Origin of the sequence: Streptomyces sp. NPDC099050, assembly GCF_044759865.1 — a bacterium.
Lineage (GTDB): Bacteria > Actinomycetota > Actinomycetes > Streptomycetales > Streptomycetaceae > Streptomyces.
Window position 1 is genome coordinate 113,469 of sequence record NZ_JBIWAE010000014.1, and the last position, 109,906, is coordinate 223,374.

Genomic DNA, 109,906 nt, shown 5'->3' on the forward strand with positions numbered 1-109,906 from the left:
CGCTCGCTGCTCCCCGTACGCATCCGGGACGGCTATCAACGGCAGCGCACCGAGCGGGACTTCGAGACGATCGTCATCGAGAACGCGCATCTGCGCGTCACCGTCCTGCCCGGCCTTGGTGGCCGGATCCATTCGCTCGTCCACCTCCCCACCGGACGCGAACTGCTCTACCGCAACCCGGTTTTCCAGCCCGCGAACTTCGCGCTGAACGGAGCCTGGTTCTCCGGCGGCATCGAGTGGAACCTCGGTGCCACCGGCCACACCACCCTCTCCTGCGCCCCGCTGCACGCCGCGCTCGTGCCGGCGCCCGACGGGGGAGTCATGGTCCGGCTCTGGGAGTGGGAGCGGCTGCGCGACCTGCCCTTCCAGGTGGACCTGTGGCTGCCCGAGGACTCGGAGTTCCTCTACGTCGGCGTCCGCGTGCGCAATCCGCACGAGCGGCCCGCGCCCGTCTACTGGTGGTCCAACATCGCCGTGCCCGAGGACGCCGGCACCCGCGTCCTGGCCCCGGCCGACGAGGCCTGGCACTTCGGGTACGAGCGTTCCCTGCGGCGCGTCCCCGTCCCCGGATGGGAGGGCGCGGACCGCACGTACCCGCTGCGCAGCACGTACCCCGCCGACTTCTTCTACGAGGTCGAAGCCGGGGCCCGGCCCTGGATCGCCTCCCTCGACGCCGACGGGCGGGGGCTCGTCCAGACCTCGACGGCCCGGCTGCGCGGCCGCAAGCTCTTCGTCTGGGGCGCGGGCGAGGGCGGCCGGCGCTGGCAGGAGTGGCTGACCGAGCCCGGCACGGGCGGGTACGCGGAGATCCAGGCCGGGCTCGCCCGGACCCAGCTGGAGCACGTACGCCTGGAGGCCGGGGCGGAGTTCAGCTGGCTCGAGGCCTACGGGGCGCTGTCCGCGGACCCGGCGGCCGTGCACGGGGACGACTGGGCGGCGGCCCGCGCCGCGGCGGGCACGGCGCTGGAGACCGCGCTGCCCGGCCCGGTCGTGGACGCGGCGTACGACGCCTGGCGCGGGCACGCCGACACCGAACCGGGGGAGCGGCTGGCCGCCGGCTCCGGCTGGGGCGCGCTGGAGGTCCTGTGCGGGGGCCACGAACTGCCCGGCACCCCCTTCTCCGAGGACACCCTCGACGAGGACCAGGCCCCCTGGCTGGAGCTGTGGCGCACCGGCGTCTTCCCCGCCCCGCGCCGGGCGGCTCCGCCCGGCCCGAGCCTGGTCGCCCCGCACTGGCGGGACATGCTGGAGACGGCCGCGGCGGACCCGCTGACCGAGTACCACCTCGGAGTCGCCCAATGGCACGCGGGGGACATCGCCCAGGCGGTGCGCAGCTGGGAGCGCGGGCTGGCGCTGGCCCCCTCACGGTGGCCGCTGCTGAGGTGCCTGGCGGTCGCCGACGACCTGGCGGGCGACCCGGCCCGGGCGGCCCGCTGGTACGCCGAGGCCTTCGAGGACCTGGCCCAGGAGAGCAGGGGCGGCGCGAGCTGGCTGGCCGCCGAATCGGCGCTGGGCCGGGAGGCACTGGCGTCCCTGCTGGCAGCGGGCCTCCTGCCGCAGGCCCGCTCCGTCTGGGACGGGCTGCGCCCCGCCCTGCGCGAGGAGGGCCGCTTCCGGCTGTCGGCGGCCCGGCTGCTCGCGGCGGAGGGCCATGTGCGCGCGGCCCGTCGGGTCTTCGAGGAGGGCTTCGAACTGCCCGATCTCCGGGAGGGCGAGGAGACCCTGGCGGAGGTGTGGTCCACCCTCACGGACTGCCCGCTGCCGGCCGCGTACAACTTCCGGATGCGCCCGCCGGGGGACTAGCCGGGGACTAGCCGGGGGACTGGGCGGCCTCAGCTTAGGCGCGGCGCCGTCGGAACTCCTCGAGCCATTCCCGTATCTGTTCGTCGTCGTGCATGAACGGCTCATCTTGCTGCAGGCGCCAATCGATGCCGTAGATCCCGGCCAGGGGGCCGGCGGGCATCTCCAGGACCGGGCCGTGTGGGGCGAGGTGGTCCGCCAGTGCGGTCAGCTCGGCGGCGTCGCTGCCGAGCCGTTTCATCTCGTAGACGGTGAAGATGACCCGGCAGTGCGGTGCGTGGGCCTTGATCTCCCGGGCGGCGGCGAGCGCGGCCTCGAACTTCGGTGGAACCCGTACGCGGGTGAGGAACACCCCACTGCTGCGGACCCGATGACCAAGCCTGGATGTCCCAATCTGCGCGCAAAGTATTCCTGCACAACGCCGGTCTGACTACAACCCTGATCCGGCCACGACCGCCGCGGACACCAGTGAGTGCTCTTCTGAAGTCGCTTCCTGTGCCTGCTCCTGGTATGCGGGCAACCGAATCAAGCCCAAGTTGAAGACGGCCGGTGTCACACTCGCCCCGCCCGGTCGGCTCCGGGATCGTTCGGGGCGAGATCACGCAGGGTGTCCAGCGGAAGGGTGGGACAGGCGTGGCAGTGACCGAGTTCAGTACCGGGGTTTTGCCGGCGGAGGATCGCTTCCCCTGTTGGTTCGACGCCGCCTCTCAGGCGCATATGCGCAGCTGGGTTCGCAGCGCACACGAGGACGACTTTCTCGCCTCGATGCGGGTGCTGGACCTGGGAAACGTTCAGGTCTCCCGGCTGTCCTACCCGTCGGTGAGAGTCAGGCGTACCGACAGACAGGTACGGCAGTCCGATCCCGAGGTCTACCAGCTCAACCTCGTCCTCACCGGCACCGGAGGAGTTGCCCAGTCCGGGCGCGAGGCCGTACTGAGCGCGGGGACCTTCTGCCTGTACGACAGCAGCCGGCCGTTCCACGGACACCGCTCCTGCTCACCCGACACGCCTGCAGCCGTCGTGGTCCAGATCCCCAAGATCCTCATGCCGCTTCCAGCACGGTCCGTCGCACGGTTGACCGCCGTCACCTTCTCCGGACACCACGGGATGGGAGCGGTGTTCACCCGCTGGCTGACCGACCTCGTCCAGCGCGCGGACGAACTCACCCGCGCGGACCATCCCGCCCTGTCCAACGTCACCTTGAACCTGCTGGCCGAAGTATGCGCGCGCCACCTGGACACCGAGACCACCGCCGCCCCGGAGGATCGGCAGGCGGTCCTGCTGACACAGATCCGTGACTTCATCCAGCAACATCTGCACGACCCCGGCCTCACGCCCGCGACCATCGCCGGCGCCCACCAGATCTCCCTGCGTCAACTGCACAGAATCTTCGACGCCGACGGCATGAGTCCCGCCGCCTGGATACGCCACCAGCGTCTCGAACACTCCCGCCGTGACCTCGCCGACCCCCGGCTAAGCCGACATCCCCTTCACGTCATCGCCAGCCGTTGGGGCTTGCCGGACAAAAGCCACTTCAGCCGCGCCTTCCGTGCCGCCTACGGCATCTCACCCAGGGATTACCGACAGCAGTTGACCCCGCAACCTGGTCCTTGGCACTCATCGTCAACAACGGAGCCCGACGGGCGCTGACGACCAACGACTCCCCAGCTTGGAAGCGGCATCGTTCACGACTAGAAGCTCTGGGCGCTCGGTCGAACAAGAGGCATCCGCCTCCTGGTGAAATGCCTGGATCCAGAAATGGAGATTTCTTTATGAGAAGTACCCTCTTCGGTACCGTCACTGCTGCTGCTTTCGTCGTAGCCGGCCTTTCGGTCACCAGCATCCCTGCTGCGGCGGCCGGGAATAGCAGCTCCAGGGCCGCAGCTGTTTGTACGACATGGCAGGATGAAAACACCTTCGGCGTCAAGTGCGATTCTCCCAACGCCTACTACGCGAAGGTGAAATGCTCGAATGGAAGCTTCGCAAGGGGTGTCACCACCAACAGCAACCGCTGGTCCTACGCGTACTGCACCTCTTTCGGTACGAACGTTCACATTGCCGGTGGCGCAACGGGCGTTCGCATCTGGGCATAACACGCCTATGGACGTGGCGAATGGCAAGGTTTCTGCGTGTTTGCAGGCGCGTATAAAATATTGACTCGCGTGCGCTTTAACCTTAATGTTCGCTACTCGTCGACCCACTCTCAAGCTAATTCTGAGTGGCTTCACGGGGTCCCGTCCGATCTGCTGATCGGGCGGGACCCAGCGGCTCTCATGGCGGTCTTGCCCACGTCGTAGCGGGGTACGGGACGGCGGTTTTTGCTCCCGGGCGGCCGTCCGGGACCGGCCGCCCCCCCCACGTCCCCCGAACCCCCTCCTGAGCGATCAAGTTCGGGACGCCGTTCGAGGCCGGAAGAAAAAGCTCAGCGGCGTCCCGGAGCGGGATTCCGAGCCTCGGCCGGTGGCCGGCGTCAGTACCTCCGAGCCACCGGCACGGGCCGGCAACGACGGTCCGGCCCGCGTGGGGCACCGTCAGGGCAACGGCGTCGGACAAGATCGGCGACGGATTCGTCGCCCACTCCGGCTGCCAAATCCAGGCAAGCGGCGTGTCCTGCGGCGGGGGCTCTGCGGTTCGGAATGTCAACGGCCTCCGCCGGGCGCGGACTTCGGTCCCTGTCCGAGACTGTCCCGGACAGGGCGGGCCCGATTTGCAGTCACTTTTTGTCATACCGTCGTTCTGCTCGCACGTCCCGGAGCACTCCGACCGTCCTACCTGAGGAGTCGTTCATGCGCTTGCGTCGCACCGCCACCACCACGGGCACCCTGTTTGCCGCCCTTGTACTGGGCCTGGCCTCGGCAGGAGGCGCCCACGCCGCCGAGATCGTCCAGACGTCCGGAACATCCGCCAAGGGAGGCTGGGGAGTCGGGACGGTCCTCACGAACGGGTACAGCGTGGACTACCTCTCGGTCTGCGACCGCGGCAACGCCGACGGCCGGCGCGCGACCGCCGAGATCTGGCGCACCTGGGACCGTGCGTACTACTCCTACGTGGACGCCGAACACGGCTCCGGAACGTGCAACGACGACACCTGGCTGCCCGACTCGGTCCCCAAAGGCACATATACCCTCCGGGTCTGCCTGCGCAACGGCCCCAGCGGGAGCTTCGAAGCCTGCTCCAGCCGCCAGTTCAGCGTCTGAGCTTCTCCTTCCGGCCTCGAACGACGTCTCGAACTGAGTCGCTCACCTGGGGATTCGCCGGACGTGGGGGCGGCCTTCGTCTGATCATGTGCTCCGACCAAGGTGCACGTGACCAAGACGAAGGCCGTGAGGTTGAGTCTGCTGCCTGATGCTGTCCGGAGGGAAGCGTCACGCTTCCGGGGCGAGTTCTACGAGTGTCTGACCGCACGGCGCGATGAGTTGTTCGTGCTCGTGGACGCGGTCCTGTGTGCGGACGGCGCGGTGAAGTCACCGGTGGACCTGACGCTGTTGCCCGAGCATCGTCGCGGGCACGGAGCGATGTACGGCGGCCTGAACCGCGGCCTGAACCGCGGCCGCATCGACGTCGACCGGCTACGGACGCTGCTGGCCGGGCTGCCCTTGCCGCGGTTCGAGGGCGGACGGCTGGTCTTGGCGGTCGATGTGTGACCGTGGCTCCGCTGGGACGCGCCGTGCTCAGCGGAGCGGCTGTTCTGCCACGTCTACGGCCGCGCGAAGACGGCCTCGCAGTTCATCCCGGGCTGGCCCTACTCTTTCGTGGCCGTGCTGGAGCCGGGCGCCACGTCCTGGACCGCGATCCTGGACGTGGTCCGACTCGGACCCAAGGATGACGCGACCGCGATCACCGCCGCCCAGCTCCGAGGAGTCGTTGAACGGCGGCGAGCTGGTCCTCCTGGCCCTCCCGGCAGGCCTGGCGGACCCGTCCGCGGCCTCCGTGGCAGATCGCACGGGCCAGGCGGTGGCGGAACTCCTGGACGGTGAGCTGCCGGTTCATCAGACAGCGGTAGGTGTCGTCCATCGGGTCGACCAGCGGGTCGAGCAGCGGGTCGACCAGGGCGAGCAGACGCATGGTCTCGTCGATCCGCCCGTGCTCGGCGAACACCGCTCCCAGCGGGGCTGGGTAGTGGGCCGTAGTCCCCGGCCGGCTCCTCGCCGTCGGGCACCGGCACGTCCGCGCGCCAGAACCGCTGGTCGGCCAGGTCCCGGAAGCGCGGCGCGAAGCGGAAGCCGAGCATCTTTTAGAGGCCGAAAGCCACGTCGGAATAGGAGGCGTTGTCGGTGGGCCCGGAGGGCCGTCCATACCGGGCGTAGGTGCGGACGCGGTAGCGCAGGCCCGTCACCGAGGACTGCCAGCCGCCGTCCCCGGCGACGGTCCACGCCGGGTCCAGCTCCGGGGCGTGCGTGTCGCCGGTGACCTGCGTGTCGACCTCGGTCACCGAGAGCATGACGGCGTGGGCCAGCGCGGCGCGGTAGACCTCGCCGCCGCCGATCACCCAGCAGGAGGCGGCGGGGGCGGCCGTCCCCGGCCGTCCGGCCGCCGCGAGCTCCAGGGCCTCGTCGATGGATCCGGCGCGCTCCGCGCCCTCCGCGGCCCAGTCCGGATCGCGCGTCACCACGATGTTGCGCCGCCCGGTCAGCGGACGGAACCGCACCGGCAGCGAATCCCAGGTCTTGCGGCCCATCACCACGGGATGGCCGAGGGTGGTGGCCTTGAAGTGGGCCATGTCCTCGGGCAGCCGCCAGGGGATCCCGTTGTCCGCGCCGATCACGCCGGCGGAGCTCTGCGCCCAGATCAGTCCGACGCTCATGCGGGTGCCCGCGCCGGTGTCCGTACCGGCTCCGGTACCTGCGTCGGTGCCGGTGTTGGTGGCGGTGTTGGCGTTGGTGTCGAGGTTCATACCGCGACCGGGGCCTTGATGGCCGGGTGGTGCTGGTAGCCGGCCACCTTCACGTCGCCGTAGGCGTAGTCGAAGAGCGAGTCGGCCCGGTGCAGCTTCAGCTCGGGGAACTCGAACGGGGGCCGCGAGATCTGCTCGGTGACCTGCTCCACGTGGTTGTCGTAGATGTGGCAGTCGCCGCCGGTCCAGATGAAGTCGCCCGGCTCCAGGCCGGCCTGCTGGGCCACCATGTGGGTGAGCAGGGCGTAGCTGGCGATGTTGAACGGCACTCCGAGGAACAGGTCCGCGCTGCGCTGGTACAGCTGGCAGGAGAGCTTGCCGTCGGCCACGTAGAACTGGAAGAAGGCGTGGCACGGAGCGAGCGCCATCTTCGACAGCTCGGAGACGTTCCAGGCGGAGACGATCATCCGGCGGGAGTCCGGGTCGCGGCGCAGCGTCTCGAGGACCTCGCTGATCTGGTCGATGTGCGAGCCGTCCGGGGTGGGCCAGGAGCGCCACTGGGCGCCGTAGACCGGGCCGAGGTCGCCGTTCTCGTCGGCCCACTCGTCCCAGATGGTGACGCCGTGCTCGCGCAGCCAGCCGACGTTGGACTCGCCGCGCAGGAACCACAGCAGCTCGTACACGATCGACTTGAGGTGCACCTTCTTGGTGGTGACCAGGGGGAACCCCTGCGAGAGGTCGTAACGCAGTTGGTGCCCGAAGACACTCCGGGTGCCGGTGCCCGTCCGGTCGGCCTTCGCCGTCCCGGAGGTGAGCACCAGCTTCAACAGGTCTTCGTACTGGGTATCCGCCACGGGCACCGAGTCTACTGGGCTGCCGCCGGAGGTCCGGTCAGCTGGTCGCAGCCGGTCAGCCGGTCAGCCGGTCAGCCGGTCAGGCCGGTCAGGCCGGTCAGGCCGGTCAGCCGGTCACCACGCCGTCGGTGAGCAGGCCGGCCAGGACCGCCTCGCCGACCGCCACGACCGCCGTCTGGGGGCGGACCATCACGGTGATCTCGTCGATCAGGCCCTCCGGCGTGAGGTGCAGCATGTCGATCCCGTGCACCTGCCGGTCGCCCACGGTGGTCCGGAACGGCAGCACGGTCGCCGGTCCCTCGGCTCCCTCCGCCCCGAACGGCACGCCGGCGGACTGGACGCTGCCGTCGAAGTGCCCGACGTAGTGGAAGCCCTCGAACGTGCGCAGGAGGACCCGGAACAGGGCCAGTACCGCCGGCTTGCCCTCGAAGGGCTTCGACTTCACCGGGCTGTTGAGCCGGACGTCGTCGGTGAACAGTGCGTCCAGCGCGGCGAGGTCATGGCCGGCCACGGCGGCGCGGAAGCGGTCGGCCGTGCTGGTGTCGGTACTCATGAAGACTCCTCGATAGTCACCGATGTGATTACTCACTTTCTTGACTATCATGGCCCGGGCGTCCTTGAGAAGACGCTGCCGCGCACGATCCCGAGGAGACCGACCGATGGCATTGCGCCACGCCGTACTGGCGGCGCTGCTCGACGAGGAGCTGAGCGGCTACCAGCTGGCCAAGGCGTTCGGCACGGGCGTGGCCAACTTCTGGCACGCCCTGCCCCAGCAGCTCTACACCGAGCTGGCCCGGCTGGAGCGGGAGGGCTTCATCGCGGGCCGCGAGGTGGTCCAGGACACCCGGCCGAACAAGCGGCTGTTCCGGGTCACCGACGCCGGACTGGCCGAGCTGGAGCGCTTCACCGCCGCCGAGACCAAGCCCTGCGTCATCCGCGACGACCTGCTCGTGAAGGTCCAGGCGGCCGAGTACGTCGACACGGCGGGGCTGATCGCGCAGCTCGCGGAGCGGACCGCCTTCGCGACGGCCAAGGCGGAGCTGTTCGAGAAGCTGCTGCGCTCGATGCGCGGCGAGCGCACCGAGGAGGAGTTCCTGCGCCACGGCACACGGATCGGTCCCTACCTCACCTGCCTGCGCGGCCTGGAGTTCGAGCGGGCCAACCGGGCCTGGTACGAGCGCACCACGATCATCCTGAACGAGAGGCGGGCATCCCGTGGAGAGCACTGAGCAGCGATGGCCGACCGGGTGCGCCCGGCACGCAGGCCACGCAGGGAACGCCCGGTACGCCCGGTACGTGGCTCTCGGCGACAGCCAGAGCGAGGGCGTGGGCGACGGGGACGACCGCACCGGGCTGCGCGGGTGCGCCGACCGGCTCGCCGAGCTGCTCGCGGTCCACGAGCCCGACGTGCTCTATGCCAACCTGGCCGTACGGGGCCGCCTCGCGGCGGGGGTCCGCGAGGGGCAGCTCGGGCCGGCCCTCGCGCTCCGCCCCGACCTGGCCACGGTGGTCGCCGGGGTCAACGACGTGCTGCGGCCCCGGTTCGACGCCGACGAGGTCGCCGGGCACCTGGAGGCGATGTTCGCCGCGCTGACCGCGCAGGGCGCCCGCGTCGCCACCGTCACCTTCCCCGACATCGCGAAGCTCGTGCCGCTCGCGAAGGGGGCGGCCCCGCGCGTCACCGCGCTCAACGACCGGATACGGCGGGCCGCGGAGCGGCACGGGGTGGCCGTCGCGGACTTCGCCCGCCACGAGGCCTCCACCGACCCGCGGATGTGGAGCGCGGACCGGCTGCACGCCGCCCCCTCCGGCCACGCGATGATCGCCGCCGGGGTGGCGCACGCCCTGGGGCTGCCCGGCAGTGACGACGCGTGGACCCGCCCACTGCCCGGCCCTCCTCCCGCCGCTCCGGCGGGCCTGCGGGGCGTCGCCGGGGAACTGCGGTGGGCCGTGGGCTTCGCCGGGCCCTGGATCGGGCGGCGGCTGCGCGGTCGCTCCTCCGGAGACGGCCGTACGGCCAAGCGGCCCGAGCTGCTCCCCGTGGGCCCGCCGGCCTAGCAGGCCCGTAGGCCTGTAGGCCCGTAGGCCCGTAGGCCCGTAGGCCTGAAAGGTACGCCCGCCGGGGTCAGGCGCGGCAGATGATCTCGCCGTTCAGTACCGAGAACCAGGCGTCCGGGTCCGCGCCCCAGATGTGCCAGGCGTCGGCGACGGCCGCCAGCTGCTCCCGCGTCGCGTGTCCGCCGCCGGTCGCGATCCCGGCGTAGGCCGAGGCCGTCGTACGGTCCGCCCACAGCGCGGACCACCAGGCGGCCTCCTCCGCGGTCGCGTAGCACCACGAGGTCGCCGTACAGGTCACGTCCGTGAAGCCCGCCGCTCGCGCCCACGCGCGCAGGCGGCGTCCGGCGTCCGGCTCGCCGCCGTTGGCGCGGGCCACCCGCCGGTACAGCTCCAGCCACTCCTCCAGCCCCGGAGTCGCCGGGTACCAGGTCATCGCCGCGTAGTCCGCGTCCCGCGCCGCGACGATCCCGCCCGGCCGGCACACCCGGCGCATCTCGCGCAGCGCCTGGACCGGATCGCCCACGTGCTGCAGCACCTGGTGGGCGTGGACCACGTCGAAGGAGTCGTCCGGGAAGTCCAGCGCGTGGACGTCGGCCGTGCCGAACTCGATCCGGGTCAGGCCGCGTTCCTTCGCGTACGCGGCGGCCTGGTCGACCACGTCCCGCGCCGCGTCCACCGCCGTGACCCGGCCCTCGGGCCCCACCAGCTCCGCCAGGTCCGCCGTGATCGTGCCCGGGCCGCAGCCCACGTCCAGGACGCTCATCCCCGGGCGCAGCCCGCCGATCAGGTACGCCGCGGAGTTCTCGGCGGTGCGCCAGCGGTGCGAGCGCAGCACCGACTCGTGGTGTCCGTGGGTGTAGACCGCGGTCTCGTGCGCGGGCTCCGCGGCGTCAGTGGTGTCCGTGGTGTCAGCGGTGTCCGTGGTGTCAGCGGCGTTCATGGACGTGCTCCTTCGTCGTCGAAAGTGCTGTCGAGGCCTGTCGAGGCGTTGGTTTCACCGTAGGGGATCAGTTCGTCATCTGAGATATGCGTTTTGACATGTGGACATCATCCTTGTGTGCCAAGGGGATTGGCCGAGTGAGTGGCAGGCTGGGGCCGGGGCGAGGACAGTGAATCCGGGGGGAACGAAGGACGGTGAGATCGATGCCGGACCCGTTGCTGGAGCGGCATGCCGAGGCGCTGCGGCTCTTCGGTCAGTACGTCCACGCGGTCTCGGACGCGCAGTGGGACGCGCCGACACCCTGTAGCGAATGGAGCGTGCGCGACCTGGTCAACCACGTCACCGCCGAACAGCTCTGGATTCCGCCCCTGGTCACCGACGGCCGCACCGTCGAGGACATCGGCAGCACCTTCAACGGCGACGTGCTCGGTACGGATCCGGCCGCCGCCTGGGACGAGGCCTCGGCCGCCGCGCACACGGCCTTCGAGATCCCCGGGGCGCTGGAGCGCACCGTCCGGCTCTCGTACGGGCCCGCGCTCGGGTCGGCGTACTGCTCGGAGCTGACCGCCGACTGCGTGGTCCACGCCTGGGACCTCGCGCGGGGCATCGGCGCGGACGACCGGCTGCCGGACGGCCTCGTCGAGTTCTCCATCAAGGAGGTCATGCCGTACGCCGGCGGACTGGCCGCGAGCGGCATGTACGCGGCACCGCTGGAGGTGCCGGCGGGGGCGAACGCCCAGACGCGGCTGCTCGCGCTGCTCGGGAGGAGCGGCTGACACACAAGGGGCGAACGCGGACGAATAATCGTATAAAGGCATGGTTGGGAGCGCGGGAACGGCAGGGAGAGGTGGCGCGCGGTGTCGGGGATCCAGCGCACGACGGCCGAGGGCCGGGGCCAGGTCCGCTACGGTCCGCCCGCACCCCAGCCGGGCCTGCCCGTGCTGCCCGAACTCACGGCCGTCCTGGCGTCCGCCGCCTGGCGTTCGGCCCCCGAGCCGGCCGGCGGGGGAGTGCCCGTACGGGCCGCCGCGGCCCGGCACTGGGGCAGACGCGGGCTGCCCACCGACCCCGACCACGTGGCCGCCGGACCCGGCGCGCCCGCCCTGCTGCTGGCCCTGCTCGGCGCGTACGGCGGCGACGTGATGCTGCCCCGGCCCTGTCCCGCCTGGTGGACACCGCAGGTCCGGCTGCTGGGACGGCGGGCCTACCACGTGCCGACCCCGGCCGAGTGCGGCGGCGTACCCGACCCGTACGCCCTGCTGGAGACCGTGCGCCGGGTGCGCGCCGAGGGCGGCGACCCGCGCGTGCTGCTGCTGTCCGTCGCCGACGACCCGACCGCCACCGTCCCGCCGCCCGAACTGCTCCGGGAGGCCTGCGAGGCCGCCGCGTCCGCCGGGCTGTTCGTCGTCAGCGACGAGACCTGGCGCGACACCGTCCACCGGCCGGTACGCGGCCGCCTGGGCGGGCCCGACGCGCGGAACCCCGGCGGGCTCCAGGGCTCCCACGACAGGCTCGTCGTGCTCAGCCCCGCCGAGATGCTGCCGGACGATACCGCCGTACTCCTGGACCTCTCCGGCGCCCTGCTGCCCGCGGGCTGGCCCGCCGCCGTCGTCCGGTTCCCCGGCACCCCCCGGGGCACCTGGCTGCGGGCCCGGACCCTGGACGCGCTCACCGCCACCGGCGGGTTCGTCGCGGGTCCCGTCGCCGGGGCGGCCGCGCACGCCCTCGACGAGCCGCCCGCCGTCGCGGGACGGGCCGCGGCGGCCGCCGCCCTGCACGGCGCGGTGGCCCGGGCCGCGCACCGGGAACTGCTGGCCGCCGGGGCACTGGCCCGGCCCCCGCAGGCCGGCCGCCACCTCTACGCCGATCTGACCCCGCTGCGCTCGGGGCTCGCCCGGCAGGGGGTCGGCGACGCGATGGAACTGGAGGACTGGCTGGGCGGACGGCTCGGCGCGCCCACGCCCGGCGGGCAGCGGTTCGCCGACGAGGCCGTCGCCCCACGGGTCCGGCTGTCGACCGGACCGCTGCTCGGTGCCACCCCGGAGGAGCGGCTCGCGGCGCTCACCGCGACCGACCCCCTCGCCCTGCCCCACGTACGGGACTCCCTGGCCCGGCTCCGGTCGGTCCTGGCCGGGCTGACCGACTGACCTACGGCGTGGCGTCGCCGTGGCCCGGCCCCTCGCCCTGGAACCCCCGACTGCCGCCGGTGAAAGGAGACTTCTCGATGAGGGATCAGACGGACGCCCCCTCGGCCTCCCGGGCCGGGGCAGGCCCGGACGTCCCCCCGGCGGCTACCCGGGCCGGAGCGGGTGCGGGTGCCGGTGCCGGTGGTAGTGCCGATGCCAGCGCCAGCCCCGGCGTCCGGCACGCCAGGCCGCGGCCGCTCGGGGAACACCGGCTGTGGCCGCGCTCGTTCGCGGACCGGCTGACCACCCCGCTGCCCGGGGTGCGCGCGTTCGCCCGGCTCGCCCGCGAGGGCGCCTTCCGGCCGGGCCCGGAGGGGCTGCGCGGCATCCCCGACCTGCCGTACGCGCCCGCCCCGCTGCCCGCCGTGGCCACCGGGTCGGTGTCCGTCACCTGGGCCGGGCACGCCAGCTGGATCCTGCGGATCGGCGGGCTCACCGTACTGACCGACCCCGTCTGGTCCCGGCGGATCCTCGGCACCCCGGCCCGGATGACCCCCGTCGGGGTGCGCTGGGAGGAACTGCCGCCGGTCGACGCCGTCGTGATCAGCCACAACCACTATGACCACCTCGACGCCCCCACCCTCAAACGCCTCCCGCGCGCGACGCCGCTCTTCGTCCCGGCCGGGCTCGCGCGGTGGTGCCGGCGGCGGGGGTTCACCCGGGTCACCGAACTCGACTGGTGGGAGTCGGCCGAACTGGGCGGCGTACGGTTCGAGTTCGTGCCGGCGCACCACTGGTCGAAGCGGTCGCTGCTGGACGCGTGCCGGACGTTGTGGGGCGGCTGGATGATCGGCATCGCCGACGGGCGGGCCGGGTCGGCCGGGTCGGCCGGGTCGGCCGGGGCGGCGAAGAAGGTGTACTTCGCGGGCGACACGGGCTACGGGCACTGGTTCGGCGAGATCGGGCGGCGGCACCCCGGCATCGACCTCGCGCTGCTCCCGATCGGGGCGTACGCCCCGCGGTGGTGGCTGCGGGACGTCCACGCGGACCCGGAGGAGGCCGTGCAGGCCTGTCTGGACCTCGGGGCGAGCCGGATGGCTCCGATGCACTGGGGGACCTTCGTCCTCTCGTCGGAGCCGGTGATGGAGCCGCTGCAGCGGGTGCGGGCCGCGTGGGCCCGTACCGGGCTGCCCCGGGAGCACCTGTGGGACCTCCCGGTCGGGGCGTCCCGGGCGCTGTAGCCGTGGCCGGCTACGGGTGTGCCGCTGCGACCCTTCCCGCTGCGCGGGGCGAAGTCCCCGCTGCGACCGTTGCCGCTGCGCGGGGCGAAGTCCCCGCTGCGACCGTTGCCGCTGCGCGGGGCGAAGTCCCCGCTGCGACCGTTGCCGCTGCGCGGGGCGAATTCCCCTACCCGCCCTTCCATCGTTCCCCGGGGCTGTGCCCGGACCCCCCCCTGGGGCTGTGCCCCGGCCCCCCTGGGGCTGTGCCCCTGGACCCCGCGGGGCTGTGCCCCTGGACCCCGCGGGGCTGTGCCCCTGGACCCCGCGGGGCTGTGCCCCCGGACCCCGCGGGGCTGTGCCCCTGGACCCCGCGGGGCTGTGCCCCCGGACCCCCCTGGGGCTGCGCCCCGGACCCCCCTGGGGCTGCGCCCCGGACCCCGCTCCTCGAACGCCGGAGGGGCTGACTCTGGGTGGTGTCGGCCCTCGCGGGAACGGTGCCGCGCGCGGGGGGCTGGTTCCGCGACCGGTCAGGTCAACCGCCGGGGCGGATCCGGCGCCACAGGGACGGGGCCGCGCTGATGAGGATCGTGAGGGCCACCGCCAGGGCCACGCCCTTCCAGGGTTCGGCGAAGAGGGAGCCGCCCACGATGCCGATCAGGCCGTAGGTCGCCGCCCAGGCCAGGCACGCGGGGCCGTCGCCGCGGGCGAAGCGGCGCAGGGGGAGTTCCGCGAGCAGGCAGGCCAGCATCACCGGGATGCGGCCGCCCGGGAGGAGGCGCGAGACCACCAGGACCAGGACGCCGTTCTCGTCGAGCTTGCGCTGTGCCTGGGCGAGGCGTTCGGGGGTCGCCCGTCGGCGCAGGGCCTCGAGCCAGCGCGATCCGTTCCGTGAGCGGACACCGCGGCGGCCCAGCCAGTACAGCGCCATGTCCCCGGCGAAGGCGGCCAGCGAGGACACCCCGAACACCAGCAACAGCCCGAAGGGGAGGGAGTCCTGGTGGAAGGCCACCACCGCCGCCGTACTGACCAGCGCGCCCGTCGGGATCACCGGCACCAGCGCGCCGAGCGTCACCAGCACGAACAGCGTCGGGTAACCGATCGCCTGCTGGGTGGATTCCGGCGGGACCTGCGAGGCCGCCTCCGCGAGCTGGGACAGTGACGGTGACAGGGCCCTCACGGCAGCCGCACCCGTTCACCGTGCGCGGGCACCCGGACCGACACCTTCGGCGCCTCCCGCCGCGCACACCGTACGAACTCCTCGCCCGGCGCGTGGAACTCGTGCGGCCGCACCGCGTCCATCCCGATCGGCCAGTAGGTACCCCAGTGGACCGGAACCGCCGCGGCCGGTGCCAGCAGGGCCAGTGCCCGCGCCGCACGCGCGGCGTCCAGGTGCCCGGGGCCCAGGTTGGGTCCCCAGCCGCCCACCGGCAGCAGGGCCACGTCCACCGGTCCGACCTCGTCGGCCATCGAGTCGAACAGGCCGGTGTCCCCGGCGAAGTAGGTGCGCGAGGCCCCCTCGATCACGTACCCCAGCGCGGGCGCCAGCCGGGGTCCAAACGGCAGCCGCCGCCCGTCGTGCCGCGCGCTGACCACCCGGACCCGTACGCCGCCGCCCGCTGCGCCCTCCCCGCGGACGCCGTCCCGCACGGCCACCGTGTCGCCCGGCGCCACCTCCGTGACCACCAGCCCCCGCACCCCGGCTATCCGCGCCAGCCCCGGCACCGCGCCCGGCGCCCCGCGGGGCACCAGCAGCCGGGTCCCGCGCGCGAGGCGCGCCAGCGAGGGCAGGTGCAGGTGGTCCGCGTGCAGGTGCGAGACGAGCACCGCGTCGGCGACCGCCGCCTCCGGCGGGGGCACCGCCCCGCGACGGCGCCTCAGGTGCGCGAGTCGGCGCGCGAAGAGCGGGTCCGTGAGCAGCCGGACACCGGAGTCCTCGACCGTGCACGTGGCGTGGCCCCACCAGGTGATCTCCACCGGCCCCTGATCCCCTCCCTCGAATCCCGCGTCCCGCTCGCCACCGGGTCCCGTCCGAGCCTAAAGGCTGCCCGCCCAAACCGCCCGGAACCGGGGCTCCACGCCCCCTCCTCCCCGGCGGCGGATCGGAGTAGGGTCGGGCGGCATGGATGAGCTGCGCGTGGCCGCGATCGCCAGCCTGGCCCCGCTGGAGGGTCTGGACACGGATCCCTTCGCCGTCGACACCCGGAGCCAGCACGCCATGTGCGCCCGCTGGGCGGCCGACCGGGGCTACGTGGTGACCCGCCAACTCTTCGTCTACGGGCTGCGCGCCGACCACTGCGGGCTGTGGAACGACGTCGACGCCGGCCGCGTCGACCTGTTCGTCACCGCCAACCACCGGGTGCTGACCCGCGCGCTGCGCTCCGTGGACGAGTTCACCGCCGAGTGCGCACGGCGCGGCGTAAGGCTGGAAACCGCCGGTCTCGACGAGCCCCGCTACACCTCCGCGATGAAGGCCGAGGTACACCGCCGGCTCTCCATGCCGACCGCCGGATACGACGGCACGTAGGCGCCCCGAGCGTGCGCGCACGCAGACCCGCGACGCCCCCCGGCGCAGCGGGCCGCCGCCCCCGTACGCACATCCGCCGCCCGTGTCACCCGGCCGGGCGGGCGCCGCTGTGCGAGCCTGGACACCGTGGGGACGGGGGCCCGTCGGCGCGGTGCGGGCCACGGTGGTGAGGCGGGTCGGGCGTGTTGCGAGGCCGGTGGCGGAGTACGGGCGGCGCCCTGGTGCGCGTGGCCATCGTCTGGGTGGTGTCCACTCTCACCATGCTCGCCCTGGCCGGAATCCTCCCCGACTTCCGGCTCCAGGCGGGCGCGGGCGGCGACCGCGACAGCATCACGCGGATAGGTCTGACGGCCGCCATCGGCGCCGGTGCGTTCGGTCTGCTGAGCGCGCTGGTGTGGCCGGTTCTCGTACGCGCCCTGCTGCTCGTGCCGGCCCTGGTCCTCGGCCTGCTCGTCTTCTTCCTCAACGGTTCGCTGCTGCTGCTGGCCCTCAGCCTGATCCCGGCCGGCCGCGGCGAGGCGGACCCCGAGACGGCGGTGGTGGTCGCCGCCTTGATGTCCGCCGTCGCGTCCGCGACCTCCACCGCACTCGCCGTACGGGACGACGAGGCCTACCGGCGCCGGCTCTACCGGCTCGCCGACCGGCGCCGGCGCCGCCAGCACCGCGAGGGCGCGCCCGGGGCCGACGAACGCGCCCCCGCCGTGGTGTTCCTGCAGCTCGACGGGGTCGGGTACGAGGTGCTGCGGCGGGCGGCCGGCAGCGGCCTGATGCCGACGGTGGCCGACTGGCTCGACCGCACCCACCGCGTCACCTCCTGGCGCACCGACTGGTCCAGCCAGACCGGCGCCAGCCAGCTCGGCATCCTGCACGGCTCCAACTTCGACGTCCCGGCCTTCCGCTGGTACGAGAAGGACACCGGCGAGGTGGTCGTCTGCAACCGGCCCACCAGCGCGGCCGACCTCCAGCGGCGGGCCGTCGAACGCACCGGGGACGGGGGCCTGCTCACCCTCGACGGGGCCAGCCGCGGCAACCTCTTCAGCGGCGGCGCCGGCCAACTGGCGCTCGTCCTGTCCGTTTCCGCCCGGCGGGGGCCGCAGAACCGCTCCCGCGCCGGTTACTTCGCGTACTTCTCCGACCCGGCCAACGCGGTCCGCACGGCGCTCTCCTTCGTCGCCGAGGTGGCCCGCGAGATCACCCAGTCGCTGCGCCGCCGCCTGCGCGGGGACCGGCCACGGGTTTCGCGCGGCGGGCTGTACCCCTTCATCCGGGCCTTCGCGACGGTGGTGGAGCGCGACGTCGTGGTCGCCGCGGTGATCGGCGACATGCTGGCCGGGCGCGCCGCGGTCTATGCCGACCTGGTCGCCTACGACGAGGTCGCCCACCACTCGGGCCCGCGTTCGCGGGACACCGAGCAGGTGCTCGCCCGCCTCGACCGCAGCCTCGCGCTGATCGCCCGGGTCGCGGAGCACGCGCCGCGCGAGTACCGGATCGTGCTGCTCTCGGACCACGGCCAGAGCCCGGGGGAGACCTTCCTGGCCCGGTACGGGCTCACCCTGAAGGACCTGGTCCGCGCGGGCTGCGGGCTCCCGGTGTCCCGGAAGGCCGGCCGCACCCACAGCGGCGCCGAGGCGCGGGCCGCCGTACGGGCCGCCCTGCACCGGCCGGTGGAGGAGACCGACGAGGAGGTGCGTCCCGGGGCGGGCCCGGACCCGGTGGTACTGGCCTCGGGCAACCTCGGGCTGATCTCCTTCCCGGACCTGCCCGGACGGGCGTCCAGGGAACGCATCGAGCGCGCCCACCCGGCGCTGCTGTCCACCCTGGCGAACCATCCCGGGGTCGGGTTCCTGCTCGTCGACGGGACCGTCCTCGCGGCCGGCGGGGCCGAGGCCCGGCTGGACGAGCCGGGCGCGGCGGAGGAACTGCTCGCCCCCTTCGGCCCGGGCGCGGCGCGAGCGGTCCGGCGGACCGACACCTTCCCGCACGTGGCCGACGTGATGGTGAACTCGGCCTACGACCCGGAGACGGGCACGGTGCACGCCTTCGAGGAGCAGATCGGCTCGCACGGCGGCCTCGGCGGGGAGCAGGGCCACCCCTTCCTGATGTGGCCGGTGGAACTGTCCGAGCCGGTGTACCGGCCGGACGGCGAGCTGGTGGGCGCGGAGGCGGTCCACGAGGTTCTGCGCCGCTGGCTCACCGAGGCGGACGGCCCCCAGGTCCCGGTCCCCCCGGAGGCGCCCCCGGAGGTCTCCGTGGCCCCGGGCACGGACCCGGCGCCCGCGCCGTAGGGCATCCCGCGGCCGCCGGCCCCGGGCGTACTTTGGAAACAGAGTCCATCAGGGGGGCTCCGAGGGGTCGCCATGTCCGCGATCAGCAACACCATCGACATAGACCGCAGTCCCGGGGACGTGTACTCGTACATCACGGACCCCACGCACCTGCCGGAGTGGCAGGACAGCGCCGTGTCGGCCGTGCCGGTCGGCGATCTTCCCGTCCACGTCGGCTCGAAGATACTCGTCACCCGGCAGATCGGCCGCCGCACGATCCCCACGACCATGGAGGTCGTGGAAATGGATCCGCCGAGGAGCTGGCACTTCCACGGGATCCAAGGGCCGGTCCGGCCGGACGTACGGGGCCGCATCGAATCCCTCGACGGAGGCACCCGCTCGCGCGTGACCATCGCCGTCGACTTCGAGGGCCACGGCCTGGGCAGGGCGCTCGTCCCGCTCGCGGTCAAACCCATGGTCCGCAAGGAGATGCCCCGCAGCGAGGAGAAGCTCAAGCACCTGCTGGAGCACTCCGCGGGCTGATTCCCGCTGGGACGCCCCGGGAGAAACCGGATGCTCCGTATCCCGGACTCCCTAAGGACATCCCCACTTCCCGCCGAGGAGGTGGCCCGCTGCACCTTCGGGGTGGTCCTCGACACCTCGGGATCGATGAACGCCGCCCTGGACGGCGAGTGCGACACCCTGCGGATCCGGCGCGAGCACGCCTATCTGATCCCGCAGGGTGCCTCCCTGCCGTTCGCGCCCCGGGGGCCGGTCTTCCGACCGACCTGACGGTTTAGTCGAGGTAGTCGCGCAGCACCTGCGAGCGCGACGGGTGACGGAGCTTGGACATGGTCTTCGACTCGATCTGGCGGATGCGCTCACGGGTGACCCCGTACACGCGGCCGATCTCGTCGAGGGTCTTCGGCTGGCCGTCGTTGAGGCCGTAGCGCATGGAGACCACGCCCGCCTCGCGCTCCGAGAGCGTGCCCAGGATGGACTGGAGCTGCTCCTGGAGGAAGGTGAAGGAGACCGCGTCGGCCGGCACGACCGCCTCGGAGTCCTCGATGAGGTCGCCGAACTCGCTGTCGCCCTCCTCACCCAGGGGGGTGTGCAGGGAGATCGGCTCGCGGCCGTACTTCTGGACCTCGATGACCTTCTCGGGGGTCATGTCGAGTTCCTTGCCCAGCTCCTCCGGAGTGGGCTCCCGGCCGAGGTCCTGGAGCATCTGGCGCTGGACACGGGCCAGCTTGTTGATGATCTCGACCATGTGGACGGGGATGCGGATGGTGCGCGACTGGTCGGCCATGGCACGCGTGATCGCCTGCCGGATCCACCAGGTCGCGTACGTGGAGAACTTGAAGCCCTTGGTGTAGTCGAACTTCTCCACGGCGCGGATCAGACCGACGTTGCCCTCCTGGATCAGGTCCAGGAAGAGCATGCCGCGGCCGGTGTAGCGCTTGGCGAGGGAGACCACGAGGCGGAGGTTGGCCTCCAGCAGGTGGTTCTTGGCCCGGCGGCCGTCCTCGACGAGGATCTCCAGCTCGCGCTTGAACGCGGGCTTGTGGTCCTCCTCCTCTTCGAGCTTGTACTCGGAGAAGAGACCGGCCTCGATGCGCTTGGCGAGCTCCACCTCCTGCTCGGCGTTGAGCAGCGGCACCTTGCCGATGAGCTTGAGGTAGTCCTTGACCGGGTCGGCGGTGGCACCGGCGACCATGACGGTCTGGGCCGGGGCGTCGTCCTCGTCGTCGTCGGACAGGACGAAGCCGGCGCTGCCGCCCGTCTTGGGCGTCTCCTTCTCGTCGCCCTCGTCCAGGTCCTCGGCCGCCCAGTCCTCGCCCAGGGTCACGGGGGCGTCGCCCTCGTCACCGTCCTTGGCGGTCTTCTTCGTGGCGGCCGTCTTCTTCACGGCGGTCTTCTTCACGGCGGTCTTCTTGACCGCACGCTTCTTGGGCGCGGCGGCGGCATCAGCCGCCACCTCCTCCTCGGTCCCGGAGGCCGACGGGTCGGATATCGCCGCGGCGGTGGCGGGGGCCGCCGTCTTGCGCGCACCGATGAGGCGCGGCGGGGCGGCGGCCTTCTTGGCGACGGTGCGCGCCGGGGCGGCGGCCGCCTTGCGCGTCTTCTTGGCGGGAGCCTTCGTGGCGGGGGCGGCGCTGACGTGCAGCGCGACGCCCTCCTCGTCCAGGACCTGGTTCAGGCTGCGCAGGACCCGCTTCCACTGGTCCACCGGGATGCGGCCGGCCTCGAAGGCCTGGCGCACGTCATCACCGTTGATGTGACCCTGCTCGCGGCCGCGCTCGACAAGCGCGACCAGGGCCTCTGATTCGGCGATTTCCGTGGGGAACGTACGGGACGGGCTGAGCGACACAAGGAGCCTCTCGTTGCGAACAGATAAGGGGTGGCGGGACATCATCGCGCGAACTCGGGAAACAGACCCGAGGGGGGTCTGTATTCCGGGCCGCACGAGGACACCTGTCGGTTCATCGCATGCCCGAGTAGATTCGTTACGCGCTGAATTGAGTGACCTGCGCCACGCCGTGACCGGAGAGCCGGTCGCGGGTGGTCGCGTCCGCCCGTTTTGTCAGCCCGTTTTGCGGGCTTCGATGAGAAAGCGGGCGGTGTGCGCGACGAACGGGCCTTCGTGCGCGATCTGTTCGTGCAGCTCGCGCAGCCGGGCCCGATGCTGCCCGACCGTGAAGCCCGGCACCATCCAGATCACCTTCCTCAGAAAGTAGATCACGGCTCCGATGTCGTGGAACTCCGTCCGCAGCCGCTCGGAGCGCAGATCGACCACCTCCAGTCCCGCCTTCGTGGCCTCGGCGACCGCGTCGTCGGGGTGCCGGGCCCGCCGGACCGCCTCCGGCTGCGGGCCCAGGAAGTACTCCACGAGCTCGAAGACGCTCGCCGGCCCGACCTGCTGGGAGAAGTACGTGCCACCGGGCTTCAGCACCCGCGCGATCTCCTCCCACCAGATCGTCACCGGATGCCGGCTGGAGACGAACTCGAAGGCCTCGTCGCCGAACGGCAGCGGCGGCTCGTCGGAGTCCGCGACCACCACGGTGCCGAGCGGGTGCAGCAGCCTTGTCGCCTTGTCGACGTTCGGCGGCCAGGATTCGGTGGCCACCGTCAGCGGGGGCAGGGGCCCGGCTCCGGCGAGCACCTCCCCGCCGCCGGTCTGGATGTCCAGGGCGGAGCCGACCCGCGCCAGGTGCCGGGCCAGGAGGCGCTGGTACCCCCAGGAGGGGCGCTGCTCGGTGGCGCGGCCGTCGAGCCAGGAGAAGTCCCAGCCGTCCACGGAGACGGATTCCGCTTCCGCGACGAGATGGTCGAAAGTGCGCGTCATGTCTCGATCGTCCCAGGTCCGGCGCCGGTCATCCACCGGATTGCCGGGCGGGGCCACGCCGGACCCGGCGGACGTGTCGGGAGGCGGTCGCCTACACTGGGCGGCGGGCCGTGACTGGCGTTCGGGTGGATCACCACCGGGGAGCGGCCCGGCGTACTCCCGCATCCCGTACGCCGACTGCCGCGCGCCTGGGCGAACCGCGATCCCGCAGCGACGCTCAGGAGCCCCGATGACGACCCAGACGACCGCCCAGACGACCGCCCAGACGACCGCCCAGACCGGTTCCGCCGCCCCGGACGTTTCCGGCGCCCAAGCCGCCCGGCTGATGGACGGCACCGCCCTCGCCCGCCGCATCTCGGAGCGGACCGCCGAGTACGCCGCGAAGATCACCGAGCGCACCGGTACCTCGCCCTGTCTGGCCACCGTGCTCGTCGGCGAGGACCTCGCGTCCGTCACCTACGTCCGCATGAAGCAGAACCGCTGCGCCAAGGCCGGGATCACCTCCCGCCACGTGGAGCTGCCCGCCGCGACGACCACCGAGGAGCTCGTCGCCACCCTGACCGCGCTCTCCGAGGACCCGGAGATCAGCGGCATCCTGCTCCAGCACCCCGTCCCGCACCACATCGACGAGCGCGCCGCCTTCGAGGCCATCGCCCCGGGCAAGGACGTCGACGGGGTCACCATGCACTCCTTCGCCGCCATGGGCTTCGGACTGCCGGGCTTCGTCTCCTGCACCCCCGGCGGCATCATGCGGCTGCTGGAGGCCTACGACGTGGACCTGACCGGCAAGCACGCCGTGGTCGTCGGCCGCAGCGCGATCCTGGGCAAGCCCGCCGGGATGCTGCTCCTGGAACAGAACGCCACCGTCACCTACTGTCACTCCCGCACCGTGGACCTGCCGTCCATCGTCCGCCAGGCGGACGTGCTGGTCGCCGCCGTCGGCAAGGCCGAATTCATCCGCGGCGAGGACATCAAGCCGGGCGCCGTGGTCCTGGACGCCGGCTACAACGAGGGCAACGTCGGCGACGTCCACTTCGAGTCGGCCGCCGCCCGCGCCTCCCTGATCACCCCGGTCCCGGGCGGCGTCGGCCCGATGACCATCGCGGTGCTGCTGGAGCAGACCGTCCAGGCCGCCGCCGCGCAGGCGGGGCTGGCCCTCGCGGACCTCTGACCCGTCCCGCACCCCCCGTCGCGGGCGGAACGCCCCGGGCCCTTCGGCCCGGGGCGTTCCGTTTCCCGTGGTAACGGGCCGGAAGGACGATCCGGGACCGGCGCGGCCGGGCTCCAATGAAAATGTGAAGCCTTCGATGGACATGCAGAAGCCCCCGGCGTCGGACGCAGCACCGGACGCGGCGGCGGTGGGCGGGAAGCGCCACCCGCGCGGGCTCGCCACCCTCGTCCTCGCCGAGCTGTGGGAGCGGTTCAGCCTCTACGGCATGGTCGCCATCCTCGTGCACTTCCTCGCCGCCTCCCGCGGCCACGGGGGCATGGGACTCCACGAGGGCACCGCGGAGGCCGTGGAGGGCGTCTACATGGCCATGATCTCGCTGCTGGCGCTGCCCGGCGGCTGGATCGCCGACCGGTTCCTCGGCGCCCGGCGGGCCCTCCTGTGGGGCGGTGTGGTCATCATGGCCGGCCACGTCCTGATGGCAGTCCCGAACCCGGTCTTCGTCTGGCCCGGGCTGGTCCTCATCGTCATCGGCACCGGCCTGCTCAAGCCGAACATCTCCGCGCTGGTCGGCCGGCTGTACGCCGCCGACGACGACCAGCGGCGCGACGCCGGCTACTCGATCTTCTACATGGGCATCAACCTCGGCGCCGTCATCGCCCCGCTCGTCGTCGGCTACCTCGGCGAGGAGGTCAACTGGCACCTCGGCTTCGGCGCCGCCGCCGTCGGCATGGCCCTCGGCCTGGTCCAGTACGTCCTCGGCGGCCGCCGCCTGTCGGAGCAGCTGCGGGCGGAGCCCGTGGTCCGGCTCACCGCCGCCGAGCGGTCCAAGCTGCGCAAGTCCTCCTCGTACGGCCTGGTCTTCACCGCCGTACTGATCACCCTGCTGGCCGCCTCGCACGCGCTGAGCATCGACAACATCACCTTCGTGCTGACGATCGTCGCCGTCGTGGTCCCGGCGGGCGTGCTGCTCTCGATGTACCGCAGCCCCAAGATCGACCATGTCGAGAGGACCCGGCTGCGGGCCTACGTCTGGCTCTTCCTGGCCGCCACGCTGTTCTGGCTGGTCTACGACCAGATGGGCAACGAACTGAACATGTTCGCCGCCCAGAAGACCGACCTGTCCCTGCTCGGGCGGCACATCCCGGCGAGCTGGACCCAGTCGCTGCCCTCGCTGTTCGTGATCATCCTGGCCCCCGTCTTCGCGGCCTTCTGGGTGCGCCGCGGCAAGCGCATGAGCACCCCGTTCAAGTTCGGTCTGGCCCTGCTGCTGACCGGCGCCTCCTTCGTGGTCATGTCCGTCGCCGCGGCCATCGCCTCCAGCGGGGTCAAGGTCTCGCTGATGTGGCTGGTGGGCGTGTACGTGATCCAGGTGATGGGTGAGATGTGCCTGAGCCCGGTCGGCCTCTCGGTCACCACGAAGCTCGCCCCGCGGGCCTTCACCAACCAGATGATGGGCGTCTGGTTCCTCGCCGCCGCCACCGGAGACGCGATCGGCGCGCAGCTGCCCCGGCTCGACGCGGTCATCGGCCAGAGCCGGAACTTCCTGTGGCAGGGCGCCGTGGTGATCGTGGCCGGTGCGGTGATGGTCTTCTTCACCAAGCGGCTCAAGGTCCTCACGGGCGAGGCGGCGGCGAGCCGCGAGGCGGTCGCGGTGGCGGCCTGACGGCGGTCGCGGTGGCGGCCCGGCGGCACCCCGACGGCGCCCGGCTCAGACCCGGGCCGCGGCCCGGCGGCGGGCCTCCGCCACGATGGGCGAGGTGTGGAACTCGCGGGCCAGCTCCGTCAGCGGCCGGGACCCGAGGCGGCAGGGCTCGGCGGGACCGCACCCGGGGCCCGGTTCCACCCGGCCGGCGGCGCTCCGGCGCCGGCACGCGACGGCGAGCACGGCCGCGTCCGCCACCAGGGCGGCGCCCCGCTCGCACCGGCCCCGGGCGAGCGCGGCCTCGTAGGCCTCGCTCCGGACGGCGGGGTCGAACCAGGAGGCGAGCGCCAGCAGCCCGTCGTCGATCACCGATTCGCGGTGGATCAGCCGGATCCCGACCGGGGACCACCAGGTCAGCGGCACCGTCGTCACGCTGGACGAGGCGAACCCGTTCAGGGCCTTCCACAGCGGCCGCAGCCGGCGGTACTGGCTGAACTCCTGCCAGGCCGCCGATTCGCCGACCAGGGGCACGATGAACCCGATCCCGACCAGCAGGGCCGCCGCGGAGGCCAACGGCGGCGCGAGGTGGGTGGACAGCCCGTCCCAGTCGCGGCCGGACCAGCGGGCTCCGACCGCCGCCCACTTCGCGACGAGGTAGCCCACGTCCATCACCATGCCGAACATCAGCAGCGCCAGCCCGGTGCGCAGGGCCCGTAGCGCCGGGTCCACGCGCCGCAGCCACTTCCAGCACAGCAGGGTCAGCGCCGTGCTGCCGACGGCGTGGGCGGTCAGGTAGAGCGCGATCATCTCGCGGATCCACGGGGTGTTGGCGTAGTACGTGTCCAGGTCCCGCAGCCGCTCCACCGGCGCGTCCCCCATGACGAACAGGAAGACGATCGTCACCACGACGGCGCTGTACGCCACCACCGTGATCCCGGTGGCCCGCAGGACGCCCGGGGTCGGGCCGCCGCCCCAGTGCAGGATCAGCACGATGCACGAGGCGGAGAACGCGGTGAGCACGCTGTAGACCAGGGGCGCGGAGAAGTTGACGATCCCGGTGAGGCGGTTGACCGCGGCGATCGTCGGCGGCCCGGACAGGAACATGGCGAGGGAACCGACGACCAGCAGCGTGCACACGGCGCGCATCAACGGCTGGTCCCAGCCGTCGCGCAGGGTCGGAGCCTTGATGACCAGTGCCAGGACGATCACGAACCCCGGCACGTAGAGGATGAGCCCGTCCGACATCGGGCGTCTAGCGGGCTTCGACGGGGTCGGCCCCTTGGTCGAGTCCCGCGACGCTCCGCTCGGCCGCGGTCAGCGGCGGGGCCTTGAGCGCGCCCCGCTCCGAGGCGCGCAGGACCTGCCAGACCACCGCGGGCCTGACCCAGTGGGTGGGCGGGCTGGTCATGGTGATGACCTCCAGGAAGGCGTCGGTCAGCGCCTCCCGGGTGGTGGCCCCGGTCACCAGCCGCGAGACGTAGGAGTTGAGCAGGCCGGCGCCGGCGCGCGGCCGCATGCCGGTGGCGCCCGGGTACAGGATGTCCTGCGAGGTGGCGAGCTCCCAGGCGGTGGCCACCTGCGGGGCGAGGGCGCGCTGCGCCTCCATGCCGAGGGAGGGGTGGGTCAGACCGCCCTTGGAGCGCAGCAGGGCGCGGACGGCGAGCAGGCCCTGGGCCGCGACCGTCATGCCCTGGCCGTAGAGCGGGTTGAAGGTGGCGACCGAGTCGCCGACCGCGAAGAAGCCGTCGGGGAGCTCGGCCTTCTCGAAGAAGAGCCGGCGGTTGGCGGTGCCCTGGGTGACGGCGACGTCGGTCAGCGGCTTCCTGCCCTCCAGGAGCTCGCCGACGATCGGGTCGCGGATGCCCTTGGCGAACGGGATGAACTCGTCGGGGTCGCCGGTGGGCTGGCCGCCCCGGGTCCCGGAGAGGGTGGCCTGCCACTGGCCGTTCTCGATGGGGACGATCGTCGCGGTCTGGCCGGGGACCGGGACCCGGGGGTCGGACTGGACGTTGACGATGGGGAAGCCCATCTCGTGGGCTCCGGCGGGGGCCTCGAAGATCCTGGTCGCGTAGACGAGGCCGGAGTCGACCTCCGCCTGCCGGATGCCCTCCACACCGAGCGCCTGGAGCCAGGCACGGGCCCGGGAGCCGCGGCCGCTCGCGTCGACCACCAGGTCGGCGGTGATCAGCCGGCCCTCTTCCTCCGGGGTGTCGACGCGGACGCCGGTGATCCGCGCGGCGGTGCCCTCCAGGGACCGGACCCGGCTGCGCTGGAGGGTGGTGACCCCGTCGAGGGCGATCACCCGGGCGCGCACCACCGAGTCGAGGAGGTCGCGGCTGCAGGAGATGTTGAACTGCTTCTCCCCGTAGCGGGGGATCCAGCCCTGGGCGGTCTTGGTGACCAGGTCGGTGGGCAGGCTGCGGCGGATCGCGCCCGCTTTCGTCCAGTCCTCCATGATGCCCGGCAGAATGTCCGCGATGGCGCGGGCGCCGCCCGACCACATGACGTGGACGTGGCGGGCCTGCGGCAGTCCGCGCCGGGGCTCCGGGAGCTCGGGGAGGGTGTCGGCGTCGATGATGGTCACCGCCGCGTGCTCGGCGAGGACGGCGGCCGCCAGGAGGCCGGCCATGCTGCCTCCGATGACGACGGCGTGGCGGGGCGGGGAAGACTGGGTGTGGCGGGGCGGGGAAGACTGGGTCATCGTGTGGTGCTCTCTGTCAGGGCCGTGCGCGTGCGCATCGGCGAAGTAGGTGCGTCGGCGGGAAGGCGGTGGTCAGCCGCCGGAGGGCATGCTCCGGGGCCCGCTCAACGTCCACAGCCGAACGAGGTCTTGATGCGCTCGATCGCCTCGGGTACCTGCTCTTCCCGGGGCGGGGGCAGGAAGGTCTTGAGGATCTTTCCGAGGTGCAGGCCGAAGGTCTCCGCGCGGATCTCCGCGGGATCGCTGCCGTCGGCCCGGGCGGCCGCCTGCCGCAGTACGGTGCTCAGCCCCTCCTCGGAGTGCAGCAGCAGCTCGGCCAGGCCGCCGCCGCGGCCGGTCAGCCGGGCGGCCACCGCCATGCCCTCGCCGTGCCGGTCGCAGGTGCCCTCGTCCAGGTGCCACAGCTCGTGGCAGGCGATGACGAGCTGGTGCTCGGGGCGGGTGCGCTCCTCGATGACGAGGAGGTCGCGGTCCTCCATCTCCAGCCACAGCCCGCTGGCGGTATCGGGCGGGAAGGCGGCGAACCGGAACAGCACCGGCCGGTCGTGGTCGCGGCCGCGACCGTACGCGGCGCACAGGCCGCCGATGATGCCGGGGGCGTCCGTGTTCGGAACCAGGCGCGCGGCCGCCAGCAGATCGGCGCCGAGCTTCCGCATGGCCCGTGTGGTCCTCATCGCGCTCCCCCTTCGGCACTGCGGTCGTCGGCGTCGTCGGTGCCCTTGGTGCCCTTGCTGCCCTTGGTGTCCTCGGTGCCGTCCGGCCGGCTCGGGACGGCGGAGCGGCTCGGGATGGCCGGGCGGCTCGGGATGGCCGGGCGGCTCGGGACGGCCGACTGGCTCGGGACGGCGGAGCGGCTCGGGATGGCCGGGCGGCCCAACTGCCCCTCCCGTGCCAGCAGATCGTCCAGGTGGTCCGCCAGGGCCTTCCAGCCGCCCGGGGAGAGCCGGCCCGCCCGGGTCACGATGCTGCGCACGTCGTGTGCCCGCAGCACGGCGAGCATCGGGTTCTCGGCGGGCCGTTCCGCGGATTCCAGTTCCCGCTCGATCCCGGCGAGGGCGGCGCTCAGCGCCTCGGAGTCCCGGGCCAGCAGGAAGCCGCTCTCGACCCCGTAGAAGCGCTGGATCCCGGCGGCCGCCGCCAGGTTGGGGAGCCCCTCGCCCTGGGCGAGGCGGGTCAGCGACTGGCCCGAGGCGTCGAAGGAGCCGGCGATGGCGGAGAGGGAGTGGGCCTGTCCGTCCGCGCGGGGGCGGGTGCGGCGCAGGTGCTCGAAGCGCAGGCGCACCTGTTCCTTGAGCGGGAGCCGGGGCGGTGTGCCGTCGAGCGTGAGCCGGATGTCCTCCGGCGTGATGCCGGTGAGGTACGAGAGGCGCTCGAGGTCGTCCGGGGCTCCCGGGGCTCCCTCCGCCCGGCCCCCGGGCCCGTCGGTGGCCAGGGCCCGTTCCACCGCGCTCTTGCTGTCGGCGAGCAGGAATCCGGGATAGACCCCGAAGAACCGCTGCACCCCCGCCGCGTGACCGAGCCGGGGCAGTCCGGTGCCCGCGTTGAGCGGGCCGAGGGAGGCGCCGGGGGCGTCGAAGTCCTCGGCGATCGCGGCGAGCGACCACTCCTTGCCGTGTTTGTCGCGCCGGGTGGCGCGCAGCCGCAGGAAGCGCTGGTGCACCCGGGCGCAGAGCGGCAGCTCGGCGGCGGTACCCGTCAGCACCGCGGGGACGCGCTCCGGTGCGACTCCGGACAGGTGGCTGAGCCGTTCCACGGCGAGCACGCGATCCGGGTCCTGGCCGTGTCGCTCCGCCGACGCCACGACGCGGGCCCAGGCCGCGGTCAGGTCGGATCGGTCGGCGGCGCGCACCAGGCGTTTCTCCGTCAGCAGAGAGAAGGTTCGATGTGGTTGCTCTGCGTAAAGCCTAGCCCCCCGGTGAGTGGCCGAACAGAAGTACCCCCCACCTTTCTTTCCGTCCGCCTCAAAAAAGGTGGGGCCGAGGCGAGGTCGAAGGCGAGGTCGAACGCGGGGGCGGGGGTGGGGTGGAGGGCCAGGCCAAGGGCGAGGCCGCGGAAAGGGTCCCGCCTGCCCGGGGGGTGCGCATTACCTCCGGGGTAATCGACCGGTGCGGGCCCCGGCGGCACAGTGGAGCCATCGGGTTCCGGGGCCGCGCACTCGGCTCCGGGGCCCGGACCGTCCGTACCCCAGCACCACAACCGACCCTCGACGGAGGCTGATCCGCCATGTCCGCAGCCCTGCTCACCGCCGTAGCCCGTACCGCCGCCCCCGGGGCCGCCCTACGCCGCTTCCTCGCCCTCGACTCCGTCGTCAGCACCGGCAACGGGCTCGCCTACCTCGCCTTCTCCGCGCCCCTCGGCCGGCTGCTCGGCATCGGGCAGGGGCTGCTGCTGGGACTCGGGGCGTTCATGGTGCTCTACGGGGCCGGCGTCGGCCTGCTGGCCTCGCGCCGGCAGCCCCCGGTCTTCCCCGTCAAGCTCGTCGTCGAAGGCAACTACGCCTGGGCCGCGCTCAGCCTCGTCGCCCTCTTCGTCTGGTTCGAGCCCACCGCCGCCGGGGCGGTGTGGACCGCGGCGCAGGCGCTCGTCGTCGCCTCCTTCGCCGTCTTCCAGCAGCTCGCGCTGCGCGCGGACTCAGGGCGCCAGTGACCGCAGGTACTTCACCGTCGCCGGGTCGGCCGGCAGGAGCGTCTCGATGGCCAGCTCGGCGACCGTCACGTCCATGGGGGTGTTGAAGGTGGAGATGGAGGACACGAAGGAGAGCAGGTGCCCGTCGTGCTCGATCCGCAGGGGGAGCGCGAGGTACGCGACGGCCTCGACCGGGCCGTCCCCGTACGGGCCGTCCCCGCCGGGTCCCCCCGCCGCGTCGGGCAGCGGATAGGCCGCCACCTCCTCGTACAGCGCGCGCAGCGGCGCCGACCGGGCCAGTGCGATCTGCCGCTCCATCTGGGCCAGCAGGTGTCCGCGCCACTCGCGCAGGTTGCGGATCCGGGGGGCGAGGCCCTCCGGGTGCAGGGTCAGCCGCATCACGTTGAGGGGACCGGCCAGCAGGTGCTCCGGCATGCCCTCCATCAGCATCAGGATGCCCCGGTTGGCGGCCACCACGTCGTACGCAGCGTCCACCACCAGCGCCGGATACGGCTCGTAGGCGGTCAGCAGCCGTTCCAGCCCCTCGCGCAGCACCTCCATCGAGGGATCGCCGAGCGGGGTGTGGGCGTACCGGGGTGCGTAACCCGCCGCCACCAGCAGGGCGTTGCGGTCCCGCACCGGAACTTCCAGGTGGTCCGCGAGCCGCAGCACCATATCCTCGCTCGGCCGGGACCGGCCCGTCTCCACGAAGCTGATGTGCCGGGAGGAGGAATCGGCGCGGCCCGCCAGCTCCAGCTGGCTGAGCCCGCGCCGTTCCCGCCAGGTGCGCAGCAGGGCGCCTACCGTCAAGGGCGCAGCAGTCGTCATACCGCGACGTTAGCCCAGCCCGCTCACCCCACGTCGAACACGTTCCGCAGGCCGAGACGGTAGCGCCACAGGTCGTGCCGCTTGGCGGACTCCACCTCAGGGGCCCGGTAGAGCCCGCGCACCGTGCACCGGGGGGCCGGTGAACCATCCCTGTCCAGCAGGGAGTTGACGGCGGCCCGGGCCGAGGCGTTGGCCCCCTCCATCGTGGCCAGGTCGATGTCGACGGACACGTAGTCCCCGCTGAGGAAGAAGTTCGGGATCCGGGTGCCGGCGCTCGGCCGGTTGTGGAAGGTCCCGGTCGGGTGGATCAGCAGCTCGTCCTGGTTGGTCGGACGGGGCGTGCCGAGCCCGTCCACCCCCGGGTCCAGGAACCACGAGTGCAGCTTTCCGTCCGACAGCAGGGTCTTCCCGGTGTCGTTGAGCGAGGCCTTGAGCTGGGCCCACACCTCGCGGGCGACCTCCTCGCGGGTGCACTGCTTGGCCGTCTTCCCGTAGAGGATCCCGGGCTTGTCCCACTCGGAGATGTCCACCGACAGGCAGTCCACGGCCGCGCCGTCCCCGTAGTCGGCGGGGAAGTCCCGCGACGGCCAGTGTTCGGCCTGCTGGATCGCCGTCAACGACCACGGAGAGTCGATGCAGTTGAGGTGACCGTGCACCAGGGGTGCGCGCTCGGTGAGGTAGAACTGGATGCCGGTCATCCAGTCCGTCCGCAGCAGGTCGCACCGGCCGAGCATCGGGTCGGCCGCGCGCAGCGCCGGGCTCCAGGTGCGCCGGGCGTGTTCGACCGGCAGGGCGCTGATGTAGTGGTCGGCGGTGACCGTCCGCGTGGTTCCGGCCGGGTCTTCGATGAGGACGCCGCTCACGCGGCCGTCCCCGTACCGGACTTCCCGTACCGTCCATCCGATCCTGAACTCCACGCCCAGCGTGCGCAGATGGGCCTCCCACGGGTCGATCCACGCCTCGTTGGTGGGCAGGTTCAGGATCCGGTCCGGCGGGCCGTCGGCGCCGCGGCCCAGCAGGTTGAAGACGAAGGCCTCGCCGAGCGTGCCGACGGTGCGGGTCGAGGCCTCCTCCGCCTTGGTGGCCACGATGTTGCGGGTGACGCCGATGGCGAGGATCCGCTGGTACTCGCTCGACATCCGGGCGGCCCGGGTGAACTCCCACCACGGGGTGCGCTCCCACTGCTCGTCGCGCCGCTGGTCGCAGCTGGTGAGGAAGACCAGGGCGCGGTCGACGAAGTACGCGGTCTCGTGGAGCGGAAGGCGGACCAGCGACTGGAGGATGCCGGTGAGGGCCCGGCGCAGCTCGTCGGGGGTCAGCTCGGCGGGGGAGTGGTCCGGCCAGGGGATGGGGGCGCGCAGGTCCTCGCGGCCGGCCGCCCGGGCGAACATCATCTCGCGCGGGGCGACCAGGTTGTCCCAGACCCCGTTGGCGTTGCCGGGGAAGGGGATGCGCCGCATCGTGTCCGGCAGGTTGTGATAGATCCCCGGGATGAAGCGGAAGCCGTGCTCGGCGGGGAGCGGGCGGCGGCCGCCCCGGGCGCTGCCGGGGACGTCCATGCTGCGGGCCTTGCCGCCGAGTGCCCGGCGCTCGTACACGGTGACGGCGTAGCCGCGTTCGGCCAGCTCGTGCGCGGCGGTGAGGCCGGCGACCCCGCCGCCGAGGACGGCCACGCGGCGTCCCTGCCCGGGAGCGGCGGTTCCCGCGGTTGCGGCCGCCGTCGCGGGCCCGGTGGCGGCCTCGGCCGTGGCCGGGAGGATCCCGGCGGCCGATAACGCGCCCGCGGTGGCGGCGGCCCCCGTGATGAAGGTGCGCCTGGAGTTTCCTGTGCGCGTCACGTCGATGCTCCCTCGATCGTCAGTTACCAGCGGTAACAGTCACGTCCGGCGCAGGAGCATAGGGGCGGCGCGATGGTCCCGGAAGGCGCGGAAGCACCCGCACGCACTATGGCGCGAAACCTTCCCTCCGGCCCGGGCTGTGCGAACCTTGACTCCACGTCAGGTCAATCGGGCAGTCGTGTACCGCACCCGGGTCATGTACGTCACCCGGGTCGTGCACGTCGCGCACATCGTGTACGGGGAAGGAGCCTGCGGATGTCGAGAGAGCCGCTTTCGCAGAAGGAGATCGAGGACCGGCTGCGGGAGCTCCCCGGCTGGGCCTTCGAGGACGACCGCATCATCCGCACCTACCGGCTGGGCAGCCACTTCGCGGCCAGCGCGCTGGTGAGCCATATCGCGAGCGTGCAGGACGAGTTGAACCACCACTCCGATCTCACCCTCGGCTACAACACCGTCCGCCTCGCCGTGAACACGCACGACGCGGGCGACTCCGTCACCGACGCCGACTTCGCCCTCGCCGAGCGCGTGGAATCCCTGGCTCCCGCCCACGGCGCCGCCTGATCCCGGAAGCACACACCTGATGCCCATGCCGCGACCGCTCCTCGACTACGACGCCGAAGCCGAGGCCTACGACGCCACCCGCGGCGGGGCCCCGCGCGCCGAGGCCGCCGCCGCGGCGGTCCTCGGCCTGCTCCCGCCGGACACCGGCACGCTGCTCGACCTCGGCTGCGGCACGGGCATCGTCACCACCCGCATCGCCGCCGCCCGCCCGGGGCTGCGCGTCTTCGGCGCGGACACCTCCTACGCGATGGCCGCCATGGCGCGGTCCCGGGGGATCCCGGTGGTTCTGGCCTCCGGGACCCGGCTCCCCCTCCGCGCGGGCTCGCTCGACGCGGTCAGCGCGGTCTGGCTGCTGCACCTGCTGCGCTCACCGGGCCTGGTGGCCGCCGTGATCGCGGAGGCCGGGCGGGTGCTGCGGCCCGGCGGGGTGTTCGTCACCACCGTCGACAAGGACGCCGCCCACGACGTGGGCAGCGACATCGACGCGGTGCTCGCCGAACACCTCGCCGTGACCCCCGCCGACTCCGCCGAGGCGGTCACCGGCCATGCCGCCGCGGTGGGCCTGCACCCGGCGAAGCCCTCTTCACCGGCCACGGCCAGGGCCGCACCCCGCGCGGGGCCGCGGAAGCGCTGCTCGCCGGGCGGTACGCCTCCCGGGTCCACCCGCGCGGGATCACCCCGCGCGAGCTCGCGGACCGGCTGGAACTCCTGCCGCGGCCGGACACCCCGCGCGCGGAGCCGACGTACCGGCTGCGCGGCTTCGTACGGGTGTGACGGGCGGGTCAGGGGCGGTCGGCCGGTGACCGCCGGCCGCCCCTGACCCCGCAGCCCCCCGCCGCCGCCCCCGCCGCCCGTCGTCCGTCAGGCGGGCTCCAGGCGCCACCACTGGGCCGGGGAGTCGGTGTCCTCGCACTGCCGGGCCCGGCCCTCCGCGTCCGCCTCCAGCGGCAGACCGCTGATGGCGGCGATCAGCGAGACCACGCCGGGGTCGTCGAGGTGCTCCTCCACGACCCACTCCTGCGCCCCGAAGGCGTTCGCCTTCCACACCTGGACCCGGGTGCCGCTCTCGGTCGAGGCGTTCGCGACGTCGAGCCGCTTGCCGTTGTGGACGCTGACCAGGTGGAAGATCCCGCCGCCGCTGTGCACCGGAGTGATCTCCCACTGCCGGGCCGCGGCCGGCTCGCCGTCCGGCCCGACCCAGACCCGGTTGCCGCTCTCGACCTGCAGCAGCAGCCCGCTCGCGGCATTGCGGATCCGGTAGACGCCGTCGGGCGCCTCGGCCGTGTCGCGCGCCGTCGCTTTCGCCGTCCCGTTAGCCGTCCCCTTCGGCGTCTCTTTGGCCGTCCCTCTCGTCGGCTCGCTCACCGGCGGCTCAGAAGTCGAACTCGGCCGGGTCGGGACCGATCCGCCGGCCCGCCCCGTCCGCGCCGATGGCGTCCAGCGCGGCGATGTCCGCGGCGTCCAGCTCGAAGCCGAAGACGTCCAGGTTCTCCCGGATCCGCGCCGGGGTCACGGACTTCGGGATCACCACGTTGCCCAGCCGCAGGTGCCAGCGCAGGACCACCTGCGCGGCCGAGCAGCCGTGCTTGGCGGCGATCGCGGTGACGGCGGGCAGGGTGAGCAGGTCCTTGCCCTGGCCGAGCGGGGACCAGGCCTCGGTGGCGATGCCCAGGCGCGCGTGCAGGGCGCGCAGCTCGGTCTGGGGGAGCAGCGGGTGGAGTTCGATCTGGTTCACCGCCGGAACCAGGGAGCTTTCGGCGCCGAGCCGTTCCAGGTCGGCGGGACGGAAGTTGGACACGCCGACGGCCTTGGCGCGGCCGCTCGCCGCGATCTCCTCGAAGGTCTTCCAGATGGTGAGGAAGTCGTCGCGCATCGGGCGCGGCCAGTGGATCAGGTACAGGTCGATCTCGTCGAGGCCCAGCTTGGCGAGCGAGGCGTCGAACTCGCGCAGGACGTTGTCCCGGCCCCAGGTCTCGGACTTCCCGTTCCACAGCTTGGTGGTGACGAACAGCTCCTCGCGCGGCACCCCGGCGGAGGCGATGGCCTTGCCGGTGCCCTCCTCGTTGCCGTAGATCGCGGCCGTGTCGATGCTGCGGTAGCCCGCCTCCAGCGCGGTCCGGACGGCCTGTTCCGCCTCGTCGTCCGGAACCTGCCAGACGCCGTAGCCGAGCTGGGGCATGAGCGTGCCGTTGTTGAGCTTGATGCCGGGGACCTGATTCACGTCGGTCGTTCCCTCTGGTCGTCGCTGGTGCGGTTGCTGACCGCCCGTACGGGCTGCCTGTACGGGCTGCCTGTACGGGCGCTGGCGCGCAGGCCCGTACGACCGGCGACAACCGGGCCCCGGCGTGGCCTATTCCCGCCGTACGGGTGAATTCGAACGGCGGAAACAGGCGCGTGGCGCTACGCCCCCAGGTACGCCTCGCGGACCAGCGCGTTGGCCCGTACCTCGGCGGCCGTGCCCTCGGCGAGCACGGTGCCCAGGTCCAGGACGACCACCCGGGTGCAGAGGTCCATCACGAAGGCCACGTTGTGCTCGACCAGCAGCACGGCGCAGCCCTCCTCCCCGGCGAGCCGTCGCACGACCGCCGCGAGCTGCTCGCGTTCGGGCGCCGACATGCCCGACGCGGGCTCGTCCAGGAGCAGCACCCGGGGCGGATCGGCCACGGCGCGGGCCAGCTCGACCATCCGGGCCCGCCCCACCGGCAGCCCGCCGGCGTACGAGTCCCCGAGCGCGCCGATGCCACAGTCGGCCAGCACCCGCGCGGCCCGCTCCCGCCGCTCCCGCTCCCGGCGGCGCCGGGTGGGGGAGGCGACCAGATCGGCGGGGAGGCCGCCGCCCCCGCCCCGCCACTCCTGCGCGACCAGGACGTTGTCGGCCACGCTGAGCTGCCCGAACAACTGCTGGCGCTGGAAGGTCCGGCGCATCCCGTGCCGGGCCCGCCAGACGGGGGAGCGCCGGGTGACGTCCACCCCGTCGAGCAGCATCCGGCCCCGGTCGGGCCGCCGGATCCCGGACAGCACGTCGAACAGGGTGGTCTTCCCGGCCCCGTTCGGCCCGATCAGCCCGCACACCTCGCCGGCCCGGATCCCGAGGTCCACGCCCGTCAGCGCCCTGACCCCGCCGAAGCGGACGCTGACGCCGCGGGCCTCCAGCACATAGGGGTCCTCTCTCATGTCGCCATCCCCAGGTAGGCCTCGGTCAGCCGGTCCGCCTCCACCTCGGAGCGCGGGCCGCACCAGGAGACCCGGCCCTGCGCGAGGTAGGCGACGGTGTCGGCGATCCCGAGGATCTCGGCCGCCTTCTCCTCCACGAGCAGCAGCGCGGTCCCGGCGGCGCGGAGCTCCATGAGCAGCCCGTACACCTCGTCCACCACGCGGGGGGCGAGCCCGAGGGAGGGTTCGTCCGCGATCAGCACCCCGGGCGGCCGCTGCAACAGCGGTGCGAGCGCCAGCATCTGCTGCTCCCCGCCGGACAACGACCCGGCGGGGACCGTACGCCGCTCGTGGAGCCGGGGGAACCGGTCGTAGACGGCGTCGCGTTCGGCCGCGTCCCTCAGGTAGAGGGCGAGGTTCTCCTCGATGCTGAGCGAGGGGAAGATCCCCCGGCCCTCGGGCGCGAGCACCACCCCGGCCCGGGACCGCCCCACCGCGCCGTCCCGCGTGGCGTCCCGCCCGCCCACGAGCACCGTCCCGCCGGCGACCGGCAGCGCTCCGGCCGCCACCCGGCAGGCGGTGCTCTTCCCGGCCCCGTTGGGCCCGAGCACGGCGAGGATCTCGCCCTTCCGGACGACGAGGCCGACCCCGTGCAGCACGAGCCCCCCGTCGTACCCGGCGGTGATGCCGCGCAGCTCCAGGGCGGGTGGCTCCGCCGGTGGCGCCGGGGCGGGCCCGGCCGCGCGTGCTTGCCCTGCGGGCGGCACTTCCGCCACCCCGCCCCTTCCCGAAACCGGGGCGCTGCCCCAGCCCCCGGCGGGATCAGCCCCTCCGGCGTTCGAGGAGCGGGGGTCCGGGGGCGGAGCACCCGAAGGGTCCGGGCGGAGCCCGGTTCCGGGAAGGGGCGGGGTGGGGGAAAGCCCCGCAGGGCCCACCCCGGCTCCGCCACCGACCCGGGCCGAGGGAACGGCTCCGGCTCCGGCCTTGCCAACGCCCGGGGCCTCGGGAACGGCTCCGGCCGAGGCGCCGCGGGGCCCGGCGGAGGCCGGGGCGACGGTCCCGCCCCGGGAACCCGCCCGCCGCCGCGCGAGCCGCACCGGCACCGCCGCGCAGTACCCGTCGGGATCGTTGGCCAAGGCCAACCCCGCCAGGCCGAACAGGATCACCGGCAGGTGCGCCGACTCCGTGACGTAGTCCGCCATCAGCCGCGGAGCGACGGCGAAGACCAGCCCCGCCACCACCGCGTACTGCGGCCTGCGCACGCCCGCCGCGACGACCACCGCCAGCCACACCAGCCCGGTCATGGCCGTGAAGTCCGTAGCGGTGATGCGGGTGTTGTACGAGGCGTACATCACGCCCCCGAACCCGGCCAGCCCCGCAGACAGCGTGAACAGCAGCAGCTTCGTGCGCAGCACGGACACCCCGGAGGCCATCGCGGCCGCGGGGGCCGACCGTACGGCGAGCATCGCCCGGCCCGAGGGGGAGCCCCGCAGCGCGCTCAGCCCGGCGGCGACCGCGGCGACCAGGAGGACCAGCGCCACCCCCAGCGCCCGGTCGTCGGAGAGGTCCACCGGTCCGATGACCGGACGCGGGATCGGCCACCCCGAGTCCCCGTTGCGCAGCCACCGCATCTGGAAGAGCACCTGGTCCGCCAGGAAGGCCAGGGCGAGGGTCGCCAGCGCCAGGGAGCGCCCGCCGAGCCGTAGCGCGGGCAGGGCGACCAGGGCTCCCAGGACGGCGGCCACGCACGTGCCGACCGCCAGCGCCGCGATGAAGGGCCACCCGCGGCTCATCAGCAGTCCGGCGACCAGCGCGGCCCCGGTCACGAAGGTGCCCTGGGCCAGGGACACCATCGCGCCGAGCCCGGTGACCACGGTGAAGGACATGAACACCAGGGCCAGCGCGAGCCCCTGGGCGAGGAGCCCGCTCCAGAAGGGGGTGGTCACGGTGTAGAAGGCCGTGGCCAGCAGGACCGCGCCCGCGGCCCACACCCCCCACCGACGCACCCACGGTGCCCCGGCCAGGTGGTCGGGCGAGGCCACGTCCACGGCGGCGGTTCCGGCGGCGCGGGCCCGCCGGGTGAGCACGAGCAGTCCCCCGAACAGGATCAGGAAGGGCACGGCCGTCCTGAAGCCGGTGATGGAGTCGGCGAAGGACGCGTAGCCGACGACCAGGTTCTGCAGGACGCCGAGTCCCAGTCCGCCGGCGAAGGCGAGCGGGACGGAGGCGAACCGCCCGATGACGGCCGCCGTGGCCGACACGAACAGGAACAGGGTGAAATCGTGCGCCGACAGCCCGAGCAGCGGAGTCGCCAGCACCCCCGCGAGCCCGGCCAGCCCCGAGGCGATCATCCACGCCACCGAGGACAGCCGGTCGGCGTCGATCCCGCGCAGCTCGGTGAGCGAGCGGTTGTCGACGGCGGCCCGCAGCCGCAGCCCCAGCCGGGTGTGCCGCATCAGCACCCACAGGGCGACCGCCACCAGAGCGGTGGCCACCCAGGTGATCAGCTGGTCGGAGTCGATGCCCACGTCGGCGGTGAGCTGCCATGCCTTCGCGGGGCTGGGCCCCACTCCCGGCAGCCCGAACTGGTTCTCCGCGGGCTTGAGCGGCGCGCCCGCCTTCGTGAGCAGTTCCACCGTCCACAGCCCGGCCGCCGGCAGGGCGACCAACAGTCCGATGGTGGCCACGATCTGCGCCGTCTCGCCTACTTGCGCGAGCCGCCTGAACATCAGCCGGTCCAGCGCCCATCCGAGCCCGGGCGCCAGCACGAGGACCACCAGCAGCGCCGCCGGGACGGCCGGCCAGCCGAGCCCGGAGTGCAGTTCGTAGAAGGTGAGCGCGCACAGGTAGGCGGTGGCCCCGTGCGCGAAGTTGAACAGCCCGGACGCCGAGTACGACAGCACCAGCCCGGTGGCGAGCAGTGCGTACAGGGCGCCGGACACCAGACCGCTCAAAACGAAGGCGAGCAGATCTCCCATTCCGTTTCCCGCACCCCTACTTGAAGGGGATGGGCTCGTAGCACTTGAACGGTACGGAAACCTCGTACGCGCCGTTCTTCAGCTGGACGAGCGCTCCGCAGCCGAAGCTGTCCTTCTGGCCCTTGGGCTCCGCGCGGTTGCCGACGAGGGTGTCGGTGTCGGAGAAGCCCTGCGCGGCGGCCTGGAAGGACTCGACGGTCAGGCCCTTGCCCGCCTTCTGCGCGATGGACACGAACAGATCGGCCGACATGTACCCGGTCAGCATGTGCATGTTGAGCGGCACCTCCAGTCCGCCCGACGCGGCCTTGATGTCGGCCTTGAACTGGGCCATCTTCGGGTTCGTCGACTCGAACGGCTCGAACTGCAGCAGGACGTGCACGCCGTCGAGGGCCTGCTTGGTGGCGTCCTGGGCGAGCAGACCCGGGTCGTAGTCGGTCGGGTCGGAGAGCAGGCCCTTGTACCCGCTGCGCTTGAGCGAGGTGAACAGCCCGATGTTGTTGGGGGTCTGCATGACGGAGACCACCGCGTCCGGAGCCTTGCCGTCGTTGCTCCCGAGGATCTCCTTGACGTACGCCGACCAGTCGCTCGGCACGGCGGTGCCGGGCACCGAGGCCTTGGCGTAGGCGACCTTGAAACCGGCGCTGGTGAAGCCCTGCTGGAAGGTGCGCACGCCGAACTTTCCGGCGTCGCTGTCGTTGGCGATGATCGCGACCGACTTGCCCGCGGCGCCGCCGAGGATCTGGCCGATGCCCTCGGGCCAGGTCTGGTTGATGGTGCCGCCGGGGGTGGGGACGAGGCAGCCGTTGAACCCGTAGATGTACTTGGGGCCGCAGAAGGAGGGGAGCGTGCCCCAGCCGAAGGTGGGCACCTTCTCCTGCTCCAGGAAATCAGCTCCGCTGAAGGTGACCGAGCTCATGGGGGAGACCGCGAAGACCTTGTCCTGCTGGACGAGTTTGCGGGCCGCGGCCAGGTTCTTGGCGGGGTCCTGCCCGTCGTCCTCGGCGCCGATGTAGTCGATCTTGCGGCCGTTGATCCCGCCCTCGGCGTTGGCTCTCAGGTAGCGGGCCTTCGCCCCGAGGTCGGTGGCCTTCTTGCTGTAGCCGCTGGCGCTGGTCATCGACACGATGCCGCCGACCTTGATCGAGTCGGCGCTCACCCCGCGGGAGTTGCCGCCGGCTGCTCCCGGCTTGTCGGTGGAGGCGCCGTTGGAGGCGGAGTTGCAGGCGGAGACGAGCGCGAGCGCCGCCGCCGCGGCGGCCAGGGTGCGGATCGGTCGCAACATGTGGTGGATCCCCTCCGGTCGGAATCCCCGCATTCTGTGCGCGACCTGACGCATCGTCAATATCAACGACAGGCAAAGTGACGACCCGTCAGGTAACGGTTGGGACCGTGGGCCTGATCGCGCCGGGCCGCGCCGGCGGCGCCCGTCAGGACGAGTAGAGGGCCGCCACCTCCTTGGCGTAGACCTCCTCTATGGCCCGCCGCTTCAGCTTCAGCGAGGGCGTCAGCAGCCCCCGTTCCTCGGTGAACTGCTCGCCCAGGATGCGGAACGTGCGGATCGACTCGGCCTGGGAGACCAGGGCGTTGGCCGCCACCACCGACCGGCGGACCTCCGCCGTCAGATCGGGGTCCAGCACCAAGTCCGCCTCCGGCAGCCGGGGGCGGCCGCGCATCGCCATCCAGTGCGCGACCCCCTCCATGTCCAGGGTCAGCAGGGCCGCGACGTACGGCCGGTCGTTGCCCACCAGGACGCACTGCGAGACGAGCGGATGCGAGCGGACCCGCTCCTCCAGGGCGGCCGGCGCGACGCTCTTGCCGTTGGAGGTCACCAGGATCTCCTTCTTGCGCCCGGTGATCGTGAGGTACCCGTCCGCGTCGAGGCGTCCCAGGTCCCCGGTCGCCAGCCAGCCGTCCCGCAGGACGGCCTCCGTGGCGTGCGGGTCGTTCAGGTACCCGGAGAAGACGTGGGCGCCCCGGAGCCAGATCTCCCCGTCGTGGGCGATGTGCACCGTGCCGCCGGGGATCGGCCGCCCGACGGTGCCGTACTTGACGGCCCCGGGAGGGTTCGCGGTCGCCGCCGCGCAGGACTCCGTCAGCCCGTAGCCCTCGAAGACCGTGACCCCGGCGCCCTCGAAGAACAGCCCCAGCCGGCGGGACATCGCTGAGCCGCCCGACATCGCGTACCGCACCCGGCCGCCCAGCGCCTCGCGGACCTTCCCGTACACCAGCTTCTCGAAGAGCCGGTGCTCCACGCGCAGCTTCGCCGAAGGCCCGGGCCCGGCGCCGAACGCCTTCTGCTCGCACGCCTCCGCGTACCGCACGGCCGTCTCCACCGCCCGTTCGAAGGGCCCCGTCCGGCCCTCGCTCTCGGCCTTGCGGCGGGCGGCGGCGAAGACCTTCTCGAAGACGTACGGCACCCCGAGCACGAACGTGGGCCGGAACGCGGCGAGGTCCGGCAGGAGTTCGGCCGCCGCCAGCACCGGCTGGTGCCCGAGCTTGACCCGGGCGCGGACGGCCGCCACCTCCACCATCCGCCCGAAGACGTGGGCGAGCGGCAGGAACAACAGGGTGGAGGGCTGCTCGCCGGGCCCGGCCCGGAAGACGGACTCCCAGCGGGTCACCATCGTGTCGGCCTCGAACATGAAATTGCCGTGGGTCAGCACACAGCCCTTGGGGCGTCCGGTGGTCCCGGAGGTGTAGATGACGGTGGCCGTCGCGTCGGGCGTCACGGCGCTCCGGTGGCGGTGCACGACGTCCTCGGCGACCTGGAGCCCGTCCCGGACGATCCCGTCCACGGCGCCGGCGTCCAGCTGCCACAGCCGGCGCAGCATCGGCAGCCGATCGATCACCGACCCGACGGTCATGGCCTGGTCCTCGCCCTCCACCACGCAGGCCGTGCACTCGGAGTCGTACAGGATCCAGTGCACCTGCTCGGCGGAGGACGAGGGATAGACGGGGACGGGCTGGGCGCCGATCGCCCACAGGGCGAAGTCGAAGAGCGTCCACTCGTACCGGGTACGGGACATGATCGCGACCCGGTCCCCGAAGCGGATGCCCTGCGCCAGCAGCCCCTTGGCGAGCCCGAGCACCTCGGAGGCCAGTTCGCCGGAGGTCACGTCCCCCCAGACCCCGTCCGACTTCCGGCCGAGCACGACCCGGCCGGGGTCCTCGTGGGCGTGCAGGAAAACGGCATCGGCCAGACCGCCGACGGGTGAGCCGGTGACGACCGGCGGGACGGTGATCTCGTGCAAGGCCCGCTCCTCTCCGTACGGCGCGGCGACGCTATCCCACACGCTTACCCGCCAGTGATCACGGAAGGAAGACCTCCACAAGACCTCCCCAGCGGTGGGTCGGCCCCCGCTACGCCGCCCGCGTCAGCCGGTCCGCGCCCGACAGGATCGCCGCGGCCAGGGCTTCCGCGGCGGCGGACCCCCGGGGGCCCCGTAGCAGCGCGAACTCCACCGTGCCCAGGTCCGGGAGGCCGCCCACCCGGACCAGGCCCGGCGGGATCAGTCCCCGGGTGTGGGCCATCACGCCCAGCCCCGCCCGCGCCGCCGCGATCAGGCCGCTCAGGCTGCCGCTCGTACAGGCGATCCGCCACGGCCGCCCGTCCGCCTGCAACACGTCCAGCGCCCGCGCCCGCGTGATGCCCGGCGGCGGGAAGACGATCAGCGGAACCGGCCGCTCCGGGTCCACCCGCAGCCCCTCCGCCCCGATCCACACCATCCGGTCCCGCCACACCAGTCGGCCCCGCTCGTCCCCGTCCCCGCGCCGTTTGGCGAGTACGAGGTCCAGCCGCCCCGCGTCCAGCCGTTCGTGCAGGGTCCCCGACAGCTCCACTGACAGCTCCAGCTCCACCTCGGGGTGCTCGTGCCGGAAGGCCTCCAGGATCTCCGGCAGCCGGGTCAGCACGAAGTCCTCGGAGGCGCCGAAGCGCAGCCGGCCCCGGATCCGCGTCCCGGCGAAGAAGGCGGCCGCGCGCTCGTGCGCCTCCAGGATCGAGCGGGCGAAGCCGAGCAGCGCCTCGCCGTCCTCCGTGAGTTCCACGCTGTGCGTGTCGCGCAGGAAGAGGGGCCGGCCGGTGGCCTCCTCCAGCCGCCGCACGTGCTGGCTGACCGTGGACTGGCGGACGCCGAGCCGGGCGGCGGCCTGCGTGAAGCTCAGGGTCTGGGCGACGGTGAGGAAGGTGCGCAGCTGAACGGGGTCGTACACACGACCCACCCTACTCCCGCTCATCATGCTCCGTGATGACAGTGAGAGCGGTGTACGGGTTTCCCGATCACCACCCGACGCCCGAAGATGAAAGGGCACCCGCCCTCCCGCCGACCTCAGCAAGTGAGCATCCGCATGCGCCGCCCGCACCTCCCCGCCCGGCTCCCCGTGGACCCGTTCATCATGGGTCTGCTCGCCACCGTCGGCCTCGCCGCCCTGTGGCCTGCCCGCGGCGCGGCCGCCTCCGTGGCCGAGGCCGCCTCCACCGCGGCGGTGGCCCTGCTCTTCTTCCTCTACGGCGCCCGGCTCTCCACCCGCGAGGCCCTCGACGGGATGCGCCACTGGCGGCTCCACCTCACCGTGCTCGCCTCCACCTTCCTCCTCTTCCCCCTCCTGGGCCTCGCCGCGCACGCCCTGGTCCCCACCGTCCTCACACCGCCCCTCTACAGCGGTCTGCTCTTCCTCTGCCTGGTCCCCTCCACCATCCAGTCCTCCATCGCCTTCACCTCGATCGCCCGCGGCAACGTCCCGGCCGCGATCTGCGCGGGTTCCTTCTCCAGCCTCATCGGCATCTTCCTGACCCCCGTCCTCGCCGCCGGCCTGCTCGGCAACGGCGCGGGCGGCTTCTCCCTCGACTCGCTGCTGAAGATCGTCCTCCAGCTGCTCCTGCCGTTCCTCCTCGGCCAGGCCCTGCGCCCCTGGGCCGGCGGCTTCCTCGTCCGCAACAAGAAGGTCCTCGGCTACGTCGACCGCGGCTCGATCCTGCTCGTCGTCTACACCGCCTTCAGCGCCGGCATGGTCGCGGGGATCTGGCACCAGGTCAGCCTCCCGCGCCTCGGCGGCCTGATGGCCGTGGAGGCGGTCATCCTCGCCGTGATGCTGCTGGTCACCTGGTACGGGGCCAAGCGGCTCGGATTCAGTCGCGAGGACCGGATCGCCATCCAGTTCGCGGGGTCGAAGAAGAGCCTGGCCGCCGGACTCCCCATGGCCAGCGTGCTGTTCGGAGCGCAAGCGAGCCTCGCCGTGCTGCCGCTGATGCTCTTCCACCAGATGCAGTTGATGGTCTGTGCGGTACTGGCCCGCCGCCGCGCGCGGGACCCGCTGGCCACACCGGGCGCAGAGCTGCCCGAACGCGCCGCCGGGCATGTGGCGGAGGTCTCGCACACCCCTCAACACCCGGTCCCGCAGGCCCGGTAACGTGCGGCGGTGACCTGGATACGCCCGCCCTCCGCCCACGCCCCGCGCCCCTGCACCCTGGTGGTCTGCCGAGGATGCTGCTGCGGCGACCCCAGCAAGAACCCCGGCACCGACCACGCGGGACAGCTGGCCCGGCTGCGCGAGGCGGCGGCGGCCTCCGACGGGCGCCTGGCCGTCCGTACGTCCGACTGCCTCGGCCCGTGCGCGCAGGCCAACGTCATCGTGGTCCAGCCCACCACGGAGGCCCGCGGCAGGGGCGCCCGCGCGGTGTGGTTCGGCTGGGCCCTGGACGACACCGCCACCGACGAGATCATCGCCTGGGCCCGAGCGGGCGGCCCCGGCGCCACCCCGCTCCCGGCGACCCTCGACCTCCACCGCATCGACCCCCCGGAACCGAAGCCGGCCGAGCCCGCTTCCCGCCGCGGCCGCCGCAAGCGGTGATCGGGGCGCCGTAAGGGCGGAGACGGTGCGGGGGCGGAAAGCGTTAGAGCGAGGAAACATCCGGTTCTTCTAGGTTCTGGGTGTCAGCCGAACCACCCCGAACAACCCCGAACAACCCCGAACCACCCCGAACCACGAGGAGCCCCCCATGAAGCTCAACAAGCGCATCGCCGCCGTCTCCGCCGCCGCCCTGCTCGCCACGCTCGCCCTCGGCGGAGCCGCCAACGCAGCGGACAACGGCGACGGCCCCGCCGCCCAGGACGGCTCCGCCCACAGCCGCACCACCGAGGCCCCGGCGGGCACCCCGCACGTGGCCGCGAAGAAGATCGAGCCCGCGTCGAAGGGCAACCCGTACAGCCAGACCGTCCAGGCCCCGGTGGGCACCGAGCACACCGGCGCGGGACACCTGGCCGGCAAGTAGCCCGAGCGGGGCGGGCGCGGGGCCGCACGACGGCCCCCACCGCCCCATCGGCGCCCACGCCGGGCGGACGCCTCCGCCCGGTCACCCGCCGGTCACCGGTCGGGTCACCCGCCCGGCCACCCGCCGGGCCGGGGGTCACGCCGTCAGGTCGATCCGCTCCTCGCCCGCGTAGATGTTCATGTCCCCGCCCCGCAGGAACCCGACCAGCGTCAGCCCCGACTCCAGCGCCAGGTCCACCGCGAGCGAGGACGGAGCGGATACGGCCGCCAGTACGGGAACGCCCGCCATCACGGCCTTCTGCGCCAGCTCGAAGGAGGCCCGCCCCGACACCAGCAGGACCGTGCCCGCCAGCGGCAGCCGCCCGGCCTGCAACGCCCGGCCGACGATCTTGTCCACCGCGTTGTGCCGGCCCACGTCCTCCCGTACGTCGATCAGCTCGCCCCCCGCCGAGAACAGCCCGGCGCCGTGCAGGGCGCCCGTACGGTCGAAGACCTTCTGCTCCGCGCGCAGCCGGTCCGGCAGCTCCCCGAGGAGCCGCGCGCCCACCCGTACGGGATCGTCCGCGAGCCCCGGGAACCGCGTCGCGGTGCGCACCGCGTCCAGGCTGGCCTTCCCGCACAGGCCGCAGGAGGAGGTGGTGTAGACGTTCCGCTCCAGCGTGATGTCGGGCACCGGAACTCCGGCGGCGAGCTGCACGTTCACCACGTTGTAGGTGTTCGATCCGTCCTCGGCGGCGCCCTCGCAGTAGGTCACGGCCCGGACGTCCGACGCCGAGGCGAGCACGCCCTCGCTGGCCAGGAAGCCCACGGCCAGCGCGAAATCGTCACCCGGGGTGCGCATCGTGATGGCCAGTGGTTTGCCGTTCAGCCGTATCTCCAGCGGCTCTTCGACCACCAGGGTGTCCGCCCGGGCCCCTGCGACACCGCCCCGGATCCGGAGGACGCGACGGCGTTCGGTGACCCGTCCCATGTGATCAGTCCACCCGTTCTGTTCTCGTCGTACGCCTGAAGCACCCATTCTCCCGGATCCGCCCCGGGCCCCTTCCCGGGCTGGAGCACCTTCGGGAAGCTCCAAATTCCGGGCACTGAATCCTGTCGGGTCACGCGCCCGTGTACCCATGAGTAGCAGGCAAAGCTGGTACATCCTGACTGCCTTACAAGGGGGGACCCCGCCCATGACCGGTTCACGCGTGGTGGCGCTAGGGCACTACCAGCCCTCGAAGGTGCTCACCAATGAGGACCTCGCCACCATGGTGGACACCAACGACGAGTGGATCCGGTCCCGCGTCGGGATCAAGACCCGGCACATGGCCGGACCCGAGGAGCCGGTCGACGAGCTGGCCTACCAGGCCGCGGGCAAGGCGCTCGCGAGCGCCGGTCTGACCCCGGACGACATCGACCTCGTCCTCGTCGCCACCTCCACCGCGATCGACCGTTCCCCCAACATGGCCGCCCGCGTCGCGGCCAAGCTCGGGATGGGATCCAGCCCCGCCGTGATGGACATCAACGTCGTCTGCTCGGGCTTCACCCACGCCTTGGCCACCGCCGACCACGCGATCCGGGCCGGCGCCGCCACCCGGGCGCTGGTCATCGGGGCGGACAAGATGACCGCGATCACCGACTGGACCGACCGCACCACCTGCGTCCTGACCGGTGACGGCGCCGGCGCGGCCGTGGTCGAGGCCTGCGAGGAGCCCGGTATCGGCCCGGTCCTGTGGGGCTCCGTGCCGTCGATGGGCAACGCGGTCCGCATCGAGGGCTCGCCGCCGGTCTTCGCGCAGGAGGGCCAGTCCGTCTACCGCTGGACCACCAGCCGGCTCCCCCCGCTCGCCCGCAAGGTCTGCGAGAAGGCCGGGATCACCCCGGAGGACCTGGCCGCCGTCGTCCTCCACCAGGCGAACCTGCGGATCATCGAGCCGCTCGCCGCGAAGATCGGCGCCGTCAACGCCGTCGTCGCCCGCGATGTCGTCGACTCCGGCAACACCTCGGCCGCCTCCATCCCGATGGCCCTGTCCAAGCTGGTCGAGCGCGGCGAGATCCCCTCCGGGGCGCCCGTCCTCCTCTTCGGCTTCGGCGGCAACCTCTCCTACGCCGGCCAGGTCATCCGCTGCCCGTAACACCCGGGCCGGAGCTCGCGGCGCTGCCGATGCCCGTACCGGCGCCGCTACCGGTGCCCGTACCGGGTTCGGCCGCGGGTTCCGTCCCGCCCGCGTCCACCCCGCCGGGGAGGCGGCGATGCCCAGCAGCATCGGGATGAAGCAGGCGCGGTGCACCCCGGCTCCCGCGTCCGGGGCCAAGGAGATCCAGCTCCGGGCGGACTGGTTCCCGAAGGGCGCCCGGGGCAAGGCCGCCCTGCGCTGGGCCACGTACTTCGGCTACGCGGAGGGGGAGACCCTCTACGCCTGGCAGCACCAGGAGGACTTGGTCGCGGGAGAGCGCGTCAACCGGGAGTCCTAGCATGGCGAGACGCCACGTCTCGCACGATCCGCGCGCCGGGCCTCGGACATGCCCGCAGGTCAGCGCGGCGCGTCGGACCCGACCCGGAGGAAATACCTGGTCGGAACCCCGTCGAACCTTTGCTATTGTTGTCCATGTCGCCGCGGGAAACCGGGGCCGACCACCTAGTCCGGGTGGCGGAATGGCAGACGCGCTAGCTTGAGGTGCTAGTGCCCTTTATCGGGCGTGGGGGTTCAAGTCCCCCCTCGGACACAGAGGTCAACCGACCAAATAGGGCCGGTCAAAGCAACGGAATGTCGCTTTGACCGGCCCTATTGTTGTGCGTGAACGTGATCTGGCCCCCTGTGAGTCGCAGGGGGCCAGATCTATTTTTCCTGGTCAGGCGGGAAGCCGGGCGTCGCGTCCAAGGCTGCGGCGCTTGATGGGGCACGCGACCGTGGGGTGGGTGCCTGCGGCGGGGCAGAGCATCCGGCGTGCGCCGCGGTGATCGGGGGCGGCTTTGTCGTTGGGTGATGTGGGTCGCTGACTGACGCCCAGCGGGCCCGCATCGAGCCCTTGCTTCCGGACCGGACGCCTCGGCGTGGAGGTCGGTGGCAGGATCACCGGCAGGTGATCGACGCGATTGCGTTCAAGTACCGCACCGGGACGCCGTGGATCGCACCGGCATGGCCGCCGAACCCCTGGTCCGCAGGCCCGCAAGAGGACGACCGCTCGCACGTGGCGGGCCCGGTGGGCGAGGCGCTGTCGTACGAGGCGATGCGGTCGCCGGCGAACCGGATGCGGCACCACCGGGGCCAGCGGCAGGCCGAGCAGGCGCAGCGCCCCGAGGGGGACCCGCAGAAGCCGTTCACCGAGGCGTGCCTGTACGGGCTGAGGGCGCGGCCGCGCGAGGGCGTCGGCTCGCTGGACAGCTGTCTGCCGCCGCAGGTGGCCGCGACCGGCTCGCCGTCCACCGCGAACACCGGGGACTTGACGATCTCGGAGACCTCGCAGCCCACCGCCGCGGCCGCCTCCGACGGCGGTACGCGTGGAGTCCGGGAACCGGACCACCCGCACGTCCGCCAGCCCCGGCGCCCCCAGTGCCTCCGCGAACCGCGTCCCCACGGGCCGCCCGCCGGCGCTCAGCCCTGCGGCTCCGGCGGGGGCGCGTCCGCCGCGTGCGGGCTGTGCGCGGCCGAGTCGGCCCGCGCCTCGGTGCGATGGCCGCGGGCGATGTAGTCGCGGACGACCGCCTCGGCAGCGTCCTGGGGAGACCCGATGCCGGCGAGGAGCATCATCTCCACGGGTGGACGTACGGGTACGAGACCGGCCACGGCGTTGACAGCCTCCGCCGCCGTATCGTGCGCCTCGGCCCGTCCGGCCGTCTCCGCGCTGCCGGACGGACCGTCTCCGCCCTACCGTGCGTTCAGCACGGCCGCGACGACGTCGCCCGCCGGCCCGCTGCCGTAGCCGCCGGACTGGACGACCGAGCCGGCGGCCAGGTCGTCCGCGTAGCCGGTGAACCAGCTGTTGGAGTCGCTCTGCCCGTCGACCTCGGCCGACCCGGTCTTGGCTCCCTTGTCGCCGCTGACCGCGGACATCGCCTTGGCGGCGGTGCCGTCGGTCGCGGCGGCGCCCATCACGCTGCGCAGGGTGGCGGCCATGTTCCCGGGCAGCGGCTGGGCGGTGGTCAGCTTGCCCTTGATCATCTCCCTGGGCACGATCACCGGCTGGCGGAACGCGCCGTTTTTCACGGTCGCCGAGAGGGAGGCGACGCTGAGGGCGTTCATGGTGACCTTGCCCTGGCCGATGTAGGAGGCGGCCGTCTCGGGGCCCTTCGAGACCGGGATGCCGGCGTCGGTGGAGACGATCCCGATGGACCACACCCCGCCCAGGCCGAAGTACTTGCGGGCCGTCTGGCTCAGGGCGGTGTCCTCCACGCCCTTGGCGTTCAGCGGGCCCAGCGCCTTCATGAAGAAGGTGTTGCAGGAGCGGCGGAAGCTGTCCCGGAAGGTGCCGTTCGCGATGGAGAAGTTCTTGTTGTTGTGGAAGGTCGTGCCCGACCAGGTCACCTCCTTCGGACACTCGACCGGGGAGCTCGGTCCGCCGACCAGGCCGTGCTCCAGCATCATCGCCGCGGTCACGACCTTCATCGTGGAGCCGGGGGCCTGCGCCCCCTCCATCGCCACGTTGAACCCGCCGGCCGGGCTGTTGGCGACCGCGCTGATCTCGCCGGTGCTGGGCCGGACGGCGACCACCGAGGCCCGGTCGTACTTCTTCACCGCCAGCTCGGCGGCGGCCTGTACGTCGGCGTCCAGCGTCGTCTGGACCTTCTTCGTCTTTCCCTTGACGAGGGTGAGCAGCGTCTGGTGCGGCGCGTCGGCGTCGGCCGGCTCGATCCAGGTCTCGACGCCGGGTTCGACTGCGGCCCCGTCCGCGTACCGGGTACGCAGGGTGTCCAGCACGGGGGCCAGCGACGGGTACTTCTCGGCGGTCAGTTCCCGGCCCTCGCGGTCCACCGCCTGGATCGAGCCCCTCTTCGCCTCACCGGTCCGCAGGGTCGCGCCCTCGATCAGCTTCGGGTGCAGCACCGCCGGCCGCCAGTCCACCAGCGCCCGCCCACTGCTCTTGCCCCGCACCACGGTCAGCTCCGAGGCGTACGCCAGCTCCTTCTCGTGCCCCTCAAAACTGATGGTCGCCTTCACCGTGTACGACACCGTGGCGCCGCTCGCCGCGCCCGGCGTGACCACGGCGTTCCCCACATGCCCGGTCTCCCGGAAGCCGCGCAGCGCCTCCGCGGCCGCCGCCGGGTCGTCGGTCAGCGTCCCCGCCGCGTCCGCGTCCCCGCGGGCCCACGCCGCCAGGAAGTCCCGCGATGTCCGCTCGACCTCCTCGGCCGTAACCTCCCCGGACCCGGACGCGTTCAGCGGCGCGGCGTCCGCGCGACCGAGGCCCGCACCGTCCGAGTCCCCGCCCAGCATTTCGTAGCCCGCGAACCCCACCCCGCCCGCCACCAGGACGAACACGCCGCCGACCAAGGCGGTCTTCACTCCGCTGTGCATGGTGCAGCCCCTCCCCAAGAGCCCCGTACGGACGACCCCGCGTACGAACGGTGTTGCCTTGAACATGTTCAAGGCATAGATACGTAGGCACTCTACGGGGCCGTATGTCACCCCTGAACCGCCAGAACCGATCGTTACCCGACCGGAACGCACACCGATTCGCGCCTTACACGGACTCAAGCCGCGAAGCGACGGTGGCCCCGCCGGGGGTCAGGCGGTGGTGGGGTTCGCGGGTCGGGCCAGGCGGGTGAGGTATTCGGGGAGGTCCACGCCGGGGGTGAGGCAGGACCACGGGCAGGCCGTCGCGGACGAAGCCCAGGTGGCACACGAAGGCCTCGTCGAGGATCGAGTGGACCAGGTTCCGGTCGTAGGACGCCCACTGCCGCATCCGGCCGGGAACGGTCCGCTCGGTCGGTGCGTACGAGCCCGTGGGGGCGGCGGGGCGGCGGGGCGGCGGGGCGGTTGGGGGTGCTGCTCACGGAACCTCCGTATGTGGGATGTTTCGTCTCTTCTCGTCAGTAGAGCGCATGGCAGGGTGGGTGGTGCCGTGTTCAGACACCCCGAGCCCGCGCCCTCCACGGACTCCGGGCCGCCGGCCATTGCCCGGGCGCCGGGAGTGGGTGAAGATCGGGACGCCGGAATCTTCTGCCTCAGGAGGGGTGCGTGTCCGAAGTCAAGGCCGAACTCGACCAGCTGATGCGGCTGTTCCTCGGAGCCTTCACCAACGCCGACGGCGGGCGGCCGGATCTGGGCGCCGTCCGCGAGGTGTTCATCCCCCAGGGGATGATCATCAAGAACGTCGGGGCCGAGCCCGTGATCTACGACCTCGACGGGTTCATCGAGCCGCGGGAGAAGATCCTCACCGACGGAACGCTGACGGAGTTCCGCGAGTGGGAGGTCGCCGAGCGGACCGAGATCTTCGGGTCGATCGCGCACCGGTTCAGCGAGTACCGCAAGTCCGGATTCCTCGACGGAGCGTGGTTCGAGGGCGCCGGCCACAAGACCACGCAGTACGTCCGGACCCCCGACGGCTGGCGGATGAGCGCGATGGCCTGGGACGACGTCGCCCCGTAGGACGAACCGGCCCCCCGCGGACGGCGGGGGGCCGGACGTGTGGAGGGAGCGGTTACGCGGCCGGCTGCTGCTGGGTCACGCAGTGGATGCCGCCGCCGCCCGCGCCGAGGCTGTCGGTGTTGAGCTGTTCGATGGTCCGGCCCGGGAAGGCCCACTTGAGGGTGAGCTCGGCCGCGGCGTCCGCGGTGGCGTGACCGAACTGCGAGGAGATGACGGCCCCGTTGCACACGTAGAAGTTGACGTGGCGTCGGCGTGGTCGTCGGTGATGTCCCGGCCGAGGACGCCCTTGAACCAGATGACCTTGGAGGCGCCGTAGGCGGCGCACATGGCCGCCTCCAGCTGGGCCTGGGTCTTGTGGGGATTGCGGTCCGGGTTGATGAGGGAGCTGCAGGTGGCCATGAGGGTGCCGGCGCCGTCCGCCTCCACCGCGCCGCCCTCACCGATGAACGCCGCCGTGCTGAACGGCACCCCGGTGTAGGCGGCGACCCGGCCGGCGACCAGGGAGTCCCTGGCGTGGGTCTGCTGGTTGCCCCAGCCGTTGAAGTTCAGGCCGACGGTGTCCAGACCACCCGCCCCGTTGGTACGGAACACCGGACCGCTGTCGCGCATCCAGCAGTCATCCACCGGGATCGAGCCGATCACCGTGACGGCCGAGCCGCAGGCGCTCTTCGCCTTCGAGACGCTCGCCGAAGTTGGCGCACATGACGACCGGCTCGTACTTCGCGATGAGCGCTATGTTCGCCTGGACCCCGGCGAGTTGGCGGCCCCAGATGGCGGAGCTGTCGGGCCACGCCATCCAGGTCCGGGTGTGGCGCACGGTGTCGATCGGTACGGAGTAGCCCGCGGCGGCGCCGGCCGCCGAGGGGCGGAAGGTCGCGAGGGCCTGCCCGCCGACCGCTGCCAGCGCGGCGCCGGCCGCGGTGGCGCCCGCCGCCGTCAGGAACCCTCGTCTGTCCAGTCTCCGTGCGACGTGCTCGTTCATCTCTGAGCTCCGTTTCGTCATGCCTGGATGTGTGATGAACCGCTGGTGCTGAACCGCCGGGCCGTGGGCGCCGCCGCGCCCGCGGCCCCCTCACAGCGCGCGACGTGCGGCGGCGATGCTCCGGGGATCCCACCCCGGTCGGGGTACGGACTCCAGGAGCAGGCGCGTATAAGGGTGCTGGGGGTCGGCGAGGACCTCCTGCGTCGGGCCCGCCTCGACGATCCGGCCGCTCCGCATGACGATCACGTCATCGGTCACGCAGCGCACGACGCCGAGGTCATGGGTGATGAACAGGTAGCCGATGCCGGTCAGTTCGCGGATGTCGAAGAGCAGGTTCAGGATCTGGGCCTGCACCGAGACGTCCAGGGCGGCCACCGCTTCGTCGAGGACGAGGACGGCCGGTTCGACCGCCAGCGCACGGGCGATCGCCACGCGCTGGCGCTGTCCTCCCGACAGTTGCCGGGGCAGCGCGTCCGCCTCGCGGGAACCGAGGCCGACCTGGTCGAGCAGTTCGGTGATCCGGCGCGCGTGGTCGGCGCCGGGGAAGTGCAGGGCGAGGGTCTCCCGCAGGGCCGCGCCCACGGTGGTGCGCGGGTCCAGGGACAGGAAGGGGTCCTGGAAGACCATCTGGATCTCACGGGCCCGTGCGAGCCGGCGCGCCTTGCCGCGCGCGTGGTCGCCCCGGTCGCGGCCGTGGATCAGCACCCGGCCCTCGTCCGCGTGTTCCAGGCCCACCACGATGCGGGCCGCGGTCGTCTTGCCCGAACCGGACTCGCCGACGATGCCCAGGCAGCCCCCCTCGGCCAGCCGGAACGACACGTCGTCGACGGCCCGGACGTTTCCGTAGGTGCGGTGCAGGCCCAGGACCTCCAGGACGGTCTTCGTCGCGGCGGTCGTGGTGCCGGCGCTCGTGCCGGTGGCGGTGCTCATGGGTGGGGTTCCTTCCGCTGTGTCTCCGTCCGTTGGGTCCCCGCCCGCTCCCGCTCCCGCTCCCGCTCCCGTTCCCGCTCGGCGATCAGCTCGCCGTGGTGGCAGGAGGCGAGCCGGTCCGGTTCCCCGACGGCCGGCAGCAGGGCCGGAGCCTCCCGGGTGCACACGTCGGTCGCGAGCACGCAGCGCGCGGCGAAGGGGCATCCGCTCAGCTCCTCCCGCAGGCTCGGCGGCCGGCCCTCGATCGCGGCGAGCCGCCCGCGGGGCGCGTCCAGGCGCGGGGTGGAGTTCAGCAGGGCGGCCGTGTACGGGTGCCGGGGCCGGGCGAACAACTCGGCGGCGGGGCCCGATTCCACGATCCGGCCCGCGTACATCACGTACACCCGGTCGCTGATCGCGGCGGCGAGGCCGAGGTCGTGCGTGACGAAGAGCAGCCCCGTGCCGAAGCGGTCGCGCAGATCGCCGAGGAGACCGATCACCTCGGCCTGCGAGGTGACGTCCAGTGCCGTGGTGGGTTCGTCGGCGAGGATCAGGGCGGGATCGCCCATCAGCGCGGCGGCGATGACGACGCGTTGCAGCATGCCGCCGGACAGCTGTCCGGGGTACTTGCGCAGCGCGCCCGCCGTGAGGCCGACGGCCTCCAGCACGGCCACCGCCCGGTCCTCGGCGACCGCCTTGGTCGCCTTGGCGTTCAGCCGCAGGCTCTCGGTGAGGAAGTCCCCGACCCGGCGCATCGGATTGACCGCCGCCCGGGGGTCCTGGAAGATCATGGCCGCCGTGCTGGTCCGCAGCACCCGCAACCGGCCCGGTGACATGGTGAGCACGTCGTCCCCGGCGACCCGCACCTCGCCCTCCGTACGGGCCCCTTCGGGGAGCAGTCGCAGCACGCTGCGCGAGGTCAGGCTCTTGCCCGAGCCGGACTCGCCGACCAGCGCCACCGTCTCCCGCGGGCCGACGGTGAGCCCGACGCCGTCGAGGACGGGCCGGACGGCCCCCGGCAGGTGCAGCCGCAGGTCCTCGATCTCGAGGGTGTTCAGTCCGGTCGGGGTTGCCGGTGTTGCTGGGGTTGCCGGCGTTGTCAGTGCGTTCATCGCGCCCTCCTGGCGACCTTGTCGGCCCAGGCCTCGCCGACGACGTTGAAGGCGACCACGGTCAGCACGATGGCCACGCACGGCACGATCGCGGAGAGCGGGTAGCCGGCCTGGATGGCGGCGTTGCCGTCGAAGACCATGCGGCCCCAGTCGGGGGTCAGGGCGGGTACGCCCAGCCCGAGGAAGGCGAGGCCGGCCAGGTCGATCAGGGCGTAGCCGAAGTTGATCGCGGACTGCGCGAGGACCACGGGCATGACCGCGGGGACCACGTGGCGCAGGCAGATCTGAGCCCCCGAGTGCCCCTGCACCCGGTACGCCTCGACGTACGGGCGGGCGCGCTCGGCGAGCACGAGGGAGCGGGTCAGCCGGCTGACGTACGGCAGGTAGGCGATGGCCAGGGCGATGACGGGGGCCAGCAGGCCCTCGCCGTAGACCGAGACGATCAGGATGGCCAGCAGCATGCCGGGGAAGGCGAAGACCAGCTCGGTGCTGCGGGAGAGCACCGAGTCCAGCCAGCCGCCCCGCCAGGCGGCGGCGGTGCCGATCGCCACGCCGGCCACGGTGGAGAAGGTGACCACGCCGAGCGGCCCGAGGAGCGAGGTACGGGCGCCCAGGACCAGCCGGGAGAAGGTGTCGCGCCCGGAGGCGTCGACGCCGAGGAGGTGATCGGCGGAGGGGGCCGCCAGGGCGTTCGCGAGGTCCACGGAGTTGGGGTCGTAGGGCGCGATCCAGGGGGCGAGCACCGCGACGAGGACGACGACGGCGACGAAGCCCGCACAGAGCAGGGAGAGGGGGGCGCGGTAGGTCCGGAGCCGGGTGAGGCCCGGCCGGCGCACCAGGACGGAGCTCACGGGGCCTTCTTCGCGGGGCCGAGGGTGACCCGGGGATCGACCAGCGGATGGAGCAGGTCGACGACGAGGTTCACCGTCATGAACAGCGCGACCATGATGAGGGAGATGGCCTGCACGGTGGGGAAGTCCTTGGTGGTGGTGGAGAGTTCGAGGAGCTGGCCGATGCCGCCCACGCTGAAGGCGGACTCCACCAGGACGGTGCAGACCAGCAGGGTGGAGACGATGAGGCCGCCGGTGGTGAGCACGGTGCCCAGCGCGTTGCGGAAGACGTGCCGCCGGATGACCTGGCTCGTGGAGACGCCCCGGCTGCGGGCGACCGTGACGTGCTCCTGGCCGAGGACTTCGAGCATCGCGGCCCGGGTGACCCGGGCGAGCATGCCGATCAGGTACAGCGCCAGGGCGACGGCGGGCAGGGTCAGGTGCCAGAGCATTCCCCCGAAGCCCTCGCCGGCCCCGCCGGTGGGGAACCAGCCCAGCTTCACCGCGAACAGGCCCTGCAGCAGGACCGCCGCGACGAACGCCGGGGTGCCGATGGCGACGGTGGTCGTCACCAGGATCGCCGAGTCGGCGGCTCCGCCGCGGACGGCGCCGATCCAGCCCAGGAGGAGCCCGAACACGAGGACCAGTACGAGCGCCATCGAGATCAGCATGAGGGTGTTGGGCAGCCGGTCCGCGAGCAGCCGCGACACGTCGGTGCGGTACGTGATCGAGCGGCCGAAGTCGCCCTGCACCACCTGGCCGAGCCAGCTGAGGTACCGCACCGCGAAGGGGTCGTCCAGGTGGTAGTGCTCGTTGATCGCCTGCAGTGCCTCCGGGGAGGCCGAGCGGCCGCCCAGGAGGAAGCTCGCCGGGTTGCCCGGAGCCAGGTACAGCGCGCCGAAGATCACGAAGGAGGCGCCGAGCAGGGTGGCGGCCATCTCGGCCAGCCGCCGTACGGCGAAGCGCAGGAAACTCATCGCGCGGCCGCCCCGACGTCGGCGGCCCACGGGTAGTACAGGTAGGAGATGGTGGTGGGCGCGCCGGTGATCCGCTTGTTCAGGAAGACCGCCGTCGGCCACTCGGCGACCGGGATCCACAGGACCTGGTCGGAGGCCTTCTTCTGGAGTTCGGCGGCCGCCGAGAAGCGCTTGGCGGGGTCGGACTCGGCCCGGGCCTTGTCGGTCAGCGTGTCGTAGGACGCGTCGCTGTAGCCGGCGTAGTTCTGGTAGGCCCCGGTCTGGAAGTTGCTCAGCAGGTCCATCGGGTCGGTGATGGAGTCGTAGTACGTCTCCGGGAACATGTCGATGCCCTCGCGGGCGGCGGGGTCCGTGAACAGTGAGGTGAAGGCGTTGGGGGCGATGGTCTTCAGCTGGATCTTCAGGCCGATCTTGGTGCCGGCGTCCTGGATCGCGGTGGCCAGCACCGAGACGTCCTGGCCGATCGAGCTGGTGGCCACGGTCAGCGTCTTGCCGGTGGCGCCGGCCTCCTCGATCATCCGCTTGGCCGCCTCGACGTTCTGGTCGGGGGAGGGCAGCGTGTCGAAGGCGGAGGCGCGGATGGCGGCGGGCGCGCCGGCCCAGATCGCCTTGCTGGTGAGCGAGCTGGTGATGGTGCCCGCGCCGCCCAGGCCCGCCTTGACGAAGCCGCGGCGGTCCAGGGCCAGTGACAGGGCCCGGCGGACGCGGACGTCGCCGAGCGCGCCCTTCATGCTCGTCACGTTGACGTTGACGGTGCTGAGGCCCTCGCCGAAGTAGAGGGTGCCGGGTCCGCTCGCGCGCAGCCGGTCGTAGCTCTCGGTGGGGATCAGGTAGCCGCCGTCGGCCTCGCCGCTCAGCAGGGCGTTCGTCCGGGCGTTGGGGTCGGTGAGGAAGGTGAAGACGGCCTTCGCGGACTTGGCCTTGGTGCCCCAGTAGCCGTCGAAGCGCTGGAGCTCGATCGACTGGCCCTTGCTCCAGGTGCCCAGCTTGAAGGGGCCGGTGCAGTCCAGGCTGCCGGTGGTGCCGTAGTCCTCGCCCGCCTTCTCCACCCCGGCCTTGGAGGCCACGACGCCGGCGGCGGTCGCCATGTACTGGGGGAACTGCGAGTCGGGCTGCTTCAGCTTGACGGTCACCTGGAGCGGGCCGGTCTTGGTGACGGTCTCGACGGTGGAGAAGTTGCTGTTCCAGGCGGCCCCGTTCTCCGGGTCCATCTGCCGGCCCAGGCTGTGGACCACGTCGTCGGCGGTCAGCACGCCGCCGTCGTGGAAGCGCACGCCCGCGCGCAGGTCGTAGACCCAGGTCAGGTCATTGGGGTGGGTGGCCTTCTCGGCCAGCCCCGGAGCCATGGTGAGCTGCGGGGTCCAGCGCATCAGGCTTTCGCAGACGTTCGACAGGATCGTGTTCGCCGGGTAGTCGAAGGCCGAGATGTAGTCCAGCGTCGGCGGTTCCGCGTACACGGCCCAGGTGAACGAATCGATCTCACCCGCGGGGGCGGGGGTGCCGGCGGACAGCTTGAAGGCCGTGTCCTTCCCGCCGTCCTTGGGCGGGCCGGAGCAGGCGGCGACCAGGCTGAGGGCGGCCAGTGCGGCGACGGGCAGCGCGTACCGGTGCGGGGCGGACGGGCGGCCGGCTGAGGTGGCGCCGGCGCCATGAGCGGTGGCGGCGTGAGCAGTGGCGCCGTGAGCAGTGGCGCCGTGAGCGGTGGCGGCGGGGCCGGCGGACCTGGCGGCTCTGGACCAGGGAAGGGATCTGGGCATCGGTGCTCTCTCTTCCATGCGGGGCGGGGAGGTACGGGCAGGCGGCGAGCGGATCGAGGAGGGGAGGCTCGGGGCGGGCCGCCGGCCCGGGCACGGCGAAGGGGGCGAGCCGGTCAGACGGTGCGGGCGGCCGCAGGGATCTGCTGGGTGATGCAGTGCACGCCGCCACCGCCGTACGCGATCACGCGCGAGCGGACTCCGAGGACCTTGCGGCCGGGCAGCGCGGCCGCGATGACGGCGAGCGCGCCCTCGTCCTCGTCGGTGCCGGCGACCGGGACGACGACCCCGCCGTTGGCGATGTAGAAGTTCAGGTAGCCGACCTCGGTCTCCTTGCCGTCGACCTCGACGAGGTTGCTCTGCGGCAGGTCGATGATCGTGAAGGGGCGGCCCGCGGCGTCGGTGGACCCCTCCAGGACGGCGCGGTTGACGCGCATGCGCTCGTAGTCGGGGTGCGCGGGGTCGCTCGGGAGCTGGACGACGACGGTGGCGGGGGCGACGAAGGCGCAGACGCCGTCCACGTGCCCGTCGGTCTCGGTGTCCAGCAGACCGCCGTACGGCAGCCAGATGACCTTGGTGACACCGAGGCGGGCGATCAGCTCGGCCTCGATCTCCGCCTTGGTCATGTCCGGGTTGCGGTTCGGGTGCAGCAGGCACTGTTCGGTGGTGATCAGCGTGCCCTCGCCGTCGACCGTGATCGCGCCGCCCTCGAGGATCATCCGGGAGTCGACGCGGTCCACGCCCAGGTGCGCCAGCAGGGCCGCGGCGATCTTGTCGTCGGTGTCGTAGGGGAAGTGCTTGCCGCCCCAGGCGTTGAAGCGGAAGTCCACGCCCGCGCGGCTGCCGTCCTGCCCGAGCACGAAGATCGGACCGGAATCCCGGAACCAGGAGTCGTCCAGCGGGAGCTCGATGACCTCGACGCCCTCGCCGCACAGTGCGCGGGCCTCGTCACCGCTGCCGGGCAGCGCGACCATGGTGACGGGTTCGAAGGCGGCGATCGCGGCGGCGACCTGGGCGTACTCGGTCTTGACCTCCTCGAAGACGTCACCCCACAGCTCCTGCCGGGTCGGCCACGCCATCAGGCAGCCCTCGTGGTCCGTCCACTCGGCCGGCATGCGGAAAGTCGTCATGTCCACTCCTGTTTGAAAATTCAGTCAGTCTTCTTAAGGGGTGCCCGCATCCTCTACCGAACTGAAAATTCAGTCAATGGTTCTGGCCAAGCTGATGCGGAATCGGTCACACCGTGCATCGGGAGCGCGACGGAAGGGGCCCTGAATCAGCATGATCACGGCGTAACCGCCGGAAACCGGTGCCTGATGTTACGGTCAGGAAAAGCCCCAGGTGACGGAGTCGACGGGTAGAGTGACCCTTCGTGTCAGACCGTCGAACGGAAATACTCAGAGCCGCCACGCGAGTGATCGCGCGCCGCGGCGTGCGCGGGCTCCGGGTGGGGGAGCTCGCCGCCGAAGCGGGCGTGTCCACCTCGCTGATCTACTACCACTTCACCGACCGGGCCGGGATCCTGCGCCGGACGCTGGAGTTCATCAGCGACCGTGCCGATCGCTACACGGCCGAACGCGAGGACGGCTCGGACGAACCGGAGAGCCCCCGCGACGAACTCAAGCGGACCCTGCTCCTCGAACTCCAGGAAACCCCGGAAGTCCGGGAGAACAGCACCGCCTGGGGCGAGTTGAGGGCCAGCGCCGTCTTCGATCCCGACCTGCGCGAGGACGTGGCCAAGGCCACGCACAGCTGGGTCCACGAGATCTCCTACCTCCTCGCCCAGGCCCGCCCCACCGGGACGGCGCCCGAGCACGCGGCCGCCGCCGAGCGCCTGACGGCCCTCCTCGAAGGCCTCAGCGTCCGGTGGCTGAGCGGCTCGCTGCCCCTGGACCACGCGCGCCGGCTCATGGCCGACGCGATCGACGGGGAGCTGGCCGCCTAGCCGTACGGACGGGTGGCCGTACGGGCGTCCGGGCGGGCGTCCGGGCGGCCTGGGCGGCCGTAGGGGCGGGAGGCCGTCGATCACGCTTCGGCGGCGGCCCCTAGGCTGCGGTCATGGATCAAGGAACGGGCGGCGCGGCCGCCGGAGCGGTGATCATCGACGCCTTGGAGCTGGTGTCCGACCCGCGGCGGGCGGCTCGGTTCGCCGGGGAGGCGCACCGGATCCTGGCCGACCTGGTGGCCGGGGGCGCCGCGCTGGGCTGGGTCGAACCGCCCGGGCCGACCGAGGTGGCGCGGCTGCTCGACGGCGTCGCCGACGCGGCACGGGCCGGGGACGCGGCCCTGCGCGGCGCCTACCTCGGGGACCGGCTCGTCGGGCTCGGGTACTGGCAGCGCTACGCCCGCCCGACCCACCGGCCCCACGCCGACCTGGAGAAGCTCGCCGTCGCCGCCGGGGCCCACGGGCTCGGGCTCGGCCGGGCCCTGACCGCCGCCCTCGTCGAGGACGCCCGCCGGGCCGGGATCGAGGTCCTCACCCTGGATGCGCGGGGCGACAACACCCGGGCCCTGCGGCTTTACGCCTCCCTGGGCTTCACCGAGTACGGGCGGCTGCCCCGCTTCGTCGCCGTCGGCGAACGCCGCTACGACAAGGTGTTCTGCATGCTGGACTTCCGTACGCCCGCCCCGGGGGACGCGGGCTAGGTGTATTGCCCTGTGCGGCCACGGTCGCCGTCGGCCCGCGCGGGATCCGGCGGGCTCAGCCCTCGGGGCGGAGCAGGCCGTGCTCGTACGCCTTCACCAGGCGCTGCGGCACCTGGTGCACCGCGCCGTCGACCGCGATCGGGACCAGCTGCGGGGTGGCGGCCTTCCACTGCGCGCGGCGGTGGCGGGTATTGCTGCGGGACGTCTTCCGTTTGGGAACGGCCATGGGTATCTCCTGGGTTGGGGAGGGGGTGGTGTTACTCGGACCGTGCGGGCGGTCGCTGTCGAGCACCGCGTGCGAAGTCCTACCGGCTGCCGGCGTACGGGAGCAGAGCCATCTCGCGGGCGTTCTTGATCGCGGCGGCGAGCCGGCGCTGCTGCTGCGCGGTGACCCGGGTGACGCGCCGGCTGCGGATCTTGCCGCGGTCGGAGACGAACTTCCGCAGCAGGTCGGTGTCCTTGTAGTCGATGTACGTGATCTTCGCCGCGTCCAGGGGGTTGGGGCGGGACTTCAGTGGCTTGTGGGGGGTTTGGCGGCGGGCCATGAGGGCTCCTTGAGTGGTGTGGACGATCGAGGTGCCGTCCGGTGGGTCAGGAGACGGGGTCGAGGAGGGAGTCGAAGGCGGCCGGCAGTCTCCGCCACTCCTCGCGCCCCGAGGCGTACTCGGCGTCGTTGAGCAGGCAGGACTCCAGGAGTCGCTCCAGCCCGTCGCGGTCGAGGCCGGGTGAGGTGAAGACGAGGTGCTGGCAGCAGTCACCGTGTTCCGGATGCCAGTCGAGCGAGGCGGCCGCCCTGCGCATCGGCGGCACCATCTCCCAGGCGGCGTCCGGGAGGGAGGCCAGCCAGGGCCCGGCGCTCTCCACGCACAGAGCGCCGCCCGCGGCGTCCCAGGCCAGCAAGGTGTCGGGGCGGTCGGCGAGCCAGAACCGGCCACGACTGCGAGCAGCGGCGCAACAGAGGTCCTCCAGGGCCTCGTAGAGCCGCTCGGGGTGGAAGGGGCGGCTGTGGTGCCAGACGAAGGTGGTGACTCCGGCCTCCTCCGCCTCCTGCGGCAGCAGGGCGCAAGCCGGGTGCTGGGCGGCGGCCGCCGCCTCCACGTCGAAGCCGGCGAAGGCCACCTGGGCCAGGTCCCCGGATCCGGCCGGAACCCGGCGAGCGGTCGGATGGAGTTGGGTCAAGAGGGCGAAATCCTCCGCGTCGGCCTCCTCGCCGTCCACGAGGGCCAGTACGGGGGCGTACTCCAGCTGCCGGGCCCAGGTGTCCCCGACCGTGCGCCGGTCCGAGGCGGCTGCCGCGAGGCCCACGTCCGCGAGATCGTCCCCGTTCACGAGGTAGGGCAGGACGAGCGCGGGGTCCACCGCGGTGATCACGCTGGTGAGGTCGAGTACGTCGCCGCCGTGCTGGGCGACGACCTCGGCCATCGCCTTGGGCTCGACGGAGTCCCACAGTTCGACGACGGCCAGACGCGTCGTTCCGCCGTCGGCCAGTCGTTCGAGCTCGGGGACCAGGTCCTCGCGGAGCGCGCAGCAGGCACAGTCGTTGAAGAGCGGTGCCTCGTCTCGGGACAGTTCACCGGAAGCGTCGCGCACGACGCGCAGCACGGTACCGGCGGGTGCCGTGGCCAGGTCGTGGTGGAGCGCGACGCTGCCGGGGACGGAGCGGAGCAGCCGGTCGACGACTTCCTTGCGGGCGTCGGCGTGGAGCCCGCCGACGATGGCGACGGGCAGTGTCACTTGCCGCCCCCGTAGCGGCGCTCGAAGCGCTCGACGCGGCCGGCGGTGTCCAGGACGCGGGCGGTGCCGGTGTAGAAGGGGTGGCTCTGCGAGGAGATCTCCACGTCGATGACGGGGTAGGTGTGGCCGTCCTCCCACTCGACCGTCTTCTCGCTGGTGGCGGTCGAGCGGGTGAGGAAGGCGAAGTCGGCGGCCCTGTCGCGGAAGACGACGGGTCCGTAGGCGGGGTGGATTCCAGGCTGCATGGCGTGTCCTTCGGGCAGGGGATGGGGGACGGGGGACGGGGGACGGGGGACGGGGTTCAGCGTTCTTCGCGGAAGTCGACGTGCCGGCGGAGCACCGGGTCGAACTTGCGCAGCACCATCCGGTCGGGATCGTTCCGCCTGTTCTTGCGGGTGACGTAGGTGTAGCCGGTGCCCGCGGTGGAGCGGAGCTTGACGATCGGGCGTACTTCGTTGCGTGCCATGGGGCTACTATACGGGAATGGAAATCATTTCCAATAACGATCCTCTTCGGAGAGAGAGGCAGGTTCCCCCTTGTCCGCCCACTGCCAACTGACCGGCGCCCAGCCAGGCTTCGGCAACGCCATTTCCCACTCGCACCGGCGCACTTCCCGCCGCTTCGACCCCAACATCCAGAACAAGCGGTACTGGCTTCCCGGCGAGGGGCGCCACGTCCGCCTCAAGCTGAGCGCCAAGGGGATCAAGACCATCGACACGATCGGTGTTGAGGCCGCGGTGGCACGCATCCGCGCCCGGGGCGTGAAGGTCTGATGGCGAAGCGGAGCAAGATCGCGCAGAACGAGGAGCGCAAGGCGATCGTCAAGCGCTACGCCACTCGGCGGGCGGAGCTGAAGGAGGTCATCCGGAGGTCGTCCTCGACGGATGCCGAACGGGGAGCGGCCGTGGCCGAGCTGCGCGAGCAGCCGCGCAACGCGAGCGCGACCAGGGTGCGCAACCGGGACAGTGTCGACGGGCGGCCCCGCGGTCATCTGCGGAAGTTCGGACTGTCCCGCGTGAGGATGCGCGAACAGGCGCACGCGGGGTTCCTGCCCGGGGTCACGAAGTCGTCCTGGTAGGGCTTGTGCGGCCGACGAAGCGATCGGGCCCACATACTCGGCGGAGTGCGGGCCCGCGTGCTCATCGTCCGCGCGCCGACCGGGCGGTGGGACCCGGGGCCCTTCGCCCGGTCGGCGCCGTCGACGGGGCCGCCGCGGAGACAGCGGCAGGCCCGCGGCAACCTTTCGGGCTCCGGCGGCAACTGAGGGGTGAACAGTGCACCTCGCCCCAAGGAGCCATCCCCGTGTCAGCTTCTCCCCACCGCCGCCCCGCCGGGCGCCGAAGGCTCGCCCTGGCCGGCGCGGCCACCCTGGTCGCCGCCGGTCTCGGCGCCGTACCGCTCGTCGTGAAGGCCGGTGCCGTGGCACCCGCCGACCTCGCCCACGGCGTGCTGCCCGCCCGGGACGGCTGGGCCGCGAGCGGCTCGGGCACCACCGGTGGCCGGGCCGCGGCCGCGGCACGCGTCTTCACCGTCTCCACCCGCGCCGAGCTGGCGAGAGCCCTGGCCGCGGGCCCGGCCGACGCCCCGCGGATCGTCCGCGTCAAGGGCCTGATCGACGCCAGCACCGACGACAGCGGCAAGCCGCAGAGCTGCGCCGACTACGCCGCGGGCACCGGCTACTCGCTCGACTCCTACCTCAAGGCCTACGATCCCGCCGTCTGGGGCCGCACCAAGGTGCCGTCCGGCGCCCAGGAGAACGCCCGCAGGGCGGCCCAGGCCAGGCAGGCCGCCCGCATGGTGTTCACGGTGCCGGCGCGGACCACCGTCATCGGCGTGCCCGGCACCGGAGCGGGCATCACCGGCGGGAGCCTGGTGGTGAAGAACGCCGACAACGTGATCATCCGCAACCTCTCGCTCACCGACGTCCGGGACTGCTTCCCGCAGTGGGATCCGACCGACGGCTCCACCGGCAACTGGAACTCCGCCTACGACGCCGTCAGCCTGCGCGGCGCCACCCACGTCTGGGTCGACCACAACAGCTTCTCCGACCTCCCGCACCCGGACTCCGCCGAGCCGGTCCGCTTCGGCCGCCACTACCAGGTCCACGACGGCGCCCTCGACATCACCAACGCCTCCGATCTGGTCACCGTCGGGTACAACAGGTTCGCCAACCACGACAAGACGATGCTGATCGGCAGCAGCGACCAGGACACCAAACTCCGGGTGACGCTCCACCACAACGTCTTCCAGGGCGTGGTCCAGCGCGCTCCGCTCGCCCGCGTGGGCCGGATCCACCTGTACGACAACTTCTACGACACCACGGCGTCCGAGGGCTACGCGCACAGCTACAGCGTCAACTCCCGCGCCGGCGCGCAGGTCGTCGCGCAGAACAACCACTGGAAGCTCTCCTCCGACCGGAAGGCCTCCCAGCTGTTCAGCGGTGACGGCACCGGAGCGATCGCGGGCAGCGGCAACCTCGTCGGCGGCGCCGCCGTGGACCTGGTCGCCGCCTACAACGCCGCCAACCCCGGGAGGAAGATCAAGACCACCGTCGGCTGGAAGCCCACCCTCACCGCCGGACTGGAACCCGCCGCCGGACTGCCGAAGAAGCTCGCGGTGCAGGCGGGCGCGGGGGTCCTCACCGAGACCGAAGGCAAGGGGCCCACCCCGTCCGGTCCTGCCCCGTCCGCTCCCACCCCGTCCGCTCCCACCCCGTCAGGTCCTGCCCCGTCACGTCCCGCCGGCGGCCGTACGCTGACGGTTGCCGCCGACGGCTCCGCCGCCCACCGCTCCGTACAGGCCGCCGTCGACGCGGCCACCGCGGGCGACACCGTCCTCGTGGCGCGCGGCACCTACCGGGAGACGGTGCACGTTCCCGCCTCCAAGCACGGGCTGACGCTCAAGGGCGCCACCGGCAACGCCGAGGACGTCGTCATCACCTACGACAACGCCTCCGGTACGCCGAAGCCCGGGGGCGGTACGTACGGAACCGCGGGCAGTGCCACCGCGACCTTCTCGGCGAACGACATCACCGTCACCGGTGTCACGGTCGAGAACACCTGGCAGAGGTCGGCGCACCCGGGCCTCAAGGACACCCAGGCGGTGGCGCTCAACGCGTCCGGTGACCGCCAGAAGTACGTCAACTCGCGCTTCATCGGGCACCAGGACACCGTGCTGAACTGGGCTCCCTCGGCCACCGGCCAGTACCGCCAGTACTTCCGTCACTGCTTCGTCGCGGGCGACGTCGACTTCGTCTTCGGCAACGCCACCGCCGTCTACGACCGGGTCAACATCACCTTGCGCGACCGGGGCGCCGCGGCCGGCGGTCACAACGGTTACCTCGCCGCGCCGAACACCGACTCGGCCAAGCGGTACGGGATCCTCATCACCGACAGCACGATCAGCAGCCCCGCCCAGCCCCGGACCTACTACCTCGGCCGGCCCTGGCACACCGGGCCGAGCGCGGTGGGCCAGCTGGTGATCCGCAACACGAGCCTGCCCGCGGCCGTCAAGACGCAGGGTCCGTGGACCGACATGGGGGGCTTCTCCTGGAAGTCGGCCCGGTTCGCCGAGTACGCCAACACGGGCCCCGGCGCCGGCACCGGAGCCGGCCGGCCCCAGCTCGGTCCGGACCAGGCGGCGAGCCACACCGCCCGTACCTACCTGGCCGGTACCGACGGCTGGAATCCGACGGCCTGATGGGCGCCGCCACCGTGCTGACCGGGCCGGGACGGAAGGGTCTACCGGTCGCGAAGGACGACACGTACCGCATCGATGCCACGGCCGCTGCCGCGGAAGGCGGAGCATCCGTGTGGGGCGGGTTCGCGTAAGGTGCGGGTCCCGCTCCGCTGTCGCGCCCAGGCCGTCGTGCCCTAGTTGCGCCCTACAGGAAGTAGAGCCTGCTCAGCGAGATGGAGTCGGCCGGTTCGGAGACCAGCGGCTCCCCGTCGAGCGACACCAGGCCGGTGCCGGGATGGACGTCGACGCTGCCCGTACGGCTGTTGCGGAGCATGTGCTTCGGCCCGATGCCCCGGGTCCCCCGGACCGCCACGCGGCGGCGCCGGGTGGGCATCATGTCGCCGTTCTGGACGGCCGCTTCCGCGACGAACGCCACGGAGATGTCGGCCGCGGTGGCCCCGTACGCGCCGAACTGCGGTCCCAGGACCAGCGGTTCGCAGCGGTCGGTCGACGCGTTCGGGTCACCGGTGACCCCGTACGCCGGGAAGCCGCCCTTCAGGACCAGTTGGGGCTTGGCGCCGAAGTACTCCGGCCACCACATCACCAGGTCCGCGAGCTTGCCGACCTCGATGGAGCCGACCTCGTGGGACAGCCCGTGGGCGATCGCCGGGTTGATCGTCAGCTTCGCCATGTAGCGCAGCACGCGCTCGTTGTCGTCGCCGCTCTCGGCGGTGCCGTAGGAGCCCTCGCCGTCCAGCGGGCCGAGCTCGGCCTTCATCTTCCCGGCCATGGCGAAGGTGCGGCGTACGGTCTCGCCCGCGCGGCCCATGCCCTGGGCGTCGGAGGAGGTGATGCCGATGACTCCGAGGTCGTGCAGGAGGTCCTCGGCGCCCATCGTCCCGGCGCGGATCCGGTCGCGGGCCATGGCGGCGTCGCCGGGCAGGTCGACCTTCAGGTCGTGCGCCGAGACGATCATGCCGAAGTGCTCGCCCAGGGCGTCGCGGCCGAAGGGCAGGGTGGGGTTCGTCGAGGAGCCGATGACGTTCTCGACGCCCGCCATCTTCAGGACGTTGGGGACGTGTCCGCCGCCGCAGCCCTCGATGTGGAAGGCGTGGATGGTCCGGCCGTCCAGCACCCGCAGGGTGTCCTCGACGGACAGGCACTCGTTCAACCCGTCCGTGTGCAGCGCGACTTGTACGTCGTGCTCCTCGGCGACCCGCAGGGCGGTGTCCAGGGCGCGGGTGTGCGCGCCCATGTCCTCGTGCACCTTGAAGCCGCTCGCGCCGCCCTCGGCGAGCGCCTCGATCAGCGGGGCCGGGTCCGAGGAGGAACCCCGGGCCAGGAAGCCGATGTTGACGGGCCAGGCGTCGAAGGCGTTGAAGGCGTGCTTCAGCGCCCACGGGGAGTTGACGCCGACCGCCCAGACGGGGCCGAACTCCTGGCCGATGATCGTGGTGACCCCGGAGGCCAGGGAGGCCTCCATGATGCGCGGCGAGAGCAGGTGGACGTGGGTGTCGATGGCGCCGGCGGTGACGATCATGCCCTCGCCGGAGACGATGGTCGTCCCGGTGCCGACCACGACGTCGACCCCGTCGAGGGTGTCGGGGTTGCCGGCCCGGCCCATGGCGTGGATGCGGCCTTCGCGGATGCCGATGCTGGTCTTGCGGATGCCGAGGACGGCGTCGATGACCAGGGCGTTGCTGATGACGATGTCGCAGGTGTCGCGGACGGCGGCGGCCTTCAGGTGCAGGCCGTCGCGGGCGGTCTTGCCGAACCCGGCCAGGAACTCGTCCCCGGGCTTCTGGGAATCGAACTCCACGCGGACGATGAGCCCGGAGTCGCCGAGCCGGATCCGGTCGCCCGCCCGGGGGCCGTGGACGGCCATGTAGTCGTGCGGGTCCGTGCTGTCCGCCGGGGCTGTGCCCGGGCGGCCGTGGCAGCCCGCGGAGTCGAAGACGCTGCCGCTCATGTCTGCTCCTGTCCTTGTGTCAGTCCTTGTGCCTGCCCTGGTGCCTGGTCCTGGTGGGAAGTCGCGCTGCTCTCGTAGGAGGTGAGGTATCCCGTGGCCCGGGCCTTGGCCAGGGCGGCTTCGCGCGCTCCGGGAGCGTCCAGGGGGCCGTCCACGAGGCCGGCGAAACCGATGGCGACGCGAGCCCCGCCGATGGGCAGCAGCTCCACCACGACGGTGGCCCCGACGTCGAAGCGGACCGAGGAGCCGGCCGGTACGGCGAGCCGGGTGCCGTAGGCGGCGGCGCGGTCGAAGGCGAGGCGCGGGTTCGACTCGAAGAAGTGGAAGTGCGAGGTGACGCTGATGGGCACGCTCGACGTGTTCCGTACGGCGACCCGGACGGTCGCGGTGGCGGGCCCGTAGCCCGCGCCGGCTCCGGGCAGCCCCGCGCCCGGGGCGTCGGCCCCGAGCGAACCCTCCTGCCGGAAGGGGTCGTCGATGACGCAGAGCCTCGTACCGTCGTCGAAAACGGCCTCGACCTGGATCGAGGTGACCACGTCAGGCACCCCGGGCAGCACCTCCGCGGCACTGAGCACGTGGCGGCCCGCCTCGATCGCCTCGGCCAGCCTGCGGCCGTCGCGCGCCGCTTCGCACACCGTGTCGGTGATCAGCGCGGTGGCTTCGGGGACGTTGAGCTTCACGCCGCGCGCGCGGCGGGCGCGGGCCAGTTCCGCCGCCGTGAAGATCAGCAGCCGGTCCCGCTCGGTGGGTGTCAGTCGCATACGGCCTCATTGGTGAAGGGAACGGCGGGCCGTCCCGGTGTGCTGCCCGCCCCGGTGTACTGCCCGCCCCGGCGCGGGCAGTACACCGGCGGGGGCCGCGGGAGGGCTCTACGGGCGCGGTTCGGCCATCGTGGAGCAGTGGATGCCGCCGCCCCCGGCCATCAGCCGGTCGACGTTCAGCTGCACGACGGTCCGGCCGGGGAAGGCGGCCGCCAGGGCCCGCTTCGCCGCCGCGTCCTTCGCGGCGTCGCCGAACTGGGCGGTGATGACCGCCCCGTTGACCACGTGGAAGTTCATGTACGAGTCGACGAACTCGGGGTTCTTCGAGCGGGTGGTGTCGGGACCGTCGACCTTGATGACGGTCAGTCGCCGGCCCCGGGCGTCCGTGGCCGCGGAGAGGATCGAGAACTGCTCGCGGGCATCGCGCGCCCAGATGTCGTCGCGGCCCGCCGGCGGCACCTGGACCATGACCACACCGGGGCGGATGAAGCGCGAGGTCACGTCGATGTGGTCGTCGGTGATGTCCTTGCCCTTGATGCCCGGCACCCAGATCATCTTGTCGGCCCCGTACGCGTGCAGAACGGCGTCCTCGACCTCGGCGCGGCTCCAGCCCCGGTTTCGGTTCTTGTTGACGAGGCTGCTCTCCGTGGCCATCACGGTTCCGTCGCCGTCGGTCTCGATCGACCCGCCCTCACCGACGAAGTCCGTCTTGCTGAAGGGGAGATGGGCTTCGTACGCGACGCTCTCCGCGACGCGGGCGTCGTAGGAGTGGGCCTGCTTGTTGCCCCAGCCGTTGAAGTTCAGGCCGATCGCGTCGAGGCGGCCGCGGCCGTCCCGGCGGAAGACCGGCGCGATGTCGCGCATCCAGAGGTCGTCGGTGCCGATGGCGGTGGTCACGCTCACGGCCGGGCCGCACCAGGAGCGGGCGGTGGCGGCCGTGTACGCGTCGGGGGCACACATGACGACGGGCTCGTAGCGCGCGATCGTCTTCGCGATCAGCGCGATGTCCTCCTGGACCCCGGTCAGCGCGCGGCCGCCCCAGATGGACGAGCGCGAGGGCCAGGACATCCAGGTGCGGGTGTGGGGAACGTCGTCGATGTCCACCCGCCAGCGCCGCGCCCCCGCGCTCGGCCCCCGGACCGCCCCCGGGACCGCGACGGCCGCGGTCCCGAGCGCGACTCCTGCCGCTCCGAGTCCGGCGGCCCCCAGGACGATCCTGCGGGAGGGGGAGGAGCCGAAGAACCGGCCGAGGAGCGAGCGGCTGTCGTCGGGGGAGTCGGGCATCGAGGGGCCTCCGGATCGGGTGCGGGTACGGGCCGAGAGCGGCCATGGCCAGAACTCTGTCACTGACTGAAAATTCAGTCAAGATGCGGGGCGTGCGTGATCCCTTACCGGGGGAGGGAGGGGCCCTACGAGGCCTGCGGCCCGGGCCGGTCAGCTACGGGCGAGGCGGTCCAGCTCGGCGGCGATGGCGGACACCATCAGCTCACGGGCGTGGGGCAGGGGCAGGCTGCCGCTGAGCCACCGCGAGCTCAGCCCCTCCACCAGGGCGGTCAGCCGCTCGGCGGCACCGGAAAGGGCGGCGGCACCGGCCGTGGGGCGGACCTGACCGAGCAGGTCGCCCACTTCCTGGATCCACACGCGGGTGGCGCCGGCGAGGTCTTCCCGCAGGTCGGGGTCGAACACCGCGCTGGCCCGCAGCTCTCCCCAGGCCGTGCTGTTCTCCCGCACCCCGGGGTCGTCCTGGAACTCCAGCAGGAGCGTCTGCTCCAGCTCGCCCAGGGCGTCGAGCGGCGGATCGCCGGGGTCCCGCTCCGTGGTGTACCGGCCGGCGCGGTCGTTGATGAACTCCAGGGTGGCGCGGAGGATCCCCGCGCGGTCCTTGAAGTGGTAGTAGATCAGCGCCGTGGACACGCCCGCCTCGGCGGCGAGCTCCTCCACGCGCAGGCCGCGGACGCCGCGCCGGGCGATGACCCGCGCGGCGCCTTCCATGATTGCCGTTCGACGATCAGCCACGGTCCGACACCTTACCCGGCGGCTCCGGTCGCCTGCCCGCGCAGGTTGATCGCTTGTCCCCCCGACGGGAGTCTGCTGCGGACGGAGATCCGGGAGGGCAGTGCGGCGAGACCGTCCATCTGGGTCGCATTCATGCTGATGCGGAACCTCTCCAGGGCGTGCGCACCTGCCAGGGGGGAGACGTCGAGGGTGCCTTTCAGGCCGACCCTTCCGAAGAACCCGCAGTCGGCGAGGCGAGGAAAGGCGGGCGGCAGCGCGTCGATGATCTTCTGCGCGGTGGGGGCGTCGCGGATGCTGTTCACGCTGAGGCGGGTGACTTCCGGCAGGACCGTGTCGGACGGCAGCGCGTCGAATGAGGCCGCGTCCACAGTGAGCCGGGAGAGCGTCCGCAGGCCGGCCACCTCCCGCCAGCCTGCGGCCGTCGCAGGACCGGAGAATCCAAAGGATTCGAGCTGCGTGAACCGGCCGACTCCGCTGAGTTCCGGTTCGAAGGAAGCACCAGGGGTGTCGCTCGACATGGAGAGGTGTCGCAGGGGGGCGCGCGGATGTAGATCGCTCGGCGCCCAGCCGCGGCGACCCGTGCCGACGGGCGGGTCGCACTCGTGAGCGGAGAACGACGTGAGCCGTGTCTGACCGGCCAGGAGCGACAGGGCGGGCAGGGCGCGATTCGAGAGCCTCAAGCTCGTCAGTGCGTGCCGGGAGAGGTACGAGGCGAGCACCTCCGCAGAGGGGCCGCTTCTGACGTCCAGGGATTCCACGGGCACGCCCAGCCGTTCCAGGAGGTGCAACTGCTCATCGGACGTGACGGTGTAGTCCAGTCCCTCCGGGTTCAGCAGCGCGATGATCTCGTCCGCGTACTGGGCGCTGTCGAAGCGGGACCAGGACCACACGAGCTGGCTGCGGATCGCGAGCGACGAGTCCCATTCGGCGGCGTACCGTGCCAGGAAGGGCAGTGCGGCGTCGGATGCCACGTGGGACGCCGCGATGACCACGTTGCGCCCGGCCGCTGAATCAGCGGCCTCCGGGCCGGGCAGCAGGTCAAGGATCAAGGGGCCCACCTCCGCCAAGGCGCGGGCCTTGTCCTCTCCGGCGGGCGGGATCAGACTGCTGGTGCGTTCCTCCACCGCCTCGCGGACCGCCGGCTCCAGCGTCGTGGCGTGCTCCAGGCAGGCGGCGGCCAGCAGGTAGACGCGTGGGTCCTCGGTGCCGTCGCCGAGACTCAGCATGTCCTCGAAGAGGGCCACCCGCTCGCGGGGGCGGGCCAGGGCGACCGCCATGCGGATGACGTCCTCCCACTGGTCGTCCGCGGCGTGGGCGGCGAGCAGGCCGAAGTCGCCCTCCTCCACGGCGGCCCGCGCGCCCAGGAAGTCCTGGAAGGTGCGGTGGACGAAGTGCACCGTTCCCGGGGTCGGTTCGCGGAGCAGGCCGCTGCGCTGGAGGAAGTGGTCGAAGACGGCCGGGGCGTCGCCCAGGGCGGCTGCCTCGGGGACGGCGGGGAGGGCGCGGCCGATGATGTCCTCGGCCTGGGAGCGGTCCATCTCCGTACGGCCGTTCTTGATCAGCCAGTACGCGAGTCGCTGGAGGAGTTCGAGCTGCGGCTCTTCCCGGAGGTCGGGGACGTTCATGTCCCGCTCGCGGTCGCGGCGGCTGATCAGCATGGAGAGGGCGGCCTCGTACAAGTCCTTGCGGCCGTGGGGGAGATAGCCGCGCCGGTCCCGGTGGAGCGCGCAGACCAGGCCGCACATCAGGGGATTGGTGGCCAGCCTGCCGAGGTCGGCCTTCGTGCGGACGGCGGTGAGGAGCTGCGCCTCGTAGGCGTCGAGTTCGGCTGTGGATTCAGATCCGCCGCGGGCGGCCGTGTGCCAGCGCTTGATGAAGGTGGCGGTGTCGGCGGGCCTCATGGAGGACAGTGCCAGCTCACCGAAGCCTTCCTCGGTGAGCCAGTCCTGGCCTACGGCCGACGGGCGTGAAGTGACCAGCCAGCGGTTGTCGTTGTCGCCGTACGTGTCGATCAGGTCCCGCAGCCAGCGGCGGGTCCGCTCCCGTTCCGGCTCCGGGACCTCGTCGATGCCGTCCACCAGGACCAGCCCCCGCCCGGCGGCCAGTACTCGGTGCTCCCACCCGGCGGGTTGGGAACCGGCGAGGGGGCAGCCGATCGCGGAGAGGAAGTCCTGCGGAACGGGCAGCCGTTCGCCGTGGCGGGTGAGCGTGCGCAGGGGGAGTACGAAGGGGATCCGGTGGTGGAGGTACGCGGGCCGGTCCGGGCGGTCCTGCTGTGCGGCGGTGACCGTCAGCCACTGGACGAGGGTGGTCTTGCCCGATCCGGCCTCGCCCCGCAGGAGGATCCGGGGGGTGCGGGCCAGCGCCTGGTCCGCGGGCTGGGGTTCCAGGTTCGGCTGCACCGCGAGGAAATCGTCCGCGGTCTCGTAGGCGTCCCAGGAGATGTCCGAGCGCCCGAGGGGCGCCGCCTCCAGGCTCAGGTACGCCACGTCCAGCGGCCAGCGCGTCGGTGAATTGCTCAGGTCGATGCCGTAGATGGTGAGCTTGGAGTGCTTCTTCGCCAGGTAGGGCAGGTACGTGGCCTCGAATGCGGCGTCCGCCGTGTCGGGGAGCGGGGTGCGCCGGATCAACTCGTCTGTTCTGGATGTGAGTTCGTGGACCGCCCGGGTCTGGCCGACCAGTGCGTGCGCCATGAAGGTCTTGCGCTGGGTGAAGAACTCCAGGATGTGCAGCGAGGCGAGGCCGAGCAGGGCCTCGTAGAAGTGCGTGGCGTCGGCGGAGAGATGGCGCTCCGGGCGGTCGGCCGCGCGGCGCAGTTCGCGGGCGAAGGCCTCCGGGCCGAGGCGGACGGCGTCGACGTCCGTGATCGTGAGGTCGCCCAGGGCGTGCAGGGTCGCGGCGAGGGCGTCGGTGACGGCCTCGCGTTCGTCCTCCGGGATGCGGCGTTCGCCGGTGCTCAGGGCCTGCTGGACGAGGGTGGCGGCCAGCGTGCGTACGTCGGACTCGGTGAGGGTGCGCTTCTCGCCCTTGAAGGAGACGTACCCGGAGAGCCGGACCGGCTTGTCGACCAGCCCCGCCCCCGGGGCGTCGGTGACGAAGAACTTCCTGACGAGCGGGCCGATCACGGCCGTCGCCAACTTGAGCCCGATGGCTGTGGGTTCCACGTGTGCCCCCCGTAGAGCTGTGCCGGTGCCGCCCGACGCGATCCTAGGGCCTGTCGTGCTCAGGCCGTCGGAAGAGCGGGCTACGGCATCATGGCTCCGGGATCGGGTGAGGGGGAGCGCGGTGGCACAGGACGAGGTGCGCGGCAGTGTCGTGGTTGCCGGGCGGTACCGCCTGGAGGGCCGGCTGGGCCGGGGCGGGATGGGTACCGTCTGGCGGGCCACCGACGAACTGCTGCGGAGGAGGAGGCGGAGGCGGAAGCCCGGCCGAGCCGATGACCGTGCGGGCCGACCGCGGGCTGCCCGTACCCGCGGATGCTTCCGCCGGCGCCCCAGTCACCGTCCCGGCACCTTCCCCCGCCCCCGCCGTACCCGCGTCCACGCCGGATTCGGAGGGGTTGACGGCCCCGGCCGTGGCTCCCCGCCCGACGGCCAGGCAGCGCTTCGCCACCCGGCCGGGCCTGCGCCTCGGGCTGATCGCGGCCGCCGCCGTCCTGGTGGTGGCCGGCGTGGTGGTGGCCGTCCTGGTGGGGGGCGCCGACCCGCTGAACCTGCTGTCCGGAGCGAACGAAGCGGGGCGGGGGGCGCGGACCGCGCCGGCGGCCCCCGGCGGCACCGCGGGGCCTGCACTGACCCCGGGCTCTTCAGGTGCCCCGAGCCCTTCCGCGCCCCCGGGCGAGAGCGGGCCGCCCTCCGGGTACCGGACGTTCGCCGATCCGCAGGGCTTCGCCATCGCCGTGCCCGCGGGGTACCAGCGGGCCACCGACGACCAACGGGTCTTCTACGTCTCCCCGGACGGGGCCTTCCGCATCGGGATCCGGGTGAAGATGCCGGTGCCCGGCGGCCCGCTCGGCGTGATGCGGCAGGCACACGCGAACGGTCCGGACACCAACGCCGGTTATCGCGGCGGAACGGTCGTGCCGACGAAGCATCACGAACTCCCGGCCGCACTCTGGGAGTTCACCTGGAACGGCTTCGACCCGGCCGAGGGGGCCCGGCACACCTACGACCTCTGCTGGGACCAGAACGGCCGGATGTACGACATCTGGGTCTCCGCCCCGGTGGGTGAACTCGCGGAGGCCAAGCGTCACTTCGAGACCGCCGTGGCCACCTTCGTCCCCGGTGCGCCCGTCTCCGTGACCCCCTGAACCCGCTACTCCCGGGTCTGAACCCGCTACTCCCGGGTCCCGGTCTCCGGTCCCGGTCAGGTGCGCAGCACCACCAGCCCGTCCCGCCCGCCCGCCGTCCGCAGGCTGCCCGGGACCAGCGGGGCGACGGTGCGCGGGAGCGCCAGGCTGGGGGCCCCGTCGTCCTGCGGCGCGTCGAAGAGGTACGCCGCCTCCGAGGCGCTGTCGCTGACCAGGTGCGGCCCGTCGGCCCCGCCCGTGGTCCGCGTCAGCGGGGTCCGGAACACCCTGCGCAGCTGGCGCAGGGTCTCCGCCGTGACCGGCACCGGCATCGGCCCGGGTTCCGGCTCCGCCCGGAGCTCCGGCCCGTCCGTCCCGTCAGCACCCTCCGCCCCCGCGGCCTCCTCCGGGGAGTCCGCGCCGTCCGGCGGGATCGCCCCCGCCAGCAGCAGCGCCAGGAGCACGGGAACCGCCTTGAGCCGGAGCGCCTCGGTGGCCCGCCCCAGCCGGTGCGCGTGCCCGCCGGGCAGTGACAGGGCGAGGCTGCCCGCCGCGTCGCCGAGCGCGAGGGGCACCGCCGCGCACACCACGCCGGGGGCGTATTCGCGCAGGTCGAAGACGGGCGCCCCGGGGGCCACCGCGTCGAGCGCGCTGAACAGGGCCCGGCTGTCGGTGATGGTCCGCTCGGTGAGCCGGGCGGGGCGGTGCCGGGCCACGTGGTCGGCGCGGCCGTCGTGGTCGAGCTGGCTCAGCAGGCACTTGCCCACCGCGCTCGCGTGCGCGGCGTCCCGGAAGTCCACCCACTCCCGTACCGGCGGGGCGCCGGGCCCGTCCGCCATCTGGGTGATCCGGACCTCTCCCTCCGCGTACCGGCTCAGGTACACGGCCGCGCCCGCGCTGTCCCGCGCCAGGGCCAGCGTGCGCTGCAACTGGCCCGCCAGGCCCCGGCCGCCCGGGGCGGCGAGCCGGTCGAGGGCCGGCCCGGGGGCGTAGACCCCGACGCCGGGGCGGTACGCGTACTCCTCCTCGCAGAGCATCGACAGCAGCGGCCCGAGCTCCGCCTCGGCCAAGCCGGCCTCCCGTGCGAGCCGCCCGGCCCGTACGCCGAGCGGCCGCCGCCGCAGGACCCGTACGACGGCCAGGGCGCGCCGCGCGGCCGCCAGGGCCTCGCTCCCGCCGGGCTGGACGACGGTCCCGCGGGCCGCCGCCGTGAGCGCGGGGTGGCGCAGCGGGCCCGAGCCCAGCAGGCCCGGCCCCACGGATCCCGGCCCCACCGGTCCCGGCCCCACCGATCCCGACCCCGGTCGGCCCGCCCCCGGCCGGGGCGGCCGCGGGGTGGCGGCCGGCGGCGGCCGGAAGGCGTCCAAGGCCCGGGACACCCCGGGCCTGGGCAGCGGCACCGGGCCCAGGTCGGGGTCGTCGAGCTGGTCGACATAGCGCAGGACGGACGCCTGCGCGCACAGCCGTACCTCGCGGAGCTCCCGCCGCCCGCCCGGCCGGAAGCGGCGCCGGCCCAGCTCCCGGGCCCAGACCCGGGCGTCGTGGTGCTCGCCGCGCCGCGAGTGGTCGAGGAAGAGGCAGTACGCGGCGTGCGTGGTCCGGCTGCGCCCGGAGCCGGCGGCGAACTGCCACCAGAACCGGGCCCCTTCGCGCAGACCGGCCAGGTGCAGCAGACAGCCGAAGACCACGGCTCCGGGCAGGTCGGCGTGGCCGCCGCTCTCGAAGGCGTCGAGCCGCTCCCGGGCCCCCGTGGCGCACACGGAGGCCAGACAGGCCGCCTTGAGGTCGCGTCCGGCCCGCTCGGAGTCCAGCGGCAGATCGCGCAGCGGGTCGCTCCAGCCCAGCGTGCGGCGCCGGGCGTGGGTGCCGCCGCGCCGGGGAGCCGGGGCGGGGAGCGGCCGGGACGCCGAGGCGGTGGCGTCCGCGCCCCGCAGCAGCCGGGCCTCCGCCGAGCTCAGGTCGTAGTGGGGATAGCGGTCGCGCACGCCGGCCGTGGCCAGGAACTGCTCCAGGGAGCGCGGGAGTCCGCCGTCCTCGCGGCGGGTTCCGCGGCTCGTGTTGCGGTTCATGACTCGGCCGCGGTGTCGAGCAGCCGGGCGAGCCGCCGCTGGGCCTGGCCCAGTTGCGAGCGGACCGTGGCCTCGTCCACCCCCATGATCGCGGCGGCTTCGCCGGGGGTGCACTGGAGCCCGTACCGCAACAGGACGGCGTCGCGCTGCCGTTCGGCGAGCCGGGAGACGGCGGAGTAGAAGCGGATCGTGTCGGTGAGCACCTCGTACTGGTCGGCTTCCGCGTGGGCCTCCTTGAGCGCCGCTTCGAAGGCACTGGTGTCCATCGGCTCCGGCCAGGGGCTGCGGCGGAACTGGCGGTCGATCAGCCGCTGTTTGAGGACGGTCCACGCGTAGGCGTCGAGCCGGTCCATGTGCAGCATCCGCAGCCATTCGCACATGATCGAGTCGAAGGCGGCGTCGACCGCCTCCTCGGCCGCCGCGTCCGAGCCCAGTTGCAGGTACGCGAACCGCATGTAGGCCGGGCGCCGGTCGGCGTGGAAGGCCCAGTACGACAGGCGCGCCGTCGAATTCCACTGGCTCATGGGCGCCGGCCGCCGCCGCCGGCTCGGCAGACCCACGGACCCGCCGCCGGACTCCTCCGGAAGACCGCTGCCATCGCTCACCGCTCCACCCCATCCCGTGTGCGGGGCAAGGAAATCAGCGCGGGCGCACTCGGAGGGCGCAGAGACGAAAGCTGGAGGAATTACGTTCGGTGATGATCACGTGTTGATCGATGTCGATCACACGCCCGCTCAACCAGCGCAAACGCATATGCCGTTCTCCTGTGCGTCCGTTTCGTCCCCGGTCGGAAAGCACGGCGTGTGACCATCCCAAGATTCACTCGTTTGTCGGAGTGTGGGTACAACACAGCGATTCGGCTCCACCGCCGTGGAGCAGGCCGAGGCCGTCCTCGTCGAGCACTACCCCCAACTGGTGCGGCTCGCCTACGTGACGCTCCCGGTCACCCTGGGCCGCCATACCCGGGTACTCCTCGCGCACAAGGCCGTCCAGCGGGCACTCCCGCGCGGCGGGCGCGGCAGTACCCAGGCTCCGGCCGGGCCCGACGGGCCGGGCGGCCCCCTGACCGAGGTCCGCGTACGGGTCCTGCGCGCGAGCCTCGCTCCGTCCGGCCGGGCCCGCCTCGCCGCGGCCGGGCTCGGGTGGCCGCCGGTGCCGCCCTTCGTCTGGGGGCTGCGGCTGTGGCCCCCCGCGGGCGGGATCGACGAGCCCGCCCGGCTGCTGGGCGCGGCGCCCGGCCCGGTCCGGGCCGCGTTCGTCCTGCACGGCATGGACGGCCTGCCCGAGGAGGCGGTGGCCCGGCTGCTCGGCGCGGCCGGGGTGGCCGACCCGGCGGACGCCGTACGGGAGGCGCTGGCCGCCTGGCGGGAGTGGGAGGGCGGCGCCCCCGGGCGCTCGGAGGCGGGCCCCGGCCCGGGCGCCGGGCCGTGGGCGCGGGCGGCGCGGCCCGCGACGGGCGCGGTGGGCGGTGCCGGAGTCCGCGAGGCCGGATTCCACGAGGCCGGCTTCCGCCGTGCTGTCGGGAGCGCCGGTGGGGAAGCAGGGGGCGACACCGCCGGGGAAACGCTCCTGCGGGGCCCGGGCGGCGCCGAGTTCGACGCCGCCGTCGTCAGTGCCCGCCCCACCGACCTGCTGCGCCGGCGGCGGCGTACCCGGGCCGGCTGGACCGCGGCGGTCGGCCTGGCCCTGGCCCTGGCCGCCGGGATGCTCGCCGCCGACGGTTCGCCGCCCCGCCCCGAGGCCTCGCCGCTCGCCGGACCGGCCGTCGCCGGGGCGCTGGACCCCGCCCGGCTGGTCCGCGCGCCCGCCGAGGCCTGGGCGGACACCGCCCGCGTCGATTTCACCGCCTGGCCCGCGCGCGGCGCCCGCACCGCCGACCGCGGCCTGCTCGCCCGCGCCCTGGCGGCCTGGGCCACCCGGCCCCGGGAGGTGGCGGTGACGGCCGCGCCGGGGACGGCCACCGACGCACCGCCGCGCGCGCCACAGCTCCTGTACGCGGGGGACCTCGCCGGGCGGGCCGTCGTGCTGATGCTCGACGGGGACCGGGTGGTGCGGTACGGCGAAGCCGCCGAGGGCCCAGCGGGGCCGCGCGATCGGGAGCTCGCCTTCGCCCGTACCGACGAGGCGAACGTGACCACGGCCGCCGCACTGGCCCTGAGCCGCTCCCCGGGGAACGGGCGCACGGAAGGGGGCCGGGCCAGGTACCTGCTCGCGCCGTGGATCGCCCGGGCCGGCACCCGCGACCTGCTCCGGACGGGGGAGGGGACCAAGCCGCTGGCCGTCTCCGCCGACGGGGTCACCGAGGAGACCGCGGTCCCGCGTACGGACGGCGGCGGCTACGGCCCCGGCGGTGACGGCGGAGCCTGCGCTGCGTGGCCCGTACTGGAGCTGACCTCCTCCGCCCGCATCGTGGAGAAGCACGCCTTCGTCCTCGCCGACCTGGGCGCGCTGACCCCCGTACACCTGACCTACACGCCGCTGCCCGACGGCCCGGCGGCCGTGGCGGCGCGGCAGCCGCGCGAGGCCACCGGCCCGGCCGCCCGGGCGGCGTGGGCGCCGGTCGCCTGCCGGCTGCGGGAGTACCGCGCCGGCGGGGTACGGGCCGTCAACATCTGGGACTTCGCCGGCTCCGAACTCCCCGACGGCGCGGGCCGGGCCGTCTGGACGTGCACCCGCGCCTCCGGCTGGGCCGGTCCGGGTGACGTCCTGGTGCAGCTGCGCCTGCCGGCCGGCGTCCCGCAGGACGTGGCACGGTCCCGCGGGACCGCCGCGTGCGGGCGGTTCGGGCAGCACCTGCTCGCGGGCACCCGGTGGAGGTCGCCGGCCGGCCGCTGGTACCTGCTGGCGGCCGGCAGCCGCGAGGTCGCGGGCATCACGGCGGCCGGCGCCGTGCGCGCGGAGGCGGCCGGCCGGAACCTGGCCGTCCCCGTCGCCGGTCCGCAGGGCCCCGCGGCCACCCTGACGGCCAGGCTCGCGAGCGGCGTCCGGATCACCGCGATCGACGGCGCCCGGGGCGGCCGCGACTGACCCCCGCCGCCGGAGCGGCCTGCGCGACACCGTCCGGGGTCCGCCGCGGACGGTGCCCCACCGGCGTGGACGGCGGTCCGGGGGCTGCCCGGCCCGCTGTACCATGGCCGCAGCGCGAGGGCCGTGACGGAGGGGTCACAGTCCTCGCTTTTGCTTTGCACCCCTCAGTTCCGCGCTGTACCCCCAGTCCACCCCGAAGAAATGCGGCGCGTGGCGTTTCGGCGGTTCGATACGATGAACCGCACGTCACGTCGTACCGGCATATACGAAATGGAGCATCCGAGGATGGCTCGACACCTGATCACCAGCGCGCTTCCCTATATCAACGGGATCAAGCACCTGGGCAACATGGTCGGGTCGATGCTTCCGGCGGATGTGTACTCCCGGTACCTCCGCCAGCGCGGCCACGACGTCCTCTACATCTGCGCCACTGACGAGCACGGCACCCCCGCCGAGCTCGCCGCGAAGGCGGCCGGTCTCTCGGTCGCCGAGTTCTGCGCGCAGGCCCACGACGCCCAGAAGGCGGTCTACGACGGCTTCGAGCTGTCCTTCGACTACTTCGGCCGCAGCTCCTCGGAGCAGAACCGCGAGATCACCCAGCACTTCGCGCGCCGGCTCCAGGCGAACGGCTTCATCGAGGAGCGCGCGATCCGGCAGGTCTTCTCGCCGGTCGACGACCGCTTCCTGCCGGACCGCTACGTCGAGGGCACCTGCCCGCACTGCGGCTACGACAAGGCCCGCGGCGACCAGTGCGAGAACTGCACCCGCGTCCTGGACCCCACGGACCTGATCGAGCCCCGCTCGGCCATCTCCGGCTCCACCGAGCTGGAGGTCCGCGAGACCAAGCACCTCTTCCTCCTCCAGTCCAAGCTGCAGGTCGAGGTCGAGGCCTGGGTCGCGGAGCACGAGGAGGAGTGGCCCCAGCTGGCGTCCTCCATCGCCCGCAAGTGGCTGACCGAGGGCCTGCACGACCGCGCCATCACGCGCGACCTCGACTGGGGCGTCCCGGTCCCGGCCGACACGTGGCCCGAACTGGCCGCGGACGGCAAGGTGTTCTACGTCTGGTTCGACGCGCCGATCGAGTACATCGCCTCCACCAAGGAATGGGCGGACGCCGATCCGGCGAACCGCGACTACAAGTCCTGGTGGTACGAGGCCGAGGACGTCCGCTACACCCAGTTCATGGCCAAGGACAACGTCCCGTTCCACACGGTGATGTTCCCCGCCACCGAGCTCGGCGTCCGCGAGCCGTGGAAGATGGTCGACTACGTCAAGGCCTTCAACTGGCTGACGTACTACGGCGGCAAGTTCTCCACCTCGCAGAAGCGCGGCGTCTTCACCGACCAGGCGCTGGAAATCCTGCCGGCCGACTTCTGGCGCTATTTCCTCATCGCCAACGCGCCCGAGTCCGACGACTCCTCCTTCACGTGGGAGCACTTCGCCGCCACGGTGAACAAGGACCTCGGCGGCACGCTGGGCAACTTCGTCAACCGCGTACTGACCTTCTCCCGCAAGAAGTTCGGCGACGAGGTCCCCGCCGGCACCCCCGCCGGCGAGGCGGAGGCCAGGCTGGGCGCGCAGATCGCCGAACTGCTGGCCGAGTACGAAGTCCACATGGACGCGCTCCAGTACCGCAAGGCCGCGGCCGCGCTGCGCGCCCTGTGGTCCGCCGGAAACGCGTACCTGGACGAGAAGGCGCCCTGGACGGAGGTGAAGACCGACCTGGACGGCGCGGCCCTCACCCTGCGCACGGCGATGAACCTCATCCACCTCTACTCGGTGGTCTCCGAGCCGTTCATCCCGGCCTCGGCGCACGCCATGCGCTCCTCGTTCGACCTCGCCGACGACACGGCCACCTGGGTCACCCCGGAGCAGGCCGCGTCCCTCGACGCGGTGCCGGCGGGCACGCCGTTCACGGTCCCGCCGGTGCTCTTCCCGAGGATCACCGAAGAGGACCTGGAGTCCTACCGCGAGCGCTTCGGCGGCAATCCGGAGGCCTAGCCCTACCGGCTTTCCGGACAGCAACTCACGCAGGGGCGCGACCCATTGGGGTCGCGCCCCTGCGCGCGTTCCAGCGCGTTCCAGCGCGCACCCCCGTGCGCGTCGCTCACGGCCGTACGCCGCCGAAGGCGCGCGGGTTGAAGCGGGTCAGCGCGTGCTCCTCGCGCAGGGACTCCAGTCGCCGCAGCGCGTCCACACCGTAGAAACCCTCGAGCAGCTCCGCGTCCAGCTCGTGGGAGCCGTACAGGTACGGGCGGCCCCCGGCCCGCGCGCAGGCCCCCAGCAGCTCGCGCAGCACCCTGCGGGTCTCGGCCACCGCGTGGGAGTCGGACTTCTCGATGGTGGTGAACACGCCGATCCCGTACTGGACCGGGGTGTCGAGCGACGGCGCGAAGACGAACGGCGTCGCCGCCTCGGGACGCTCGATGACCAGGAAGTACAGGCTGATCAGGTTGTCCGCGAACGGGGACTCGCGGGTCAGTTCCTCCAAGGTCTTCGAGATCCCCTCGAAGCCCTCCGCGTCGAAGACGTAGTCGGCCCAGAGGTTCACGCGGGACTCGTCCTGGAGGACCGGCAGGAGGTGCTGGTCGACCTCCTGGTGCAGCAGCAAGGAGTAGTCGGGGGCGGGCAGCACGGTGCCCGGTTCGCCGGCCTCCACGGCTTCCGCGGCCTCGGCGGCGAAAGCGATCTGCGAATACCACGAGGTCCGGTCGTACATGCCGAAATAGCCGGAAACCGCGGGATCATCGGCGACGTTCCTCATGAAATCCGCGAGCTCGGACATTCCCGCGTGCGGAATCCTGGAGACGGGGGTGACCGCCCGGTACGGCACGGTACGGAGCACCGCGGTCCTGATGAAACCGACCTGTCCCAGGCCGCCCAGGGCGAATCGGAACAACTCGGAATTCTCCCGGCGTGAGCAGGTGCGGGAGCGCCCCGTTCCGTCGACGAGTTCGATCTCTTCCACGTGGTCGATCTGAAGTCCCGATCGCAGGGAACCGTGTCCGAAACCTCCGATCGACAGTGTTCCGCCCACCGTGAGATTCAGAAAACTGGGCAGGACGGGGTTGGCGCGTCCGTGCCCGTTCAACCATTTCTCCAGTGCCAGCCAGGTGATTCCGCTCGGGACTTCCACGAGGTGTTCCGTGCCCGTGAAGCGCGGCTCCGCGTCCTCACGGAAATTGTCCAGCACGGTCCCGGACGCGAGCGTCTGCGTATTGCACGAGCGGCCGGCGCCCCGCACGGCCGTGTCCCTGCCGGACGCGGCCGCCCCGGCCATGAGGTCGCCGATCTCTCCGTCCGTTCCTTCCCGGACCACCTTTTCGGGGGTGATGGAGAGGGATCGCCCGAAATCACTGGTGAATGAATTCATCGTGTGCCACCTTTCCCGGATTTCCCTCCGGGGTCTCGCCGCATGGGCGTTCCTGCCCATGGGGCGGCAGGTCGCTGGAGTTGGAGAAGCCAGGTGAGAGTAACCGGATGCGGCCCGGCTCGGGAAGGTCGCGGGCCGCTCGCGGGCCGTCGGCTATAGGGATGCTCCATGCTGGCTCTATCCACCCCTGTCAGGCTCCTGGGAAAGGTTGGCCGCAGTGCGACTGATGGGCGGAGGTAAACTGCTTTGCTTACACGCAGTGGAGAAAAGGGCAGGTCGGAAATCCGGCAGGACTTCATCTCGGATTACGACGGACTCGTCGATGAGTGGTGGGATCCCAGGGGGGCGCTCGCGCCACTGGGCTGGATCGCACGGGCTCGCGCGGAATTCGTTCCCTTCGCCCGGAACGAGCGGGCCGCCCTGCTCGACATCGCCTGCGGCGGGGGCCTGTTCGGCCCGCACGCGGCGGACAAGGGGTATCACGTGGTCGGCGTCGACCTGTCGGAGATGTCGCTCCGCGAGGCGCTGCGGCACGGGTTCGACGAGGTCGTCCGGGCCGACGTGTCCAAGCTTCCCTTCGAGGACGAATCGTTCGACGTGGTCACCGCCGGGCAGTGCCTGGAGCACGTACCGGACCCCTACGCCGTGGTGGCGGAGGCGTGCCGGGTCCTGCGTCCCGGAGGCACGCTGATCGTCGACACCATCGCCGATACGCGGGTGGCCCGGCTGGTCTCCATCACCCTCGCCGAGAACCTCCCCCTCCCCGGCCGGCCACCCCGCGGCACCCACGACCACCGGCTCTTCGTCAACCGGGAGCGGCTGACCCGGGCCGCGCGCGAGAACGGCGTCGAACTCGAACTGCTCGGCCTGCGACCGAGGATGCGCGAGATGGCCCGCTTCGCGGTCGGCCGGATCGACGAGGTGACGATGGTGCGCACCAAGTCCACGTCCGTCCTCTACCTGGGCGTGGGGTCGAAGAAGTGACCCTTCAACAGCCGCAGCCGCAGCCGCAGCCGCAGCAGCCACAGCGACAGCCGGTGCCGCCCGGCTCGTTGCGGAGCTGGGTGGCCGGGGCGCGGCTCAAGACCCTGCCCGTCACCCTCGCCCCGCTCGCGGTGGGTCTGGCCATCGCCGCCGAGGCCGGGACCGTCGACCGGTGGCACGCCGTCCTGACGGCCGTGCTCGTCCTGGGCTTCGTCCTCGGGACCAACTTCTTCAACGACTACAGCGACGGCATCCGCGGCGTCGACGACCACCGGGCGGGCCCGGCCCGGCTGGTGGGCTCGGGACAGGCCACGCCCGCCCAGGTCTTCCGGCACGGACTGGCGCTGTTCGCCGTCGGGGCACTCGCCGGGCTGGTCCTGGCCGTACTGGTCTCGTGGTGGGTGCTGCCACTGACCGTGTCCCTCGCCCTCGGCGGCTGGTTCTACACCGGCGGCCCGCGGCCCTACGGCTACCGCGGGTTCGGCGAGGTCAGCATCTTCATCTACCACGGGGTCGTCTTCGTGTGCGCCCCGGTCGCCATCCAGCTCGGGCACCTGCCCCCGGCCGCCCTCGGCGCGTCCGTGCCCCTCGGCTTCCTCGCGGTCGCGCTGCTGACCACGAACAACCTCCGCGACATCCCGACCGACGCGGCCGCGGGGAAGATCACCCTCGCGGTGCGGATGGGCGCCGGCCCGACCCGGCAGTTCTACGTCCTGTGCGTCGCCGCGGCCTTCGTGTCCGCACTGCTCCTCGCCTCCGCCCGGCCCGGGGCCTTCCTCGTCCTCGGCGCGGCCCCGGTCGCCGTCCTCCCGGTGCGCCGGGTGCTGGGCGGAGCGGCCGGCCGCGACCTGATCCCGGCGCTGGAGCACACCTGCCTGCTGCTGCTCGCGTTCGGGTCCCTGCTGGCGATCGGCCTGGCCCTGTGACCTCCACGAGGAAAGCGACGGACCCCGACCACGAGGTCCTCGTCATCGGCGCGGGGTTCTCGGGCATCGGAGCCGCGCTCGGCCTGCGCCGGGCGGGCATCGACGACTTCGTCATCCTGGAGGAGAGGGACGACGTGGGCGGCAGCTGGTACGCCAACAAGTACCCCGGTGTCGCCGTGGACATCTCCGCCTTCTCCTACTCCTTCGCGGCCGAACCCTTCGCGTCCTGGTCCCGGGTCTTCCCTCCGGGAGCGGAGCTGAAGGCGTACGCCGACCACTGCGTCGACGCGTACGCCCTGCGGCCCCACCTGCGCTTCAACTCCCGTGTCAAACGCGCCGCCTACAGCGAATCGGCGCACCTGTGGACAGTGGTCCTCGGCGACGGCACCACGCTGACCGCACGCTTCGTCATCTGCGCCACCGGATGGCTCACCAAGCCCAAGACGCCCGCCATCGCCGGCCTCGACACTTTCAAGGGCGACCTCGTGCACACGGCGCAGTGGGACCAGTCCCTGGACCTGGACGGCAAGCGCGTGGGAGTCGTCGGCACCGGTGCCTCGGCGGTCCAGATCGTCCCGGAGATCGCCGAGCGGACGGAGCGACTGCACGTCTACCAGCGGACCCCCATCTGGCTGCTCCCGAAGCCGGACTTCGCGGTGCCGGAGCCGGTCCGGCGGCTCTTCCGCAGGGTTCCCGCGGCGCAGCGGACGATCCGGCTGCTCACGGACGTCGTCACCGAGCTCAGCTTCGTGATCGCCATGGTCCACTACCGGCGCTTCCCCTTCCTCGCGAAGGCCGGGGAAGCGGCGTCCAAGCTCTACCTGCGGCGCCAGGTCAAGGGCGACCGCACGCTGATGCGCAAGCTGACCCCCTCCTACCGGGTGGGCTGCAAGCGGCCGTCGCTGAGCAAGGGCTACTGGCGGGCCTTCACCCGCGACGACGTCGAGCTGGTCACCGAGCCCATCGAGGAGATCACCCCGTCCGGCATCCGTACCACGGACGGCGGGGAGCAGGACCTCGACGTGCTGATCCTGGCCACCGGATTCCACGTGCTCGACAACCTGCCCCCGTTCCCGATGCGCGGCCAAGGGGGCCGGGACCTCAAGGAGTTCTGGAAGACGGAGCGGTTCCAGACCTACGAGGGCACGTCGATCAAGGGGTACCCGAACCTGTGGTTCATCGTGGGCCCCTATTCCTTCACCGGCGGGTCCTGGTTCGGAATGATCGACTACCAGGTGACCCACGCCCTGAGGGTGATCGGCGAGGCCCGGCGGCGCCGTGCCACCGAGGCGGCCATCCGCCCGGAGAAGCACGACCGCTCCTTCCGCCGGAACCTGCGCCGCATGCGCAACACCGTCTTCCTGGACCCGAGTTGCCGGGGCACGAATAGCTACTACCTGGACGAGCACGGAGACGCGCCGGCGGTCCGCCCCGCCTCCACCTACGAAGCGGCCTGGCGGGCCCGGCACTTCGACCTGGACGACTACAGCTACGAACGGTGATCCCGCGGCCGGTCGGCCGCAGGGGTGAAAACCAATGCCTGGGAGGCAGTTGTGACGCGTTTGAGCGAGGTGCGCGGGAAGGACCGCGCGCTGTGCTTCCTGTACGGGGCGTGCGCCCTGATCGGTCTGATCGTCATGGGGTGGATGGCCGTCGCGTTCGTCGTGCAGAACGCCGACGCCGGCGCGCTGGGGGTCGTCGAGAACTTCCTCCGCGACTCGACGACCAATCTGGCGACCCAGTTCGTGTACATGGACCTGGTGCTGACCTGGGCGGCCGTCGGTGCGTACATGATCGTGGAGAGCCGGCGGTTCGGCATCCGGCACGTGTGGGCGTACATCGTCGGGGCCCCGGCGATCGCCCTGATCGTGACCTACGGCCTCTTCATGCTCGTCCGCCAGCTGAAGATCGCGGCCCTGCGCGATGCCGATGGGCGGATCGCGCTGGGTGAACGGGCATTCGCCGCCGAGGAGTTCACCGACCGGACCGCACCGCGGCCCGTACCGACGATGGCCTCGCAATGAGTGACGGCATGGCCGGCAAAGTGGCCCTGGTGACCGGCGCGGCCGGCGGCATCGGTTCGGCCGTGGTCCGGCTGCTCGCCGAGCAGGGCACCGTGGTGGCCGCCGTGGACCTGGACAACGGGCAGCTGTGGGAGACGGTCGGGAAGCTCGCCGCCGACGGCCTGCCCGTCCGGGGCCATCCGGCGGACGTGACGTCGAGCGCCGAAGTCGAGGCCGTGGTGGAGGCGGTGGAGGAGCAACTGGGCCCCATCGACTACCTGGTGAACGCCGCCGGCGTGCTCCGGCTCGGCGAAGTGACGGACCTGAGCGACCAGGAGTGGTACCTCACCTTCGGGGTCAACGCGAACGGGGTGTTCTTCACGTCCCGCGCCGTGGTCAGCCGCATGGTGGCGCGCCGCAGGGGTTCGATCGTCACCGTCGCGTCGAACGCCGCCGGCACCGCCCGCTCGCACATGGCGGCCTACGCCGCGTCCAAGGCGGCGGCGATCGCCTTCACCAAGTGCATGGGCCTGGAGGTCGCCCGGTACGGCGTCCGCTGCAACGTGGTCGCCCCCGGTTCGACGGACACCCACATGCTGCACGGCATGCACGCCGACGGGAGCGCGGTCGCCGCCTCGGTGCAGGGGAACCCGGACGCCTACCGGACCGGCATACCCCTGGGAAAGGTGGCGAGCCCGGAGGACGTCGCCCACGCCATCCGCTTCCTGCTGTCGGACGAGGCCGGGCACATCACGCTGCAGGGCCTGACCGTCGACGGCGGGGCCACCCTCGGGGTGTAGCCCCGCCGCCCCCGCCGCCCGCCGCCGCCCCGCCGCCCCGCCGTACGTCCGCTCCTCCGCCACCGGCTCGGCCCACCCCCACCCCCACGCCCGGGCCCGCTCCGTCCACCGACCGCATCCCGAAAGGACCGATCACCGCATGGCAGGCCTCCCTTCCATCGATCCCTACCCGATGCCCCTGCCCGGCGAGTTCCCTCCCGCGGCGGTCGGCTGGCGGGTGGACCCGCGGCGCGCCGTACTGCTCGTCCACGACATGCAGGAGTACTTCCTCCGGCCGTTCGAGCGGGGAACCTCCCCCCGGGACCCCCTCGTGAGCAACGCGATCCTGCTGCGCGGGCGCTGCGCCGAACTCGGCATCCCCGTTGCCTACACGGCCCAGCCCGGCGGGATGAACCTCGTGGAGCGGGGCCTGCTCGCGGACTTCTGGGGCCCCGGGATGCGCTCGTCGCCCGAACACCGTCAGGTCGTCGCGGGACTCGAACCGGCACCGGACGACTGGGTGCTCACCAAATGGCGCTACAGCGCCTTCTTCAACTCGGACCTGCTGGAACGGATGCGGTCCGAAGGCCGCGATCAGCTCGTCATCTGCGGGGTCTACGCGCACGTGGGGGTCCTGATGACGGCGGTGGACGCGTTCACCCGCGACATCCAGCCGTTCCTGGTGGGCGACGCCGTGGCCGACTTCTCCGCCTCCTACCACCAGCTCGCCCTGGAGTACGCGGCCGAGCGGTGCGCCGCCGTGGTCACCACGGCCGCCGTGTGCGAGGCCCTGGCCGCCGTACCGGCTGGGGGACCGCGGTGACCGGGACGGGCCGCCCCGCGGACGGTCCGGGCGGGCCCGCGGACGGTCCGGGCGCCACCGGGGTCCCGGACCTCCTCGCCAGGGTGCTGGACGGCTCCGCGGGAGCGTTCGCGCTGCTGTACCGCCCGGAATCCACGGCCCCGGGCACCCTGGAAGTGCTGCTGGGCGATGCGGCCGCCTGCGCCACGCTGGCCGACCTCCCGCTGGCCGACCTTCCCCCGGCCGACCTCCCGCCGGCGCCCCCCGCGACCCCCGCCACCGGGGGCGAGGTGCTCGCCCTGGTGCCCTACCGGCAGATCACCGAGCGCGGCTTCGCCGCCCTCGACGACGGCGAGCCGCTGATCGCGCTGACCGTCACCGACCGGCAGGACCTCCCGCTCGCCGCGGCCCTGCGCCGGCTGCCCGACGACCCCGTCAAGGTCGAATCCGAGGAGTTCGACCTCTCGGACGAGGCGTACGCGGACCTCGTGCGCCGGGTGGTCGCCGAAGAGATCGGCACCGGCGAAGGCGCGAACTTCGTGATCAAGCGGACGTTCACGGCCCGGCTGCCCGACTGCTCGGTGGTCGGCGCCCTGTCCTTCTTCCGCCGCCTCCTCGAACGCGAGGCGGGGGCCTACTGGACCTTCCTCGTGCACACCGGCGACCGGATGCTCATCGGCGCCACCCCCGAGCGCCACATCAGCGTCCGGGGCGGCACCGCGGTGATGAACCCCATCAGCGGCACCTACTGCTACCCCCCGGGCGGCCCCACGCTCGACGGCGTCCTGTCCTTCCTGACGGACCGGAAGGAAGCCGACGAGCTGTACATGGTCGTCGACGAGGAACTGAAGATGATGTCCCGCCTCTGCCCGTCCGGCGCGCGGCTCATCGGCCCCTACCTCAAGGAGATGACCCGGCTCGCGCACACCGAGTACCTCATCGAGGGCAGCACCGGCCTCGACGTCCGCGACATCCTCCGGGAGACCCTCTTCGCCCCCACGGTGACCGGCGCGCCGCTGGAGAACGCCGCCCGGGTGATCAGCCGCCACGAGACCACCGGACGCGGCTACTACAGCGGCGTCGCCGCGCTGATCGGCCGGGACTCCTCGGGCGCCCGGAGCCTCGACTCCGCCATCCTGATCCGGACGGCCGACATCGCCGTGGACGGCCGGCTGCGCATCGGCGTCGGTGCCACGCTGGTGCGCCACTCCGATCCCGAAGCCGAGGCGCGCGAGACCCGGGCCAAGGCGGCCGGGCTGCTCGCGGCCCTGGCCGGCCCCGCACCCAGCCGCTTCGCCGACCGTCCCGAGGTCCGTGCCGCGCTCGCCCTGCGCAACGAGACCGTCGCCGGGTTCTGGCTGGACGAACCGGGCGACAGGGGCGACAGGGACGGGCCCGCCCCCGAACTGGCGGGACGGCGGGTCCTCGTCGTGGACGCCGAGGACACCTTCACGGCGATGCTCGCCCAGCTGATCCGTTCCCTGGGCGCGGAGGTCACCGTACGGCGGTTCGACGAGACCTACGACACCGCGGCGCACGACGTGGTGGTCCTGGGCCCCGGGCCGGGCGACCCCGGAGACCTCGCGCATCCGAAGATCGCGCACCTGCGGGCCGAGGTGACCCGGCTGCTCGCGGGGGAGCGGCCCTTCCTGGGCGTGTGCCTGAGCCACCAGGTGCTGAGCGGGGTGCTCGGTTTCGGCCTGGTCCGCCGCGAGACGCCGAACCAGGGCGTGCAGCGCGAGATCGAGCTGCTGGGAGGGCGCGAACGGGTGGGCTTCTACAACACGTTCGCCGCCCGCGCGGGGGCCGACGTCCTCGACCATCCCGACCACGGCCGGGTGGCGGTGAGCCGGGACCGGGACACCGGAGAGGTGCACGCCCTGGAGGGCCGCCGCTTCGCCTCCGTCCAGTTCCACGCGGAGTCCGTCCTGACCCAGGAGGGCCGGCGGATCCTCGGCTCGCTGCTCAGCGGGGTGCTGCGGCCATGAACGCCCAGGAGTCCACGATGCACGCACTGGTCGCCGGCGGGGGCATAGGCGGTCTCGCCGCGGCCCTGTCCCTCGCACGGCAGGGGTACCGGGTCACGGTCCTGGAGCGCGCCGGCGCCTTCACCGAGCTCGGCGCGGGCATCCAGCTCGCCCCGAACGCCTTCGACGCCCTGGACCGGCTGGGCGTGGGCCGAAGCGTGCGCGAGCGGGCGGTGTACATCGCCGAACTCCGTTTCATGGACGGGGTCACCGGCGAGACCGTCGCCACCGTTCCCGTCACCGAGCGCTACCGCCACCGGTTCGCGAACCCGTACGCGGTGGTGCACCGCGTCGACCTCTACCAGCCGCTGCTCGCAGCCTGTGATGCGGCGGACGGCATCGAGCTGGTGTCCGGCGCCACCGTGCGCTCGTACGCGCAGGACCCCTCGGGAGTCACCGTGTCCACCGCGGAAGGCCGGACCTTCTCGGGAGACCTGCTCGTCGGGGCCGACGGCATCCGGTCGGCGATCCGCGACCAGCTCGTCGGCGACGGCGACCCCCGGATCTGCGGGCACACCATCTACCGCTCGGTGATACCGCTGCGGAAGGTCCCCGAGGACCTGCGGTGGAACGCGGTGACGCTGTGGGCGGCGCCCGGGTGGCACTTCGTCCACTACGTCATCGGGGGCGGCAAGTACCTGAACCTCGCCGCGACCATCGACGACGGCGCCGGCACGGCCGTGTCGGGCCGGCCCGCGCCCCGGGACCACGTACGGGACCGTTTCCGGGAAGTGCGCGGGCCGGCCCGCAGGCTCCTCGAGCTGGGCGAGGAGTGGCGCGAGTGGGTGCTGTGCGACCGCGATCCCGTGGACGTGTGGACCGACGGGCGGGTGACCCTGCTGGGCGACGCGGCCCATCCGATGCTCCAGTACGCCGCCCAAGGCGCGTGCCAGAGCTTGGAGGACGCCGTGGTGCTCGGCGAAGTCCTCGGCGGGGCGGCCTTCGGTGACGTACCCGAGCGCCTGGAGAAGTACAACGCCGAACGGCGTCGGCGCACCGCACGCATCCAGCTCCTGGCCAGGGAGATGGGGGAACAGCTCTACCACCCCGCCGGGGAGGCGGCCCGCGTGCGCAACGCGATGCTGCGGTCCATGGGCGAGGACGACCTGTACCAGCACATGGCCTGGCTGCACGGTGCCCGGCCCCTCTGGGAGGAGACAGCATGAACCGTCTGGATGTGAAGCCGAGGCCCCGCGGCGCCGGCGCCGTTGACGTGCCCGGCCTGCTGGAGCGGGGGCGCACCCTGTCCACGCCCGCGCTGCGCCGGGCCGTCGACCGGCTGGCGGCGCCCATGGACACCATCGCCGCCTACCACTTCGGCTGGATCGACGCCGCGGGCAATCCGTCCGACGGCGACGGCGGCAAGGCCCTGCGGTCCGCGCTCGCCCTGATCTCCGCCGAAGCGGCCGGCGCCCCACCCGCGGCGGGAACGACGGGGGCGGTCGCGGTCGAGCTCGTGCACAACTTCTCCCTCCTGCACGACGATTTCATGGACGGTGACGAACAGCGCCGCCACCGCGACACGGTCTGGAAGGTGCACGGCCCGGCCCAGGCGATCCTGGTCGGGGACGCGCTGCTCGCGCTCGCCGGAGAGGTGCTGCTGGAGCTGGGCACCGTAGAGGCGAACCGCGCCGCCCGCCTGCTGAACAGTGCGACCCGCAAGCTGATCGACGGCCAGGCCCAGGACATGTCCTTCGAGCAGCGCGACCGGGCTACGGTCGCCGAATGCCTGGAGATGGAGGGCAACAAGACCGGCGCGCTGCTCGCCTGCGCCGCCTCCATAGGCGCTGTCCTGGGCGGAGCCGACGACGCGACCGCCGACGCCCTGGGGCGCTACGGGTACCACCTCGGCCTCGCCTTCCAGGCCGTGGACGACCTGCTCGGCATCTGGGGCACGCCGGAGCGGACCGGCAAGCAGGCGTGGAGCGACCTCAAGCAGCGCAAGAAGTCGCTGCCGGTGTGCGCGGCGCTGGAGGCCGGCGGTCCGGCCGCGGAACAGCTCGCCGCGGTGCTCGCGGCCGACGGAGTCGCGCCGGACGAGGTGTTCGACGAAGCGGAGTTCGCGTTCCGGGCCGCCCTGATCGAGGAGGCCGGGGGCCGCGCGTGGACCGCCGCCGAGGCGAGACGGCAGTACGACGCCGCCCTCGAAGCCCTCGACGTGGTCCACCTGCCGGAAGAGGTCCGTGACCAGCTCGCCGCCCTCGCCGACTTCGTCGTCGTCCGGCGGCGCTGACGGCCTCACATCGCGGCGCCCAGGGCCAGGAACCCGCAGATCATCACGAAGAGGATGCCGAGCAACGGCCAGACGAAGCGCAGGTACTTGTCGTAGCCGACCTTGGCCAGCGCGACGCCGCCGATGGTGACGGCGGTGGTGGGCACCCAGAGGTTCATCCAGCCGCTCGCCGACTGCCAGGCCGTCACCATCAGTGCGCGGGAGACGCCCGCGAAGTCGGCGAGCGGGGCCAGGATGGGCATGGTGAGCGTGGCGTGCCCGGAGGTGGAGGGGATCAGGAAGGCGAGCGGGAGGTTCACGAGGAAGACGATGATCGCGAAGATCCCCGACGAAGTCCCCTTCACCACGCCTTCGATGGAGTGCAGCACCGTGTCGGTGATCTTCGAGTTGTTCATGATGACCGTGACGCCGCGCGCCAGCATGATGACCAGGGCGGGCGAGATGAAGTCGGCGGCGCCCTGGATGAGCGTGGAGCTGAGCTTGGCCTCGCCCATCCGGGCGACCAGGCCGATCAGTACGGCCGCGCAGATGAAGAGCGCCGCCAACTGGGCGAAGGACCAGTCCAGTTCCCAGGCGTACGGGGTGGCGTCCGCGTCGCCGGTGAGCGCGCTCGACCAGGGCACCACAGAGAAGATCATGAAGGCGAAGACGAGGACCAGGAGGACCAGCACGGTCTTGTGCAGCCGGGTCAGCTCCGGTTCCGCCTCCTCCTCGCCGGTGGCCTTCTGCTCCCGGTCCCCGGGCAGGAACCCGCAGATCGACTTGGAGGGGTCCTTCTGGACCCGTCGCGCGTACCGGATCACGTAGAGGACGGTCACGGTGGTGAGCACGATCCACATGAGGAAGCGCAGCCCGATGCCGTCGCCGAGCGAGATGCCCGCCGCCGAGGAGGCCACACCGGTCGCGAACGGGTTCACCGTGGAGCAGAGCACGCCGATGCCCGCGCCGAGGATGACGGCGCCGACGGCGACGAGCCGGTCGTAGCCGAGGGCCAGCATCATCGGTACGAGCAGTCCGTAGAACCCGAGGGTCTCCTCGGCGAAGCCCTCCACGGTGCCCAGGATCGAGAAGACCACCATCACGGCGGCGATCAGCAGTGCGCCGCGGTCGCGCAGCCGGTGGGCGAGGCGGGCGATGCCGCGGTCGAGGGCCCCGGTGGCGAACACGACGGTGATGAAGGCGCCGATGGCGAGCACGAAGAGGAACACGCCCGCGCTGCCGTACAGATCACCGCTGAAGGTGGGCCCGACCTGGCCGGTCTTGGGGTCCTGGAGTCCGTAGAGCCCGTTGACGGGGGAGAGGAACAGGTCGTTCAGGCGGTCGGTGAAGCTCTGGGTGCCCTCGACCCGGTGGTAGGTGCCGGCCACGGGCGAGCCGCTGTCGCTGCGGTCGTACTCGCCGGCCGGGACGAGGAAGGCCAGCAGCCAGATCGCGACGGTGACGACGGCCAGGATGGTCAGCGCGCTGGGGAAGGAGAACCTCCTTGCCGGCGGGGGCCCTTCGGGCGGAACGGGTGCTGCGGGAGGAGCGGCCGGCGGCGGGGTCGCGGTGGTCACCGGGGGCCTCCGGACGAGGCCTGGGCGGAGCCGTCGGTGCGGGCCGCGCCGAAGTCCGCCGCGTACTCCCGGACGAAGGCGGCCATCGCCACCACCGTGTTGCGCACCTCCGACAGCAGCACCCGCTCGTTCGGCGCGTGCAGGTTGCACATGCTGTCCTGCGCGCCGAACAGCAGCACCTCCGCGTCCGGAGCGGCCCTCGCGAGGCCGTTCACCAGCGGGATCGAGCCGCCGGTGGCCACGTACGAGGCCTGCGTGCCCCAGGCCTCCTTCAGCGCGGTCAGGGCCGCCCGGTAGGCCGGCCCGCCCGTCCGCGCCTCGAAGCCGGGGCCCGTGTCGCCCGGCGTGACGGTGAGCGGGATCCCGAAGGGGCGCTGCGCGCGCAGGTGCTTCACGAGCGCGGCGCGGGCCTCCTGCGCGTCCTGGAGCGGGTGGAAGCGCAGGTTCAGCTTGGCCCGCGCGTACGGGACCACGGCGGAGGCGGCGCCCGCCACGTCCGGGGCGTCCAGCCCGATGACGGTGACGGCGGGCCCGCTCCACAGCCGCTCGCCGAGCGAGCCGGTGCCGATCAGCGGCAGCCCGTCCCGTACGGAGGCCAGCTCGCGGAACTCCTCCTCGGTGTAGGTCGTTCCCTCCCAGGGTTCGCGGCGCAGCCCGGGCACCGCCACGTCCCCGTGCTCGTCGTGCAGGGTGGCCAGCGCCCGGAGCAGGACCAGCAGGGCGTCGGGGGCGGCACCGCCGAACTCCCCGCTGTGCCGCGCCTCCGCGAGGGTGCGCACCTCCACCACGACCTCGCAGGCCCCGCGCAGACCGGTGGTCAGGGTCGGGGTGCCGGGCCGCAGGTTGCCGAGGTCGGCGATGACCATCGCGTCGCAGGCGAACCGGTCCGGATCGGTGGGCGGGTAGTCGTCGAAGGGGCTGCCGTACTCCTCCTGCCCTTCGATCACCAGCTTGATCCCGACGGGTGGACGGCCGCCGTAGACCCGGAGCATGCCCAGGTGCGCGATCACGTTCGACTTGTCGTCGGCGATCCCGCGCGCCCGCAGGGCGCCGGGGACCCCGGCCACGGGAGTCGGTTCGAAGGGCGGGGAGAGCCACAGGGTCGGGTTGCCGGCGGGCTGGACGTCGTAGTGCCCGTAGAGCAGGACGGTCGGGGCGTCCGGGTGCGGGGGCGGGATCTCGCCGTAGATGACCGGGGCGGTGTCGGGGAGGTCGATCCGCTCGATGGTGGGGACGCCCGCCTCGCGCAGCAGGGAGACGAGCAGGTCGTGCGCCTCCTCGACGGGCTCCGGCGGGTATCCGGGGAAGGCGACCGAGGGGATCGACGCGAGCCGTTCCAGGTCGGCCTTCAGCCCGTCCATCAGGGCGTCGACCTGTGCTTCGAGGGTCTGCGAGCCGTCCGCGTCCACCTGCCACCGTCCCTGTGCTGCCCGGGGCGACCCCGCTGAGCTGCGGGATCGGGTTCATCATCGGCGGGGGGAGCGGGCCGCGCCGCGATGGAGTGGGCCGGGCGGGTGAACGCCGGCCGGCGGCGCCGGGACCCGGCCGGACCCGGTGTGGCGCGAAGTGGGCTCCGGAGGGCCGATCTTGACCTGTCTGCCGCGTGTCGAAGCACCGCCGTGATCGTTTCTTCAGGCGTAGTCCTCATCCCTGCCGCTGAATCGGGAGAACCCGCGGTGACCGCTTGGCAGTACTTCGCCGGGGCCGGCCTGGTCGCTGCGCTCTGCCCGCTGCACGGTCACGTGGCGGTGGCCGGGGACGGCCACGGCCGCGGCGCCCGCGTCGACCTGTGCGTTCCGGCCGGGTCGAAGCCGCGGCCGCCCGCGGCGCCGCCCTCGGTGTCGGCTCCGGGTCCGGGTCCGGCCGCCCGGCCGACCCCCCGGGTGCCGTTGCCCGGCCCGGCCGGGCCGACGGTGCGCCACCCGGGGCAGGGGCCGCTCGCCCCCGCGCGGCCCGGCGCGGCGGCGGAGCCCGCCCCGGGGCCGACGGCGAAGGCAAGGCCTCCGGCGCCGCAGCCGCGGGCGGCCGCGGCGGAGGTCCCCGGGGTGGCGCGGGAGGCTCCGGGCGCAGCGGTGGCTCCGCGGCCGGGCGCAGCGGTGGCGGTGGCGTCGGGGCGCTTCCACGTGCGCCCGTACCACTCGGCGGCGCTGGCGCGACGCGGCCCGGACGGCATGTCCACCCTGATGCTCATGGTCGTCGTCACCACCCCGGCGGTGCTCGCGGCCGTCGCGCTGCGGCCCCGTTCCCGGAGCCGCGGCTAAGACCCGCGGGCCCCGTTCCCGGGGCCGCGGCCAGACCCGCCCCCCCCACGTTCAGTCCGCTCGATTCGACCTACGGAGAACCCTCGTGTCCGAATGGCTGGTCCTGGCCATCGCCATGGCGCTCGTCTGCGCCCTCGTCCTCGCCTTCACCGCGATCCGGCACCGCCGGGTCGCCGACGACGAGGACACCAGCGAAACCCCCGACGTCCTCGAATACATGGTGATGATGGTCGGCGTGGTCTACGCGATCGTCCTCGGCCTGGCCATCGCGGGCGTCTGGGAGGCGCGCGGCGCCGCCGAGGACAGCGTGCGCCGCGAGGCCCAGTCCCTGTACGAGGTCACCCAGCGGGCCGACGTCTACCCGGCCGCCGTGCGCGACCGGATCCGCGGCGAGGTCAACGCGTACGTGTCCCACACCGTCAGCGTGGACTGGCCGCGGCTGACCTCGGGGGCGCCGGTGTCCGCGGAAGGCGGCGAACTGCTCGGCAAGCTGCGCAGCGGCGTCACCCACCAGAGCCCGGGCAACGAGCTCCAGGCGCAGGCCTACCAGCCGCTGCTGGACCACATCGCGGCCGCCGACGACGCCCGCCACGAGCGGACGCAGACCGACGAGTCCACGCTGCCGGGCGTGGTCTGGCTGGGACTGGTCGCGGGCGGGCTGGTCACCGTCGGGCTGATCTTCACCCTGCAGATCCGGCGTTCGGGCCGGGAACTGCTCCTCGCGGGGCTCTTCAGCGCGCTGATCGTGTTCCTGCTGTTCATGGTGTGGAGCTTCGACGCGCCCTTCGGCCGGGACGGCATCGACTCGGCGGCGCCGTTCCAGGACCTGTTCCCGTCGCTGCCCCTGGCCGTCGGGCGGTGATCACGGGGCGGTGATCACGGGGTGCCGATCACGGGGTGCCGATCACGGAGCGTTGATCACGGGGCGCCGATCACCGGCCGGGCGGCCGGGCCGCGGCTCAGCCCCCCGATAGGGACGCCTGGCGCCGGCACTCGGCCACCACCCGGGAGTTGCGCAGCGCGTGCGAGATCCGCACGAGGTCACGGGGACCGTCGGCGGGCGGCGCCCCCTCGTCGCTGGCCCCGATGACCCGGCCCTCGGGGTCGGCGGCCCGGGCGCGCACGGCGGCCGCGACCATGGCGGCGTCGGCGACGGCCCGGGCGGTCTCCTCGTCGGCGCCCGCCGCGACGGCCCGGGCCAGGGCCGTGTCCCGGTGGTCCTGGTCGAAGTACGGTCCGAGGTGCAGGAAGCCGTCGTGGATGTCCGACTCGCGCTGGATGACGCGGATGTCGGCGGCGGACCACCAGGACATCTGGACCCCGGCCGGGGCCTCGGGCGCGGCGATCCGGACCTCGTGCCACAGCGGGCCGAGCCGGCGGTACGTGGACCAGTGCTCCCAGCTGTCCGAGAGGCGCTGGCAGAGCAGCGGCAGCACGAACCCGATCGCACTGATGAGGGCGCCCGCGGCGGCGAGAGGCGGGGCGACGAAGGTGCTCAGGTCGTCCAGCCGGGGGCCGAGGCCGGCCCAGCGCCCGATGACGGCGCTCATCTTGGCGGCGTCGTAGCTGAGGTTCAGGACGTAGCCGACGACGATGATCACCAGGCCGGTGCGGAGCCAGCCGCGCACCTGGAGGGACCAGCGCCAGCACATCGCGACCATGACGAAGGCGGCCACGTTGTGCGCGAGCAGGTAGAGGCCGATCATCTGCCCCATGTACGGGGTGTTGGCGTAGTAGGTGTCGAAGTCGCGCAGCCGCTCGACCGGTGCGTCGCCGAGGAGGAAGAGCGTCATCAGCACCGCGATCACCGTGGCGTAGCCCAGGATCCACCGGCGGGAGATGCGCCGGGTCTGCTCGGGAGGGCCGCCGCGCCAGTTGACGATGAGGACCAGGCACGACGCGCTGAAGGCGCTGATCAGGCAGTAGACGAGCGGGGCCGAGAAGTTGGTGATCCCGGTCCAGCGGTTGACCGCCTCGATGGTGGGCGGGGCGGCGAAGGTGAAGACCGCACCGGCCAGCGTGAGCAGGGCGCACACCGATCGCAGCAGCGGTTCACGCCAGTTGTGCCGTAGCGCCGGCAGCTTGAAGGCGAGTGCGATCGCCAGGGCCGCGGCCGGTATGTAGTAGTCCTTGCCGTTCAACGGTCGTTCCTGTGCCCCCGGTATCCGAGCGATGCCTCGATGCGGCCCGCCAGTTGATCTCGTTGCGCCGGTGCGCGGTGGCTCGCCGATCCGGCGAGCCAGGTCCTGCACCGGCTGCCCAGCAGTAAACCGAAGGTTTCCGCTTCGGTCTCCTCCCGGACGTCGGCGCGGGTGCGCGCCGCGACGCGGCGCACGGTCTCGCCGATGTCGGCCTCGTCCGACAGCAGCCGGGCGGCGACGGCGGCGCCGTCGACGTGGTGGCTGCAGTGGCCGGCCTTCATGTGCCACAGTTCGTGCCCGAGGATCACCAGTTGGTGGTCGGGCGCGGTGCGTTCCTCGATGACCACCAGGTCGCGGTCCGCCATGTCGAGCCACAGACCGCTGGCCGTTCCCGGCGGGAACGAGGCCATCCGGAAATCCACCCGGCGGCCGCGGTGCTTGCTCATGCCCTCGCAGAGGGCGGCGTAGAGGTCCACGGGCTCCACGGGCGCGGTCAGGTTGATGCCTGCCACCAGCTCCCCGCACAACCGCCGCTGCTCTCTGCCTATGCTCACCGTTCTCCCCGTCGGCGCGGATCCGGATCAGGACTCAAGGATCAGACCCAGACTTTCGACTGGGTCAGGATTCGTTCGGTTTGACGCTTTCGAGGAGCATGTCCAGCCATTCGGTCACCTTGTCCCGGTGCTTGTCGCTGGGCAGTTGGGCGGCTCTCCAGGCGATGCCCCGTACGCCGTGGTTCTGGAGAAGTCTTGCCAGCGGATCGCCCGTCGAAGCGGCCGGAGCGGATGCGGTTTCCCGGGCGCGCCCCGCGAAGTCCTGGAGCAGCTGTTGCTCGGTGCGCTGGAGGGCGTCGGTGAGCGCGTCCGCGTCATGGGCGGTGAGGAATCCGGCGTGCACTCCGAAGAAGCGCTGGATCGCGTCACAGTGTTCCATGGTCGGACGCCGGTCGCCGTTGATCAGGGCCCCGGCCTGCTGGCGCGACATGGCGGCGCCGTCGGCGATCTCCTGCTGCGTGTACCGGCGGCCGTTGGACTTCACGCGGGTGCGCCGCAGCAGGTCGAGGCGCTGGAGGAACCGGGTCTGGAGATCGGGCTCGCCGGCGGGCCGGCCGTCCAGCAGGCTCCGCACCACGTCGGCCGGGACGCCCGAAGCCTCGGAGAGGCGGCGCAGGTCGAAGACCTGGTTCAGGTCGCGGCCCAGCTTGCCCGCGAGTTCTGCGACTCGCGCGACGGTGGCCGCCAGGAGCGTGTTGGCCACCGCGACGGGAGCCGGGAAGCCGTCTGTCACCAGTGGTTCTCCTAGATCGCGCGAGGTCGGGGTACGGGCACGTGGTCGGCCTCTGGAATCTATCCGGTCTCGGTCCGTACGGCTAGAACGTGCCACATCTGTGGCGGGAACGAGCTGCCCTGAGGCTGGAATTGCCACAATAGTTGACACTCGAATGAAGTCGGTAGCAGGATCGCCACACGGAAATGAAGATCCAGACCGTAAGGAAGAGGGGGGAGCTCTCGGTGGCACATCTCGCAGCGGTGGGCCCGTCCGATGGCCTCGCCCACATCGGTGGGGAGCGCCTCGCGGGCGAGGAGTCCGCACGCGGCGCCGTGCGGTCGGAGCGACGCAAGGAGATTTTGCGCCAGCGCCGGGAGGAACTGGGGCTGAGTCAGGAAGACCTGGCGGCGCGGCTTCGCATCAGCGTGCGCGCGTACGGGAACTGGGAACGCGGCCTGGTCAAGGAGTGGACGGACCGCAAGCTGCTCGCCCTGGCCGAGGCCCTGGAAATGAGCGAGCGGCAGTGCTTCTGGCTCTTCCGGATCATGGTCGACCGCGACCCGCCGCCCACCTGGCGCGCGGCCGAGGACAACCGGCTGCCCGACGATCCGGCGCAGCGCGACTACCTGTGTGACTATGCGGCCCTCATGGAGGCCGTGCCGTACCCGAGTTTCCTCGTGGACCACCGCTGGGACGTGGCCCTGACCAACTCGGCCTTCGACCGGCTCTTCCAGTCGGTGCGCCCGCATCCGACCGCCCTGCCGGACGACAACTTCCTGCGCTTCGTACTGTTCCACCCGGACGCCGCGGCCGTGCTGGAGGACCACGAACCGGCCTGGTGCGTACCGCTGCTGGCCCGGTTCGCGACGGCCCTGGCCGCCGCCCCCGACGACGAGGGGCTGCGCAGCATCCGTCAGGAGGTGGCCCGTGACCCGTTCATGGAGGCCGCCTACCGGTACGGAGTGCCGCACTGGCTGACGACCCACGGGGCCGAGGCCGCCGAACAGGACGGCGCCGTGCGCACCGTGCGGCACCCGGACCCTGGCTGGGGCCTGGTGCGCTGCCGGATGGTGGCTGAATCCGGCCCGATGCTCGACGGCATGGGGCTGACCCGGATGACCCTGGTCCTCTCCTCGCCGCAGGGGCTGCCGACCGGCCCGCTGCCGGGCGGTCCGGGCGCGCAGCAGCACCAGCCGCCGCGGCTGAGGGCCGTGCCGTCGCCGGTGGAGTGATCCGGCGGGGGAGACTGGTGTCACGGCACCCTGGCACGGGAGCACTGCGGAAGGCGGTAAGGGCGTGCGGCTGACGATCCTCGGCGGGGGCGGATTCCGGGTACCGCTCGTCTACGGAGCCCTGCTCGGCGATCACGCCGAGGGCAGGGTGTCGCACGTGACCCTGTACGACGAGGACTCCGGCCGGCTCCGTGCCATGGCCCGGGTCCTCGCGGACCAGGCCGCGGGGATCGCGGACGCCCCGGCCGTCACGGCCACCACCGATCTCGACGCGGCCCTGCGCGGAGCAGACTTCGTGTTTTCGGCCATTCGCGTCGGTGGACTGGAAGGGCGCGCCGCCGACGAGCGGATCGCCCTGGCCGAGGGCGTACTGGGCCAGGAGACGGTCGGCGCCGGCGGGATCGCCTACGGCCTGCGGACGGTACCGGTGGCCCGCGAGATCGCGCGCAGGGTGGCCCGTACCGCCCCGGAGGCGTGGGTGATCAACTTCACCAACCCCGCCGGAGTGGTCACGGAGGCCATGGCCGAGGAACTCGGGGACCGGGTCATCGGCATCTGCGACTCGCCGGTCGGCCTCGGACGGCGGATCGCCCGGCTGCTCGGCGCCCGGCCCGAGGAGGCCTGGATCGATTACGTCGGCCTCAACCACCTGGGCTGGGTGCGCGGGCTGCGGATCGGCGGGCGCGACGAACTGCCGCGGCTGCTGGCCGACGCGCGGGCGCTGGAGTCCTTCGAGGAGGGCCGGCTGTTCGGGGCCGAGTGGCTGCGCTCGCTCGGAGCGATCCCGAACGAGTACCTGCACTACTACTACTTCAACCGTGACACGGTACGGGCCTACCAGGAGGCCAAGCAGACGCGCGGGGCCTTCCTGCGCGACCAGCAGCGGGGGTTCTACGCCGAGGCCGGGCGGCCGGATCAGGGGCCCGGGGCGGCGCTGGCCGCCTGGGACCGGACCAGGGCCGAGCGCGAAGCGACGTACATGGCCGAGAACCGCGAGGTCGCGGGCGTCGGCGAGCGCGAGGAGAGCGACCTGGAGTCGGGCGGGTACGAGAAGGTGGCCCTCGCCCTGATGCGCGCCATCGCCCGGGACGAGCGCGCCACCCTCATCCTGAACGTCCGGAACCGCGGGACCCTGTCGGTGCTCGACGCCGAGGCGGTCATCGAGGTGCCCTGCCTGGTCGATGCCAACGGGGCCCACCCGGTCGCCGTCGACCCGCTGCCGCTGCACGCGGTGGGCCTGGTGACCTCGGTCAAGGCCGCCGAGCGCGAGGTCCTCGCCGCGGCGGCGAGCGGCTCGCGGGCGGACGCCGTCAAGGCCTTCGCGCTGCATCCGCTGGTCGACTCGGTCGGGGTGGCCCGGCGGCTGCTGACCGGATACGCGGCGGAGCACCCGGGCCTGGGCTACCTGCGCTGACGGGCCGCCGCGCCGCGCGGATGGGCTAACGCCGCATGCGGCCGGGCGGGGGCGCTGTGAGAGTGCGGAGTGTGACCACAGCCGAAGGTGCAGCCACAGCCGAAGGTGCAGCCACAGCCGAAGGCGCGGCCCCCGCCATGGCCGCCGCGCCGCCGCCGGTGCTCGACCGGCGCTCGCGCAACATCGTGTTCGGCACGATCATGCTCGGCGTGCTGCTCGCGGCCCTGGACCAGACGATCGTGGGCACGGCGCTGCCCACGATCGTGGCGGACCTCGGCGGCGGCGACCACATGTCCTGGGTCGTGACCGCGTACCTGCTCACGGAGACGGTCGCGACCGTGCTCGTCGGCAAGTTCGGCGACCTCTTCGGCCGGAAACTGGTCTTCCAGGTCTCCGCCATCGTCTTCATCACCGGCTCGTTCCTGTGCGGCCTCGCGAGCAACATGACCCTGCTCATCGTGTGGCGGGGCATCCAGGGGATCGGCGCCGGCGGGCTGATGGTCACCGCGATGGCCCTCATCGCCGATGTGGTCCCGCTGCGCGAGCGCGGGAAGTACCAGGGCGCGATCGGCGCCGTCTTCGGCGTCGCCACGGTGATCGGGCCGCTGCTCGGCGGGCTCTTCACCGACCACCTGACCTGGCGCTGGGCGTTCTACGTCAACGTGCCGATCGCGATCCTGGTCGTGGTGGCGGCCGCGCGGACGATCCCCTCCGTGCGCGCCGCGGGCAAACCGGTCATCGACTACCTGGGCATCGCGATGGTCGCCATCGGCGCGAGCGCGCTGATCCTGGCCACGAGCCTGGGCGGGAACGAGTACGCCTGGAGCTCGCCGCTCATCGTCGGGCTCTTCGCGGGCGGTGTCCTGGCGCTGGCACTGTTCTGCCTGGTGGAGATGCGCGCCGCGCAGCCGATGCTGCCGATGCGGCTGTTCCGCAACCCCGTCTTCTCGGTCTGCTCCGTCCTCAGCTTCGTCGTCGGCTTCGCGATGCTCGGCGCGATGACCTTCCTGCCGACGTACCTGCAGTACGTGGACGGGGACTCGGCCACCGTCTCGGGCGTACGGACGCTGCCCCTGGTCATCGGCCTGCTGATCGCGTCGGTCTTCAGCGGCAACGTCACCAGCAAGACCGGGCACTACCGGATCTTCCCGATCGTCGGCTGCGCCGTGATGGGCCTGGGCCTCTACCTCCTCTCCCGGATGGGACCGCAGTCCGGCGCCTGGCTGGAATCCCTCTACATGTTCGTCCTCGGCACCGGCATCGGCCTGTGCATGCAGGTGCTGACCATCGCCGTGCAGAACACCGTGGACTACGCCGATCTCGGCACCGCGACCTCGGGCGTCACCTTCTTCCGTACGCTCGGCAGCGCCTTCGGGACCGCCGTCTTCGGCACGATCTACGCCAACACCCTGAAGCCCGCGCTGACGAAAGGTGTGGCGGAGGCCGCCCGCGCCACCGGCGAGGACCCGCAGCAACTGGCCGCGGCCGCGCAGAGCCCGCAGGGCGTGCACGGGCTGGATCCGGCGGCGGCCGGGCCGATCGTCAACGCGTACGCGGACACCCTGCACACGGTGTTCCTGTGGACCGTCCCGGTGGCGGTGGTCGGGTTCGTCGTCGCCCTGTTCCTCAAGCAGGTCAAGCTGCGCGACAGCGCCCGGGCCGGTTCCACGGACATGGGCGACGGCTTCGGCTCGCCCGCCACGGCCTCCGGGGACTCCGCGAAACTGCTGGAACTGGCGGTCGGCAAGCTGGTGCGCACCATGGGGCCGGAGACGGCGCGCGGGATCGTGAACTCCTCCGACACCCGGCTGGACATGGCGGGCGCGTGGGCGGTGATGCAGGTGGACCTGATGACCCGCACGGTCGGGTACGCGAGCCTCGGACTCATCGCCTCGCGCCGGCACCTGCCCCCGGAGGTCCTGCTGCCGGTCTTCGAACGGATGGTGGACGAGGGCTACATGACGCGGCAGAACGGCTTCTACGCGCAGACCCCGGCGGGGGAGCGGGAAGCGGGCGTCATCTCGGCCGCGTGGGCCCAGTGGCTCGGCGACCAGCTGGAGAAGGACCGGGGCCGACCGCGCAGCGCGGAGCTGCGGGCCGCGGCGGACGCGATCGCGAAGCGCCTGCTGGCGGAGGACCTGGGGGACGGGAACTTCGCCCCGCGCGCGATGGCGGGGCGGCCGTAGCGCGGACGGGGAACTTCCCGGCGGGCGTGGACGTCTGGTGGTGAAAGAGGTTCTACGGGTTCTACGGGTTCTATGGGTACGGGGGTGCCGGGATGCGGATCACACTGGCCGAAGAGGTCATGCTGCTGTCGCTGGACGACGAGTCCGGGTCGGTCAAGCAGCGGCAGTCGGCCAACTGGGCGGTGGCGGGCGCGCTCCTGCTCGAACTGGTCCTCGCGGAGCGGGTTCGGGTCTCGGGCAAGTACTTCGAGCTGGTGGAGGCCCCGCCCACCGGGGAGGAACTGCTTGACGGCCGGATCGAGTCGATACGGGCCTGGATGGGCGGCCGGACCAGGCGCCGGGTGTCCGAATGGCTGACGAAGGACCAGGCCAAGTCCGTCGGTCAGGTCGTGGAGCGGCTGGTCGGGCGCGGGGTGGTCGTGGAAGAGCGGCGCAAGGCCCTCGGGGTGTTCCCGGTGCGCCGCTATCCGGAGACCGACGGGGCGGCCGAGCGCGAACTGCGCGCGCGGCTGGCCTCCGCGGTGGCCGAGGGCGCGGAGCCGGACGAGCGCACCGCGAGCCTCGTCGCGGTGATCCACGCGGCCGGCCTGCACGGCCTGGCCTTCCCGGGTATCCCGCGCAAGGAGATCACCGCACGCACGGCGGAGATAGCCGAGGGGCACTGGGCCGCGGAGAGCATCCGCGGCGCGATCCGCGACATGCAGCTGGCGATGGCCGCGGTCACCGCGGCGACGGTGGTGACCGTGACCTGAGACCCGCTGGGCGTGTGATCCGTTCTGCGGGTACGCGCCCGAGGGGGTACGGACGCCGGCGCGAGGCGGCCCGCCAGCGAGGTGGCCGCGCTGCGCCGGCCCGGGCGGAGTGGGAGCAACTGGCCGCGCGCTGACGGTCGGGGCCGGGCGGCGGACCTCAGGTCGCCTCCGTGCTCAGGACCTCGGCGAGGTCGTAGCCGACGACCTCCTCCAGCTGCGCGTACGCACAGCTCCGCGGCTCCCGGTCCGGCCGCATCCGGCGGAACTGCGCGGTGTGCCGGAACCGGTCGCCTTCCATGTGGTCGTAGGCCACCTCGCAGACCCACTCGGGGCGCAGCGGGACCCAGGACAGGTCCTTCTTTCCGGTCCAGCGGCTCTGCGCTCCGGGCAGCCGGGCGTTCTCGTGGGCGGACTCCTCGGCCCAGGCGGCCCAGGGGTGGCCCTCGGGGCCGGGCATGCGGAGCGGTTCGAGTTCGTCGATCAGCTCGGCGCGGCGCTTCATCGGGAAGGCGGCGCAGACGCCCACGTGCTGGAGGGTGCCGTGGGCGTCGTACAGCCCCAGGAGCAGCGATCCGACAATCGGACCGCTCTTGTGGAAACGGAAACCCGCGATCACGACGTCGGCCGTACGCTCGTGCTTGATCTTGAACATGAGGCGGGCATCGGGCCGGTAGGGGAGATCGAGGGGTTTGGCGACGACCCCGTCGAGCCCGGCGCCCTCGAATCGTTCGAACCACTCCCGCGCGAGCGCGGGGTCGGTAGTCGCGGGTGCGAGGTGGACGGGGGGCCGAGCGGTGGAGAGCATGCGGGTCAGGGCGGCGCGACGGTCGGCGAGGGGGGTGTCGAGGAGGGCCTCGTCGCCCAGCGCGAGCAGATCGAAGGCCACGAACGAGGCCGGGGTGGTCTCGGCGAGCAGTTTCACCCGGGAGGCGGCGGGATGGATCCGCTCGCTCAGCCGGTCGAAATCGAGCCGCGCGCCCTGGATGACGACGATCTCGCCGTCGACCACGCAGCGGTCCGGCAGATTTTCCTTCAGCGCCGTCACCAGCTCGGGAAAGTACCTGGTCAGGCTCTTGCCGGTGCGGCTGCCGAGCTCGATCTCGTCCCCGTCCCGATGGACGATCGCGCGGAAGCCGTCCCACTTGGCCTCGTACTGCATGCCCGGTGGGATCGTGGACACGGATTTGGCGAGCATCGGCTTCACGGGTGGCATGACCGGCAGATCCATGTCTCCGATTCTGGGGCGCCGCGCCCGGGCCCGCTCGGTGTGCGGGTCCGGGCGGGTCCGCCTACCGTGGCGCACATGGGTGCAGCGGGCAAAGCGATCGAGCTGGAGGCGGGCGGCCGGACCGTCCGGCTGTCCAGCCCGGACAAGGTGTACTTCCCCGAGCGCGGTCTCACCAAGGGGGACGTGGCCAACTACTACCTCGCGGTGGCGGACGGGATCACCCGCGCCCTGCGAAACCGGCCCACCACCTTGGAGCGCTTCCCGGACGGGGTGGAGGGCGAGTCCTTCTTCCAGAAGCGGGCCCCGAAGAACCTGCCCGACTGGATCCCCACCGCCCACATCGCCTTCCCGAGCGGACGCACGGCCGACGAGATCTGCCCGACCGAGCCGGCCGCCGTGCTGTGGGCCGCCAACCTGGGCTGCCTCACCTTCCATCCCTGGCCGGTCCGGCGGGAGGACACCGACCGTCCCGACGAGTTGCGCATCGACCTGGACCCGCAGCCGGGCACCGACTATCACCACGCGGTCGCCGTCGCCCACGAACTGCGCGTGCTCCTGGAGGAGCTGGGCCTGCGCGGCTGGCCCAAGACCTCGGGCGGCCGCGGCCTGCACGTGTTCGTGCCGATCGCACCGCGCTGGACCTTCACCGAGGTCCGCCGGTGCGCCATCGCGATCGGCCGGGACCTGGAGCGCCGGATGCCGGGGAAGGTCACCACCGCCTGGTGGAAGGAGGAGCGCGGCGAGCGGATCTTCGTCGACTACAACCAGACGGCGCGCGACCGCACCATCGCCTCGGCCTATTCCATCCGTCCGCGCCCACACGCCCCGGTCTCGGCTCCGCTGCGCTGGGACGAGCTGGACGAGGCGGAGCCGCGCGACTTCGACATCGTGACCATGCCGGCCCGTTTCGCGGAACTGGGCGATCTGCACGCGGACATGGACGAGCACGCCTTCGCGCTGGACGCCGTGCTGGAACTGGCCGACCGTCACGAACACGACCACGGACTCGGCGACATGCCGTACCCCCCGGACTATCCGAAGATGCCGGGCGAGCCCAAGCGGGTGCAGCCGAGCCGCGCGAAGCACGAGGACTGACGGGAGTTCCCGGGCCCGGCACGATCCGAAAGAGCCGGTCTAGGTGCAATACCAGTGACTTAAGGATCTTGGCTGGTAGGCTGCCTGTTCAGGAGGTGCCTGGATGCCACGCCCCGGACAGGTCAAGCCGGAAACGGACGAGCGGTTGTCTGATCGGATCGCGATTGGACTGCTGACGCGCACGTTCCCGCCGGAGCTGGTGGACCGGATCGTGGAGGAGTCCGGGAAATCCGGGCAGCGCAACCGGTTGCTGCCTCCGCGGGTGGTCGTCTACTTCGTGCTGGCGATGTGTCTGTTCTCCGGTCAGGGTTATGAGGAGGTCGCCCGGCTGCTGACCGAGGGCCTCGCGTGGGCGCGGCGCTGGTCGGGGTCGTGGCAGGTGCCGACGCCCGGTGCGATCTCCCGGGCCCGGGTCAAGCTCGGACCGGAGCCGCTCAAGGCGCTGTTCGAGCAGACCGCTGGGCCTGTGGCGACTGTGTCCACTGCCGGTGCCTGGTACGGCCGTTGGCGTCTGGTGGCGGTCGACGGGACCACGTTCGATGTGCCGGACAGCGATGAGAACGACGCGCGGTTCGGCCGTCCCAAGAC

Annotated in this window: 99 protein-coding genes, 1 tRNA gene, 7 pseudogenes and 1 riboswitch (1 of these 108 running past the window's edge); of the genes and pseudogenes, 51 read left to right on the forward strand and 56 right to left on the reverse strand. The window is 72.5% G+C overall.

Translation table 11 applies throughout. From position 1 onward, the window contains the following. On the forward strand, positions 1-1,803 hold the 3' portion of the coding sequence (locus ACIQV3_RS23595; RefSeq protein ID WP_403714782.1) for a DUF5107 domain-containing protein. It extends 168 nt beyond the left edge of the window; 1,803 of the gene's 1,971 nt are visible here — the last part of the coding sequence; the start codon falls outside the window, past its left edge; its stop codon occupies positions 1,801-1,803. A gap of 34 nt (positions 1,804-1,837) precedes the next feature. Here the strand turns inward: ACIQV3_RS23595 and ACIQV3_RS23600 are convergent, their stop codons facing one another. Continuing rightward, a complete protein-coding gene (locus ACIQV3_RS23600; protein ID WP_403714783.1) occupies positions 1,838-2,152 on the reverse strand; it encodes a hypothetical protein in 315 nt (104 codons plus the stop codon). 281 nt (positions 2,153-2,433) lie between these two features. On the opposite strand from ACIQV3_RS23600, the gene ACIQV3_RS23605 reads away from it, so the two are divergent. From ACIQV3_RS23605 to ACIQV3_RS23615, 3 genes and pseudogenes are all read left to right on the forward strand, one after another. After that, a complete protein-coding gene (locus ACIQV3_RS23605; protein WP_403714785.1) occupies positions 2,434-3,450 on the forward strand; it encodes a helix-turn-helix domain-containing protein in 1,017 nt (338 codons plus the stop codon). 1,136 nt (positions 3,451-4,586) lie between these two features. Beyond that, entirely contained in the window at positions 4,587-4,997 is a 411-nt protein-coding gene (locus ACIQV3_RS23610) for a hypothetical protein (RefSeq protein ID WP_403714787.1), read from the forward strand. A 132-nt stretch (positions 4,998-5,129) separates the two neighbouring features. Then, positions 5,130-5,708 (forward strand): annotated as a pseudogene (locus ACIQV3_RS23615) (transposase); the annotation flags it as partial. On the opposite strand, the gene ACIQV3_RS23620 reads toward ACIQV3_RS23615, so the two are convergent. From ACIQV3_RS23620 to ACIQV3_RS23635, 4 genes are all read right to left on the reverse strand, one after another. Then, entirely contained in the window at positions 5,638-6,096 is a 459-nt protein-coding gene (locus ACIQV3_RS23620) for a Tn3 family transposase (protein ID WP_403714789.1), read from the reverse strand. The pseudogene ACIQV3_RS23615 and the gene ACIQV3_RS23620 overlap by 71 nt on opposite strands. Next, entirely contained in the window at positions 6,035-6,604 is a 570-nt protein-coding gene (locus ACIQV3_RS23625; protein ID WP_403714963.1) for a dihydrofolate reductase, read from the reverse strand. Before ACIQV3_RS23625 ends, ACIQV3_RS23620 begins: the two co-directional genes overlap by 62 nt. Positions 6,605-6,690: 86 nt before the next feature. Next, complete coding sequence (locus ACIQV3_RS23630; protein WP_403714791.1) at positions 6,691-7,488, reverse strand: thymidylate synthase; 798 nt, start codon at positions 7,486-7,488, stop codon at positions 6,691-6,693. Positions 7,489-7,594: 106 nt separating this feature from the next. Next, the gene (locus ACIQV3_RS23635) at positions 7,595-8,041 is read right to left on the reverse strand and encodes a nuclear transport factor 2 family protein (protein ID WP_403714793.1); all 447 of its coding nucleotides are present in this window, start codon (positions 8,039-8,041) and stop codon (positions 7,595-7,597) included. A 106-nt stretch (positions 8,042-8,147) separates the two neighbouring features. On the opposite strand from ACIQV3_RS23635, the gene ACIQV3_RS23640 reads away from it, so the two are divergent. Beyond that, a complete protein-coding gene (locus ACIQV3_RS23640; RefSeq protein ID WP_403714795.1) occupies positions 8,148-8,717 on the forward strand; it encodes a PadR family transcriptional regulator in 570 nt (189 codons plus the stop codon). Between the two features lie 67 nt (positions 8,718-8,784). Continuing rightward, a complete protein-coding gene (locus tag ACIQV3_RS23645; RefSeq protein ID WP_403714797.1) occupies positions 8,785-9,546 on the forward strand; it encodes an SGNH/GDSL hydrolase family protein in 762 nt (253 codons plus the stop codon). 67 nt (positions 9,547-9,613) lie between these two features. Here the strand turns inward: ACIQV3_RS23645 and ACIQV3_RS23650 are convergent, their stop codons facing one another. Further along, the gene (locus tag ACIQV3_RS23650) at positions 9,614-10,486 is read right to left on the reverse strand and encodes a class I SAM-dependent methyltransferase (RefSeq protein ID WP_403714799.1); all 873 of its coding nucleotides are present in this window, start codon (positions 10,484-10,486) and stop codon (positions 9,614-9,616) included. Positions 10,487-10,689: 203 nt separating this feature from the next. Between ACIQV3_RS23650 and ACIQV3_RS23655 the strand changes: the two genes are divergently transcribed. From ACIQV3_RS23655 to ACIQV3_RS23665, 3 genes are all read left to right on the forward strand, one after another. Beyond that, on the forward strand, positions 10,690-11,262 hold the full coding sequence (locus ACIQV3_RS23655; RefSeq protein ID WP_403714801.1) for a TIGR03086 family metal-binding protein: 573 nt from the start codon (positions 10,690-10,692) through the stop codon (positions 11,260-11,262). Positions 11,263-11,352: 90 nt separating this feature from the next. Then, positions 11,353-12,633: an aminotransferase class I/II-fold pyridoxal phosphate-dependent enzyme gene (locus ACIQV3_RS23660; protein ID WP_403714965.1), complete on the forward strand. Its 1,281-nt coding sequence runs from the start codon at positions 11,353-11,355 to the stop codon at positions 12,631-12,633. 77 nt (positions 12,634-12,710) lie between these two features. Next, positions 12,711-13,853: an MBL fold metallo-hydrolase gene (locus ACIQV3_RS23665; protein ID WP_403714803.1), complete on the forward strand. Its 1,143-nt coding sequence runs from the start codon at positions 12,711-12,713 to the stop codon at positions 13,851-13,853. A 511-nt stretch (positions 13,854-14,364) separates the two neighbouring features. Here ACIQV3_RS23665 and ACIQV3_RS23670 read toward each other — a convergent pair. Continuing rightward, positions 14,365-15,000: a DedA family protein gene (locus ACIQV3_RS23670; RefSeq protein WP_403714967.1), complete on the reverse strand. Its 636-nt coding sequence runs from the start codon at positions 14,998-15,000 to the stop codon at positions 14,365-14,367. Between the two features lie 5 nt (positions 15,001-15,005). Next, on the reverse strand, positions 15,006-15,806 hold the full coding sequence (locus ACIQV3_RS23675; protein WP_403714805.1) for an MBL fold metallo-hydrolase: 801 nt from the start codon (positions 15,804-15,806) through the stop codon (positions 15,006-15,008). Between the two features lie 145 nt (positions 15,807-15,951). Between ACIQV3_RS23675 and ACIQV3_RS23680 the strand changes: the two genes are divergently transcribed. The 4 genes and pseudogenes from ACIQV3_RS23680 to ACIQV3_RS23695 form a co-directional block, all read left to right on the forward strand. Further along, positions 15,952-16,356, forward strand: a complete 405-nt coding sequence (locus tag ACIQV3_RS23680; RefSeq protein ID WP_403714807.1) for a hypothetical protein — start codon at positions 15,952-15,954, stop codon at positions 16,354-16,356. A gap of 182 nt (positions 16,357-16,538) precedes the next feature. Continuing rightward, on the forward strand, positions 16,539-18,641 hold the full coding sequence (locus ACIQV3_RS23685; RefSeq protein ID WP_403714809.1) for an alkaline phosphatase family protein: 2,103 nt from the start codon (positions 16,539-16,541) through the stop codon (positions 18,639-18,641). Positions 18,642-18,713: 72 nt separating this feature from the next. Beyond that, the gene (locus tag ACIQV3_RS23690; RefSeq protein ID WP_403714811.1) at positions 18,714-19,163 is read left to right on the forward strand and encodes an SRPBCC family protein; all 450 of its coding nucleotides are present in this window, start codon (positions 18,714-18,716) and stop codon (positions 19,161-19,163) included. Between the two features lie 69 nt (positions 19,164-19,232). After that, a pseudogene (locus ACIQV3_RS23695) lies at positions 19,233-19,412 on the forward strand (hypothetical protein); the annotation flags it as partial. 4 nt (positions 19,413-19,416) lie between these two features. Here ACIQV3_RS23695 and ACIQV3_RS23700 read toward each other — a convergent pair. Next, complete coding sequence (locus ACIQV3_RS23700; RefSeq protein WP_403714813.1) at positions 19,417-20,991, reverse strand: RNA polymerase sigma factor; 1,575 nt, start codon at positions 20,989-20,991, stop codon at positions 19,417-19,419. Between the two features lie 213 nt (positions 20,992-21,204). Further along, positions 21,205-21,966 (reverse strand): class I SAM-dependent methyltransferase, encoded by a 762-nt coding sequence (locus ACIQV3_RS23705; protein WP_403714815.1) that lies wholly within the window; start codon positions 21,964-21,966, stop codon positions 21,205-21,207. Positions 21,967-22,066: 100 nt separating this feature from the next. Beyond that, positions 22,067-22,167: riboswitch (ZMP/ZTP riboswitch) on the forward strand. A 124-nt stretch (positions 22,168-22,291) separates the two neighbouring features. On the opposite strand from ACIQV3_RS23705, the gene ACIQV3_RS23710 reads away from it, so the two are divergent. Further along, positions 22,292-23,137, forward strand: a complete 846-nt coding sequence (locus ACIQV3_RS23710; protein ID WP_403714969.1) for a bifunctional 5,10-methylenetetrahydrofolate dehydrogenase/5,10-methenyltetrahydrofolate cyclohydrolase — start codon at positions 22,292-22,294, stop codon at positions 23,135-23,137. A gap of 136 nt (positions 23,138-23,273) precedes the next feature. Next, entirely contained in the window at positions 23,274-24,800 is a 1,527-nt protein-coding gene (locus tag ACIQV3_RS23715) for a peptide MFS transporter (RefSeq protein ID WP_403714818.1), read from the forward strand. Positions 24,801-24,845: 45 nt separating this feature from the next. Here ACIQV3_RS23715 and ACIQV3_RS23720 read toward each other — a convergent pair whose 3' ends face one another. From ACIQV3_RS23720 to ACIQV3_RS23735, 4 genes are all read right to left on the reverse strand, one after another. After that, positions 24,846-26,024, reverse strand: a complete 1,179-nt coding sequence (locus tag ACIQV3_RS23720; protein WP_403714820.1) for an MAB_1171c family putative transporter — start codon at positions 26,022-26,024, stop codon at positions 24,846-24,848. Between the two features lie 7 nt (positions 26,025-26,031). Then, the gene (locus ACIQV3_RS23725) at positions 26,032-27,480 is read right to left on the reverse strand and encodes an NAD(P)/FAD-dependent oxidoreductase (protein WP_403714822.1); all 1,449 of its coding nucleotides are present in this window, start codon (positions 27,478-27,480) and stop codon (positions 26,032-26,034) included. Positions 27,481-27,584: 104 nt separating this feature from the next. Further along, entirely contained in the window at positions 27,585-28,154 is a 570-nt protein-coding gene (locus ACIQV3_RS23730) for a toxin-antitoxin system, toxin component (protein WP_403714823.1), read from the reverse strand. Beyond that, positions 28,151-29,329, reverse strand: coding sequence for a hypothetical protein (locus tag ACIQV3_RS23735; protein WP_403714826.1), 1,179 nt, complete (start codon positions 29,327-29,329; stop codon positions 28,151-28,153). Before ACIQV3_RS23735 ends, ACIQV3_RS23730 begins: the two co-directional genes overlap by 4 nt. 374 nt (positions 29,330-29,703) lie before the next feature. On the opposite strand from ACIQV3_RS23735, the gene ACIQV3_RS23740 reads away from it, so the two are divergent. After that, a complete protein-coding gene (locus tag ACIQV3_RS23740; protein ID WP_403714828.1) occupies positions 29,704-30,126 on the forward strand; it encodes a hypothetical protein in 423 nt (140 codons plus the stop codon). Here ACIQV3_RS23740 and ACIQV3_RS23745 read toward each other — a convergent pair. Continuing rightward, a complete protein-coding gene (locus ACIQV3_RS23745; protein ID WP_403714830.1) occupies positions 30,112-30,933 on the reverse strand; it encodes a helix-turn-helix domain-containing protein in 822 nt (273 codons plus the stop codon). The two genes, ACIQV3_RS23740 and ACIQV3_RS23745, sit on opposite strands and share 15 nt — an antisense overlap. Before the next feature lie 23 nt (positions 30,934-30,956). Then, entirely contained in the window at positions 30,957-32,771 is a 1,815-nt protein-coding gene (locus ACIQV3_RS23750) for an FAD-dependent oxidoreductase (RefSeq protein WP_403714832.1), read from the reverse strand. A 255-nt stretch (positions 32,772-33,026) separates the two neighbouring features. On the opposite strand from ACIQV3_RS23750, the gene ACIQV3_RS23755 reads away from it, so the two are divergent. Together ACIQV3_RS23755 and ACIQV3_RS23760 are read left to right on the forward strand one after the other, a co-directional pair. Further along, positions 33,027-33,332: a 4a-hydroxytetrahydrobiopterin dehydratase gene (locus ACIQV3_RS23755; protein ID WP_327303364.1), complete on the forward strand. Its 306-nt coding sequence runs from the start codon at positions 33,027-33,029 to the stop codon at positions 33,330-33,332. 25 nt (positions 33,333-33,357) lie between these two features. Further along, positions 33,358-34,106, forward strand: a pseudogene (locus ACIQV3_RS23760) (class I SAM-dependent methyltransferase). Between the two features lie 87 nt (positions 34,107-34,193). Here the strand turns inward: ACIQV3_RS23760 and ACIQV3_RS23765 are convergent. The 7 genes from ACIQV3_RS23765 to ACIQV3_RS23795 all read right to left on the reverse strand — a co-directional run bounded on the left by ACIQV3_RS23765 (position 34,194) and on the right by ACIQV3_RS23795 (position 43,675). Continuing rightward, on the reverse strand, positions 34,194-34,586 hold the full coding sequence (locus ACIQV3_RS23765) for an RICIN domain-containing protein (protein WP_403714970.1): 393 nt from the start codon (positions 34,584-34,586) through the stop codon (positions 34,194-34,196). A 118-nt stretch (positions 34,587-34,704) separates the two neighbouring features. Beyond that, positions 34,705-35,553 (reverse strand): aldo/keto reductase, encoded by an 849-nt coding sequence (locus ACIQV3_RS23770; RefSeq protein ID WP_403714835.1) that lies wholly within the window; start codon positions 35,551-35,553, stop codon positions 34,705-34,707. Between the two features lie 179 nt (positions 35,554-35,732). Continuing rightward, positions 35,733-36,506 carry an ABC transporter ATP-binding protein gene (locus tag ACIQV3_RS23775; protein WP_403714837.1) on the reverse strand — a complete coding sequence of 258 codons (774 nt, stop codon included), beginning with the start codon at positions 36,504-36,506 and terminating at the stop codon, positions 35,733-35,735. Then, positions 36,503-39,463: an ATP-binding cassette domain-containing protein gene (locus ACIQV3_RS23780; protein ID WP_403714839.1), complete on the reverse strand. Its 2,961-nt coding sequence runs from the start codon at positions 39,461-39,463 to the stop codon at positions 36,503-36,505. Before ACIQV3_RS23780 ends, ACIQV3_RS23775 begins: the two co-directional genes overlap by 4 nt. A 16-nt stretch (positions 39,464-39,479) precedes the next feature. Then, positions 39,480-40,745: an ABC transporter substrate-binding protein gene (locus ACIQV3_RS23785; protein ID WP_403714841.1), complete on the reverse strand. Its 1,266-nt coding sequence runs from the start codon at positions 40,743-40,745 to the stop codon at positions 39,480-39,482. Positions 40,746-40,890: 145 nt separating this feature from the next. Then, entirely contained in the window at positions 40,891-42,714 is a 1,824-nt protein-coding gene (locus ACIQV3_RS23790; protein ID WP_403714843.1) for an AMP-dependent synthetase/ligase, read from the reverse strand. A 109-nt stretch (positions 42,715-42,823) separates the two neighbouring features. Beyond that, positions 42,824-43,675 (reverse strand): LysR substrate-binding domain-containing protein, encoded by an 852-nt coding sequence (locus tag ACIQV3_RS23795; RefSeq protein ID WP_403714845.1) that lies wholly within the window; start codon positions 43,673-43,675, stop codon positions 42,824-42,826. A 135-nt stretch (positions 43,676-43,810) separates the two neighbouring features. Here ACIQV3_RS23795 and ACIQV3_RS23800 point away from each other — a divergent pair, with 135 nt between their 5' ends. The 3 genes from ACIQV3_RS23800 to ACIQV3_RS23810 all read left to right on the forward strand — a co-directional run bounded on the left by ACIQV3_RS23800 (position 43,811) and on the right by ACIQV3_RS23810 (position 45,734). Continuing rightward, positions 43,811-44,872 carry a bile acid:sodium symporter family protein gene (locus ACIQV3_RS23800; protein ID WP_403714972.1) on the forward strand — a complete coding sequence of 354 codons (1,062 nt, stop codon included), beginning with the start codon at positions 43,811-43,813 and terminating at the stop codon, positions 44,870-44,872. A gap of 9 nt (positions 44,873-44,881) precedes the next feature. Further along, positions 44,882-45,313 carry a (2Fe-2S) ferredoxin domain-containing protein gene (locus ACIQV3_RS23805; RefSeq protein WP_403714847.1) on the forward strand — a complete coding sequence of 144 codons (432 nt, stop codon included), beginning with the start codon at positions 44,882-44,884 and terminating at the stop codon, positions 45,311-45,313. A gap of 148 nt (positions 45,314-45,461) precedes the next feature. Continuing rightward, positions 45,462-45,734, forward strand: coding sequence for a hypothetical protein (locus tag ACIQV3_RS23810; RefSeq protein ID WP_403714849.1), 273 nt, complete (start codon positions 45,462-45,464; stop codon positions 45,732-45,734). A 135-nt stretch (positions 45,735-45,869) separates the two neighbouring features. On the opposite strand, the gene fdhD is transcribed toward ACIQV3_RS23810, so the two are convergent. Next, on the reverse strand, positions 45,870-46,703 hold the full coding sequence (gene fdhD, locus ACIQV3_RS23815) for a formate dehydrogenase accessory sulfurtransferase FdhD (protein WP_403714851.1): 834 nt from the start codon (positions 46,701-46,703) through the stop codon (positions 45,870-45,872). A 205-nt stretch (positions 46,704-46,908) separates the two neighbouring features. Here fdhD and ACIQV3_RS23820 point away from each other — a divergent pair, with 205 nt between their 5' ends. The 4 genes and pseudogenes from ACIQV3_RS23820 to ACIQV3_RS23835 all read left to right on the forward strand — a co-directional run. After that, positions 46,909-47,850, forward strand: a complete 942-nt coding sequence (locus ACIQV3_RS23820) for a beta-ketoacyl-ACP synthase III (RefSeq protein ID WP_403714853.1) — start codon at positions 46,909-46,911, stop codon at positions 47,848-47,850. A 118-nt stretch (positions 47,851-47,968) separates the two neighbouring features. After that, positions 47,969-48,190 carry a hypothetical protein gene (locus ACIQV3_RS23825; protein WP_403714855.1) on the forward strand — a complete coding sequence of 74 codons (222 nt, stop codon included), beginning with the start codon at positions 47,969-47,971 and terminating at the stop codon, positions 48,188-48,190. A 167-nt stretch (positions 48,191-48,357) separates the two neighbouring features. Beyond that, a tRNA-Leu gene (locus ACIQV3_RS23830) sits at positions 48,358-48,442 on the forward strand. Positions 48,443-48,712: 270 nt separating this feature from the next. Further along, a pseudogene (locus tag ACIQV3_RS23835) lies at positions 48,713-48,835 on the forward strand (transposase); the annotation flags it as partial. On the opposite strand, the gene ACIQV3_RS23840 reads toward ACIQV3_RS23835, so the two are convergent. The 4 genes and pseudogenes from ACIQV3_RS23840 to ACIQV3_RS23855 form a co-directional block, all read right to left on the reverse strand. Then, the gene (locus tag ACIQV3_RS23840) at positions 48,790-49,188 is read right to left on the reverse strand and encodes a hypothetical protein (RefSeq protein WP_403714857.1); all 399 of its coding nucleotides are present in this window, start codon (positions 49,186-49,188) and stop codon (positions 48,790-48,792) included. The pseudogene ACIQV3_RS23835 and the gene ACIQV3_RS23840 sit on opposite strands and share 46 nt — an antisense overlap. A gap of 123 nt (positions 49,189-49,311) precedes the next feature. Further along, positions 49,312-49,467, reverse strand: coding sequence for a DUF2191 domain-containing protein (locus ACIQV3_RS23845; RefSeq protein ID WP_403714974.1), 156 nt, complete (start codon positions 49,465-49,467; stop codon positions 49,312-49,314). A gap of 117 nt (positions 49,468-49,584) precedes the next feature. Continuing rightward, positions 49,585-51,231 carry a penicillin-binding transpeptidase domain-containing protein gene (locus ACIQV3_RS23850; RefSeq protein WP_403714859.1) on the reverse strand — a complete coding sequence of 549 codons (1,647 nt, stop codon included), beginning with the start codon at positions 51,229-51,231 and terminating at the stop codon, positions 49,585-49,587. A gap of 280 nt (positions 51,232-51,511) precedes the next feature. Continuing rightward, positions 51,512-51,664 (reverse strand): annotated as a pseudogene (locus ACIQV3_RS23855) (pyridoxamine 5'-phosphate oxidase family protein); the annotation flags it as partial. A gap of 263 nt (positions 51,665-51,927) precedes the next feature. On the opposite strand from ACIQV3_RS23855, the gene ACIQV3_RS23860 reads away from it, so the two are divergent. Continuing rightward, on the forward strand, positions 51,928-52,305 hold the full coding sequence (locus ACIQV3_RS23860; protein WP_403714976.1) for a DUF4440 domain-containing protein: 378 nt from the start codon (positions 51,928-51,930) through the stop codon (positions 52,303-52,305). 52 nt (positions 52,306-52,357) lie between these two features. Here the strand turns inward: ACIQV3_RS23860 and ACIQV3_RS23865 are convergent, their stop codons facing one another. From ACIQV3_RS23865 to ACIQV3_RS23905, 9 genes and pseudogenes are all read right to left on the reverse strand, one after another. Then, positions 52,358-52,630 carry an agmatine deiminase family protein gene (locus tag ACIQV3_RS23865; RefSeq protein ID WP_403714978.1) on the reverse strand — a complete coding sequence of 91 codons (273 nt, stop codon included), beginning with the start codon at positions 52,628-52,630 and terminating at the stop codon, positions 52,358-52,360. After that, positions 52,606-52,947 (reverse strand): annotated as a pseudogene (locus ACIQV3_RS23870) (agmatine deiminase family protein); the annotation flags it as partial. The gene ACIQV3_RS23865 and the pseudogene ACIQV3_RS23870, both read right to left, overlap by 25 nt. Continuing rightward, positions 52,922-53,287 (reverse strand): twin-arginine translocation signal domain-containing protein, encoded by a 366-nt coding sequence (locus ACIQV3_RS23875; RefSeq protein ID WP_403714861.1) that lies wholly within the window; start codon positions 53,285-53,287, stop codon positions 52,922-52,924. The gene ACIQV3_RS23875 and the pseudogene ACIQV3_RS23870, both read right to left, overlap by 26 nt. Positions 53,288-53,377: 90 nt before the next feature. Beyond that, on the reverse strand, positions 53,378-54,217 hold the full coding sequence (locus ACIQV3_RS23880; RefSeq protein WP_403714863.1) for an ABC transporter ATP-binding protein: 840 nt from the start codon (positions 54,215-54,217) through the stop codon (positions 53,378-53,380). After that, positions 54,214-55,308, reverse strand: coding sequence for an ABC transporter ATP-binding protein (locus ACIQV3_RS23885; protein ID WP_403714865.1), 1,095 nt, complete (start codon positions 55,306-55,308; stop codon positions 54,214-54,216). The genes ACIQV3_RS23880 and ACIQV3_RS23885 overlap by 4 nt, the downstream gene beginning before the upstream one ends. Then, positions 55,305-56,159, reverse strand: a complete 855-nt coding sequence (locus ACIQV3_RS23890; RefSeq protein WP_403714867.1) for an ABC transporter permease — start codon at positions 56,157-56,159, stop codon at positions 55,305-55,307. The genes ACIQV3_RS23885 and ACIQV3_RS23890 overlap by 4 nt, the downstream gene beginning before the upstream one ends. Continuing rightward, positions 56,156-57,115, reverse strand: a complete 960-nt coding sequence (locus tag ACIQV3_RS23895; protein ID WP_403714869.1) for an ABC transporter permease — start codon at positions 57,113-57,115, stop codon at positions 56,156-56,158. Before ACIQV3_RS23895 ends, ACIQV3_RS23890 begins: the two co-directional genes overlap by 4 nt. After that, positions 57,112-58,872 (reverse strand): ABC transporter substrate-binding protein, encoded by a 1,761-nt coding sequence (locus ACIQV3_RS23900; protein WP_403714871.1) that lies wholly within the window; start codon positions 58,870-58,872, stop codon positions 57,112-57,114. The genes ACIQV3_RS23895 and ACIQV3_RS23900 overlap by 4 nt, the downstream gene beginning before the upstream one ends. Positions 58,873-58,985: 113 nt before the next feature. After that, complete coding sequence (locus ACIQV3_RS23905) at positions 58,986-59,999, reverse strand: agmatine/peptidylarginine deiminase (RefSeq protein ID WP_403714873.1); 1,014 nt, start codon at positions 59,997-59,999, stop codon at positions 58,986-58,988. A 242-nt stretch (positions 60,000-60,241) separates the two neighbouring features. On the opposite strand from ACIQV3_RS23905, the gene ACIQV3_RS23910 reads away from it, so the two are divergent. Together ACIQV3_RS23910 and ACIQV3_RS23915 are read left to right on the forward strand one after the other, a co-directional pair. Then, positions 60,242-60,814 carry a TetR/AcrR family transcriptional regulator gene (locus ACIQV3_RS23910; RefSeq protein WP_403714874.1) on the forward strand — a complete coding sequence of 191 codons (573 nt, stop codon included), beginning with the start codon at positions 60,242-60,244 and terminating at the stop codon, positions 60,812-60,814. A 113-nt stretch (positions 60,815-60,927) separates the two neighbouring features. Further along, positions 60,928-61,515, forward strand: a complete 588-nt coding sequence (locus ACIQV3_RS23915) for a GNAT family N-acetyltransferase (RefSeq protein WP_403714876.1) — start codon at positions 60,928-60,930, stop codon at positions 61,513-61,515. A gap of 55 nt (positions 61,516-61,570) precedes the next feature. Here the strand turns inward: ACIQV3_RS23915 and rpmF are convergent, their stop codons facing one another. The 5 genes from rpmF to rpmG form a co-directional block, all read right to left on the reverse strand. Continuing rightward, a complete protein-coding gene (gene rpmF, locus ACIQV3_RS23920; RefSeq protein ID WP_403714878.1) occupies positions 61,571-61,741 on the reverse strand; it encodes a 50S ribosomal protein L32 in 171 nt (56 codons plus the stop codon). A gap of 79 nt (positions 61,742-61,820) precedes the next feature. Further along, positions 61,821-62,060, reverse strand: coding sequence for a 30S ribosomal protein S18 (gene rpsR / locus ACIQV3_RS23925; protein ID WP_403714880.1), 240 nt, complete (start codon positions 62,058-62,060; stop codon positions 61,821-61,823). A 46-nt stretch (positions 62,061-62,106) separates the two neighbouring features. Beyond that, positions 62,107-63,249: a CobW family GTP-binding protein gene (locus ACIQV3_RS23930; protein ID WP_403714882.1), complete on the reverse strand. Its 1,143-nt coding sequence runs from the start codon at positions 63,247-63,249 to the stop codon at positions 62,107-62,109. Continuing rightward, positions 63,246-63,494: a type B 50S ribosomal protein L31 gene (locus tag ACIQV3_RS23935; RefSeq protein WP_403714884.1), complete on the reverse strand. Its 249-nt coding sequence runs from the start codon at positions 63,492-63,494 to the stop codon at positions 63,246-63,248. The genes ACIQV3_RS23930 and ACIQV3_RS23935 overlap by 4 nt, the downstream gene beginning before the upstream one ends. Before the next feature lie 56 nt (positions 63,495-63,550). Further along, positions 63,551-63,715, reverse strand: a complete 165-nt coding sequence (rpmG, locus tag ACIQV3_RS23940) for a 50S ribosomal protein L33 (RefSeq protein WP_385670584.1) — start codon at positions 63,713-63,715, stop codon at positions 63,551-63,553. Positions 63,716-63,785: 70 nt separating this feature from the next. Between rpmG and rpmB the strand changes: the two genes are divergently transcribed. The 3 genes from rpmB (at position 63,786) to ACIQV3_RS23955 (ending at position 66,948) form a co-directional block, all read left to right on the forward strand. Continuing rightward, on the forward strand, positions 63,786-64,022 hold the full coding sequence (gene rpmB, locus ACIQV3_RS23945; protein ID WP_403714886.1) for a 50S ribosomal protein L28: 237 nt from the start codon (positions 63,786-63,788) through the stop codon (positions 64,020-64,022). Further along, a complete protein-coding gene (gene rpsN, locus ACIQV3_RS23950; protein WP_403714888.1) occupies positions 64,022-64,327 on the forward strand; it encodes a 30S ribosomal protein S14 in 306 nt (101 codons plus the stop codon). The genes rpmB and rpsN overlap by 1 nt, the downstream gene beginning before the upstream one ends. 224 nt (positions 64,328-64,551) lie before the next feature. Continuing rightward, on the forward strand, positions 64,552-66,948 hold the full coding sequence (locus tag ACIQV3_RS23955) for a pectinesterase family protein (protein ID WP_403714890.1): 2,397 nt from the start codon (positions 64,552-64,554) through the stop codon (positions 66,946-66,948). 184 nt (positions 66,949-67,132) lie between these two features. On the opposite strand, the gene ACIQV3_RS23960 is transcribed toward ACIQV3_RS23955, so the two are convergent. From ACIQV3_RS23960 to ACIQV3_RS23980, 5 genes are all read right to left on the reverse strand, one after another. Further along, positions 67,133-68,812 (reverse strand): urease subunit alpha, encoded by a 1,680-nt coding sequence (locus ACIQV3_RS23960; protein ID WP_403714979.1) that lies wholly within the window; start codon positions 68,810-68,812, stop codon positions 67,133-67,135. A gap of 80 nt (positions 68,813-68,892) precedes the next feature. Beyond that, a complete protein-coding gene (locus ACIQV3_RS23965; RefSeq protein WP_403714892.1) occupies positions 68,893-69,657 on the reverse strand; it encodes an urease subunit gamma in 765 nt (254 codons plus the stop codon). A 108-nt stretch (positions 69,658-69,765) separates the two neighbouring features. Then, on the reverse strand, positions 69,766-70,941 hold the full coding sequence (locus tag ACIQV3_RS23970; RefSeq protein WP_403714894.1) for an agmatine/peptidylarginine deiminase: 1,176 nt from the start codon (positions 70,939-70,941) through the stop codon (positions 69,766-69,768). 150 nt (positions 70,942-71,091) lie between these two features. Beyond that, on the reverse strand, positions 71,092-71,649 hold the full coding sequence (locus ACIQV3_RS23975; protein WP_403714981.1) for a TetR/AcrR family transcriptional regulator: 558 nt from the start codon (positions 71,647-71,649) through the stop codon (positions 71,092-71,094). A gap of 35 nt (positions 71,650-71,684) precedes the next feature. Beyond that, a complete protein-coding gene (locus ACIQV3_RS23980) occupies positions 71,685-74,837 on the reverse strand; it encodes an NACHT domain-containing protein (RefSeq protein WP_403714896.1) in 3,153 nt (1,050 codons plus the stop codon). Positions 74,838-75,247: 410 nt separating this feature from the next. On the opposite strand from ACIQV3_RS23980, the gene ACIQV3_RS23985 reads away from it, so the two are divergent. Further along, on the forward strand, positions 75,248-75,982 hold the full coding sequence (locus ACIQV3_RS23985) for a hypothetical protein (RefSeq protein WP_403714899.1): 735 nt from the start codon (positions 75,248-75,250) through the stop codon (positions 75,980-75,982). 422 nt (positions 75,983-76,404) lie between these two features. On the opposite strand, the pseudogene ACIQV3_RS23990 reads toward ACIQV3_RS23985, so the two are convergent. Together ACIQV3_RS23990 and ACIQV3_RS23995 are read right to left on the reverse strand one after the other, a co-directional pair. Continuing rightward, positions 76,405-77,124 (reverse strand): annotated as a pseudogene (locus ACIQV3_RS23990) (IclR family transcriptional regulator C-terminal domain-containing protein); the annotation flags it as partial. Between the two features lie 902 nt (positions 77,125-78,026). Next, positions 78,027-78,554, reverse strand: a complete 528-nt coding sequence (locus ACIQV3_RS23995; RefSeq protein ID WP_403714901.1) for an RNA polymerase sigma factor — start codon at positions 78,552-78,554, stop codon at positions 78,027-78,029. Positions 78,555-78,867: 313 nt separating this feature from the next. Here ACIQV3_RS23995 and ACIQV3_RS24000 point away from each other — a divergent pair, with 313 nt between their 5' ends. Together ACIQV3_RS24000 and metG are read left to right on the forward strand one after the other, a co-directional pair. Further along, a complete protein-coding gene (locus ACIQV3_RS24000; protein WP_403714902.1) occupies positions 78,868-81,057 on the forward strand; it encodes a hypothetical protein in 2,190 nt (729 codons plus the stop codon). 285 nt (positions 81,058-81,342) lie between these two features. Next, positions 81,343-83,058: a methionine--tRNA ligase gene (gene metG, locus ACIQV3_RS24005; protein ID WP_403714904.1), complete on the forward strand. Its 1,716-nt coding sequence runs from the start codon at positions 81,343-81,345 to the stop codon at positions 83,056-83,058. 106 nt (positions 83,059-83,164) lie between these two features. Here the strand turns inward: metG and ACIQV3_RS24010 are convergent, their stop codons facing one another. Beyond that, complete coding sequence (locus ACIQV3_RS24010; RefSeq protein WP_403714906.1) at positions 83,165-84,430, reverse strand: FAD-binding protein; 1,266 nt, start codon at positions 84,428-84,430, stop codon at positions 83,165-83,167. Positions 84,431-84,676: 246 nt separating this feature from the next. Here ACIQV3_RS24010 and ACIQV3_RS24015 point away from each other — a divergent pair, with 246 nt between their 5' ends. The 9 genes from ACIQV3_RS24015 to ACIQV3_RS24055 all read left to right on the forward strand — a co-directional run bounded on the left by ACIQV3_RS24015 (position 84,677) and on the right by ACIQV3_RS24055 (position 94,184). Further along, positions 84,677-85,414: a methyltransferase domain-containing protein gene (locus ACIQV3_RS24015; protein ID WP_403714908.1), complete on the forward strand. Its 738-nt coding sequence runs from the start codon at positions 84,677-84,679 to the stop codon at positions 85,412-85,414. Further along, positions 85,411-86,340 (forward strand): 1,4-dihydroxy-2-naphthoate polyprenyltransferase, encoded by a 930-nt coding sequence (locus tag ACIQV3_RS24020; protein WP_403714910.1) that lies wholly within the window; start codon positions 85,411-85,413, stop codon positions 86,338-86,340. The genes ACIQV3_RS24015 and ACIQV3_RS24020 overlap by 4 nt, the downstream gene beginning before the upstream one ends. Further along, on the forward strand, positions 86,337-87,842 hold the full coding sequence (locus ACIQV3_RS24025; protein ID WP_403714911.1) for a flavin-containing monooxygenase: 1,506 nt from the start codon (positions 86,337-86,339) through the stop codon (positions 87,840-87,842). Before ACIQV3_RS24020 ends, ACIQV3_RS24025 begins: the two co-directional genes overlap by 4 nt. A 51-nt stretch (positions 87,843-87,893) precedes the next feature. Beyond that, positions 87,894-88,364 (forward strand): DUF2834 domain-containing protein, encoded by a 471-nt coding sequence (locus ACIQV3_RS24030; RefSeq protein WP_403714913.1) that lies wholly within the window; start codon positions 87,894-87,896, stop codon positions 88,362-88,364. An 8-nt stretch (positions 88,365-88,372) separates the two neighbouring features. Further along, positions 88,373-89,143 (forward strand): 2,3-dihydro-2,3-dihydroxybenzoate dehydrogenase, encoded by a 771-nt coding sequence (locus tag ACIQV3_RS24035; protein ID WP_403714914.1) that lies wholly within the window; start codon positions 88,373-88,375, stop codon positions 89,141-89,143. A 139-nt stretch (positions 89,144-89,282) separates the two neighbouring features. Continuing rightward, entirely contained in the window at positions 89,283-89,945 is a 663-nt protein-coding gene (locus ACIQV3_RS24040) for an isochorismatase family protein (protein ID WP_403714916.1), read from the forward strand. Between the two features lie 83 nt (positions 89,946-90,028). After that, positions 90,029-91,912 (forward strand): anthranilate synthase family protein, encoded by a 1,884-nt coding sequence (locus ACIQV3_RS24045; RefSeq protein ID WP_403714983.1) that lies wholly within the window; start codon positions 90,029-90,031, stop codon positions 91,910-91,912. After that, positions 91,909-93,117, forward strand: a complete 1,209-nt coding sequence (locus ACIQV3_RS24050) for a 3-hydroxybenzoate 6-monooxygenase (protein ID WP_403714917.1) — start codon at positions 91,909-91,911, stop codon at positions 93,115-93,117. The genes ACIQV3_RS24045 and ACIQV3_RS24050 overlap by 4 nt, the downstream gene beginning before the upstream one ends. Continuing rightward, complete coding sequence (locus tag ACIQV3_RS24055; protein ID WP_403714919.1) at positions 93,114-94,184, forward strand: polyprenyl synthetase family protein; 1,071 nt, start codon at positions 93,114-93,116, stop codon at positions 94,182-94,184. The genes ACIQV3_RS24050 and ACIQV3_RS24055 overlap by 4 nt, the downstream gene beginning before the upstream one ends. Positions 94,185-94,189: 5 nt before the next feature. Here the strand turns inward: ACIQV3_RS24055 and ACIQV3_RS24060 are convergent, their stop codons facing one another. Both ACIQV3_RS24060 and ACIQV3_RS24065 read right to left on the reverse strand, forming a co-directional pair. Next, positions 94,190-95,740: a YfcC family protein gene (locus tag ACIQV3_RS24060; RefSeq protein WP_403714922.1), complete on the reverse strand. Its 1,551-nt coding sequence runs from the start codon at positions 95,738-95,740 to the stop codon at positions 94,190-94,192. Further along, positions 95,737-97,101: a M20/M25/M40 family metallo-hydrolase gene (locus tag ACIQV3_RS24065; RefSeq protein WP_403714985.1), complete on the reverse strand. Its 1,365-nt coding sequence runs from the start codon at positions 97,099-97,101 to the stop codon at positions 95,737-95,739. The genes ACIQV3_RS24060 and ACIQV3_RS24065 overlap by 4 nt, the downstream gene beginning before the upstream one ends. A gap of 315 nt (positions 97,102-97,416) precedes the next feature. Between ACIQV3_RS24065 and ACIQV3_RS24070 the strand changes: the two genes are divergently transcribed. Next, entirely contained in the window at positions 97,417-98,001 is a 585-nt protein-coding gene (locus ACIQV3_RS24070) for a hypothetical protein (protein WP_403714924.1), read from the forward strand. Between the two features lie 85 nt (positions 98,002-98,086). Next, entirely contained in the window at positions 98,087-98,863 is a 777-nt protein-coding gene (locus tag ACIQV3_RS24075; protein ID WP_403714926.1) for a hypothetical protein, read from the forward strand. Between the two features lie 97 nt (positions 98,864-98,960). Here the strand turns inward: ACIQV3_RS24075 and ACIQV3_RS24080 are convergent, their stop codons facing one another. The 3 genes from ACIQV3_RS24080 to ACIQV3_RS24090 form a co-directional block, all read right to left on the reverse strand. Next, on the reverse strand, positions 98,961-100,142 hold the full coding sequence (locus ACIQV3_RS24080; RefSeq protein ID WP_403714927.1) for an MAB_1171c family putative transporter: 1,182 nt from the start codon (positions 100,140-100,142) through the stop codon (positions 98,961-98,963). After that, positions 100,139-100,696: a toxin-antitoxin system, toxin component gene (locus ACIQV3_RS24085; RefSeq protein ID WP_403714929.1), complete on the reverse strand. Its 558-nt coding sequence runs from the start codon at positions 100,694-100,696 to the stop codon at positions 100,139-100,141. The genes ACIQV3_RS24080 and ACIQV3_RS24085 overlap by 4 nt, the downstream gene beginning before the upstream one ends. A 64-nt stretch (positions 100,697-100,760) precedes the next feature. Beyond that, positions 100,761-101,429 (reverse strand): helix-turn-helix domain-containing protein, encoded by a 669-nt coding sequence (locus ACIQV3_RS24090; RefSeq protein WP_403714931.1) that lies wholly within the window; start codon positions 101,427-101,429, stop codon positions 100,761-100,763. A gap of 224 nt (positions 101,430-101,653) precedes the next feature. Between ACIQV3_RS24090 and ACIQV3_RS24095 the strand changes: the two genes are divergently transcribed. The 4 genes from ACIQV3_RS24095 to ACIQV3_RS24110 all read left to right on the forward strand — a co-directional run bounded on the left by ACIQV3_RS24095 (position 101,654) and on the right by ACIQV3_RS24110 (position 106,995). Continuing rightward, positions 101,654-102,643 carry a helix-turn-helix domain-containing protein gene (locus ACIQV3_RS24095; protein WP_403714933.1) on the forward strand — a complete coding sequence of 330 codons (990 nt, stop codon included), beginning with the start codon at positions 101,654-101,656 and terminating at the stop codon, positions 102,641-102,643. Positions 102,644-102,707: 64 nt separating this feature from the next. After that, a complete protein-coding gene (locus tag ACIQV3_RS24100; RefSeq protein ID WP_403714936.1) occupies positions 102,708-104,057 on the forward strand; it encodes a 6-phospho-beta-glucosidase in 1,350 nt (449 codons plus the stop codon). A gap of 137 nt (positions 104,058-104,194) precedes the next feature. Continuing rightward, entirely contained in the window at positions 104,195-106,243 is a 2,049-nt protein-coding gene (locus ACIQV3_RS24105; protein WP_403714938.1) for an MDR family MFS transporter, read from the forward strand. A 92-nt stretch (positions 106,244-106,335) separates the two neighbouring features. Next, positions 106,336-106,995, forward strand: a complete 660-nt coding sequence (locus ACIQV3_RS24110) for a GPP34 family phosphoprotein (RefSeq protein ID WP_403714940.1) — start codon at positions 106,336-106,338, stop codon at positions 106,993-106,995. Positions 106,996-107,152: 157 nt separating this feature from the next. Here the strand turns inward: ACIQV3_RS24110 and ACIQV3_RS24115 are convergent, their stop codons facing one another. Next, a complete protein-coding gene (locus ACIQV3_RS24115) occupies positions 107,153-108,223 on the reverse strand; it encodes an ATP-dependent DNA ligase (protein ID WP_403714942.1) in 1,071 nt (356 codons plus the stop codon). A 75-nt stretch (positions 108,224-108,298) separates the two neighbouring features. Here ACIQV3_RS24115 and ligD point away from each other — a divergent pair, with 75 nt between their 5' ends. Together ligD and ACIQV3_RS24125 are read left to right on the forward strand one after the other, a co-directional pair. Then, positions 108,299-109,318, forward strand: a complete 1,020-nt coding sequence (gene ligD, locus ACIQV3_RS24120) for a non-homologous end-joining DNA ligase (RefSeq protein WP_403714944.1) — start codon at positions 108,299-108,301, stop codon at positions 109,316-109,318. Positions 109,319-109,421: 103 nt separating this feature from the next. Continuing rightward, a partial coding sequence (locus ACIQV3_RS24125) for a transposase domain-containing protein (RefSeq protein ID WP_403714946.1) occupies positions 109,422-109,906 on the forward strand: 485 nt, incomplete at its 3' end.

What these genes read in the sequence shown, in the direction of transcription:
- ACIQV3_RS23655 (WP_403714801.1), top strand. Translation starts at nt 10,690, where the DNA reads ATGCCGGACCCGTTGCTGGAGCGGCATGCCGAGGCGCTGCGGCTCTTC.
- ACIQV3_RS23780 (WP_403714839.1), bottom strand. Translation starts at nt 39,463, where the DNA reads ATGGGAGATCTGCTCGCCTTCGTTTTGAGCGGTCTGGTGTCCGGCGCC.
- ACIQV3_RS23755 (WP_327303364.1), top strand. Translation starts at nt 33,027, where the DNA reads ATGTCGAGAGAGCCGCTTTCGCAGAAGGAGATCGAGGACCGGCTGCGG.
- ACIQV3_RS23740 (WP_403714828.1), top strand. Translation starts at nt 29,704, where the DNA reads ATGTCCGCAGCCCTGCTCACCGCCGTAGCCCGTACCGCCGCCCCCGGG.
- ACIQV3_RS24105 (WP_403714938.1), top strand. Translation starts at nt 104,195, where the DNA reads ATGGCCGCCGCGCCGCCGCCGGTGCTCGACCGGCGCTCGCGCAACATC.
- rpmF (WP_403714878.1), bottom strand. Translation starts at nt 61,741, where the DNA reads ATGGCCGTTCCCAAACGGAAGACGTCCCGCAGCAATACCCGCCACCGC.
- ACIQV3_RS23710 (WP_403714969.1), top strand. Translation starts at nt 22,292, where the DNA reads ATGGACGGCACCGCCCTCGCCCGCCGCATCTCGGAGCGGACCGCCGAG.
- rpsR (WP_403714880.1), bottom strand. Translation starts at nt 62,060, where the DNA reads ATGGCCCGCCGCCAAACCCCCCACAAGCCACTGAAGTCCCGCCCCAAC.
- ACIQV3_RS23745 (WP_403714830.1), bottom strand. Translation starts at nt 30,933, where the DNA reads ATGACGACTGCTGCGCCCTTGACGGTAGGCGCCCTGCTGCGCACCTGG.
- ACIQV3_RS23690 (WP_403714811.1), top strand. Translation starts at nt 18,714, where the DNA reads ATGTCCGCGATCAGCAACACCATCGACATAGACCGCAGTCCCGGGGAC.
- ACIQV3_RS24040 (WP_403714916.1), top strand. Translation starts at nt 89,283, where the DNA reads ATGGCAGGCCTCCCTTCCATCGATCCCTACCCGATGCCCCTGCCCGGC.
- fdhD (WP_403714851.1), bottom strand. Translation starts at nt 46,703, where the DNA reads ATGGGACGGGTCACCGAACGCCGTCGCGTCCTCCGGATCCGGGGCGGT.
- rpsN (WP_403714888.1), top strand. Translation starts at nt 64,022, where the DNA reads ATGGCGAAGCGGAGCAAGATCGCGCAGAACGAGGAGCGCAAGGCGATC.
- ACIQV3_RS24050 (WP_403714917.1), top strand. Translation starts at nt 91,909, where the DNA reads ATGAACGCCCAGGAGTCCACGATGCACGCACTGGTCGCCGGCGGGGGC.
- ACIQV3_RS23905 (WP_403714873.1), bottom strand. Translation starts at nt 59,999, where the DNA reads ATGACGACTTTCCGCATGCCGGCCGAGTGGACGGACCACGAGGGCTGC.
- ACIQV3_RS23730 (WP_403714823.1), bottom strand. Translation starts at nt 28,154, where the DNA reads ATGAGGACCACACGGGCCATGCGGAAGCTCGGCGCCGATCTGCTGGCG.
- rpmG (WP_385670584.1), bottom strand. Translation starts at nt 63,715, where the DNA reads ATGGCACGCAACGAAGTACGCCCGATCGTCAAGCTCCGCTCCACCGCG.
- ACIQV3_RS23825 (WP_403714855.1), top strand. Translation starts at nt 47,969, where the DNA reads ATGCCCAGCAGCATCGGGATGAAGCAGGCGCGGTGCACCCCGGCTCCC.
- ACIQV3_RS23640 (WP_403714795.1), top strand. Translation starts at nt 8,148, where the DNA reads ATGGCATTGCGCCACGCCGTACTGGCGGCGCTGCTCGACGAGGAGCTG.
- ACIQV3_RS23705 (WP_403714815.1), bottom strand. Translation starts at nt 21,966, where the DNA reads ATGACGCGCACTTTCGACCATCTCGTCGCGGAAGCGGAATCCGTCTCC.
- ACIQV3_RS23725 (WP_403714822.1), bottom strand. Translation starts at nt 27,480, where the DNA reads ATGACCCAGTCTTCCCCGCCCCGCCACACCCAGTCTTCCCCGCCCCGC.
- ACIQV3_RS23665 (WP_403714803.1), top strand. Translation starts at nt 12,711, where the DNA reads ATGAGGGATCAGACGGACGCCCCCTCGGCCTCCCGGGCCGGGGCAGGC.
- ACIQV3_RS23975 (WP_403714981.1), bottom strand. Translation starts at nt 71,649, where the DNA reads ATGGAAGGCGCCGCGCGGGTCATCGCCCGGCGCGGCGTCCGCGGCCTG.
- ACIQV3_RS24110 (WP_403714940.1), top strand. Translation starts at nt 106,336, where the DNA reads ATGCGGATCACACTGGCCGAAGAGGTCATGCTGCTGTCGCTGGACGAC.
- ACIQV3_RS23895 (WP_403714869.1), bottom strand. Translation starts at nt 57,115, where the DNA reads ATGAGTTTCCTGCGCTTCGCCGTACGGCGGCTGGCCGAGATGGCCGCC.
- ligD (WP_403714944.1), top strand. Translation starts at nt 108,299, where the DNA reads ATGGGTGCAGCGGGCAAAGCGATCGAGCTGGAGGCGGGCGGCCGGACC.
- ACIQV3_RS23785 (WP_403714841.1), bottom strand. Translation starts at nt 40,745, where the DNA reads ATGTTGCGACCGATCCGCACCCTGGCCGCCGCGGCGGCGGCGCTCGCG.
- ACIQV3_RS23965 (WP_403714892.1), bottom strand. Translation starts at nt 69,657, where the DNA reads ATGCGACTGACACCCACCGAGCGGGACCGGCTGCTGATCTTCACGGCG.
- ACIQV3_RS24035 (WP_403714914.1), top strand. Translation starts at nt 88,373, where the DNA reads ATGGCCGGCAAAGTGGCCCTGGTGACCGGCGCGGCCGGCGGCATCGGT.
- ACIQV3_RS23620 (WP_403714789.1), bottom strand. Translation starts at nt 6,096, where the DNA reads ATGGACGGCCCTCCGGGCCCACCGACAACGCCTCCTATTCCGACGTGG.
- ACIQV3_RS23610 (WP_403714787.1), top strand. Translation starts at nt 4,587, where the DNA reads ATGCGCTTGCGTCGCACCGCCACCACCACGGGCACCCTGTTTGCCGCC.
- ACIQV3_RS24115 (WP_403714942.1), bottom strand. Translation starts at nt 108,223, where the DNA reads ATGGATCTGCCGGTCATGCCACCCGTGAAGCCGATGCTCGCCAAATCC.
- ACIQV3_RS24065 (WP_403714985.1), bottom strand. Translation starts at nt 97,101, where the DNA reads ATGGACGGGCTGAAGGCCGACCTGGAACGGCTCGCGTCGATCCCCTCG.
- metG (WP_403714904.1), top strand. Translation starts at nt 81,343, where the DNA reads ATGGCTCGACACCTGATCACCAGCGCGCTTCCCTATATCAACGGGATC.
- ACIQV3_RS23875 (WP_403714861.1), bottom strand. Translation starts at nt 53,287, where the DNA reads ATGAACGAGCACGTCGCACGGAGACTGGACAGACGAGGGTTCCTGACG.
- ACIQV3_RS23885 (WP_403714865.1), bottom strand. Translation starts at nt 55,308, where the DNA reads ATGAACGCACTGACAACGCCGGCAACCCCAGCAACACCGGCAACCCCG.
- ACIQV3_RS23960 (WP_403714979.1), bottom strand. Translation starts at nt 68,812, where the DNA reads ATGGCCGTCCACGGCCCCCGGGCGGGCGACCGGATCCGGCTCGGCGAC.
- ACIQV3_RS23650 (WP_403714799.1), bottom strand. Translation starts at nt 10,486, where the DNA reads ATGAACGCCGCTGACACCACGGACACCGCTGACACCACGGACACCACT.
- ACIQV3_RS23720 (WP_403714820.1), bottom strand. Translation starts at nt 26,024, where the DNA reads ATGTCGGACGGGCTCATCCTCTACGTGCCGGGGTTCGTGATCGTCCTG.
- ACIQV3_RS23935 (WP_403714884.1), bottom strand. Translation starts at nt 63,494, where the DNA reads ATGCAGCCTGGAATCCACCCCGCCTACGGACCCGTCGTCTTCCGCGAC.
- ACIQV3_RS23715 (WP_403714818.1), top strand. Translation starts at nt 23,274, where the DNA reads ATGGACATGCAGAAGCCCCCGGCGTCGGACGCAGCACCGGACGCGGCG.
- ACIQV3_RS23775 (WP_403714837.1), bottom strand. Translation starts at nt 36,506, where the DNA reads ATGAGAGAGGACCCCTATGTGCTGGAGGCCCGCGGCGTCAGCGTCCGC.
- ACIQV3_RS23800 (WP_403714972.1), top strand. Translation starts at nt 43,811, where the DNA reads ATGCGCCGCCCGCACCTCCCCGCCCGGCTCCCCGTGGACCCGTTCATC.
- ACIQV3_RS23970 (WP_403714894.1), bottom strand. Translation starts at nt 70,941, where the DNA reads ATGCCCGACTCCCCCGACGACAGCCGCTCGCTCCTCGGCCGGTTCTTC.
- ACIQV3_RS23860 (WP_403714976.1), top strand. Translation starts at nt 51,928, where the DNA reads ATGCGGCTGTTCCTCGGAGCCTTCACCAACGCCGACGGCGGGCGGCCG.
- ACIQV3_RS23880 (WP_403714863.1), bottom strand. Translation starts at nt 54,217, where the DNA reads ATGAGCACCGCCACCGGCACGAGCGCCGGCACCACGACCGCCGCGACG.
- ACIQV3_RS23900 (WP_403714871.1), bottom strand. Translation starts at nt 58,872, where the DNA reads ATGCCCAGATCCCTTCCCTGGTCCAGAGCCGCCAGGTCCGCCGGCCCC.
- ACIQV3_RS23915 (WP_403714876.1), top strand. Translation starts at nt 60,928, where the DNA reads ATGGATCAAGGAACGGGCGGCGCGGCCGCCGGAGCGGTGATCATCGAC.
- ACIQV3_RS23850 (WP_403714859.1), bottom strand. Translation starts at nt 51,231, where the DNA reads ATGCACAGCGGAGTGAAGACCGCCTTGGTCGGCGGCGTGTTCGTCCTG.
- ACIQV3_RS23625 (WP_403714963.1), bottom strand. Translation starts at nt 6,604, where the DNA reads ATGAGCGTCGGACTGATCTGGGCGCAGAGCTCCGCCGGCGTGATCGGC.
- ACIQV3_RS23845 (WP_403714974.1), bottom strand. Translation starts at nt 49,467, where the DNA reads ATGATGCTCCTCGCCGGCATCGGGTCTCCCCAGGACGCTGCCGAGGCG.
- ACIQV3_RS23680 (WP_403714807.1), top strand. Translation starts at nt 15,952, where the DNA reads ATGGATGAGCTGCGCGTGGCCGCGATCGCCAGCCTGGCCCCGCTGGAG.
- ACIQV3_RS24055 (WP_403714919.1), top strand. Translation starts at nt 93,114, where the DNA reads ATGAACCGTCTGGATGTGAAGCCGAGGCCCCGCGGCGCCGGCGCCGTT.
- ACIQV3_RS23635 (WP_403714793.1), bottom strand. Translation starts at nt 8,041, where the DNA reads ATGAGTACCGACACCAGCACGGCCGACCGCTTCCGCGCCGCCGTGGCC.
- ACIQV3_RS23995 (WP_403714901.1), bottom strand. Translation starts at nt 78,554, where the DNA reads ATGAGCCAGTGGAATTCGACGGCGCGCCTGTCGTACTGGGCCTTCCAC.
- ACIQV3_RS23810 (WP_403714849.1), top strand. Translation starts at nt 45,462, where the DNA reads ATGAAGCTCAACAAGCGCATCGCCGCCGTCTCCGCCGCCGCCCTGCTC.
- ACIQV3_RS24010 (WP_403714906.1), bottom strand. Translation starts at nt 84,430, where the DNA reads ATGAATTCATTCACCAGTGATTTCGGGCGATCCCTCTCCATCACCCCC.
- ACIQV3_RS23820 (WP_403714853.1), top strand. Translation starts at nt 46,909, where the DNA reads ATGACCGGTTCACGCGTGGTGGCGCTAGGGCACTACCAGCCCTCGAAG.